General features: G+C 69.9%; 118 protein-coding genes, 1 tRNA gene and 4 pseudogenes (2 of these 123 running past the window's edge). 57 read left to right on the top strand and 66 right to left on the bottom strand.

The features are described 5' to 3' along the window. The 3 genes in view from iolB to iolC are tightly spaced (each overlapping or abutting the next) and all read right to left on the bottom strand, a layout consistent with a single transcriptional unit that may run on beyond the window. A protein-coding gene (gene iolB, locus FG385_RS09005; RefSeq protein WP_139096150.1) for a 5-deoxy-glucuronate isomerase crosses the window boundary here: on the bottom strand, positions 1-708 show its 5' portion. The gene continues 141 nt to the left of window position 1, outside the view; the window shows 708 of its 849 coding nt (coding positions 1-708); the start codon lies at positions 706-708; the stop codon falls past the left edge of the window. Next, positions 705-1,574 (bottom strand): Cgl0159 family (beta/alpha)8-fold protein, encoded by an 870-nt coding sequence (locus FG385_RS09000; protein WP_139096149.1) that lies wholly within the window; start codon positions 1,572-1,574, stop codon positions 705-707. The genes iolB and FG385_RS09000 overlap by 4 nt, the downstream gene beginning before the upstream one ends. Then, on the bottom strand, positions 1,567-2,514 hold the full coding sequence (gene iolC / locus FG385_RS08995; RefSeq protein ID WP_139096193.1) for a 5-dehydro-2-deoxygluconokinase: 948 nt from the start codon (positions 2,512-2,514) through the stop codon (positions 1,567-1,569). The genes FG385_RS09000 and iolC overlap by 8 nt, the downstream gene beginning before the upstream one ends. A 116-nt stretch (positions 2,515-2,630) precedes the next feature. Between iolC and FG385_RS08990 the strand changes: the two genes are divergently transcribed. Next, a complete protein-coding gene (locus FG385_RS08990; RefSeq protein ID WP_200834369.1) occupies positions 2,631-3,386 on the top strand; it encodes a GntR family transcriptional regulator in 756 nt (251 codons plus the stop codon). Between the two features lie 55 nt (positions 3,387-3,441). On the opposite strand, the gene FG385_RS33835 is transcribed toward FG385_RS08990, so the two are convergent. From FG385_RS33835 to FG385_RS08945, 9 genes and pseudogenes are all read right to left on the bottom strand, one after another. Next, positions 3,442-3,879, bottom strand: a complete 438-nt coding sequence (locus FG385_RS33835) for an MFS transporter (protein WP_160148754.1) — start codon at positions 3,877-3,879, stop codon at positions 3,442-3,444. 2 nt (positions 3,880-3,881) lie between these two features. Then, positions 3,882-4,076 carry a hypothetical protein gene (locus FG385_RS33830; protein ID WP_235022460.1) on the bottom strand — a complete coding sequence of 65 codons (195 nt, stop codon included), beginning with the start codon at positions 4,074-4,076 and terminating at the stop codon, positions 3,882-3,884. A 223-nt stretch (positions 4,077-4,299) separates the two neighbouring features. Further along, a complete protein-coding gene (locus FG385_RS08980) occupies positions 4,300-4,869 on the bottom strand; it encodes a cysteine dioxygenase family protein (RefSeq protein ID WP_139096146.1) in 570 nt (189 codons plus the stop codon). Between the two features lie 468 nt (positions 4,870-5,337). Beyond that, positions 5,338-5,484: pseudogene (locus FG385_RS34755) on the bottom strand (enoyl-CoA hydratase-related protein); the annotation flags it as partial. A gap of 62 nt (positions 5,485-5,546) precedes the next feature. Continuing rightward, a complete protein-coding gene (locus FG385_RS08970) occupies positions 5,547-7,067 on the bottom strand; it encodes a class I adenylate-forming enzyme family protein (protein ID WP_139096145.1) in 1,521 nt (506 codons plus the stop codon). Further along, positions 7,064-7,798 carry a CoA-transferase subunit beta gene (locus tag FG385_RS08965; RefSeq protein ID WP_139096144.1) on the bottom strand — a complete coding sequence of 245 codons (735 nt, stop codon included), beginning with the start codon at positions 7,796-7,798 and terminating at the stop codon, positions 7,064-7,066. Before FG385_RS08965 ends, FG385_RS08970 begins: the two co-directional genes overlap by 4 nt. Next, the gene (locus FG385_RS08960; RefSeq protein WP_139096143.1) at positions 7,795-8,619 is read right to left on the bottom strand and encodes a CoA transferase; all 825 of its coding nucleotides are present in this window, start codon (positions 8,617-8,619) and stop codon (positions 7,795-7,797) included. The genes FG385_RS08965 and FG385_RS08960 overlap by 4 nt, the downstream gene beginning before the upstream one ends. After that, positions 8,616-9,320, bottom strand: a complete 705-nt coding sequence (locus FG385_RS08955; protein ID WP_139096142.1) for an enoyl-CoA hydratase/isomerase family protein — start codon at positions 9,318-9,320, stop codon at positions 8,616-8,618. Before FG385_RS08955 ends, FG385_RS08960 begins: the two co-directional genes overlap by 4 nt. A 532-nt stretch (positions 9,321-9,852) precedes the next feature. Next, positions 9,853-10,365, bottom strand: a complete 513-nt coding sequence (locus tag FG385_RS08945) for a hypothetical protein (RefSeq protein ID WP_139096141.1) — start codon at positions 10,363-10,365, stop codon at positions 9,853-9,855. A gap of 980 nt (positions 10,366-11,345) precedes the next feature. Here FG385_RS08945 and FG385_RS34750 point away from each other — a divergent pair. Then, a pseudogene (locus FG385_RS34750) lies at positions 11,346-12,305 on the top strand (IS1380 family transposase); the annotation flags it as partial. 13 nt (positions 12,306-12,318) lie between these two features. Continuing rightward, positions 12,319-13,053: a hypothetical protein gene (locus FG385_RS34745; protein ID WP_235022471.1), complete on the top strand. Its 735-nt coding sequence runs from the start codon at positions 12,319-12,321 to the stop codon at positions 13,051-13,053. On the opposite strand, the gene FG385_RS08930 is transcribed toward FG385_RS34745, so the two are convergent. Then, the gene (locus FG385_RS08930) at positions 13,029-13,352 is read right to left on the bottom strand and encodes a hypothetical protein (RefSeq protein WP_139096139.1); all 324 of its coding nucleotides are present in this window, start codon (positions 13,350-13,352) and stop codon (positions 13,029-13,031) included. The two genes, FG385_RS34745 and FG385_RS08930, sit on opposite strands and share 25 nt — an antisense overlap. 255 nt (positions 13,353-13,607) lie before the next feature. Between FG385_RS08930 and FG385_RS08925 the strand changes: the two genes are divergently transcribed. The 3 genes from FG385_RS08925 (at position 13,608) to FG385_RS08915 (ending at position 14,827) form a co-directional block, all read left to right on the top strand. Then, positions 13,608-13,829, top strand: a complete 222-nt coding sequence (locus FG385_RS08925; protein WP_139096138.1) for a hypothetical protein — start codon at positions 13,608-13,610, stop codon at positions 13,827-13,829. Next, positions 13,826-14,236, top strand: coding sequence for a type II toxin-antitoxin system VapC family toxin (locus FG385_RS08920; RefSeq protein WP_139096137.1), 411 nt, complete (start codon positions 13,826-13,828; stop codon positions 14,234-14,236). Before FG385_RS08925 ends, FG385_RS08920 begins: the two co-directional genes overlap by 4 nt. A gap of 66 nt (positions 14,237-14,302) precedes the next feature. Beyond that, the gene (locus FG385_RS08915) at positions 14,303-14,827 is read left to right on the top strand and encodes a tyrosine-type recombinase/integrase (protein WP_200834367.1); all 525 of its coding nucleotides are present in this window, start codon (positions 14,303-14,305) and stop codon (positions 14,825-14,827) included. 107 nt (positions 14,828-14,934) lie between these two features. On the opposite strand, the gene FG385_RS08910 is transcribed toward FG385_RS08915, so the two are convergent. Continuing rightward, positions 14,935-15,008: transfer RNA gene (locus FG385_RS08910), tRNA-Pro, on the bottom strand. Positions 15,009-15,092: 84 nt separating this feature from the next. Beyond that, positions 15,093-15,932: an LLM class F420-dependent oxidoreductase gene (locus tag FG385_RS08905; RefSeq protein WP_200834366.1), complete on the bottom strand. Its 840-nt coding sequence runs from the start codon at positions 15,930-15,932 to the stop codon at positions 15,093-15,095. 77 nt (positions 15,933-16,009) lie between these two features. Between FG385_RS08905 and FG385_RS08900 the strand changes: the two genes are divergently transcribed. Then, positions 16,010-17,125: an amidohydrolase family protein gene (locus FG385_RS08900; RefSeq protein WP_139096136.1), complete on the top strand. Its 1,116-nt coding sequence runs from the start codon at positions 16,010-16,012 to the stop codon at positions 17,123-17,125. Positions 17,126-17,159: 34 nt separating this feature from the next. Here the strand turns inward: FG385_RS08900 and FG385_RS08895 are convergent, their stop codons facing one another. Next, positions 17,160-17,969 (bottom strand): IclR family transcriptional regulator, encoded by an 810-nt coding sequence (locus FG385_RS08895; protein WP_139096135.1) that lies wholly within the window; start codon positions 17,967-17,969, stop codon positions 17,160-17,162. 146 nt (positions 17,970-18,115) lie between these two features. On the opposite strand from FG385_RS08895, the gene FG385_RS08890 reads away from it, so the two are divergent. The 9 genes from FG385_RS08890 to FG385_RS08850 are packed head-to-tail and all read left to right on the top strand — an operon-like array spanning position 18,116 to position 25,202. Next, positions 18,116-19,447, top strand: coding sequence for an MFS transporter (locus FG385_RS08890; RefSeq protein WP_235022459.1), 1,332 nt, complete (start codon positions 18,116-18,118; stop codon positions 19,445-19,447). Then, entirely contained in the window at positions 19,447-20,244 is a 798-nt protein-coding gene (locus FG385_RS08885; protein ID WP_139096134.1) for an N-acyl homoserine lactonase family protein, read from the top strand. Before FG385_RS08890 ends, FG385_RS08885 begins: the two co-directional genes overlap by 1 nt. After that, on the top strand, positions 20,244-21,068 hold the full coding sequence (locus FG385_RS08880) for an SDR family NAD(P)-dependent oxidoreductase (protein ID WP_139096133.1): 825 nt from the start codon (positions 20,244-20,246) through the stop codon (positions 21,066-21,068). The genes FG385_RS08885 and FG385_RS08880 overlap by 1 nt, the downstream gene beginning before the upstream one ends. Beyond that, entirely contained in the window at positions 21,068-21,970 is a 903-nt protein-coding gene (locus tag FG385_RS08875; protein ID WP_139096132.1) for an NAD(P)-dependent oxidoreductase, read from the top strand. Before FG385_RS08880 ends, FG385_RS08875 begins: the two co-directional genes overlap by 1 nt. Then, positions 21,967-22,359: a cupin domain-containing protein gene (locus tag FG385_RS08870; protein WP_139096131.1), complete on the top strand. Its 393-nt coding sequence runs from the start codon at positions 21,967-21,969 to the stop codon at positions 22,357-22,359. Before FG385_RS08875 ends, FG385_RS08870 begins: the two co-directional genes overlap by 4 nt. An 11-nt stretch (positions 22,360-22,370) precedes the next feature. Then, complete coding sequence (locus tag FG385_RS08865) at positions 22,371-22,766, top strand: carboxymuconolactone decarboxylase family protein (protein WP_139096130.1); 396 nt, start codon at positions 22,371-22,373, stop codon at positions 22,764-22,766. Continuing rightward, the gene (locus tag FG385_RS08860; protein ID WP_200834365.1) at positions 22,763-23,656 is read left to right on the top strand and encodes an NAD(P)-dependent oxidoreductase; all 894 of its coding nucleotides are present in this window, start codon (positions 22,763-22,765) and stop codon (positions 23,654-23,656) included. Before FG385_RS08865 ends, FG385_RS08860 begins: the two co-directional genes overlap by 4 nt. A gap of 2 nt (positions 23,657-23,658) precedes the next feature. Next, the gene (locus FG385_RS34740) at positions 23,659-24,429 is read left to right on the top strand and encodes a carboxymuconolactone decarboxylase family protein (RefSeq protein WP_235022458.1); all 771 of its coding nucleotides are present in this window, start codon (positions 23,659-23,661) and stop codon (positions 24,427-24,429) included. Then, complete coding sequence (locus FG385_RS08850; protein ID WP_139096128.1) at positions 24,426-25,202, top strand: N-acyl homoserine lactonase family protein; 777 nt, start codon at positions 24,426-24,428, stop codon at positions 25,200-25,202. The genes FG385_RS34740 and FG385_RS08850 overlap by 4 nt, the downstream gene beginning before the upstream one ends. 45 nt (positions 25,203-25,247) lie before the next feature. Here FG385_RS08850 and FG385_RS08845 read toward each other — a convergent pair whose 3' ends face one another. Continuing rightward, on the bottom strand, positions 25,248-26,174 hold the full coding sequence (locus FG385_RS08845) for a LysR family transcriptional regulator (protein ID WP_139096127.1): 927 nt from the start codon (positions 26,172-26,174) through the stop codon (positions 25,248-25,250). A 71-nt stretch (positions 26,175-26,245) separates the two neighbouring features. On the opposite strand from FG385_RS08845, the gene FG385_RS08840 reads away from it, so the two are divergent. Continuing rightward, on the top strand, positions 26,246-27,115 hold the full coding sequence (locus FG385_RS08840; RefSeq protein WP_139096126.1) for an SDR family NAD(P)-dependent oxidoreductase: 870 nt from the start codon (positions 26,246-26,248) through the stop codon (positions 27,113-27,115). On the opposite strand, the gene FG385_RS08835 is transcribed toward FG385_RS08840, so the two are convergent. From FG385_RS08835 to FG385_RS08825, 3 genes are read right to left on the bottom strand one after another with little or no spacing between them, the layout of a single operon-like run. After that, positions 27,108-28,316, bottom strand: a complete 1,209-nt coding sequence (locus FG385_RS08835) for a metal-dependent hydrolase family protein (protein WP_139096125.1) — start codon at positions 28,314-28,316, stop codon at positions 27,108-27,110. The genes FG385_RS08840 and FG385_RS08835 overlap by 8 nt on opposite strands. After that, entirely contained in the window at positions 28,313-28,738 is a 426-nt protein-coding gene (locus FG385_RS08830) for a GAF domain-containing protein (RefSeq protein WP_139096124.1), read from the bottom strand. Before FG385_RS08830 ends, FG385_RS08835 begins: the two co-directional genes overlap by 4 nt. After that, on the bottom strand, positions 28,735-30,126 hold the full coding sequence (locus FG385_RS08825; RefSeq protein ID WP_139096123.1) for an MFS transporter: 1,392 nt from the start codon (positions 30,124-30,126) through the stop codon (positions 28,735-28,737). The genes FG385_RS08830 and FG385_RS08825 overlap by 4 nt, the downstream gene beginning before the upstream one ends. Before the next feature lie 172 nt (positions 30,127-30,298). Between FG385_RS08825 and FG385_RS08820 the strand changes: the two genes are divergently transcribed. The 4 genes from FG385_RS08820 to FG385_RS08805 are packed head-to-tail and all read left to right on the top strand — an operon-like array spanning position 30,299 to position 33,700. Continuing rightward, complete coding sequence (locus tag FG385_RS08820; RefSeq protein ID WP_139096122.1) at positions 30,299-31,180, top strand: MurR/RpiR family transcriptional regulator; 882 nt, start codon at positions 30,299-30,301, stop codon at positions 31,178-31,180. Between the two features lie 32 nt (positions 31,181-31,212). Beyond that, positions 31,213-31,767, top strand: a complete 555-nt coding sequence (locus tag FG385_RS08815; RefSeq protein ID WP_139096121.1) for a helix-turn-helix domain-containing protein — start codon at positions 31,213-31,215, stop codon at positions 31,765-31,767. Then, entirely contained in the window at positions 31,764-32,948 is a 1,185-nt protein-coding gene (locus FG385_RS08810; protein WP_139096120.1) for an NADH:flavin oxidoreductase, read from the top strand. Before FG385_RS08815 ends, FG385_RS08810 begins: the two co-directional genes overlap by 4 nt. Next, a complete protein-coding gene (locus tag FG385_RS08805) occupies positions 32,939-33,700 on the top strand; it encodes an SDR family oxidoreductase (RefSeq protein WP_139096119.1) in 762 nt (253 codons plus the stop codon). Before FG385_RS08810 ends, FG385_RS08805 begins: the two co-directional genes overlap by 10 nt. A gap of 3 nt (positions 33,701-33,703) precedes the next feature. On the opposite strand, the gene FG385_RS08800 is transcribed toward FG385_RS08805, so the two are convergent. Next, positions 33,704-34,663, bottom strand: coding sequence for a hypothetical protein (locus tag FG385_RS08800; RefSeq protein WP_139096118.1), 960 nt, complete (start codon positions 34,661-34,663; stop codon positions 33,704-33,706). Positions 34,664-34,729: 66 nt separating this feature from the next. Between FG385_RS08800 and FG385_RS08795 the strand changes: the two are divergent. Beyond that, positions 34,730-35,501, top strand: a pseudogene (locus tag FG385_RS08795) (hypothetical protein); the annotation flags it as partial. Here the strand turns inward: FG385_RS08795 and FG385_RS08790 are convergent. Continuing rightward, a complete protein-coding gene (locus FG385_RS08790) occupies positions 35,413-36,006 on the bottom strand; it encodes a TetR/AcrR family transcriptional regulator (protein WP_139096117.1) in 594 nt (197 codons plus the stop codon). The pseudogene FG385_RS08795 and the gene FG385_RS08790 sit on opposite strands and share 89 nt — an antisense overlap. Positions 36,007-36,109: 103 nt before the next feature. On the opposite strand from FG385_RS08790, the gene FG385_RS08785 reads away from it, so the two are divergent. Both FG385_RS08785 and FG385_RS08780 read left to right on the top strand, forming a co-directional pair. Continuing rightward, the gene (locus FG385_RS08785; RefSeq protein WP_139096116.1) at positions 36,110-36,970 is read left to right on the top strand and encodes an alpha/beta fold hydrolase; all 861 of its coding nucleotides are present in this window, start codon (positions 36,110-36,112) and stop codon (positions 36,968-36,970) included. Position 36,971: 1 nt separating this feature from the next. Continuing rightward, positions 36,972-37,466, top strand: a complete 495-nt coding sequence (locus tag FG385_RS08780; RefSeq protein ID WP_160148750.1) for a maleylpyruvate isomerase N-terminal domain-containing protein — start codon at positions 36,972-36,974, stop codon at positions 37,464-37,466. On the opposite strand, the gene trxA is transcribed toward FG385_RS08780, so the two are convergent. The 9 genes and pseudogenes from trxA to FG385_RS08735 all read right to left on the bottom strand — a co-directional run bounded on the left by trxA (position 37,463) and on the right by FG385_RS08735 (position 45,306). Beyond that, complete coding sequence (trxA, locus tag FG385_RS08775; RefSeq protein ID WP_139096114.1) at positions 37,463-37,798, bottom strand: thioredoxin; 336 nt, start codon at positions 37,796-37,798, stop codon at positions 37,463-37,465. The genes FG385_RS08780 and trxA overlap by 4 nt on opposite strands. Then, the gene (locus tag FG385_RS08770) at positions 37,795-38,187 is read right to left on the bottom strand and encodes a MerR family transcriptional regulator (RefSeq protein WP_139096113.1); all 393 of its coding nucleotides are present in this window, start codon (positions 38,185-38,187) and stop codon (positions 37,795-37,797) included. Before FG385_RS08770 ends, trxA begins: the two co-directional genes overlap by 4 nt. A gap of 29 nt (positions 38,188-38,216) precedes the next feature. Further along, entirely contained in the window at positions 38,217-39,659 is a 1,443-nt protein-coding gene (locus FG385_RS08765; RefSeq protein ID WP_139096112.1) for a UbiD family decarboxylase, read from the bottom strand. 168 nt (positions 39,660-39,827) lie between these two features. Next, entirely contained in the window at positions 39,828-40,601 is a 774-nt protein-coding gene (locus FG385_RS08760; protein WP_139096111.1) for an alpha/beta fold hydrolase, read from the bottom strand. 280 nt (positions 40,602-40,881) lie between these two features. Then, the gene (locus FG385_RS33825; RefSeq protein ID WP_268815912.1) at positions 40,882-41,118 is read right to left on the bottom strand and encodes a pentapeptide repeat-containing protein; all 237 of its coding nucleotides are present in this window, start codon (positions 41,116-41,118) and stop codon (positions 40,882-40,884) included. A 46-nt stretch (positions 41,119-41,164) separates the two neighbouring features. Further along, positions 41,165-41,551, bottom strand: a pseudogene (locus FG385_RS08750) ((2Fe-2S)-binding protein); the annotation flags it as partial. Positions 41,552-41,577: 26 nt separating this feature from the next. Continuing rightward, the gene (locus FG385_RS08745; protein WP_139096110.1) at positions 41,578-43,887 is read right to left on the bottom strand and encodes a xanthine dehydrogenase family protein molybdopterin-binding subunit; all 2,310 of its coding nucleotides are present in this window, start codon (positions 43,885-43,887) and stop codon (positions 41,578-41,580) included. Continuing rightward, the gene (locus FG385_RS08740) at positions 43,853-44,728 is read right to left on the bottom strand and encodes an FAD binding domain-containing protein (RefSeq protein ID WP_139096109.1); all 876 of its coding nucleotides are present in this window, start codon (positions 44,726-44,728) and stop codon (positions 43,853-43,855) included. The genes FG385_RS08745 and FG385_RS08740 overlap by 35 nt, the downstream gene beginning before the upstream one ends. After that, entirely contained in the window at positions 44,728-45,306 is a 579-nt protein-coding gene (locus tag FG385_RS08735; RefSeq protein ID WP_139096108.1) for a CoxG family protein, read from the bottom strand. Before FG385_RS08735 ends, FG385_RS08740 begins: the two co-directional genes overlap by 1 nt. Positions 45,307-45,440: 134 nt before the next feature. Here FG385_RS08735 and FG385_RS08730 point away from each other — a divergent pair, with 134 nt between their 5' ends. The 3 genes from FG385_RS08730 (at position 45,441) to FG385_RS08720 (ending at position 49,035) form a co-directional block, all read left to right on the top strand. Next, on the top strand, positions 45,441-46,214 hold the full coding sequence (locus tag FG385_RS08730) for an IclR family transcriptional regulator (protein ID WP_139096107.1): 774 nt from the start codon (positions 45,441-45,443) through the stop codon (positions 46,212-46,214). A gap of 165 nt (positions 46,215-46,379) precedes the next feature. After that, positions 46,380-47,705: an MFS transporter gene (locus FG385_RS08725; protein ID WP_235022456.1), complete on the top strand. Its 1,326-nt coding sequence runs from the start codon at positions 46,380-46,382 to the stop codon at positions 47,703-47,705. A gap of 19 nt (positions 47,706-47,724) precedes the next feature. Then, on the top strand, positions 47,725-49,035 hold the full coding sequence (locus tag FG385_RS08720; protein ID WP_139096105.1) for an MFS transporter: 1,311 nt from the start codon (positions 47,725-47,727) through the stop codon (positions 49,033-49,035). A gap of 4 nt (positions 49,036-49,039) precedes the next feature. Here the strand turns inward: FG385_RS08720 and FG385_RS08715 are convergent, their stop codons facing one another. The 3 genes from FG385_RS08715 to FG385_RS08705 are packed head-to-tail and all read right to left on the bottom strand — an operon-like array spanning position 49,040 to position 51,629. Continuing rightward, positions 49,040-49,804 (bottom strand): nitroreductase/quinone reductase family protein, encoded by a 765-nt coding sequence (locus tag FG385_RS08715; RefSeq protein ID WP_139096104.1) that lies wholly within the window; start codon positions 49,802-49,804, stop codon positions 49,040-49,042. A 38-nt stretch (positions 49,805-49,842) separates the two neighbouring features. Then, a complete protein-coding gene (locus tag FG385_RS08710; RefSeq protein WP_139096103.1) occupies positions 49,843-50,463 on the bottom strand; it encodes a response regulator in 621 nt (206 codons plus the stop codon). Continuing rightward, positions 50,460-51,629 carry a GAF domain-containing sensor histidine kinase gene (locus FG385_RS08705; protein ID WP_407645477.1) on the bottom strand — a complete coding sequence of 390 codons (1,170 nt, stop codon included), beginning with the start codon at positions 51,627-51,629 and terminating at the stop codon, positions 50,460-50,462. Before FG385_RS08705 ends, FG385_RS08710 begins: the two co-directional genes overlap by 4 nt. 144 nt (positions 51,630-51,773) lie before the next feature. Between FG385_RS08705 and FG385_RS08700 the strand changes: the two genes are divergently transcribed. Genes FG385_RS08700 through FG385_RS08680 form a run of 5 tightly spaced genes read left to right on the top strand, consistent with a single transcriptional unit; the run spans position 51,774 to position 56,572 of the window. Then, complete coding sequence (locus FG385_RS08700) at positions 51,774-52,556, top strand: ABC transporter ATP-binding protein (protein WP_139096188.1); 783 nt, start codon at positions 51,774-51,776, stop codon at positions 52,554-52,556. Further along, complete coding sequence (locus tag FG385_RS08695) at positions 52,553-53,317, top strand: ABC transporter ATP-binding protein (protein ID WP_139096101.1); 765 nt, start codon at positions 52,553-52,555, stop codon at positions 53,315-53,317. The genes FG385_RS08700 and FG385_RS08695 overlap by 4 nt, the downstream gene beginning before the upstream one ends. Beyond that, positions 53,318-54,196 carry a branched-chain amino acid ABC transporter permease gene (locus FG385_RS08690; protein ID WP_139096100.1) on the top strand — a complete coding sequence of 293 codons (879 nt, stop codon included), beginning with the start codon at positions 53,318-53,320 and terminating at the stop codon, positions 54,194-54,196. Beyond that, complete coding sequence (locus FG385_RS08685; protein ID WP_139096099.1) at positions 54,189-55,325, top strand: branched-chain amino acid ABC transporter permease; 1,137 nt, start codon at positions 54,189-54,191, stop codon at positions 55,323-55,325. The genes FG385_RS08690 and FG385_RS08685 overlap by 8 nt, the downstream gene beginning before the upstream one ends. After that, a complete protein-coding gene (locus FG385_RS08680) occupies positions 55,322-56,572 on the top strand; it encodes an ABC transporter substrate-binding protein (protein WP_139096098.1) in 1,251 nt (416 codons plus the stop codon). Before FG385_RS08685 ends, FG385_RS08680 begins: the two co-directional genes overlap by 4 nt. Before the next feature lie 78 nt (positions 56,573-56,650). Here the strand turns inward: FG385_RS08680 and paaE are convergent, their stop codons facing one another. Genes paaE through paaZ form a run of 6 tightly spaced genes read right to left on the bottom strand, consistent with a single transcriptional unit; the run spans position 56,651 to position 62,292 of the window. Continuing rightward, positions 56,651-57,721: a 1,2-phenylacetyl-CoA epoxidase subunit PaaE gene (gene paaE / locus FG385_RS08675; protein ID WP_139096097.1), complete on the bottom strand. Its 1,071-nt coding sequence runs from the start codon at positions 57,719-57,721 to the stop codon at positions 56,651-56,653. Beyond that, the gene (gene paaD, locus FG385_RS08670; RefSeq protein ID WP_139096096.1) at positions 57,722-58,204 is read right to left on the bottom strand and encodes a 1,2-phenylacetyl-CoA epoxidase subunit PaaD; all 483 of its coding nucleotides are present in this window, start codon (positions 58,202-58,204) and stop codon (positions 57,722-57,724) included. Then, positions 58,198-59,064 (bottom strand): 1,2-phenylacetyl-CoA epoxidase subunit PaaC, encoded by an 867-nt coding sequence (gene paaC / locus FG385_RS08665; RefSeq protein ID WP_139096095.1) that lies wholly within the window; start codon positions 59,062-59,064, stop codon positions 58,198-58,200. Before paaC ends, paaD begins: the two co-directional genes overlap by 7 nt. A 14-nt stretch (positions 59,065-59,078) precedes the next feature. Further along, positions 59,079-59,360: a 1,2-phenylacetyl-CoA epoxidase subunit PaaB gene (gene paaB / locus FG385_RS08660; RefSeq protein ID WP_139096094.1), complete on the bottom strand. Its 282-nt coding sequence runs from the start codon at positions 59,358-59,360 to the stop codon at positions 59,079-59,081. Next, positions 59,357-60,277 carry a 1,2-phenylacetyl-CoA epoxidase subunit PaaA gene (gene paaA / locus FG385_RS08655; protein WP_139096093.1) on the bottom strand — a complete coding sequence of 307 codons (921 nt, stop codon included), beginning with the start codon at positions 60,275-60,277 and terminating at the stop codon, positions 59,357-59,359. Before paaA ends, paaB begins: the two co-directional genes overlap by 4 nt. Next, the gene (gene paaZ / locus FG385_RS08650) at positions 60,274-62,292 is read right to left on the bottom strand and encodes a phenylacetic acid degradation bifunctional protein PaaZ (RefSeq protein WP_139096092.1); all 2,019 of its coding nucleotides are present in this window, start codon (positions 62,290-62,292) and stop codon (positions 60,274-60,276) included. Before paaZ ends, paaA begins: the two co-directional genes overlap by 4 nt. A 147-nt stretch (positions 62,293-62,439) precedes the next feature. Between paaZ and paaI the strand changes: the two genes are divergently transcribed. The 3 genes from paaI to FG385_RS08635 are packed head-to-tail and all read left to right on the top strand — an operon-like array spanning position 62,440 to position 64,794. Continuing rightward, positions 62,440-62,811 (top strand): hydroxyphenylacetyl-CoA thioesterase PaaI, encoded by a 372-nt coding sequence (gene paaI / locus FG385_RS08645; protein WP_200834374.1) that lies wholly within the window; start codon positions 62,440-62,442, stop codon positions 62,809-62,811. Positions 62,812-62,818: 7 nt separating this feature from the next. Beyond that, positions 62,819-64,165, top strand: coding sequence for a phenylacetate--CoA ligase PaaK (gene paaK / locus FG385_RS08640; RefSeq protein ID WP_139096091.1), 1,347 nt, complete (start codon positions 62,819-62,821; stop codon positions 64,163-64,165). A 23-nt stretch (positions 64,166-64,188) separates the two neighbouring features. Next, entirely contained in the window at positions 64,189-64,794 is a 606-nt protein-coding gene (locus FG385_RS08635) for a TetR/AcrR family transcriptional regulator (RefSeq protein WP_139096090.1), read from the top strand. 1 nt (position 64,795) lies between these two features. Here the strand turns inward: FG385_RS08635 and FG385_RS08630 are convergent, their stop codons facing one another. From FG385_RS08630 to FG385_RS08620, 3 genes are read right to left on the bottom strand one after another with little or no spacing between them, the layout of a single operon-like run. After that, on the bottom strand, positions 64,796-65,785 hold the full coding sequence (locus tag FG385_RS08630) for a polyprenyl synthetase family protein (protein ID WP_139096089.1): 990 nt from the start codon (positions 65,783-65,785) through the stop codon (positions 64,796-64,798). Further along, positions 65,773-67,161 (bottom strand): family 2B encapsulin nanocompartment shell protein, encoded by a 1,389-nt coding sequence (locus tag FG385_RS08625; protein ID WP_139096088.1) that lies wholly within the window; start codon positions 67,159-67,161, stop codon positions 65,773-65,775. The genes FG385_RS08630 and FG385_RS08625 overlap by 13 nt, the downstream gene beginning before the upstream one ends. Beyond that, positions 67,158-68,573 carry a family 2B encapsulin nanocompartment shell protein gene (locus FG385_RS08620; protein WP_235022454.1) on the bottom strand — a complete coding sequence of 472 codons (1,416 nt, stop codon included), beginning with the start codon at positions 68,571-68,573 and terminating at the stop codon, positions 67,158-67,160. The genes FG385_RS08625 and FG385_RS08620 overlap by 4 nt, the downstream gene beginning before the upstream one ends. Before the next feature lie 481 nt (positions 68,574-69,054). Between FG385_RS08620 and FG385_RS08615 the strand changes: the two genes are divergently transcribed. After that, on the top strand, positions 69,055-69,822 hold the full coding sequence (locus tag FG385_RS08615; RefSeq protein ID WP_139096087.1) for a bestrophin-like domain: 768 nt from the start codon (positions 69,055-69,057) through the stop codon (positions 69,820-69,822). A 10-nt stretch (positions 69,823-69,832) separates the two neighbouring features. Here FG385_RS08615 and FG385_RS33820 read toward each other — a convergent pair whose 3' ends face one another. Beyond that, positions 69,833-69,976, bottom strand: coding sequence for a hypothetical protein (locus FG385_RS33820; RefSeq protein ID WP_160148748.1), 144 nt, complete (start codon positions 69,974-69,976; stop codon positions 69,833-69,835). A gap of 425 nt (positions 69,977-70,401) precedes the next feature. Here FG385_RS33820 and FG385_RS08610 point away from each other — a divergent pair, with 425 nt between their 5' ends. Next, positions 70,402-72,534, top strand: a complete 2,133-nt coding sequence (locus FG385_RS08610; protein WP_139096086.1) for a terpene synthase family protein — start codon at positions 70,402-70,404, stop codon at positions 72,532-72,534. 107 nt (positions 72,535-72,641) lie between these two features. Here the strand turns inward: FG385_RS08610 and FG385_RS35285 are convergent, their stop codons facing one another. From FG385_RS35285 to FG385_RS08600, 3 genes are all read right to left on the bottom strand, one after another. Next, positions 72,642-72,770: a hypothetical protein gene (locus tag FG385_RS35285; protein WP_268815911.1), complete on the bottom strand. Its 129-nt coding sequence runs from the start codon at positions 72,768-72,770 to the stop codon at positions 72,642-72,644. Between the two features lie 101 nt (positions 72,771-72,871). Further along, positions 72,872-74,704 carry an ABC transporter ATP-binding protein gene (locus FG385_RS08605; protein WP_407645476.1) on the bottom strand — a complete coding sequence of 611 codons (1,833 nt, stop codon included), beginning with the start codon at positions 74,702-74,704 and terminating at the stop codon, positions 72,872-72,874. A gap of 106 nt (positions 74,705-74,810) precedes the next feature. Next, positions 74,811-76,544: an ABC transporter ATP-binding protein gene (locus FG385_RS08600; RefSeq protein WP_139096184.1), complete on the bottom strand. Its 1,734-nt coding sequence runs from the start codon at positions 76,542-76,544 to the stop codon at positions 74,811-74,813. An 85-nt stretch (positions 76,545-76,629) separates the two neighbouring features. Here FG385_RS08600 and FG385_RS08595 point away from each other — a divergent pair, with 85 nt between their 5' ends. Next, entirely contained in the window at positions 76,630-77,229 is a 600-nt protein-coding gene (locus FG385_RS08595) for a TetR/AcrR family transcriptional regulator (protein WP_139096085.1), read from the top strand. A gap of 188 nt (positions 77,230-77,417) precedes the next feature. On the opposite strand, the gene FG385_RS08590 is transcribed toward FG385_RS08595, so the two are convergent. After that, positions 77,418-77,897 (bottom strand): nitroreductase/quinone reductase family protein, encoded by a 480-nt coding sequence (locus tag FG385_RS08590; RefSeq protein ID WP_139096084.1) that lies wholly within the window; start codon positions 77,895-77,897, stop codon positions 77,418-77,420. A gap of 33 nt (positions 77,898-77,930) precedes the next feature. Next, positions 77,931-81,290 (bottom strand): TM0106 family RecB-like putative nuclease, encoded by a 3,360-nt coding sequence (locus FG385_RS08585; RefSeq protein ID WP_139096083.1) that lies wholly within the window; start codon positions 81,288-81,290, stop codon positions 77,931-77,933. Positions 81,291-81,353: 63 nt separating this feature from the next. Between FG385_RS08585 and FG385_RS08580 the strand changes: the two genes are divergently transcribed. Continuing rightward, entirely contained in the window at positions 81,354-81,725 is a 372-nt protein-coding gene (locus tag FG385_RS08580) for a DUF427 domain-containing protein (protein ID WP_139096082.1), read from the top strand. A 45-nt stretch (positions 81,726-81,770) separates the two neighbouring features. Continuing rightward, positions 81,771-82,343 (top strand): TetR/AcrR family transcriptional regulator, encoded by a 573-nt coding sequence (locus tag FG385_RS08575; RefSeq protein WP_139096081.1) that lies wholly within the window; start codon positions 81,771-81,773, stop codon positions 82,341-82,343. Here the strand turns inward: FG385_RS08575 and FG385_RS08570 are convergent. The 5 genes from FG385_RS08570 to FG385_RS08550 form a co-directional block, all read right to left on the bottom strand. Further along, on the bottom strand, positions 82,271-82,732 hold the full coding sequence (locus tag FG385_RS08570) for a VOC family protein (protein WP_139096080.1): 462 nt from the start codon (positions 82,730-82,732) through the stop codon (positions 82,271-82,273). The genes FG385_RS08575 and FG385_RS08570 overlap by 73 nt on opposite strands. Positions 82,733-82,773: 41 nt before the next feature. Continuing rightward, on the bottom strand, positions 82,774-83,433 hold the full coding sequence (locus FG385_RS08565) for a formate/nitrite transporter family protein (protein ID WP_407645475.1): 660 nt from the start codon (positions 83,431-83,433) through the stop codon (positions 82,774-82,776). 154 nt (positions 83,434-83,587) lie between these two features. After that, positions 83,588-84,181 (bottom strand): NUDIX hydrolase, encoded by a 594-nt coding sequence (locus tag FG385_RS08560; protein ID WP_407645473.1) that lies wholly within the window; start codon positions 84,179-84,181, stop codon positions 83,588-83,590. A gap of 53 nt (positions 84,182-84,234) precedes the next feature. After that, positions 84,235-85,905 (bottom strand): sulfatase-like hydrolase/transferase, encoded by a 1,671-nt coding sequence (locus FG385_RS08555; protein ID WP_327436823.1) that lies wholly within the window; start codon positions 85,903-85,905, stop codon positions 84,235-84,237. Positions 85,906-85,964: 59 nt separating this feature from the next. Next, a complete protein-coding gene (locus FG385_RS08550) occupies positions 85,965-86,954 on the bottom strand; it encodes a sugar-binding transcriptional regulator (RefSeq protein ID WP_139096077.1) in 990 nt (329 codons plus the stop codon). 134 nt (positions 86,955-87,088) lie between these two features. On the opposite strand from FG385_RS08550, the gene FG385_RS08545 reads away from it, so the two are divergent. Both FG385_RS08545 and FG385_RS08540 read left to right on the top strand, forming a co-directional pair. Next, the gene (locus tag FG385_RS08545) at positions 87,089-88,390 is read left to right on the top strand and encodes an MFS transporter (protein ID WP_139096076.1); all 1,302 of its coding nucleotides are present in this window, start codon (positions 87,089-87,091) and stop codon (positions 88,388-88,390) included. A gap of 5 nt (positions 88,391-88,395) precedes the next feature. Further along, the gene (locus FG385_RS08540) at positions 88,396-89,829 is read left to right on the top strand and encodes a sulfatase family protein (protein WP_139096075.1); all 1,434 of its coding nucleotides are present in this window, start codon (positions 88,396-88,398) and stop codon (positions 89,827-89,829) included. Between the two features lie 4 nt (positions 89,830-89,833). Here the strand turns inward: FG385_RS08540 and FG385_RS34735 are convergent, their stop codons facing one another. Together FG385_RS34735 and FG385_RS34730 are read right to left on the bottom strand one after the other, a co-directional pair. Beyond that, the gene (locus FG385_RS34735) at positions 89,834-90,259 is read right to left on the bottom strand and encodes a beta/alpha barrel domain-containing protein (protein WP_235022452.1); all 426 of its coding nucleotides are present in this window, start codon (positions 90,257-90,259) and stop codon (positions 89,834-89,836) included. Between the two features lie 31 nt (positions 90,260-90,290). Then, positions 90,291-90,566 (bottom strand): beta/alpha barrel domain-containing protein, encoded by a 276-nt coding sequence (locus tag FG385_RS34730; RefSeq protein ID WP_235022451.1) that lies wholly within the window; start codon positions 90,564-90,566, stop codon positions 90,291-90,293. 195 nt (positions 90,567-90,761) lie between these two features. Here FG385_RS34730 and FG385_RS08530 point away from each other — a divergent pair, with 195 nt between their 5' ends. Continuing rightward, entirely contained in the window at positions 90,762-91,784 is a 1,023-nt protein-coding gene (locus FG385_RS08530) for a 3-isopropylmalate dehydrogenase (protein ID WP_139096074.1), read from the top strand. Between the two features lie 17 nt (positions 91,785-91,801). Here the strand turns inward: FG385_RS08530 and FG385_RS08525 are convergent, their stop codons facing one another. Then, positions 91,802-92,224, bottom strand: coding sequence for a pyridoxamine 5'-phosphate oxidase family protein (locus tag FG385_RS08525; protein ID WP_139096073.1), 423 nt, complete (start codon positions 92,222-92,224; stop codon positions 91,802-91,804). Between the two features lie 139 nt (positions 92,225-92,363). Here FG385_RS08525 and dnaN point away from each other — a divergent pair, with 139 nt between their 5' ends. After that, positions 92,364-93,452 carry a DNA polymerase III subunit beta gene (gene dnaN, locus FG385_RS08520; protein WP_139096072.1) on the top strand — a complete coding sequence of 363 codons (1,089 nt, stop codon included), beginning with the start codon at positions 92,364-92,366 and terminating at the stop codon, positions 93,450-93,452. A 75-nt stretch (positions 93,453-93,527) separates the two neighbouring features. Continuing rightward, on the top strand, positions 93,528-94,772 hold the full coding sequence (ilvA, locus tag FG385_RS08515; RefSeq protein ID WP_139096071.1) for a threonine ammonia-lyase IlvA: 1,245 nt from the start codon (positions 93,528-93,530) through the stop codon (positions 94,770-94,772). Positions 94,773-94,776: 4 nt separating this feature from the next. Here ilvA and FG385_RS08510 read toward each other — a convergent pair whose 3' ends face one another. Continuing rightward, positions 94,777-95,232, bottom strand: coding sequence for a globin domain-containing protein (locus FG385_RS08510; protein WP_139096070.1), 456 nt, complete (start codon positions 95,230-95,232; stop codon positions 94,777-94,779). Positions 95,233-95,797: 565 nt separating this feature from the next. Between FG385_RS08510 and FG385_RS08505 the strand changes: the two genes are divergently transcribed. Further along, the gene (locus FG385_RS08505) at positions 95,798-96,718 is read left to right on the top strand and encodes an NADP-dependent oxidoreductase (RefSeq protein ID WP_139096069.1); all 921 of its coding nucleotides are present in this window, start codon (positions 95,798-95,800) and stop codon (positions 96,716-96,718) included. Between the two features lie 6 nt (positions 96,719-96,724). Here the strand turns inward: FG385_RS08505 and FG385_RS08500 are convergent, their stop codons facing one another. After that, positions 96,725-97,747, bottom strand: coding sequence for an NADPH:quinone reductase (locus FG385_RS08500; protein WP_139096068.1), 1,023 nt, complete (start codon positions 97,745-97,747; stop codon positions 96,725-96,727). 95 nt (positions 97,748-97,842) lie between these two features. Here FG385_RS08500 and FG385_RS08495 point away from each other — a divergent pair, with 95 nt between their 5' ends. From FG385_RS08495 to FG385_RS08480, 4 genes are read left to right on the top strand one after another with little or no spacing between them, the layout of a single operon-like run. Continuing rightward, positions 97,843-98,775 carry an ABC transporter ATP-binding protein gene (locus tag FG385_RS08495; RefSeq protein WP_139096067.1) on the top strand — a complete coding sequence of 311 codons (933 nt, stop codon included), beginning with the start codon at positions 97,843-97,845 and terminating at the stop codon, positions 98,773-98,775. Beyond that, on the top strand, positions 98,772-99,542 hold the full coding sequence (locus FG385_RS08490; RefSeq protein WP_139096066.1) for an ABC transporter permease: 771 nt from the start codon (positions 98,772-98,774) through the stop codon (positions 99,540-99,542). The genes FG385_RS08495 and FG385_RS08490 overlap by 4 nt, the downstream gene beginning before the upstream one ends. Before the next feature lie 15 nt (positions 99,543-99,557). Next, complete coding sequence (locus FG385_RS08485) at positions 99,558-100,073, top strand: MarR family transcriptional regulator (RefSeq protein WP_139096065.1); 516 nt, start codon at positions 99,558-99,560, stop codon at positions 100,071-100,073. A 1-nt stretch (position 100,074) separates the two neighbouring features. Then, positions 100,075-100,896, top strand: coding sequence for an EamA family transporter (locus FG385_RS08480; RefSeq protein WP_139096064.1), 822 nt, complete (start codon positions 100,075-100,077; stop codon positions 100,894-100,896). Here FG385_RS08480 and FG385_RS08475 read toward each other — a convergent pair. Next, positions 100,893-101,642 carry an IclR family transcriptional regulator gene (locus FG385_RS08475; RefSeq protein ID WP_200834363.1) on the bottom strand — a complete coding sequence of 250 codons (750 nt, stop codon included), beginning with the start codon at positions 101,640-101,642 and terminating at the stop codon, positions 100,893-100,895. The genes FG385_RS08480 and FG385_RS08475 overlap by 4 nt on opposite strands. A 105-nt stretch (positions 101,643-101,747) precedes the next feature. On the opposite strand from FG385_RS08475, the gene FG385_RS08470 reads away from it, so the two are divergent. Beyond that, positions 101,748-102,467, top strand: a complete 720-nt coding sequence (locus tag FG385_RS08470) for a CoA transferase subunit A (protein WP_407645472.1) — start codon at positions 101,748-101,750, stop codon at positions 102,465-102,467. Next, positions 102,464-103,108 carry a CoA transferase subunit B gene (locus FG385_RS08465; RefSeq protein ID WP_139096063.1) on the top strand — a complete coding sequence of 215 codons (645 nt, stop codon included), beginning with the start codon at positions 102,464-102,466 and terminating at the stop codon, positions 103,106-103,108. The genes FG385_RS08470 and FG385_RS08465 overlap by 4 nt, the downstream gene beginning before the upstream one ends. 198 nt (positions 103,109-103,306) lie before the next feature. Here FG385_RS08465 and FG385_RS08460 read toward each other — a convergent pair whose 3' ends face one another. Beyond that, positions 103,307-103,795, bottom strand: a complete 489-nt coding sequence (locus FG385_RS08460; RefSeq protein ID WP_139096062.1) for a MarR family winged helix-turn-helix transcriptional regulator — start codon at positions 103,793-103,795, stop codon at positions 103,307-103,309. Positions 103,796-103,842: 47 nt separating this feature from the next. Here FG385_RS08460 and FG385_RS08455 point away from each other — a divergent pair, with 47 nt between their 5' ends. Both FG385_RS08455 and FG385_RS33815 read left to right on the top strand, forming a co-directional pair. After that, positions 103,843-104,343: an NUDIX hydrolase gene (locus FG385_RS08455; RefSeq protein WP_139096061.1), complete on the top strand. Its 501-nt coding sequence runs from the start codon at positions 103,843-103,845 to the stop codon at positions 104,341-104,343. A 119-nt stretch (positions 104,344-104,462) separates the two neighbouring features. Further along, positions 104,463-104,627, top strand: a complete 165-nt coding sequence (locus tag FG385_RS33815; RefSeq protein WP_160148747.1) for a hypothetical protein — start codon at positions 104,463-104,465, stop codon at positions 104,625-104,627. A gap of 260 nt (positions 104,628-104,887) precedes the next feature. Here FG385_RS33815 and FG385_RS08450 read toward each other — a convergent pair whose 3' ends face one another. Beyond that, positions 104,888-105,619, bottom strand: a complete 732-nt coding sequence (locus FG385_RS08450; RefSeq protein ID WP_235022450.1) for an alpha/beta hydrolase — start codon at positions 105,617-105,619, stop codon at positions 104,888-104,890. Positions 105,620-105,622: 3 nt separating this feature from the next. Then, a complete protein-coding gene (locus tag FG385_RS08445) occupies positions 105,623-106,132 on the bottom strand; it encodes a DinB family protein (RefSeq protein WP_139096060.1) in 510 nt (169 codons plus the stop codon). 67 nt (positions 106,133-106,199) lie between these two features. Between FG385_RS08445 and FG385_RS08440 the strand changes: the two genes are divergently transcribed. Then, positions 106,200-106,568: a YchJ family protein gene (locus FG385_RS08440; RefSeq protein WP_139096179.1), complete on the top strand. Its 369-nt coding sequence runs from the start codon at positions 106,200-106,202 to the stop codon at positions 106,566-106,568. Between the two features lie 33 nt (positions 106,569-106,601). Further along, entirely contained in the window at positions 106,602-107,012 is a 411-nt protein-coding gene (locus FG385_RS08435; protein ID WP_139096059.1) for a PPOX class F420-dependent oxidoreductase, read from the top strand. A 151-nt stretch (positions 107,013-107,163) separates the two neighbouring features. Here the strand turns inward: FG385_RS08435 and FG385_RS08430 are convergent, their stop codons facing one another. After that, a complete protein-coding gene (locus FG385_RS08430; protein ID WP_235022466.1) occupies positions 107,164-108,105 on the bottom strand; it encodes an extracellular catalytic domain type 1 short-chain-length polyhydroxyalkanoate depolymerase in 942 nt (313 codons plus the stop codon). A gap of 181 nt (positions 108,106-108,286) precedes the next feature. Here FG385_RS08430 and FG385_RS08425 point away from each other — a divergent pair, with 181 nt between their 5' ends. After that, positions 108,287-109,492 (top strand): tannase/feruloyl esterase family alpha/beta hydrolase, encoded by a 1,206-nt coding sequence (locus tag FG385_RS08425; RefSeq protein ID WP_200834372.1) that lies wholly within the window; start codon positions 108,287-108,289, stop codon positions 109,490-109,492. On the opposite strand, the gene FG385_RS08420 is transcribed toward FG385_RS08425, so the two are convergent. Beyond that, positions 109,469-111,262: a helix-turn-helix domain-containing protein gene (locus FG385_RS08420; protein WP_139096057.1), complete on the bottom strand. Its 1,794-nt coding sequence runs from the start codon at positions 111,260-111,262 to the stop codon at positions 109,469-109,471. The two genes, FG385_RS08425 and FG385_RS08420, sit on opposite strands and share 24 nt — an antisense overlap. 4 nt (positions 111,263-111,266) lie before the next feature. After that, positions 111,267-111,292, bottom strand: partial view of an MFS transporter gene (locus tag FG385_RS08415; protein WP_139096056.1) — the final stretch only. Its footprint extends 1,294 nt past the window's final position; 26 of the gene's 1,320 nt are visible here — the last part of the coding sequence; its start codon lies beyond the right edge, outside the window; its stop codon occupies positions 111,267-111,269.

Genomic DNA, 111,292 nt, shown 5'->3' with positions numbered 1-111,292 from the left:
GTCGTAGCCAGGCGCCGCCATCGACGGACCGTGCCAGCCGTGCGGTATCAGCACCACATCGCCGGAGCGGACCTCGGCCAGCACGTCGATCGGCCGCTCGTTCGTGCCGTACACGCGCTGATACCCCATGCCGCCACTCGCGACCTCGAAGTAGTAGATCTCCTCCAGCTCGCTCTCGCCCTCGCGGGCTTCGTCGTGCTTATGCGGCGGATACGAGGACCAGTTCCCGCCCGGCGTCAGCACCTCGCACACGAGCAACTGGTCCGCGTCGAACGTGCGCGGCAGGCAGTAGTTGTGCACCTGGCGGCTGCAGTTTCCGGCACCACGCAGCTCGACCGGCACGTTCTCCGCCGCGCCGTAGCGGGCGGCGAGTTTCTTCCCGGTCCTGGCGCAGGGGAGCGCGAACCGGCCGGTGCCGGTGATCGTGGCCTCGGAACCCGTTGGCAGGTAAGCGAAATCGGTGACGCCATCGAAGACGCCGGTGCGCCCGGCGAGCTGGAAGGTTTCGCCGTCCACGCTCACCGCGCAGCTGCCGGACAGCGGCAGAACCAATGTCTCACTGTCCCCGGTGGACACTGTGCGCGATCCACTCTCGAGGGTGAGAATCCGGAGGCCGGAGAAACCCCAGCCCGCGAACTCCGGCGTGACCACGAGGTCGAACGGTCCCTCGGCGGTGCTGCCCGCCGGTTGGTACAGCTTGTGGTTCATAGCAACCCCACCGCCGTGTCGACTGCCTTCGCGACGTCCCCGTCATGCGGGTACAGCAACGAGCGCCCCACCACCAGGCCCTGCACGGTCGGTAGGGAAAGCGCCTTCTGCCATGCGGCGAACGCCGCGTCAGCGTCCTTGACCTCCCCGCCCAGCAGCACAGCGGGCAGCGTGGCGGACTGCATGACTCGTTCCATGTCCTTGACCACGGGCAGCTTGAGCCAGGTGTAGGCGGACGTCCGGCCCAAGCCGGAGGCGATCGTGATCGACTTGATGACCGCCTCCGGAGACAGGTCGTTGACGACCTCTCCCCCGACCCAGTTCGACAGAAACGGCTCGACCATCGCGATGAGCTTGCGCTCGGCCAGCGCGTTGATCGCCTTTGCGGTGTTCTCCAGCGCCGCCGGGGTGGCCGGGTCGCCGAACGCGATGCGGGTGAGCATCTTGCCGCCGTCGAAACCGGCACGCGCGATCGCTTCCGCGTCGTAACCGGCGAACCGGTCGTCGATCTCGAACGACGAACCGGCCAGGCCGGTGCGGTTCATCGATCCGAACACCGATTTGCCGTCCAGCGCGCCCAGCAGCAGCAGATCGTCGAGCAGGTCGGCGGTCGCCAGCACCCCGGTCACCCCGGGGCGCTCGAGCGCCAGACACAGCCGGTCCAGCAACTCACCGCGGTCAGCCATGGCCAACGGATCGTCGCCCACCTTGTTCGCGCCGCGGGCCGGGTGATCCGCGGCGATGATCATCGTCCGGCCGTTCGGGCCGAACAGCGACTCCGGCCTGACCCGGTTCGCCGCCGCTTCCGCGATCGCCCCCGGATCGGCCACCCGCTTCGCGACGAGTTCGCGCACCTTGTCAGACATTCTGGTTGAGCCTCTCCAGTACTTGCTCCTCGGTCGGCATCGCATCCGAACACGCCAGTTCACCGGCGACATGCGCGCCGGCGGCGTTCGCGAACCGGATGACCTGCTCGGTGTCCCAGCCCGAGAGCAGGCCGTGACACAGCGCGCCGCCGAACGCGTCACCCGCGCCCAGCCCGTTGACCACTTCGACCGGCAACGGCGGCACCTCCACCTCCCCGGAATCGTCCACCGCGAGCACGCCCCTCGGGCCCTGTTTGATCACGGCCAGCGAGATTCCCCTGTCCCGCAATGCCTTCGCCGCGTCCCGCGGCTCTCGCGTCGCGACCGCCGTCTCCGCCTCGTCCAGGTTGCCGACGGCGATGGTGACGTGGTCAAGGGCCCTGCTCACCCACTCGTGCGCCTGCTCACGGGACTCCCAGAACATCGGGCGGTAGTCAAGGTCCAGTACCGTGATCGCCTTGCGACCACGGGCCTCCAGCGCGTCGAGGGTGGTCGAGCGGCTCGGCTCCTGACACAGCCCGGTGGCCGTGACCCAGAAGATCTTCGTCGCGCGGACCGCGTCAAGGTCCACATCGGATGGATGGAGGTCGAGATCCGGCGCCTGCGGGAAACGGTAGAAATACAGCGGAAAATCATCCGGCGGGAAGATCTCACAGAAGGTCACCGGTGTCGGCAGATGCGCGCTCACGCCCACGAAGCGGTCATCCACCCCGTAGGACTGCAGCGCCCGGTGAACGAACCTGCCGAACGGATCGGCACCGGTCTTGGTGACCACCGCGGACCGCCGGCCGTACCGCGCCGCCGCGACGGCCACGTTCGTGGCAGTGCCGCCGAGATACTTGCCGAACGAGGTGACGTCTTCGAGCCCGGCACCCGTCTGCAGCGGGTAGATGTCGACCCCGACCCGGCCCATGGTCACAAGATCGAACTGTGGGGTGATGGTGCTCGCCGCCTTCCTCGTTGTTCCGGGGTACAGCACAAGCCTGCCACGTTTCGGTCATATGTCAAGACATACGGACATTATGTCAATAAGGTGTACGCGATATACTGAGGCCGATGGACATCACGTGGAATGCAGCGGACATCACGCTGGACTCGGCGAGCCCTGAGCCCCTGTACTTCCAGGTCGCCCGGCAGCTGCGCGCCGCGATCGAGGACGGCAGGCTGCCTTCGGGCGCCCGGCTGGACAACGAGATCGACCTCGCGGCACACCTGCGGCTGTCGCGGCCGACGATCCGGCAGGCCATCCAGACGCTGGTCCACCAGGGGCTGCTCGTGCGCAAGCGCGGCGTCGGCACTCAGGTGGTGCGTACGAAGGTCGCGCGGCCGTTGCGATTGAGCAGCCTGTTCGACGACCTCGCGGCCCTCGACGGCAAACCCGAGTCGATCGTCCTCCTCAATCGCGTGGAACCCGCGCCCGCCGACGCGATCGAGCTGCTCGAGGCGCCGACCCTGACTCATCTGCGGCGGCTGAAACGAGTGCGGTTGACCGGGGGCGAGCCGCTGGCAGTGATGAACAACTACCTGCCGGACGGCGTCATCGCCCCTTCCGACGACGAGCTGCGCACCAAGGGTCTGTACCAGTTGCTGCGGTCGGCGGGGGTACGGATGCACGCCGCGCAGCAGACCATCGGTGCGCGGCTGGCTACCGGTGAGGACGCCGACCTGCTCCACGAAGAACCGGGCGCGCCGTTGTTGACCATGCAGCGCACCACGTACGACGAGACTGGCCGGGTCGTCGAGTACGGGTGGCACGCCTACCGCGCCACCAGGTACTCGTTCAACCTGTCCTTGACCGCCGGCGCGCCATAACCCGCAGCACGACACTTTCCCGTGCAGCGATCGGGCATGATCGTGGTGCCTGTCCTCACGCGATCGCGCCGGCCGATGGGGCGGTGTCACGCCGTCGCCACATCACGGCGATCGCGATCAACCCGATCACACACGTCGTCGCCACGAAGTAGTACGGCGCGCGCAGGTCGGACGTCGCCCGCACGAGCCAGGTGGCGATGTAGGGCGCGGTGCCGCCGGCGATGACGACGGAGACGTTCGTCGCGAGCGCGGTCCCGGTGTAGCGGAGCGCGTCCGGGAACAGGGCAGGGGTGACCGTGAACAACCCGACCTGCAGGAACGCCATGTTCACCATGATCAGCACGTAGCCGAGCGCGGCGATCCCGATGTTCCCGACGTCCATCAGCACGAAGGCGGGATAGGTGATCACGGCGTACCCGACGAGGCCGGCGGCCGCGACCTTGATCGGGCCGACGCGGTCGGCGACGCGTCCGGTCAGCGGCGTCAACGCCACGGCTACCAGGTGACCCCGGCGGTGATCCAGTACACCGGCGACTTCGGGTAGTGCAAGTCGGTCACCAGGTAGATGCTGATGAACGTGGAGCCGATGTACGCGGCGCCCTGTACCCCGATGCCGAGCGCGGTCGTCTTCAGCGGCGCGCCGGGGTAGCCCCATCCGGCAAGGTGTTGCGCGGTCAGCAGGCCGGACACCACGCCGACGACACCTCGGCGACCGCGTCACAGCCCGTGTCGAACGGCAAACGCTCGACATCGTCGGCGCGCTGTTGTTCGTCTGCCATCGCCCGCGTGACGACACCGTCACGACGTCGTTGTATCTCGACGCCACGGGAAGACGCTCAGCTCGGCGATACTCGAACTCAGCCTCGAGATCCCACCTAGCCCGCCCGATCCGGCATGATCGAAGCCGGTCGGCTCACCCCCAGTGGGAGACGAACCAGGACTGGTGTCCGGTCGTGGGTTCGTAGGAGCGTCTCGGGAGCGTTCCGATGTCCGCGCCGTAGACATGGATCCCGACGCACGGTATATCGCTGCCGCACGCCACCTGATGCACGTCGTCTTCCGTGGTGCAACAGACGGTCACCTCGCCGGGCCCCCAGTCGGCCTCGGTGCGGACGGCCAGCGGCTCGTCCTCCCTGACCGGCTTGACGTAGCCGACCTCACGCTCGACTCCGGAGTGGATGCCGACGACGCCCCAAGTCTCGTGCCCGTGAACCGGCGTGCTCTGCCCGACGTCCCAGACCGCGCAGGCGATCGAGAACGCGCCGCCGGGATCTACGTGCAGCGGCCTCATGACGTACCGTTCGGCGCGCGGAGCGGTTATCGAGCCGGGCAGCTGGAGACCGACGGCGAGCAGGCGACGCAGGCGCGCCGCGACCTGTTCGGTGACGTCCTCTTCACTGCCTCCCGCCGAGACGACGGTCCCGACGTCCGCGATGAAGGCATCCAGGTCGTCGTCGCGTGCGCCCTGGGCATTGGAGGTCATGTCGCTCCTCGTGGTCCGAGCCGGATTCCTGGGGATCAGTCGTCCTCGCTGAAACAGCGCATTGCGGTGAAGCCGTGCGTGTAGGCCGCGCCGGCGCGCAAGGCGATAGGCCCGGACCGGTGCGATTCGCAGCTGGGTAGGTCTATCCGTCGAGCCGGCGGTGGTTGCCGGGCCGCCGCGAGACCGGTTCGGGACCGGGGCGTTGGGCGTGGGGTGGTCGCATCCACACGCGGCCACAAAGGACATTCGCCGCCCGGGGCTGGAGGCCACAACGATCCGGCGACGGCTACGCCACGATCCAACACGGCGCGGCTTACCGCCCCTGCCACACCGGGGTGCGCTTGGCGAGGAAGGCCTGCGCCCTCCTGCGCGTCGCACGTGATCGCGTTGGTGGCCATGACCTTCGTTCATCTCGGTGTAGGCGGCGGGCTGCGGCAGGTCGATCCGCCGGTAGAAGGCGTGCCTGCCCATGCGTAAGGTGAGCGGACTCGCCGCCGCGACGTAATCCGCAAGTTCCATGGCGCGGTCCGGAAGCCGCTCGGCCGGAACCACCTCGTTGATCAAGCCCCAGTCGGCCGCTGTCGCCGCGTCGATCCCCTCGCCTGTCAGTAACATCTGCAGGGCGCGTTTGCGGCCGATGGCCCGGCTGACCGCGACGCCGGATTCGCTAGACTCGTTCAGCTTCGCGGTGAACTCCCACCTGACAGCGAGCGACAGCTGGTTCCGCCGTTCTCCGCCGTCCCTTGCCCACCAAGAGGTCGTACACCTCGTTTGAGCGCTTTCTTGTCCACCTTGCCCACTGCGTTCACCGGGAGCGCATCGACGAAGTGGACTTCCTCGGGTGCGTGGATCCTGCTCAACGCCGTTCGCACGTGCTCTCGCAGCCTTTCGGGCGGGACGGCCGACTCCGCAGGCACGACGAACGCCACGGGCACTTCGCCGAGGTCGTGGTGCGGGACGCCGATCACCGCGGCCTCGGCGACATCGGGATGGGCGGTGAGCACGGACTCGATCTCGTGGGGCGAGAGGTTCTCGCCGCCACGGATGATCACGTCCTTGAGGCGCCCGGTGACCGAGAGATAGCCGTCGGCGTCGAGAGTGCCGAGGTCGCCGGTGTGGAGAAGGCCGTCGCGGACGGGGCCCGTGGTCTCGCCGACGTAGCCGTTCATCACCGTCGGGCCGCCGATACAGATCTCCCCTTCGCTGCCGGGCGCGACGTCCTGGCCGGTCCCGGGGTCGAGGATGCGGACGATCTGCCCCGGCAACACCGTGCCCACGGTGCCTCGCCGTATTGCGCCGGGTGGGTTCATCGCCGAGGTACAGGTGGCCTCCGACAGCCCGTAGGACTGGACGAGCGGGACGCCGAACGCGGCCTCGATCTGGTCGTGCTGTGCGACGGTCAGGGGTGCCGAGCCGCATCGGAGCAGGCGCAACGAAGGGCGTGTGCGGTGGGCCCGCAGGTGCGGCAGGATCCGGAGGTACATCGTCGGGACGCCGGTGATGATCGTCGGCTGGAACCGGGTGATCTGGTCTTCGACCTCGGTGGCCCGGAACTTCGGCACGAGCGCGATACTCGCCCCGGCCAGCAGCGGCGCGAGGATCTGGTTGTTGATGCCGTTGGTGTGGTGCAGCGGCATCAGGTGCAACAGCCGGTCGTCCGGGGTGAGGCCGGTATGGGCGAGGACACCCCGTGCGTGCGCGAGCAGGTTGGCGCGAGCGAGTCTGATCGCCTTCGGCGCGCCGGTGCTGCCGGAGGTGAACAACATGAGCGCCGGCGCCGACGCGTCCGCCCACGGCAACTCCTCCGCCACGCCACCGAGAACGTCGTCGAGCGGCAGAACCGCGACGCCCGGTTGCGCACGGAGACCGGTGAGGCGGTCGCCATCCGCAAGAACGTGGGTAATGTCGAACCGCCCCGCCCGCTCGGCCACCGAGGCCGCGGCGAGGCCGGGTTCGAGCACGCACGCGCAATGACCGGCCCGAAGGACGGCCAGCATCGCCACGATCAGGGGCGTGCCTTTGTCCGCACTGATACCGAGCGTGGACCCCGAGGGCAGGCGCGCCAGGACCGCGGCCGCCGCCCCGACGCGGTCGGCGAGATCGCGGTAGGTCACCGATTCGCGATCGGTCAGCAACGCCGTGCGGCCGCGAGAAGCATGTTTTTCCAGCGCCGCCATGAGTTCATGGTCGATACTCATCGCAGCGCCACCCGGGCATCGGACTCGAACACACCTTTCGGGTCCAATGTAGACAGCGCGGCGGCCTCCGCGGCGGTCGGCGGCGGGGTGGGGCCCGCGTCCTCGTGCAGGACCAGTTCGAAGGCCGTGCGCTCGCGCACTTCGTCGAGGTCCACGTCGGGATGCCAGGAGGTGAGGCGTAACCGCTCGCCGTCATGGACGAAGACGGCGATGGGGGTGACCACGCCGTGCATGCCACCGGCGGCGGTGCGGAAGTCGAGCCGTTCGACCATCGTCCGGCGGGAGTGCTCGGTACGCCATGTGCAGCAGCGCCGCGCGGTGGGCAGCATGACCGCACCACCGCCCCCTCCCGGCAGCCGCACCTTGGGCTCGTGCCAGTCGCCGATGCACGAAACGTTGGTGTCACCGCGGCCGTCGATCTGCGCGGCGCCGAGGAAGCACAGGTCCATCCCACCCCGGGTGCACAGGTCGTAGAAGTCCTCGTTGGCGAAGATCGACCGGCTGTGTTCGGCGAGCACCGGGTCGGAGCTGGAGATCGGCACGGACGATGGCCGCGGGTCGACGCCGCCGGCGACGTTGATGTAGGTGAAGGGAAAGTCGTAGGCCCGCTTGGCCAGCAGGCACGCGAGCATCGGGAGCGTCGAGTTGACGCCGCTGAACGTGACCTCATGCGGCCGCACGAAGCGGGCGAGATTCGTGACGAGATAAGAGAAAGGCGTCCAGCTGGTCATCGGCTCACCTCCGGCGCGGCCGCGAGGTGGTCGTCGAGGGTGTGCTCGTCCGTGTCGAGATAGGCCGATACGGAGTCGTAGTCGACGCCGTAGTCCGGCCAGCACGAACCCGGCCACGCGCCGCGCGGCACGATGGACACGGCGTCGACCAGGAAGCCCGGCACGAGCGTCAGCTCCGGCCGGGCTTCGAACTCGCTCGCGTCGGCCAGGCGTTCGGCGACCACCAGCACCTTCCGGGCGGCGCGGGTCATGATGCGATCCCAATGTGTAGTGCCGAAAACGCGGGCGTCGCCCTCGGCGGTGGCTTCGTTCGCCTGGATCACGGCGACGTCGGGGCGGACGGCGGGGATCGCGTAGACAGCTTCGCCGGAGCCGTACGGGTCGTCGATCTTCGCCCAGCCGTTCAGCTCGGCGAGGTCCGAGCCGTGCACGCCGCCGACCGGCTGGAACGGCACACCGAATGCCGCGGCGCGCAGGCCCGCGGTGAGCGTCGCGCACGCGTGCTCTTCCAGCTCCAGCGCGTGTGTCTCGACCGCACGCCGGTACCACGGGGCGAGGCCGAAGTTACCCTCCAGCGCCACGATCCCCGTGCGTGCCCGCTTGACGACGCCGGCACGGCACAGCAGATCGATGTCGTAGCCGGGCGACTGCTTCACGATTTCCAGACCGGTGCGGCCCGCCCGGATCAGCTCCCGTACCAGGGCGAACGGCCCGCGGTGCAAGAAGCTCCCGCCGAGCGCGACCGAGTCACCGTCGTGGATACGGGCGGCCAGCTCGCTCAGCGCGACGACCTTCGTCGCGGGGTTTTCCTTGCTGTTCACCGTTTTCCTCCTCCGACGTACTGGCTGATCCGGTCCCGCAGCCCGGGTTGCGCGGCCGTGCGCACGAGATGTGCCATGTCTTCGTCCGGCCGCGCATCCGCGAGAGCGCGGTGGAATACCGCGCGTGCGGTGGAGGTGATCCCACCGGCTTCCGCTTCGACGGTTTTCACCACCTCGCTCCACTCCGGAGTGTCCGCGATGGCCGTGATCAGGCCGGTGCGCTCGGCCTCGGCGGCGTCGAGCGTCCGGCCACCGGCTTGGATGGCGCGGGCGGTGTCGGCACCGACCCGCCCGGCCAGGCGCCGGGTGCCGAGCACGATGCCGAATGCGAGGCCCGGAAAACGAAACCGGGTCCCGGGCGCGGCGACCCGGTGGCTGCACGCACACACCAGGTCCGCGCCGGCACCGAACACGCGGCCGTGTGCCAGTGCGAGTGTGGCGAAGGGCGCCGTGTGCACGGCCTGCAGCAACTGCTCGATACGCACGAAGCGGTGCAGCAGGTCGCCGTCGGACTGCCCCTCCAGCCCACCGAGATCGAAGCCCGCACTGAAGCCCTGGCCTTCGCCGCGAAGCACGACCAGATCGGTGGATTCCCCTTGCGCAGCAGTGATTTCGGTGAGAAGAGCAGCCACCAGCTCCTCGTTGAGCGCGTTGCGCTTGTCAAGGGGACTGTTGGGCCCTACGGCCGATGGCGCCGGCAGAGCAGGCGGGGGCGGAGCGCCACCGAAACCGGCGCCGAACGGGAGACCCCCCCCGTAAGCGGTGCGCTGCCGCTTTGTCGGCAGACATCTGCGTCCATATGTTCGTCAGGGCAAGGCTTACGCTAACTGAGTGCGCGGTCCTCAGCTTCGACACGATCGACGTTACGCAGATCCGTGTGCGCGGCCGGGTTCCTGATATGGACCTCCAGGACGGCCGAGCTGGTGATCGTCTTGTTGGACTTCCGCGCCGGCCAGGTGGTGCGGCACCCACAACTGTTCGGGCACCAGGTGGTTGACCACATCCCGGACCGTCCACTCGAGAGCGTCTCGGTGCGTCCCAGTGTTCGTCCCTGATCCGGTGAGCCATCTCATCGAACTCGCGCATGGCCTTGTCGTGGACATCCAGAAGCCCGCAAGCTCCGATTGCACGCCGAGGAGGGGCGGCGTCCACAGCCTTTCGACCTGTTCCCTGCGCCCACCGGACTGACGTGAGGTCGCGTGCCCGGTCGTGCGGGCACGCGACCTCTGGGCGTCAGTGTGCTGGCTTGAAAGCGACTTGGATCTGGGCGCTGACGCCGGGTGGCGGTGTGAAACCGAAGATTTCGCTGGTGGAGTAGTGACCGGGGACAGCGGGGACGCCGATGTCGTCGCCGATGATGGTGGTGACGTCGGTGTGCCCGCGACTCGTGGTGGTGTCAATTTCGTCCGTGTAGAAGGTGTAGGGCCCGGCGCTGCCGGGGGCGATCCACCACCGGGTGACCTCGACACTGGTGTGGGCGGCGCCGTTGAAGGTGCCGTGGCTGCAGCCGGTCAGTTCGGCGTCGCCGGTGTTGACGCCAGTTGCGGGGTTATGGTCGAGTTCGCCCCATCCCCAGAATCCGCCGAGGTTCTCGCTGCCGCAGAACGCGGGATTGTTGCAGTTGAAGGATATTCCGATCTGATAGACATCCATCTTCCCGTCGCCGCCATATGCGGACGCGCTTCCGGCTCCCAGGACCGCTGCCGCGATCGCAAGGACCGCCGCAGCAGCGATCAGCGTCTTCATTCGTCTGCTCATCGTGCATCCCGATGTGGATCGTGCCGCCTGCGCCCCGTTGCGCAGGCGGTCTGTACGCAGAGTCGACCCTCGCAATCGCGCGTTACGCGTTGAGCCGTGGACTTGTTCTAATGCCAAATCACCAAAGAATGGTAGGACTGAGAAAACTCCTGGCGTGAACCGACCGGGAATTCGGTCACGTGTGGACAATTTGGACCCGGCGTTGGCCTCGTCACGCAGCACCGACCAGTCCTCGCCACCGGTTGCGCCACGGCCGTTACCGAAACAGCGCAGAACCGGGTCCGGTTTTCCATGGCGCGCGTCGGTCGTGATGAGACTCGCACCCGAACCCACGCCCGCACGGGGGATACACCCGAAACGATCGGCGTCCTCGTGGCCACTCGTTTCTTCTGGGCGGCGTCAGCGGCCGACAGCGTACAGCTGAGGTGAGAAACGCGGCCCAGCTTCACACCTACCGCCAGGTTGAGGCACTACTCGCCGGTACCGAATTCGTCGCACCCGGCCTCGGACGGGCAGCCCATTGGCAACCGCCACCCTCGTTGTGCCCCGACCCTGACGACGAGGCGAGCCAAGTCCTCCTCGGCGCCGTCGGCCGCGTGCCCTTCGCGTGATCCGACGAATCCTCCACCGCATCCGACTTATCCGAGTCCGCCGCGCCGATCGATTCAGCCCCCAGTCAAGGTGTCACCGAGCGTCTGCTCGACCGGAAGAACAGGTACGAGACCACGAAAAAGCGGGCCCCCACAGCTGTGAGCTGCGAGAACCCGCTCGGCCGTCGGGATGACAGGATTTGAACCTGCGACCCCTTGACCTTATTCGGGTCTGCGGTGACCTGCGGCGAACTAGCCCGGGGCTTTCATGGGGTGTGGGTTCGACCGGTGTGCCGTGGAAGGAGAATGGTGCTCTGAGCTGCGATGATACGGCTTGTCGAAGGTCGTATCGCTCGTAGTTCGAGGAGCACCATTCAGGTGGGCAAGTGTAGTTCGCCGTATCCGCGGCTGGCGGTAGGCGGGTCGGGTTCGGGTGTCGTGTCGCAGGCCGGGGCGGTGTTGCTGCTGCGCACGGCCGATACGGTCGGGCTGACCACGGCCCTGTTGGATGCGTTGTCGCCGTGGCGGAAACCTCTCGCTGTGCACGATCCGGGCAAGGTCGTGTTGGATCTGGCGGTCGCGGTTGCGCTGGGCGGGGACTGCCTGGCCGACATCGGTCTGACGCGGGTCGAGCCGGGCGTGTTTGGGCTGGTGGCCTCGGATCCGACCGTGTCGCGGCTGGTGACTGCGCTGGCCGCCGACGCGGGCAAGGCGGTGAGCGCGATCCGAGCGGCGCGCGCGGCGGCCCGTGCGGCGGCATGGGAAAGCGCCGGTGATCATGCACCCGATCACGGCATCGACGCCGACGATCCACTGATCATCGATCTGGATGCCACGTTGGTGACCGCGCATTCGGACAAGGAACGCGCCGCACCGAATTTCAAGCAAGGATACGGGTTTCATCCGCTAGGCGCGTGGGCCGACCACGGCGGCGACGGGACCGGGGAGCCGCTGGTGGTGATGTTGCGGCCGGGCAACGCCGGCAGCAACACCGCCGCCGATCACCAGCAGGTCTTGTCCGAGGCGTTGGCGCAGTTGCCGTTCCAGCCGGGGTATCGGGTCGGCCAGAAAGTGTTGGTGCGCACCGATTCCGGCGGCGGCACACACGACTTCGTGCGGTACTGCCACAATCGGCGGCTGCAGTACTCGGTCGGCTTCACACTCACCGAGACCACCGCCGCCAAGGTGGATCTGATCCCCAGGCACGTGTGGACACCGGCCTACAACGCCGACGGTGAGGTTCGGGACGGGGCGTGGGTGGCCGAGTTGACCGGGTTGATCGACCTGTCCGGCTGGCCACCCGGGATGCGGGTGATCGTGCGCGCCGAGCGCCCGCATCGAGTTGGAGCGGGTGATCCCGGCCAGCGGCAACCTCGGCGTCGGTGGGCAACAGTTCTGGCTGGGCCGCCACCTGGTCGGCCAGACCATCCGGCTGTGGATGTACAGCACCACCGTGCACCTGAGCCACGAGGGGCATCACCTCAAGACCGTGCCCTCCCGGCTGACCGGCATCGACCTGAACCGGCTGCGTGCCCAGGGCGCCCGTCCCGGCGGTCCGCCACCGGCCAGGCCGGCGGCCGCGCACCTCGCCGCCGGCGCGCCGATCGAGGTGGACCGCACCGTCAACTACTCCGGCTGCGTGTCCCTGGCCGGTGTCCTGATCTCCGTCGGCGCCCAATGGGCCGGGCGCCGGGTCACCCTGCGGTTGGAAGCCCAGCTCGCGCATGTGATCATCGACGGCGCCGTGGTCCGCACCATGCCCCTTACCCTCGCGCCCCACCAACGGGCGCGACTGCAACGGGCCCGCGTCGCCGGGCCACGCCCCACCGTCGACCGACGACCGCCGAGGGTGCAGCGCCGCGTCTCCAGCCGCGGCACCACTCAGGTCATCGGGCAACGCGTTCAGGTCGGGCTCCGCCACGCCGGCAGGGTCGTCACCATCGAGATCCACGAGACCGTGCTGCGGGTCTTCGATGACCACGACGAACCCATCACCACCGTGCCCCGCACCAGCTCGAAGGAGGTCAAGCGACACAAGGCATTTGGGCGGCGAACACCCGATCATCCGCCCGCGTCGAGTGGATAGGTCGGGCCGAGCACGTGGAGGTCTGCTCCCTGTGGTCCGGTTCCCCAGTCAACGACAGTGAGCGTGCCGGCGTCACAAATCATCAGCAACGTGTCGGCGCGGCGGAGTGGCTGGCCCGGTAGCGCGGCACGATGGTTGACGAAATCGCCGTGCGCCCTGATCACCCATACCTGCCGGTCATCGTTGACTTTGGTGCCGCCCATCAAGACCCGGACCGCCTCGGCGCGGGTACTGCGCACCGCCTCGACCCGTTCGAGCGGGTCGGCATTGTTCGTCAAGAAGCGCGCGAACCGGATCACCCGCCCGACCAGCCGATCGTGCAGGTCCGTAGGCAGTCCGACCTCATCAGCGCCAGACACGGCAGGGCACGTCCTTCGAGCGTCACGGACTCTCCGACAAGACCGTCGATCGAACGCTACAGTCACACAGTCAGAAGCACTACCGGCTAGGAAGTGTCACCCCTCAACTGACCACGAACCGGCACCCATCATCTGACTCAAGACATGTCTACGCTGGGTGCTGGAACAGGCTAGTCCCGCGGGTACCATGAGGTCATGACGACCCGGGAGGAAGCGCATCGACTGCTGGACGCGGTGCCCGCTGAGCGGCTGGACACCGTTGTGCAGGACTTGCGGCGTTGGGCTGACGAGCTGCCGGAGCGGCCGGTAGTCCGGGAGTTCGAGCTTGATGGCATGTTCGAGGCTGAGCCGGATCTCGCGGCGCGCGCCAAGGACATCCTCCGTGAGCGAGGCGGCGAAGGTCACGGCGCCGAGTGATCGTCGTCGATACCGGTCCCGTTGTCGCTCTAGGTAACGCGCGGGATGCAGCGCATGAGCAGTGCCGTGCGTTACTCCGCACTCATCCTGGACCGCTGCTGCTGCCTGAGCCCGTACTGGCGGAGATCGGCTACGTGCTGTGGCGTCGCGTCGGAACCCGGGCGGAAGCCGCGTTCCATCGGGACGTCGCCCGTGGCCTGTACGAGCTGGTCTCCCTCGGCAAAGGGGGAGCAGGCCGGGTGGCCGAACTGGTCGAGAAGTACTCGGATCTGCCACTGGGCACGGCGGACGCGTATGTGATCACCACTGCGGAGCGGTATAACGCGTCCGAGGTCGCCACGCTCGACCGGAAGCACTTCTCGCTGGTTCGTCCTCGTCACGTCCAGGCGTTCACTCTGCTGCCCTGACCTTCGTAGTCACCGCTCTGGGCGTAAGTCGATCATGTTGTCGATGATCGCTTCGGGTGAGTGTGGTTGGAAGGCGTCGCGTGGTGGGGCGAGGCGGCCGTCCTGCGTGTCGGCCGGGTAGACCTCGCCAAGCGGCGCCTTCGGATCGCGACGACCTTCTACGAGGTCAACGGAGTTCAGCACGAGGGCCTGCCCAAGACCGGCAAGCGCCGGACCGTCCCGATCCCGGCGTCACTGGTTCCCGAGCTTGCCCGGGTGATCGGTGGGCGCGGGGCCAACGAGCTGGTCTTCCGCACCGCCCGCGGCCACTCGCTCAGGGCCAACAACTGGCGGGTCCGGGAGTTCAACGCCGCGGTGACGGCCGCCAAGCTCCAGGTCGAGGGCCTGACCCCGCACAAGCTCCGGCACACCGCGGCATCGCTCGCGATCGCAGCCGGAGCCGACGTGAAGGTCATCCAGCACATGCTCGGTCACAAGGACGCGGCGATGACCTTGAACATCTACGGGCATCTGTTCCCGGACCGCCTCGACGAGGTAGCCGACACGCTCGACGCGCGGCGAGTAGCCCTGCTGGACCAGCGAGCAGCCTGACAACGAAAGAACCGCCCCGTGTTGCATGAACGTGACATGCCGCGGGGCGGTTCTCTCGTTCTTCAGCTATCGCGACCCGTCTACCTGCGTAAACGGACCACTGACCGTCGGGATGACAGGATTTGAACCTGCGACCCCTTGACCCCCAGTCAAGTGCGCTACCAAGCTGCGCCACATCCCGGCCACCACCCCGCGCGCGGGGCGGTGAACAGTAGCTTAGAGGGTCCGGCAAGCGGCGTGCACGTGGGGGTCACCCGAGGCGGGCTCAGGTCAGCGGGGCCAGGGCCTGCGCCAGCGGTTCGAGCACGTGCGGGCTGTGCGGCGGCGGCAGGTACACGATCGCCAGGTCGAGGCCCTCTTCGCCGAGTGCGGCGGCATCGGCGGCGACCTTGGCGTAGTCCGGCTCCGGATCGAGGCGAACGTGGGCCGACAGCGTGATCTCCTTCGGATCGCGGCCCAGGTCGGCGCAGTGCTGGTACAGCACGTCCCGCTTGCGCGCGAACTCCTCGGGCGGGCCGCCGGCGTAGTTCCAGTGTTGCGCGAACCGGGCGGTCGTGCGCAACGTCCGCTTCTCGCCACTGCCGCCGATGCAGATCGGCGGGTGCGGCTTCTGCACGGCCTTCGGCTCGCACCGGGCGTCCGTGAGCTGGTAGTGCTCGCCCGCGAAGCTCGTCGTCTCCTGGGTCAGCAGGCCGACCAGCACCTCACACGCCTCTTCGAACCGGTCACTGCGCTCCTTGACCGGCCCGAGCCGCATGCCGTATGCGCCCGATTCCTCCTCGTTCCAGCCGGCGCCGATCCCGATCTCCAGCCGCCCGTTCGAAACGATGTCGAGCGTCGCCGCCATGTTGGCCAGCAGCGCGGGGTGGCGGTAGTGAATCCCGGACACCAGGGTGCCGACGCGCAGCCGCCGGGTGGCCTGGGCCAGCGCGGTCAGCGTGACCCACCCTTCGAGGCACGGACCGGCCGGATCGGAGAATATCGGATAGAAATGGTCGAATGTCCACCCCGATTCGAAGACGTCGATATCGTCGGCGGCCTGCCAGACGGCGAGCATATCCGCCCAATCGGTGTTTTGCGGGGAAGTCTTGAAGGCGAATCGCATAATCAGGATCTTAGCGGCTTCCCTTTGACACCAGCGAGTCTGCACGGTCGGCCTGGTACGGGCTAGGATCACCGCCCGTGAACCACGACACGGTGCTGACCGGTGCGCTGATCTTCGATCCCGTCGAGGGCGCGACGAAGCGCCGAGACGTCCTCCTGCGGGGCGACCGGATCGTCGCGGTCGAGTCCGATGTAGAGGGTGCCGAGCGGGTCGACTGCGCCGGGGGTCTGCTGCTGCCTGGGCTGATCGACTGCCACGCGCATGTCGCGTTCCCGCGACCGGACGAACTACCCCGCAGCGCGCGGATCCTGGAAGCGGTGCCGGTGCTGCGCGGGCTGCTCAAGCGCGGGGTCACCACCGTGCGCGACGCGTGGGGAGCGGACGCCGGGTTCAAGCACGCGCTGCGGGAAGGCTGGATCACCGGCCCAGATCTGCTGATCAGCCTCCGGCAACTGTCCCCGACCGGCGGGCTCGGTGATCACTGGAGCCCGGATGCCGGGACGGTGGACACACTGGCCGACCCGTCGTTGCCGGATCCCGTGTTCGACGGGCCGGACGCGGCGCGCGCGGCCGTGCGGCGGATGGTGCGGGCCGGGGCGGACTGGATCAAGGCCGGGGCCAGCGGTGCGCTGCGGTCGGTGCGCGCGGGGCTGGATATCGGCCCGTCGGACGAGGAACTGCACGCGCTGGTCGACGAAGCGCGCCGCTGCGGCCGGGACGTGCTCGCTCACGCCCACACCGCCCGGTCAGCCGTCGCGGCCGCCGAAGCGGGCGCCCGCAGTATCGAGCACGGCGTGTTCCTCGACGAGAGCGCGGTGGGCGTGCTCCGGGAACGCGGCTGCTGGTACGTCCCGACGCTCGCGCCCATCGATGAACCCGCGCACCTTCGCTCACTCGCGCTGGCGCGCGAGGCCGGAGTCCCGATCGCGGCGGGCTCGGATCTCGCGCCCCGGCCCCACGTCGACCTGCTGACCGAGTTGCGCTTGCTGGCCGCGGGCGGGCTCGGCGACGCGGGCGCGCTGGCCGCGGCGACGAGTGAGGCCGCGCGGCTACTCCGGCTCGACCACGATCGCGGCCGGATCGCGCCGGGGCTCCGCGCGGATCTCCTACTTCTGGCGGGCACCGAACTCGACGTGCGCGACCTGGCGGGCCGGATCCGGCAGGTGTGGCGCAACGGCCAGACTGTCCTTTGAGGATGGTTCCCTCACGGCGGAAAGGCCTTCCCGACTAGCGGCGGCCGGCGACGCCGGACGCCTGCGGCGCCCGGTAACCGAGCATCACGCTCAGCTCCCCGGCCCCCCGGATCACCATTTCCGCGAGCTGTTCCTTGGCCTCCTCGCGGAAGCGCATCTCGGGAATGGTCAGCGTGAGGCTGCCGACCGCGATCCCGTCCGCGCCGAGGATCGGGGCCGCGATACCGCGTGAGCCCGGGATCTTCTGCCCGCGAGAGAAGGCGAAGCCCGCCTGACGGATGAAATCCAGTTCGCGGCGCAGCACGTTCGCCGAAGGCGCCTTCTCGCCCGTGACCGGGTTGGGCGCGCGCTCGGCGAGGATCGCCTCGATCTCCTCCTCGGGCAGGAACGCGAGGATCGCCCGCCCCGAGGCGCCCCAGTTGACCGGGACCGGCGAGTTCAGCTCGATCCGGTACGACAGCGGGTTCGGCGAGGTGTGTTCCGAGGCGTAGATCATCTCCCGCCGCCGCGGCAGGTACACCCCGAGCAGGCAGGCTTCCTGACTGCGCTCGACGACCTCGGCGAGCACCGGCCGCGCGAGCCGCACGAGGTCCCGGCGGGCGGCCAGCACCGCGCCGAGCCGCTGGCACTCCACGGTCGGCCGCCAGCGGCGGGTGCCGTGGTCCGGCTCGACCATGTCCTCCTTGGCCAGCAGGTCGAGCAGCCGGTGCACGGTCGGGCGCGGTAGCCCGAGCGTCTCCGTCAGCTCGGCGACACTGACGTCCTCGCCGGCCTCGATCACGGCGCGCAGCACCGCGACGGCCCGGGCGACCGTGCCCGTGGGGGGTTCGGATCCGGTTCGCATGGTGGATCACATTATCACTCAGCGGACACCCGGGCCGATTGACAACCCGGCAGGCCGCAGCCTAGCTTTGTCGCCAGCACGTCCACTCAATGAGTGTTCTGTCCACTGAGCGGACATGATCAGGGTTGATCGTAGGAGTCAGAGACATGACAACGCTGTCCCCGGCCGGCTCAGGCCGGATACGACGCCGGGCGGCGCTCGCCGCCGGCGTCGGCAACTTCATGGAGTGGTTCGACTTCGCCGTCTACGGCTTCTTCGCACCGACCATGGGCAAGGTCTTCTTCCCCACCAGCAGCGCCACCGTGGGCCTGCTCTCCTCGCTCGCCGTCTTCGGCGTGGCGTTCTTCTTCCGCCCGATCGGCGGGCTGGTCCTGGGCTCGCTCGGCGACCGCCGCGGCCGGCGGTTCACGCTGTCGGTTTCGGTGCTCATGATGGGCATCACCACCACGCTCATCGCCGCGCTGCCCAGCTACCAGGCCGTCGGCGTGCTCGCCCCCGCCTTGCTCGTCGTCCTGCGCTGCCTGCAGGGCTTCTCCGCGGGCGGCGAATGGACCGGGTCCTCGGCGTTCCTGCTGGAGATGACGCCGGGCAACCGGCGCGGCGTGTTCGGCAGCGTCATCTCCGCGACGGCCGCGCTCGCGACGGTCGCGGGCAGCTTCGTGGCGCTGCTGCTGCAGTCGGTGGTGAGCGCGGAGGCGATGCTCTCGTGGGGCTGGCGAGTCCCGTTCCTGCTCGCCACGCCGCTCGCGCTGATCGGCCTCTACGTGCGGCTGAAGCTCGACGAGACGCCGGTGTTCACCGACCTCAGGCGGCTCGGCAAGGTTTCCGACAAACCGTTGCGGGCCGCCGGAAAGCGCGACCTAAAGCCGGTCCTGCTCACCCTCGCGATCGCCGCGGTGCAGGGGCTCGGCTTCTACTACCTGGCCACCTACGTGGTGAACTACCTGTCGCAGACGGTGCACCTGTCCCGCGCGAACTCGCTGATCCTGAGCGCGATCGGGCTGATCATCTACATGGGACTGTGCCCGGTCGCGGGCGCGATCTCCGACCGGTTCGGCCGGCGCCGGGTCAACCTCGTCGGCAGCGTCGGCTACATCCTGCTGGGGCTGCCCGCGTTCGTGCTGATGGGCCAGGGCGGCGTGGCGTCCGTGCTGCTCGGGATGCTCCTGCTCATCCTGCCGCAGTCGCTGGTCAGCGTGACCACCGTGGTCATGCTCGTCGAACTGTTCCCGGCGGCGACCCGGTCGAGCGGCAGCGCGACCGGGTTCAACATCGCGCTGGCGTTCGTGGCCGGGCCGGGGCCCTTCATCGCGAGCGCGATCGCGAGCGCCACCGGCAGCAGCGTATGGCCCGCCTCGTACCTGGTGCTGGTCGCGCTCGTGGCCACCGTGTTCCTGGTGAAGTACCTGCCCGAGACCGCGGGCCGGAACATCGGCGCCGACGCACCGGCACCCGAACCCGTGCGGGAGGCCGGCTGATGACCTGGGAAGTGCTCGCGGTGCGGTTCGCCACCCGGCAGACAGTCGCGAGCCAGGTGTACCTGAACTACCACGTGTACGGCGAACCCGACCGTCCACTCGGGATGGACTACTTCTTCTGGGTCCTGCGCGGCCCGGAGCGGACCGTCCTGGTCGACACCGGGTTCACCCCCGCTGTCGGCGAGCGGCGCGGCCGCACCATGACCTGCCCGGTGCCCGAGGCCCTCGACCGGCTCGGCATCGACCCGGCGGCGATCGAGCAGGTGGTCATCACCCACGCGCACTACGACCACACCGGGAACATCGACCTGTTCCCGAACGCCGAGATCCTGATCTCCGCACGGGAACTGGACTTCTGGACCGGGCCGTACGCCGGCCGAGTCCAGTTCGGACACTCCGCGGAACCGCCGGACATCGCGGGCATCGTCCAGGCCGGCAAGGAGGGCCGGGTCACGCGGCTGCCCAAGCGGCACCGGCTCGCGCCGGGGATCGAACTGCGCGAGGTCGGCGGGCACACCCCGGGCCAGCTCGTCGCGCTCGTCGAGGCCGAGGGCGGCACGGTCGTGCTGGCCTCGGATGCCGTGCATTACTACGAGGAGGTCGAACTCGACCGCCCGTTCCTCGTCGTCGCCGATCTCGAGGCGATGTACCGCGGGTTCGACGAACTCGGCGCGCTTGTCGCCGAGCCCGGCACGGTGCTGCTGGCGGGCCACGATCCCCTGGTACTGCAAAGATTCGAGCCGCTCGAACCCGGTTTCGCCGTTCGGGTCGGGCCCTTGACGGAAAGGAAGGGTTGATGCTGGCAGGCAAGGTGGCCGTGGTCACCGGTGCCGCGGGCAGTATCGGCGCGGCGAGCGCACGCCGCCTGTCGGAGAAGGGCGCGAGCGTGATCGTCGTCGATCTCGACGGCGAAGGCGCCGAAAAGGTCGCGGCCGAGCTACCCGGCCCGGCGATCGCGGTCGCCGGGGACGTCTCCCGCGAAGACGACGTCGAACACTACGTGCGGGCGGCGATCGACCGGTTCGGGCGGCTCGACCTGCACCATCTGAACGCGGGAATCACCGGGCCGTTCGTGGAACTGGCGGACCTGAGCACCGAGGACTTCGACCGCGTGACGGGCGTCAACCTGCGCGGACCGTTCCTCGGCGTGCGCGCCGCGTTCCGGCACTACCGCGAGCGGGGCACCGGCGGCGCGATCGTCATCACCGCGTCGATCGCGAGCCTGCGCGGCAGCCACGACCTGCTCGCGTACCAGACGTCCAAGCACGGCGTGCTCGGCCTGATGCGCGGCGCGGCGATGTACGGCGGGCCGATGGGGGTGCGCGTCAACGCCGTCGCCCCCGGGCTGGTGCCGACCGGGCTGTTCACGGCGGCGAAGGACGAGTCCGGCGGCGGCAACGACATGGTCCAGCGCGGCACCACGGTTCCGCTGCGCCGCACCGGAACCCCGGACGAGATCGCGTCCGTCGTCGCCTTCCTGCTCAGCGACGAAGCCGCCTACGTGCACGGCGAGGTCATCTCGGTGGACGGCGGTTCGGCGATGGTCAGCACGGTTCGCCCCTCGGGCGGCGCGGGTGCCTGGGACACCACCGCCGTCGACCGGCGCGGAAAGGAGAACTGATGAGTACGCCAAGGATCGGCATGATCGGCCTCGGCAACATGGGCGGGCGGATCACCCGCCGCATCGTCGAAAGTGGACAGCCGGTGACCGGCTACGACCCGGTGCCCGGCCGGGCCGAGGCGGCGGGGGCGACCGCCGCGGCCTCGATCGCGGAGGTCACCAAGGCCGCCGACCACCTGTTGCTCTCCCTGCCGGACAGCAACGTGATCGAGAAGGTGGTACTCGGCGACGACGGGGTGCTGGCCAACAGCCGCGACGGGCAGATCGTGGTGGACCTGAGCACCGCCGCGCCGTCATCGACGATGAAGCTGCACGCGGCGTTCGCCGAGCGCGGGGTCTCTTACGTCGACGCCGGCATCTCCGGCGGTGCCGCGGCTGCGGACAAGGGCACGCTGACGCTCATGGCCGGCGGCTCGGCCGAGGCGCTCGCCCAGCTGGAGAAGACCCTGGAACCGTTCAGCGCCAAGGTGTTCGCGATGGGCGGCAGTGGCGCCGGGCACACCACCAAGGTGCTGAACAACTTCCTGAACGCGGTCAGCCTCGCCGCCACGGCCGAGGTGCTGGTCGCCGGGAAGAAGGCGGGCCTGCAGATGCACCAGTTGCTCGACGTACTCAACTCGAGTACCGGTGTCAACTTCGCGACGCTGAACCGGTTCCCGCACATCGTTGACGGCGACTACCTCGAAGGCGGGCTCACCAGCACGCTGATGATGAAGGACGTCGTGCTGTACGTGCACCGCCTGCGCGAGCTAGGCGTGCCGACGCTCAACTCGTCCGGACCGATGGCGAGCTTCGCGCTGGCGCAGTCCCTCGGCTACGCAGATCAGATCTCCAACCGGGTCGTCGACGCGATCGGTGACGCCAGCGGCGGAATTCGGTTGCACGAAGAGGAAGCAGAATGAAGATCATCCACGGCAGGCCGGAGAAGGCCGAAACGGAACAGCGGGGCGCGACCTTCGACGGTACGGTGTGGGCCGACCCGGTGCTGCCCACGACCGACGGGGTCACCATCAACTCGATCTACTTCACCCCGGGCGCCCGCACGCACTGGCACCGGCACGAGCGCGGGCAGATCCTCCAGGTGACCACCGGCAGCGGCTGGGTGTGCAGCGAAGGCGAAGCGCCGCAACGGCTTTCGGCCGGGGACGTGGTGTGGGTCCCGCCCGGCGAGCGGCACTGGCACGGCGCGAGCACCGGCCGCGCGCTCGCGCATGTCGCCATCTCGCTCGGCACCACGCAGTGGGAAACGCCGGTGAGCGAGGAAGAGTACCTCGCCGCCGAACGGCAGTGAAAGGGGGAGCAATGGATCAGGCGACATTCGAAGCAGGACTGGCCACGCGCAAGGAGGTGCTGGGCCACGAGCATGTGGAGCGCTCGCTGGCCAGGGTCACCGACTTCAGCCGTCCCGTGCAGGAGCTCGTCACCGAGTACTGCTGGGGCGAGGTGTGGACGCGCGAAGCACTGGAGCGCAAGACCCGCAGCCTGCTCAACCTCGTGATGCTCACCGCGCTCAACCGGATGCACGAGTTCGCGGTGCACGTCCGGGGCGCGGTGCGCAACGGCTGCACGGAGCAGGAGATCCAGGAGGCGCTTCTGCAGACCGCTGTCTACTGTGGAGCTCCGGCGGCGCTGGAGTCCTTCCGCGTCGCCGAACGCGTGCTGACCGAGCTGAAGGACGAAGGGGTCACGGTTCCGTGAGCGCACCGCTGGCTCCCGGTTCGGTGCTCGGGTTCGTCGGGCTCGGCAATATGGGCGCCCCCATGGCCCGCCGGCTCACCGAAGCCGGGTATACCGTGCGCGGGTTCGACACGGATCCGGCCGCGCGCGAACATGCCGGAGCGACCACAGTGGACACCCTGACCGCCGTTGCCGAAGGCGCGGAAGCGATCCTGCTGATGCTGCCGAACTCCGATGTCGTGGAGCACGTGCTGTACAAGGGCGGGCTGCTCGAAGCCGCCAAACCCGGCACGGTGCTGGTCGACATGGGCTCGTCCCGTCCACATTCGACGAAGGCGGTCGCGGACTGGTCCGCGAGCCGCGGCGTGCCGATGGTCGACGCGCCGGTTTCCGGCGGGGTCACCGGGGCGGAGGCCGGCACGCTGACCATCATGGCAGGCGGCGCGGCCGAGCACGTCGAGCGCGTGCGCCCGCCGCTGGAACGCTTGGGAGCCACCGTTTCCCACGTCGGCGGCGCCGGTGCGGGGCACGCGCTCAAAGCGCTGAACAACCTGATGTCCGCCACGCACCTGCTGGTGAGCTCGGAGGCGCTGCTCGCGGGCCAGGAGTTCGGGCTCGACCCGCGGGTGATGCTCGAGGTCGTCAACGGCTCCAGCGGGCGCAGCGGCTCGACGCAGACGAAATGGCCCAAGTTCGTACTGCCCGGCACCTTCGACTCCGGTTTCGGGCTGCGCCTGATGCTCAAGGACATGCGGATCGCGGTCGACCTCGCGCGAGAGACCGGCTGGCCGTCGGCGCTCGGCGAGTCCGCCGTCGAACTGTGGGCCAAGGCCGCCGAAGAACTGCCCGCGGGCGCCGACCACACCGAGATCGTTCGCTGGCTCGAGAACATGCACAACGGGAAGGGATGACGATGACGGCAAGCCTGACCTCACGCCAGGAAAAGCTCAAAGCGGAGTTCATCAAGGTACGGGGCACCTGGAGCGACGCCTGGGAGAGCATCCTGCGCCACGACGCCGACTTCCTGGCCGCGTACCTGAAGTTCTCAACGGTGCCGTGGCGCAGGAACCACCTCGAAGACAAGGTCAAGGAGTTCGTCTACATCGCCGCCGACTCGGCCGCGACGCACATGTACTCCCCCGGCACCCGCCAGCACATCCGGGCCGCGCTCGCGTTCGGCGCGACCAAGGAGGAGATCATGGAGGTCATCGAACTGACCTCCACCCTCGGTATCCACGCAGCCAATATCGGCGTGCCGCTGCTGCTGGAAGTCCTCGAAGAAGAAGGCATCCGCACGGGCCCGGAGCCGCTGGACGAGAACCAGGAGCGGATCAAGGCCGAGTTCACCGAGAACCGCGGGTACTGGCATTCCTTCTGGGATGGCATGCTGGAGATCGACCCGGAGCTGTTCGAGGCGTACACCGAGTTCTCGTCCGTGCCGTGGCGGACCGGCGTGCTGGCGCCGAAGGTCAAGGAACTGATCTACACGGCGTTCGACGCCTCCGCGACTCACCTGTACGTACCGGGCCTGAAGCTCCACCTGCGCAATGCCGTCCGGTACGGCGCCACCCAGCAGGAGATCATGGAGGTTCTGGAGATCGTCAGCGTCATCGGCATCCACGCGGCGACGGTCGCCGTACCGATCCTCGATGAGGAGCTCGCGCGGGCGGAGGAGGAGCGGTGAGCCTGGAGGTCGTCCAGGTCCGCTACGGCGAGCGCGTCACGCGGAAGAGCGCCGTCCTGCACGAGTACGCCTCCTACGGGGAGCCGGACGGCGACCTGCACATGGACTACAACTTCTGGGTCCTGCGCGACGGGTCGCGGACGATGCTGCTGGACACCGGGTACGACATCGGCGAGCGCGACTGGCTCGGCGAACAGCCGGTGATCCCGACCGCGGAAGCGCTGGGGCTGCTGGGCATCGACCCGCTCGACGTGTCCACAGTGGTCACGTCGCATTTCCATTACGACCATATCGGGCACCTCGGTCTGTTCCGCAACGCCGAGGTCGTCGCCGGGGTGGCGGAACACGACTACTGGCTCGGCAAATGGCGCCGTGACGAGCTCGCGGGGGAGTTCGCCACGGCCGGGCACCTGCAGGCGGTGCAGCTCGCGGCTGACGAGGGGCGGCTCCGCCTGGTCTCGGAGGAGACGGAGGTCTCGCCGGGCGTCACGGTCTATCCGGTCGGCGGGCATTCTCCCGGGGAGCTGCTGACGATGGTGGAAGAGCGGCTGATCATGGCCGCGGACGCCGCGCATTTCTACGAGCAGATCGAAAACGAGTGGCCGTTCTTCGCCTTCACCGATCTCGGCGAGATGCGGCGCGGGCTGTCCTTCATCAACGGCCTCGCCGCCGAAACCGGGGCGACCGTGATCCCCGGGCACGACGGCCGGGTGCGCGACAGGTTTCCCGCGCTGACCGGCCCGGCCGCCGAGGTCGCGACGGTGCTGGGCTGACGTTCGTCTCCCTGGAGGGGAACCGGGCCGCCAGTTCCGCAGGACTTACGGCACCATCGGATGAGGCTGGGCCGCCGCCGCTTGGAGGGCTTCCGCGACCCGCGCGACCGCTTCCGGGAGCGGGCCGGGCGCTCGCGCGAGTACGGTCCGCCGTTTCTCCGACGGGCCACCGCGGACGGTGAGCACCTTCACGCCCGGTGGCACGGCGGAGGCGAACATCGCGGGCACCGTGGTCACCCCACAGCCGGCGGCGACGAGGTTCAGCTTCGCCAGCCAGTCGCGGGCCGTATGCGCGATCTCCGGGCGCTCGTCCAGACCGGGCCAGGCGCCCATCAGCTTCTCGTCACGCGTGGACGGGCTGCCGATCCACCGCCGCCCGCGAAGCTCGGTGACGTCCACGGAGTCGTTACGGGCCAACGGGTCCGTAACCGGGACGGCCACCCGCAGGCTGCGCTCGGCGAGCGTCCGCAGCTTCAGCGGCGGGGACTCGTCGTCGGGCGGGCGGAACGGCGGGACCGAGCCCAGGACGGCGAGATCGAGGCTGCCCGCCCGGAGTGCACGCACCAGGACCGGGGTGGTGCCCTCACGTGTGCTGACGGTGATCGCGGGATAGGCGCGGCGCAGCGCGGCCAGGGCCCCCGGCACGAGAACGGCACCCGCGCTGATGTACCACCCGAGCCGCACAGAGCCCGCTTCCGCCGGCATCCCGGCAAGCTCGCGTTCGGCCGCGTCGATCTGGTCGAGAACGATCGCCGCGTGCCGCAGCATCACCTGCCCGGCCGCGGTCACCCGGACGCCGTCGTGCCTGCGCTCGAGTAACGGGGCCTGCGCGGCCCGCTCCAGGCCCGCGATCTGCCGCGACACCGCGGACTGCGTGTAGCCCATCGCGGCGGCGGCCGAGGTCAGCGTGCCGCGTTCGGCGACCTCGCGGAACACCCGCAGCGCCACCGTCGGAACGTTTGCCAGGTCCATGCGTCCTACGCATACCAGATGTGCGCGTCTCTCGTTGGCCGCATGCCCTCCGGCGTACCTAGCCTGGCGGCATGACACGTATCGCTTTGGTGACCGGGGCCAACCAGGGCCTCGGTTTCGCGCTCGCCGAAGGTCTCGCGGCCCGGCTGCGCCCGCAGGACCTCGTGCTGCTCACCGGCCGTAACGCGCAGCGCGTCGAGGAGGCCGTCACCCGGCTGGCGGGCGCGAACAGCCGCGTCGAGGGACGCGTGCTCGACGTGACCGACCACGACGCCGTCGCCGCGCTCGCCGGGGAACTGCGGCGTGAGCACGGCGGGGTGGACATCGTGCTCTCCAACGCGACCGGACCGCTCAGCCCCGAGCGCACGCAGGCCGAGCAGGCGGATCACTACATCGCCGTCTCCAACGGCGGCACGCACGCCGTCCTGCGCTCGTTCGGCCCGGTACTACGCCCCGGCGGGCGGCTGATCGTCGTAGCCAGTTCGTTCGGCACGCTCGGCTACCTCGATCCGCGCCTGCACCCGCTGTTCGACGGGGTGTCGCTCGACGACGTCGAGAAGGCCGTCGAGTCCTGGCGAACCGCGATCCACGATGGCACCTCAGAAGCGCAGGGCTGGCCGCGGTGGCTCAACGTGCCCTCCAAGATCGCGCAGGTCGCGGCGGTGCGAGCGGTGGCGGCGCAGCGCCGTGAACGGGACCTGCGCGACGGCACGCTGGTCGCCGCGGTCTGCCCCGGTTTGGTGGATACGCGGGCGTCGCGGCCGTGGTTCGAGGACTTCAGCCAGGCGCAGACCCCGGCGCAGGCCGCGGGGCCGGTGCTGGACCTGGTGCTGGCCGGGCACGTCGACCCCGCGAACTACGGCGAACTGGTCCGCTTCGGCAAGGTGTTGCCCTGGCTCGGCGGTGACCCGGCGCGCTACGCACGCATCGAGGTCAGCTGACCGGCTCGCCGCCCTGGATGATGTGCCGGAAGTGCTTGGGCTCGGCCAGGACCGTGACGTCCGCGAGCGGGTCGCCGTCGACGACGAGGAGGTCGGCCCGCGCACCCGGGCGCAGCGTGCCGATCTCCCCGGTCATACCGACAAGCTCGGCGGCCACCGTCGTCGCGGACCGCAGGACGTCGAGCGGGGCCTGCACCTCCGCGCGCAGGCGGAACTCGTGGTTCTGATGCCGGTGCATACCGCCGAGCAGGTCCGTGCCGTAGGCGAGGTTCACGCCGCCGCGCGCCGCACGCTCGAGAGCCGCCATCCCGGCGCCGAGCACCTCGTCGACCTTGCGCCAGCTCGATTCCGGCAGCCCGTGCTCCCGTCCCTCCTGCTTCAGCGCCCAGTACGTCACCAGGGTCGGCACCAGGAACGCTTCGCGCTCCAGGAAAAGCGCGACACTCCGGTCATCGATCAGGTTGCCGTGCTCGATGGACCGGATACCCAGCTCCAGCGCGCGGTTCACGGCCCGCGCGGTGTACGCATGCGCGGCGACGTACCGGTTCGCCGCCCCGGCCTCCTCGACCGCGGCCGTCAGCTCCTCGGCCGAGTACTGGATCGAGTCGATACGGTCGGTCGGCGACGCCACGCCGCCGGAGGCCATGACCTTGATGTGGTGCGCGCCCTTCCGCAGCTCGTCCCGCGCGGCGGCGCGGACCGCGTCCACCCCGTCCGCGATCCGGCCCAGCCCCGCGCAGCACGGGTGATCGTCGTGAACGTGGGTGCCGCGGTTCCGGTTGTCGCCGTGCCCGCCCGTCTGGCTCAGCGCCCGCCCGCAGAACAGCAGCCGCGGCCCGCGGAACAACCCTTCGGACTGCGCGTCGGCGAGACCGTAATCCGCGCCGGAGGCGTCCCGGACCGTGGTGAACCCGCGGCCGAGCATCTCGCCCATGATCCGCATGCCGTGCGCGGCCGCGTAGGACGGTGACCACGAAGGCAGCGAACCCAGATCCGCCGTCGAGGCCGTGACGTGCACGTGCGCGTCGATCAGGCCGGGCAGCACGACCGCTCCCCGCAGATCTTCGGTGCGCACGTCCCCGCGAAGACCTTGCCCGGTCTCCACGATCCGGCCGTCTTCACACCGCAGATCGCCTTCGACGTACTCACCCACCTCCGGGTCGAGCAGCAAAGCGTTACGCAGCAACAGAGAACCCGTCATCGCGCGGCCACCAGCGCGGGCGCGGCCAGCGGCGCCAGCTTCACCGCCGCGGCCACGGACTCCTCGTCGTAGCCTCCCTCGGCACCGAGAATGTTCAACGCTCCCAACGTCTTCCCTTCGTGAACTACCGGTACGTTGATCACCGCACCACAGCCGAGCGACTCGATCAGCTCGTGGTCGGCGAAGACTTCGCGCACCGCCGCCCGGTCCGCGCCGAGGTACGGCTCCTGTTGCACGATGCACCGCTCGAGCCAGCCCGCCGAGATCTCGACGCTCTTCTCGCCACCGACCGGGTACTCCGCCGGGTGGCTGCTGTAGATCCGCCGCATCGCCCGCCGCTCGGGGATCCAGGCCAGCACGGTGAACAGCCGCACCCCGATCGCCGCGCGAACCTTGTCCTCCACTGTGGACAGCTCGGTCACTTCACGATCCCTTCGGTGACGGCGGCGGGCGCGCCGTGTTCGGTGAGCTCCTCCAGCGAACGGCCCGCGGTGGACAGCCCGAAGATCAGCACGCACACCACCCCGGCCACCAGCACGGCCGTGGTCAGGCCGAACACCCCGCCGAAGCCAAGGCTCGACGCGAACACCCCGATGATCGTCGGCGCGAGGATGCTGCCCACCCGGCCGAACGCGCTCGAGAGCCCGGTGCCGGTCGCGCGGATCCAGGTCGGGAACACCTCCGGCGTGTACGAGTAGACCCCGGCGTAGGTTCCGTTGAGGAAGAACGAAAGCACCGCCCCGGCGAGCGTGATCGACCAGGCCGAGCTCATCTGACTGAGCCAGAACGCGCTCACCGCCGAACCCGCGAGGTACAGCGCGATCGTGTGCTTGCGGTCGAGCCGTTCCGAGAGCCAGGCGGCCGAGAAGTAGCCGGGCACCTGCGCGAGGTAGATGATGAGCGAGAACTCGAAGCTCTTCGTCACGGTGATGCCGCGTTCGACGAGCAGCGTCGGAATCCACGAGAAGAACCCGTAGTAGGAGAAGGTGATCACGAACCACACGGCCCAGATGACCGCCGTGCGGCGGGCCATCCCCTTGCCCCACAGGAATTTCAGCGCGGTCGGCAGGTTGACCTTCGGGGTCTCGGCCATCGGCTGGGCCGCGTCCTCCGGCACGGGTGGCAGCGGCGCCTTTGTCGCCTTCTCGACATCGCGTTCGAGCTTCGCGACCACCCGCTCGGCCTCGGCGGCGCGCCCCTGGGAGAGCAGGAACCGCGGCGACTCGGGCAGCGAACGCCGCCACCACAGCAGCAACACGACCGGCAGCGCGGTGATCACCTGCGCGATACGCCACCCCTCGGGCAGTTCCGAAACGACGAACCGGCCGAGCAACGCCGCGCCGACGAACCCGAAGGAGAAGAATCCCGCGAGCGCCCCGACGAACCAGCCGCGTCGTTTGGCCGGCACGAATTCGGAGAGGAAGGGCGCGATGATCGCACTTTCCGCGCCCGTGCCGAACCCGGCGAGCACCCGCGCGCCGAGGAAGATCTCGTAGTTCGGCGCGACCGCCGCCACCACCGAAAGCAGCGCGTAGAAGGCGAGCGCGTACATCATGACCTTCTTGCGGCCGATCCGGTCGCCGAGCAGGCCGGCCGCGATCGCCCCGAACAGGAACCCGAAGGGGCTGGCCGAGCCGATGAGGCCGAGTTCGCCGTTGCTCAGGTGCCAGGCCGTTTTCGCACTGGGCAGCAGGAAGGCGACGACCGCCGCGTCCATGCCGTCGAACGTGTAACCCAGCCCGCCGACGAGCAGAAGCAGGTAGTGCGGCCTGCTCAGCGGGAGCCGGTCGAGTCGTGCCAGCAGCGTCATGGCGGTCAACGTATACTGCATTTCTGACAATCTGCAATAGATTTTGCAAGCACGTAACAAGCCGATCGGAAGTGGGCCGACCGACCAACCGGCGGCCGGGCTACGTTGACCAGTCGCCGTGGGTGCCGATCGGCTTGTTACCTACCAGCACAGCACAAGCTACGGTGAGTGAGTGGTGGACGCGGAAGATTTCGAAGGATGGCTGCGCGCGCGGTTGCCCGAGCGCGGCCTGCGGCCGAAGTCGGCCGCCGTCCTGCAGGTCCTGCTCACCCAGCCGCGGCGCGCGTCGTTCGGGTCCACCGCGGAACTCGCGCGGTTGGCGGGGGTCAACGTCGCGACGGTGACCAGGACGGCGCAGGCGCTCGGTTTCGCGGGATGGCCCGCGCTGCAACAGGAACTGCGTGCGCGGTACCTGTCCTCGCTGAGCGCGCCCCAGGTCGCCGAGGAGCACCACAGCGTCGGCTCGGCGGCCGGCGCGTCGCTCCGGCGTGACCTCGACAGCCTGGCGCTGCTGCACCGCCGGTTCGCCGAGCACGAGCTCAACGAGGTGGCCAAGGCGGTCGCGGGGGCCCGCCGCACGATCGTGATCGCGGACGGCAGCTACGCGGCGGTGGGCATCGCGTTCGCGCACAACGCCCGTCTCGCCGGGTACGACGTGCGCGCGATTACGGCGGGTGACGCGGAGCTGGCCAACACCACCGCGAAGATCACCGAGGACGACGTGCTCGTCGCGATCAGCTTCTGGCGCCTGTACGAGAGCACGGTCCTCGCCGCACACGAAGCGCATGACCGGGGTGCGCGCGTCTTCGCAATCACCGACGCGGCCAGCCCAGCGCTGGCCAACGCGGCGGAGCGCGTGCTGATGGTGCCGGCCGAGGGCGTCACGTTCTTCCCGTCGCTGACCGCCGGGATGGCACTCGTGCAGGCGATCGTCGCCCAACTGGCGTCCATCGACCCGGCCAGGACCAGGGGGTCGATCGAAACGGCCGAGGCGATGTGGTCCCGCTTCGACCTGCTGCACCGGCGCCCGAACAAGGATTCAAACACTGATTGAAATCCTGATGGAAACGGTGTCTACTGGGACCCGTGCTCGACGAACCGACCCGTGACCGGTTGCTGGCCGCGGCCGAGAACCTGCTGCTGAGCTCGGACTACGACGAGGTCTCGGTGCGCGCGATCAACACCGCGGCCGGGATGAACCCCGCGGCGGTGCACTACCACTTCGGTTCGAAGGAGGCACTGGTCGCGGCGCTGCTCGAACGGCGGCTCGCGCCGTTGTGGGCGGCGGAGCTCACGCGGGTGACCGAACGCAGGCAGACCGGATGGGTCCCGGGCGTGGCCGAACTCGTCGACGTGATCATGGGTCCGTTCGTGGGCCTGGTCGCCGAACCTCACGGGCGGCTGCACGTCCGGTTGCTGGCGCGGCTCGTACTCGGGCGGCGACCGGTGTCGTGGGCCTCCGGCTGGTTCGGCTTCGCCCCCTGGGTCGAACTGTTACGCGCGGCTCGGCCGGACCTCTCCGCCGACGAGGCGAAGGCGCGGTGGATGCTCGCGTTCGACCTCATCGTGCAGACGTTCTCCGCCGGCGGCGAGGCGAAAGCGTTGCGGTCGTTCGTGATCGCGGGCCTGGACGCGCCATGACCGGCGTGTTCGAGCCCGCTTCGCTCGGCCCCGTGCGGCTGCGCAACCGGATCGTCAAGGCCGCGACCTTCGAGGGCGCGACCCCGGACGCGCTGGTCACCGACCGGTTGATCGACTTCCACGTGCGGCACGCGGCGGGCGGCGCCGGCATGACGACCGTGGCGTACTGCGCCGTCGCACCCGAGGGGCGCACCGACCGGCACCAGATCTGGATGCGACCCGACGCGGTCCCGGGCCTGCGACGGCTCACCGAGGCCGTGCACGCCGAGGGCGCGGCGGTGAGCGCGCAGATCGGCCACGCCGGCCCGGTCGCGAACGGGGTGTCCAACCGCCTGCCCGCGCTCGCGCCGAGCGGGCTGCTCAGCCCGCTGAGCCTGCGGCCGATCCGGGCGGCGACCGCGACCGACCTCGAGCGCATCACGCGCGCGCACGCCGAGGCCGCGCTGTTCGCGGCCGAGTCCGGGTTCGACGCCGTCGAAGTCCATTTCGGACACAACTATCTGGTCAGCTCCTTCCTGAGCCCCAAGCTCAACCGGCGTGACGACGAGTACGGCGGCAGCCTGCGCAACCGGGCTCGCCTCGCGCTCGGCATCGCCCGCGCGGTCCGCGCCGCGGTGGGCAGCCGGATCGCGGTCACGGCGAAGCTGAACATGGACGATGGGGTACCGGGCGGTTTCTGGCTCGAAGAGAGCCTTCAAGTCGCGCGCTGGCTCGAAGAGGACGGCTGCCTCGACGCGCTCGAACTCACCGCCGGCAGCTCACTGCTCAACCCGATGTACCTGTTCACCGGGGAAGCTCCGGTCCGCGATTTCGCCGCGCAGTTCCCCGCCCCGCAGCGGTGGGGAATCCGGTTGGCGGGCAAGGCTTTCCTGCGCGAGTACCCGTTCACCGAGGGATACCTGCTCGAACGGGCCCGCCAGTTCCGGGCGGCGCTGGCGATGCCGTTGATCGCGCTCGGCGGGATCACCCACCGGGACACGATAGAACGCGCGCTGGCCGACGGGTTCTCGTTCGTCGCGATGGCCCGAGCGCTGCTCCGTGAGCCGGACCTGCCACGCCGCATGGAGGCCGAGCCGGGGACGCGGTCGCTGTGCATCCACTGCAACCGGTGCATGCCCACGATCTACCGCGGCACGCGCTGTGTACTGACAACCGCCGAGGAGGATATGCGATGGCAATGACGGTCGTGACCGGATCCGCGTCCGGCATCGGCGCGGCGACCTTCTCCGCGCTGGCCGCTTCGGGCCGGGAAGTGGTCGGCGTCGATCTTCGTGACGCGGAGATCCTCGCCGACCTCAGCACACCCGAGGGCAGGCAGGCGGCGGTCGATACGGTGCTGGCACGGTCTTCGGGTGTGCTCGACGGCCTGGTCCTGTGCGCGGGACTCGGCCCCCAGGTTTCCGACGCGAAGCGGATCGTGGCGGTCAACTACTTCGGCACTGTGTCGCTTTTGGACGGTCTGCTGCCCGCCTTGCGTGGCGGTGAGGCGCCGGCCGCGGTCGCGGTGTCTTCGGTCTCGTCGACGCAGATCACCTGGGCGGACAACCCGATCGCCGGACTTGACGAGTCCGAAGTGGAAGCGGCGCTCGAGGTCGGCGGCGATTACCGCGGCCAGCTCGCGTATGCCGCTTCGAAGAACGCGCTCACCGTCGCCGTCCGGCAGCGCGCCGGCGACTGGGGCGCGGCCGGGGTCCGGCTGAACACCGTGGCGCCCGGCGCGGTCGACACTCCCCTGCTGCAGGCCGGGCTCGACGATCCCCGCTACGGCGAAGCGATCCGCTCCTTCGTCGGTCCGCTCGGCAGGCGCGGGCGGCCGGAGGAGATCGCCTCGCTGATCTGTTACCTGCTGGGGCCCGCGGCGGGGTTCGTGCACGGCGCGCAGTTCGTCATCGACGGCGGGGTGGACGCCCAGTTCCGGCCGACGGCGTTCTGACGTTCACCCGCGCGGTGCGAAGAACCCGGCGAACAGCAGCACCCCGACCAGGGCGGCCACGACCGCACCGGCCGCGGCGTAATGCCGGGCGCGGGAGCGGCCGGGCAGGAAGCGCACCGCCGCGGCTGTCGCGACCGCGACGGTCACCGCGATGGGCGCGAGCGCGCGCCACGCGTGGTCGAAGGAGTTCAGCGGCAGAAAGGAATCCGCGCCGTAGAGCGAAAGGATCAGCGCGGGCAGGCCGAGCCCCGCGGCGGCCACGGCGGCCATCAGGTTGAACCGGTCCTGCGCCTCCGCGTCCTGCGCGACCGCGAAGGCCGACATGCTCGACAGCAACGAATGCAGCCGGGAGATCTCCTCGGCCAGCTGGGTGTCGATGGCCTCGCAGTGCCGCACCGCCGCCCGGTAGGTATGAGTCCAGTCCGGGCCGCCTTCGCGGCGGTGGTAGGTATCGCTGTCCCAGAGCCAAATCCACAGCCCGTCCCGCACCGCCTGCTGCGCCTGGTCCCGCGCCCGGCTCAGCGCGGCGGCGAGTTCGATGAGCTGGGCGAGCATCGGGCGCAGCGTCCCACCACGCCGTTTCGCGAGCAGATGCGCGATCTGCTCCTCCAGCTCGTACCGCAGCCCCCGCACCCGCAGGATCTCGTTGCGTGAAGTCTCCGCCAGTTCCTTCGCCACGGACACGATCGCGACGCCTGCCCCGTCCGGATGTGGCGGCGTGGCGGCCGGCGCGGTCGTACCGGAGCCCGGCTCCCGGTGCCAGCCTTCCCGCTCCGACCACACCGCCTGCATCGCGACGGCGACCTCGGGCGCGGCGCCGCGCACCACGATCCGGGTCTGGCCGACTTCGAGCTGCCGCGTGCCGCGCGCACCGGTGAGGCGCAGGTGCGGGACGGCCAGGAATGCTTGCGCGCCCGAGGTTTCGAACAGCTCCCGCTCGCCCTCGCCGATGATCGAATCCACGCGTGGAGCATAGCCGGAGGGCCGGCCGGGACTCCCCCCGTCAGAAGGTACCGGCCTGTGGCAGCTCTGCTGGAGTACACCGCGATCGCCGGGGTGGTGGCGATCGGGATTTTCGGGCATTTCAACGATCTGCTGGGCTTCCTGCACGTCGAACTGCCGCTGTGGCTGTCAGGCGCGCCGGTGCCGCCCCGGGTTCGTACAAAGTGGACCTGTTCGCGGTCCTGCTGTGCCTGCTCATCGGGTTCGTGCTCAACCTCGGGATGCGCTCGGCCGCGCGCTTCGAAACCCTCCTGGTCTACCTGAAGATCGCCCTGGTCCTGGTCGTCATCGTCGTCGGCGCCTTCACCGTGAGCACCGGCAACTGGTCGGACTTCTTCCCGTTCGGCCTTTCTCCGGCACGCATCCCACCCGCCGGGTTCCCACGCGGATGACGTGGGTGCTGGGTGTGGCCGCCGCGGCCATCGCCGGCCTCCTGCCGATCGGCGACGCCGCCGAACTGACCAATATCGGCATCCCGCTGGCGTTCGTGGTCGGCTGCGTGGCCGTGATCGTGCTGCGGTACCGCCGCCCGGACCTGCCCCACACGTTCCGGACCCCCGGGACGCCCGTGGTCCCGGCGATCGGCATCGAGTTCTCGATCTGGCTGATCACGTTCCGGCGACCGGTGACCTGACTGCGCTTCGCGATCTGGTTCGTGCTCGCCTACTCCCGCCGCCATTCGCTGCTGGCGAACCGCCGGCGGTGCACGGCTACGGGCGCAGCAGGCGCGCGAGGAACTCCTCGACGGCCGCCTCGGCGGTGGCCTGCGCGGCGGGCACGTCGTCGGCAAGGGCGATGACCAGTGCCATCTCGTTGCCGGTGGCCAGCAGGATATGCGCGAACGGTTCGACAAGCCCCGCCGGCACGCGACCGGCGTCCGCGGCTTCCTGGAGGACGGCCTTGAGCATGCCCAGGCCGTACTGCTCTTCGATGGTGCGCCAGCGACGCCAGCCGAGCACGGTCGGCGCGTCGATCAGGAGAATCCGGCGCACGACAGCGTCGCCGGCGAGCCGGATCCAAGCCAGCTCCGCCGCCTTGAGCAGGCCATAGGGCTCGCTCGCCCCGCTGGCTTTGGCGGCGGCGAGGGTGGCTTCGCCGACCCGCTCGTGGACAGCCTCCACCACCGCCTCGAAGAGCCGGTCCTTGCCCGCGAAGTGGTGATACAGCGATCCGCGGCTCACCCCGGCCCGCTCGAGAACGGCCTCGATCGCGGTGCCTTCATAGCCGCGGTCGGCGAACAACTCCGTCGCCACCTCGATCAGGTGCCGCCGGGTCGCCTGCCCCCGGTCAACGCGTCGATCCACGCACCCTCCCGTTGACAAACCGACTGTCGGTCTATTAATTTCCAGACCGACAGTCGGTTTTCTGGTACTACTGCCACTCACTCTACGATCACGGAGGCGAACGATGTTCCTCGCCGGGTTCGACGATCACCGCCATACCGTGCGCACGGAGCACGACGAGGTGAGCCATATCGACATCGGCGCCGGTCCGGCGGCGCTGTTCGTGCACGGCATCGCGACCAGCGCTCACCTCTGGCACAACCTGATCCCGCTGGTCGCCGGCGCGCGGCGCTGCGTCGCCGTCGATCTCCCGCTGCACGGGCAGAGCCCCGCCAGGCCCGAACATCCGCTCACGATCGGCGCGTTCGCCGACACGCTCGCCGAGGTCTGCGCGCATCTGCGCCTCGACCAGGTCGACCTCGTCGGGCACGACACCGGCGGCGCGATCGCCCAGGTGCTGGCCGCCCGCCACCCCGAACTGATCCGCACGCTGACGCTCACGAACTGCGAGACCCACGACAACATCCCGCCCGCCGCGATGGCCGCCACCGTCGAGGCGGCCCGCGCCGGCCGACTCGCGGCGGCGGCCCCGGCGATCCTCGCCGATCCCGCCGCCGGCCGGGCGTTCTTCGCCTCCGGCTACCAGGACCAGGAGTTCCTGAGCACGCGGTTGGTCGACGCGTTCCTCGAACCGGTCATCGGAACCCCGGCCGCCGCCGCCCGCTTCCAGGACCTGCTCGCCGGGCTCGGACCCGGCGAACTGCTCGCCGCGGAGCCCGCGCTGCGCACCCTGCGGGCGCCGACGCTGATCGCCTGGGCCACCGACGACGAGTTCTTCGACCTCAAATGGGCGCATTGGCTGCACGACACGATCCCCGGCGCGCGCGATCTGGTCGAGATCGCCGGCGGGAAACTCTTCTTCCCCCACGAGCGCGCCGCCGAACTCGCCCCGCATCTCCGTCGCCATTGGACAGGCGGCGACTGACGTGGACATCGCCCTGCTGCACGAGGTGACCGAGGACTTCGCCGCCTACCTGAGCGAAGTCACGGACGGCGACCTCGCGGCCGCCACGCCGTGCGCGCTGTGGACCGTCGAAGACCTGTACCACCACATGGTCGACCTCAACCTGCGGTTCGCCCGCGCGGTCGGCCATCCTCCCCCGCCGCCCCGGGAATGCCTGCCACGCGAGACGATCTACCGCGACTCGGCGCGCCACGCGGCCCACGCGCTGGCCCGCGCCAACGGCTCGGCACCCCGGGACGCGTTCGAGTCGCACCTGACCAACACCGTCGTGCACACCTGGGACCTCGCCCAGGCGATCCGGATCGACTTCGACCCACCCTGGCCGGACGTTCTCGACATCGCGCTGAACTGCGTGCGCCGGACACAGCCGCGCGCGGACGGCGAAGGCTGGGCGTTCTTGCCGTGCGGATCGGCGATGGAGGAAATCCTTGTGCGGTCCGGGCGCGCCTGGATCTAGACGCCGCTCGCCTCCAGCGCGTCGTCCAACTCGGCCAGCAACCGTGCCTTCGGCCGGGCGCCGACGTAACTGCGGATCGGCTCGCCGTTGCGGAACAGCATCAACGTCGGCAGGGACATGACCTGGAAGTCGCGCGCCACGACCGGGTTCTCGTCCGAGTTCACCTTCACGATCGTCAGCGAACCGGCTCGCTCGGCGGCGATCTCCTCGAGCACAGGCGCGATCATGTGGCACGGCGGGCACCATTGCGCCCAGAAGTCGACCAGCACGGGACCTTCGCGCCGCAGCACCTCGGCGGCGAACGTGTCATCGGTCACGGAAAGCAGGCTCATTCGTTCTCCTCGGGAATCACGCCGCACGGGCCCTGCAGTCCAGGCAAGGCATCGGCCAGTTTCGACAGCAAGGTCTCCCGGACATCGGTCAGCCGCTCGATACAGGCGTTCACCTCGTCGAGCTTGCGCTGGTAGACCTCGATCGAATCGGCGCACGCGTCCCCCGTGTCGTGCCCGGCGCGGAGGCATTCGACGAACGGGCGCGTGTCGTCCAGCGTCAGCCCGACCGCCTGCAACGTGCGGATCTCGCTGACGAGACGGACGTCCTCCTCGCCGTACTCCCGGTACCCGTTCGCCGAGCGCCGGGCCCTCAGCAGGCCCTGTGCCTCGTAGAACCGCAGCGCCCTGGTCGTCGTCCCGGCACGCTGGGCGAGTTCACCGATTCGCATACCGTCGAACGTAGACCTTGACCTCGACGTCAAAGCAAGACTTCGCGCCAGCGCCGCTCGATCTCCCGCAGGAACGCGGGATCGCTCTGCGCGACCTTCGGGAAGTCCTCGAGCCGCTCGTAGGGGCGGCAGGCGTCGACGATCGCGCGGCTGCTGTGCGTCGGCGAGCCCTCCACCCACAGCGGGTCCAGCTTGCTGCCCCAGGTCTGCTTCATCACCTCGATGTCGCGCGACGGGTCGCTGCGTGTGGACATCGCCCAGATGACCTGATCGGGATCGGCCGGGTCGATATCGTCGTCGACGACCACGACGTAACGGTTCAGGTAAGCGGCGGCGGGGCACTGCGCGGCGAGGTACGCGACCTGGCGCGCGTGGCCGGGATACCGCTGCCGCAGCGAAACGGCGATGAACAACCGCCCGCCGCCGGACTCGTGCGCCCAGGCCTTCACAACCCCGGGCACGCCGGTCGCGGCCAGTTCGTCGGAGATCATCGCGGACTTCATCACGGTGCGCATGTACGAGTAGTCATGCGGCGGCTTCCCGGGTGGGGCGCCGAGCAGGACCGGATCGTCGCGGTGCCAGAGGCGGGTGATCTCGACCGCCAGGTTGGGGCGGCGGCGCCCCGAGTAGTAGCCGGTCCACTCGCCGAACGGGCCCTCCTCACGCAGGTGGTCCGGGCGCAGCCAGCCCTCGATGGCGATCTCGCTGCCCGCGGGGACCGGCAGGCCGGTGTCCGGGGCGGTGATCACCGGAACCCGCTCGCCGAGCACCGCGCCCGCGTACTCCAGTTCCGAGATCCCGGCCGGCACCTCGGTCCCGCCGAGGACGAGCAGCAACGGGTCGTGGCCGAACGACACCGTGACCGGTGCGCGGCCTTCGCGCTCGAACCAGCGCTGGATGTGCTGCGCGCCGTGCTTACCGGGCACCGCGGCGACCGTCACGCCGCGGCCGCCGTCCTGGACCTCCATCCGGTAGCAGCCGCCGTTGTGCACGCCGGTCTCCGGGTCGCTGGTGACGACGAAGCAGCCGGTGCCGATGAACCGGCCGCCGTCGTGCGAATGCCAGCGCGGGACCGGGAACCGGAGCAGGTCCACCTCTTCGCCGGGGATCTCGTTGGCCAGTAGCGGGGCGTGGTCGACCACCTCGACCGGAAACCCCTTCGCGGCTGCGGCCCACTGGGAAGGCTTGCCGCGCAAGGCATCCACGACTCCCGCGTCGTCGAGATCGTCGCCCAGCCGGAGGGTGTGGCCGAGGCGTCGTGGCGAGCCCGTGCTGCCGGTGAGCACCCTGAGCCCGGCGGGGTAGTCGACGATCTCGTCGAACAGCAACGCCGGGGGCAGGTCGCGGTGGTAACTCAGCTCGGCGATGCCGCCCAGTTCGAGATCCCAGTGCGCGCCCCGCACCTCGCGCAGCTCGCCGAACCCCTTGATGGCGTCGATATGCGCGCGCAGGCTCAGCAGCGGTTCGCTCATGTGTCCCTCCCGAAGGAGCCCATATGCTCAACGACATCCGGCCAGAGGCCAGGACACTCGCGCAGGCCCAGCAGCGATTCAGTCACGTGTCCCTCCCCAAGGAGCCCACGTGCCCGGCGACAACCGGCCAGAGATCAGGGCGTTCGAGCAGGCCCGGGCGTGGTTCAGTCATGTATCGCTCCCCGACCAACCCAGGTGCTCCGCCACATCCGGCCAGAGGTCGGGGCGTTCGAGCAGGCTGAGGTGCCGGGTCCGTTCGAGCACCCGCAGCTTCGCGCCCTTGATGCCGCCCGCCAGCTCGCGGGCCATCGCCGGCGGGGTCGCGTAGTCCTCATCCCCTACCAGCACAAGGGTTTCGGCTTCGACGTCGCCTAGTTTCGCGGTCGCGTCGAGGGCACCGAGGGCACGGCAGGCCGCGGCATGCGCCCGCGAGTCGGTCGCGACGAAGATGTCGGACACTCGCCGCACTTCCTCGGGATGCGCCTGCTGGAACGCTTCGGCGAACCACCTGTCTCGCTGGAAGGACAGCTGTTCCACACGCGGGACGGTCGCCGCCCGCTCTGCGCGTGCTGCCCATTCGCTCTCACGGTCGGGTCCGTAGCAAGCGGTGGCATCGGCCAGCACGAGGTGATGCACGAGGTCCGGCCGGGTGGCGGCGAGCACCAGTGCGGTGCTGCCACCCATCGACAGGCCGATGACGTCCGCAGGACCGGAACCGAAGTCCTCAATAACGGACGCCGCGTCGGCGGCCATGTCCTCTACCGTGAACTCCTTGCCATCCCAAGGAGACTCGCCGTGTCCGCGTGCATCGAGCGCGAGGACCTGGTGTCCCGCGGAGAGGAACTTCGCCACCGGGTCCCAGACCGCTCCGCTGAGCGCGAGCGGATGCAACAGCACGACGGGCCGCCCGGCCTCCCCGATGCGACGAACATGCAGACTCACGCGGTTTTCCTTTCCGCGGCGCGGCTTCCCGCCACGCTGCTCTCCACGGCACGGCCCTCCACCGCACGGCCCTCCACCGCACGGCCCTGCACGGCATCGCCCTGAACCGCACGGCCCTCCACGGCACAGCCCTGCAGCGCGTGGCCGTGCACGGCATCGCCCCGCACAGCCCGCCTTCCCGCAATTTTGTCTTCCGCGACACGACTTCCCACGGCTCGGCTTTCCACAGATGGATTTTCCGCGGCACGGCCTTCCACAACTCGGCTTTTCGAAACTCGGCTCACCACTGCCCGGCCTGCCACGGCTCGGCTCTGGGCAGCTCGGCTTCCCGCAGCACCGCCTCCCGCAGCACCGCGCTCCCCAGCACGACTTCCCGCAGCACCGCCTCCCGCAGCACCGCGCTCCCCAGCACGACTTCCCGCAGCACCGCCGCCCGCAGCACCGCGCTCCCCAGCACGACTTCCCGCAGCACCGCCGCCCGCAGCACCGCTCTCCGCAACTTGGCCTTTCGCGACACGGCTTCCCGTGACTCGGCTCTCCGCGGCGCGGCTGATCGCTGTGCGGATCTCTTCGTAGGTGCCGCAGCGGCAGATGTTGCCTTCCAGGTGCTCCGCGATATCCCGCTCGCTGGGCGCCGGATTCTCGCTCAGCAGCTCGTGTGCCATCAGCACGAACCCCGGGATGCAGTAGCCGCACTGCATTGCGCCTGCCGCGACGAACTCCTCGACTACCACGTCGTCCTTCGGCAGGCCATCGGCCGTGGTGACCTCCGCACCGTCGTACCGCGCGGCGCGGGCCAGGCAGCTGGACACGCTGCGCCCGGACACCAGCACCGTGCACGCGCCGCACGCCCCGACCCCGCATCCTTCCCGGACACTCGTCGCGGCGAATTCGCGGCGCAGCACATCGAGCAACAACTCGTCGTCGGCCACCGTGACTCGCCGGCGCATGCCGTTGACGGCCAGTTCTATCTCCCTCATCGCCCCTCCGTCATCGCGGTGAGAATCCGTTCCGGGGTCAGCGGCAGCCGGGTGATCCGGACGCCCGTCGCGTCGCGCACCGCGTTCGCGATCGCCGGGGCCATCGGGATGATCGCGGTCTCGCCGACGCCCTTGGCGCCGAACGGTCCCGTCCGATGTGGACTCTCGACGATGATCGGGGTGAGCCGGTCCGGCATGTCCTTGATCGAGGGTAGCTGGTAGTCCAGCAAGGTGCCGTTGACGATCTGCCCCTCGTCGAACACGAGCTGGTCGAACAGCGCGTGCCCGATACCCATGATCGCCGCACCGGACAGCTGCTGCTCCACGAGCTTCGGGTTGATCGCGCGCCCGACGTCGCCCGCGACGGCGAGATGCTCGATGTGCACGCGGCCGGTCGCCGAATCCACGGTCAGCTGCACGGCCACCGCCCCGGCGAACCAGTGCTCGGTGACCTGCGGGGACTGACCGGTCTCGTGATCGTAGGGCTGCCAGCTGGTACTGAAGTTCGCCTCGGCGGTGAGCGTCGTGCCCCGGGCGCCGAAATGACCGTGCAGTAACTCGGGAATCCCCACTGTCTCCTGCGTCTGGGCGCTGACCAGACCTTCGCCGGTGAGCTTGAGATCGGTCGCCGGTACACCGAAATGCCCGGCCGCCAGGTCGATCAGCTTGTCCCGCATGGACTCCGCCGCGAGCCGGACCGCGTTGCCGGTGTGGTACGTCGAGCGGCTGCCCGCGGTGATCGTGTCGTACGGGGTCACATCGGTGTCGGCGCCGACGACTCGCACCCGGCCCTCGCCGAGGCACAGCACCTCGGCGGCGATCTGCGCCATGATCGTGTCGCTGCCCTGGCCCATGTCGACCGTGCTGATCAGCAGCGTCGCCGAGCCGTCCTGGTTGAGCTGGAGCGTCGCGTTCGAGATCGTCGGGGTGAGCACGGCCTTCACGCCGACCGCGACCCCCCGCCCCCGCAGCAGCCTGCCCTCCTGCTTCTCGAACGGCGAGTCCCAGCCGATCGCGCAGGTGACCGCGTCGAGGCAGCCGAGAAAGTCGGCGCTGTGCATCGGGGTGCCGACCGGGGCGATGTCCCCTTCCCGCAACAGGTTCCGCCGCCGGAACTCGGCCGGATCCGCGCCTGCCTTCCGAGCCAGTTCGTCCACAAGGGACTCGTGCGACCAGGTCACCTGCGGCACGCCGAACCCGCGGAACGGCCCGGCGGAGGGCTTGTTCGTGTACACGCACCGCGAGCGCACGGACACGTTGTCCACTTTGTACGGACCGGTGGCGACCATCCCGGACTTCGCCGCGATCCGCGGACCGACATCGGCATAGGCTCCGGTGTCGTACCGCACGTCCGCGGTGGCGGACACGATCCGGCCGTCCTCGTCGGCGCTCATCGTTCCGGTCACCGCCGCGCCGTGGCGGGTGGTGAGCAGGAACGCCTCCTCGCGGGTCGCGGCGATCCGCACCGGCAGGCCCTGGGTCCAGGCCAGGGCGGCGGCGAGCGGTTCGAGCCGGTCGTACATCTTGGCCCCGAAGCTGCCGCCTAATGGCGCTGTGCGGACGCGCACCCGGTTCAGCGGCAGGTCGAGCAGGTCGGCGAGGCACTGCCGCACGTAGGACGGAGTCTGCGTGGTGGCGAGCAGTTCGAGCCGGTCGCCCTCCACCCACGCCGCCGCATACGGCAGTTCGATCGGGACGTGGTGGGTGGGCGGGGCCCAGAACTCGGCCTGGACCTTCGTCATGCCCTCTTCGCCGACATCACCGCGCCGAAGGGTGAACTCGTAGTTGACGTTCGTGTCACGGATACCGCGCAGGTGCTTCAGGTCACCGAACACAACCGACGGCCGGAGTTCCTCGTGCACGAAGGAATTTCCGGTGATCGCGGCGTCCACGTCGTGCACGGGCTCAAGTTCTGTATAGGAGACTGCGATCTCCTCGGCTGCACTTCGTGCCGTCTTGAGATCGTGGGCGATGACCGCGGCGACCGGCTCGCCGACGTAGCGCACCTTGTCCACGGCCAGGCACGGCTGGTCGGAAAACGCGGGACCGGTCAGCAGCCGTTCGCCGAGCTTGCCGGCCAGATCCGCACCGGTGACCACCGCGACCACGCCGTCGACCGCGAGCGCACCGGTGGCGTCGATCGCGTCGATGCGCGCGTGCGGGCGCGTGCTGCGCGCGACCGCGACGTCCAGGCACGGCGGTACCGGCTGCTCGGCCGTATACCGCAGCTCACCGCGGACCTTCTGGCGCCCGTCCGTGCGGGCCCAGCGCTCACCGACGGCGCCAGAGCAAGATCCGTCGCTCATCGTGCCCCTCCTTCCAGGAATTCCGCACGGCCTCTTCGACCGCGACCAGACCGAGCCGCTTCTTGTAGGCGCTTCCACCGCGCACGTCCGGGATCGGGTCGATCAGCGGTTCCGCCGCGTCCTTCGCCGCGCGGACCACGTCCTCGACCACGCTGCCGGCAGGCACGTCGAACTGCGTGAACAGCGGGACGTGCGACAGCGCGCCGAGCCCGAGCCGGACCTGGCGGCGGTTGCGGGAGCCGTCCACGATCAGCGCCGCGACCGAAGCGCACGGCCAGTCGTTCGCCGACAGGCTGCTGTACTTGACGAAATGCGCCCCGACGGACGCGGGCTGGCGGGGGATCTCGACCGCGGTGATCATCTCGCCGGGTTCGAGCGCCGTCTTCTGGAAGTCCACAAAGAACTCTCGCACCGGCAGGGAACGCCTGCCGCGACGCGAGCTCAGCTCGACCTTCGCGTCCAGGACGAGCAACGCCGTCGGCGGGTCGAGCCGGTAGTCCCCGTGCGCGAGGTTGCCGCCGACGCTCGCGGTGTTGCGCACGCGCGGGTTGGCGACGTGCCGGTAGACCTCGGCGGCCAGCGGCGCGAGTTCGCGGACCACCGGGCTGGTCTCCATCTGCCGCAGGGTCACCAGAGGCCCGGTGCGGAGCCCGGCGGAGGTGCGCCGGATCTCGTCGAGGCCCCGGATGCGGCCGATGTCGATCAGGTCGGACGCAAACAGCACGCCCTGCTTCACGAGGATCTGCACGGCGGTGCCACCGCCGTAGACCATCGTGTCCTCACCGTCGGCGAGCATCGCGCACGCCTCGTCGAGGGTGTCCGGGTAGTGGTAGGCGGGCATCAGCTTTCCCTCCCGCCGAACAGCTTGGCGAGCAGCCGTCGCCACCAGGACCGTTTCGGCGCGATCTGGCCGGCCTCGCCGTTCCGCTTGGCCAGCACGCTTCGCACGCCTGGGTTGTCCGGGCCGGGCGGCCCGCTGCCGCAGATCTCGCTGAAGGCCGCGACGAACTCGCGCTCGACCTCCTGCGACCGGCGGCGCACGATCGACTCGCCGAGCCGCCCGATCTTGCCCCAGATCGCGACGTCAAGGCTGTAGTCCACCTTGGACGATCCGGCGCCGTCGGGCTGGACCGCGAGCACGGCCTCGATCTTGATGGAGCTGCCGAGCTTGCGGTCCTCCCCCTTGAGCAGCGCCCGCACTTCGGTGGGTTCGGTCACCGCCGTGAGCTCGGCGGAGAACCCGGCGCTGAACCGGACGTGCGCGATCTCGTTGACCAGCCGCCCGCGGTAGATCGTTTCATCGGACTTCTCCAGCTCCGCGCAGCCGGGAATGCTGACACGCATCGAGACCGGATCGAGGAAATGCGCGAACACGCGATCTTGGCCGGCGGGAACGACGAACGAGGAACCCAGCTTCATATGACCACCATAGAGGACTTCATGTCTGATATGGAGGACGTTAACACGTGATCGGCGGCACGCAAATAGGCTTACCGGCAACACGGGGGTCCGGTCGGCTACCGTGCGCAGAACTGCGATGACGAGAGGTGAGCATGGCGAGTGACGTACCAGCGGTGAGCCACGCGGTGCGGCTACTGGAGCGAATCGCCCGCGACTGGCCCGAACCGGTCGCGTCCGGCGTGCTGATCGAGGAACTCGGCCTCAACCGGAGCACCTGCTACAACATCCTCGGCACACTGCAGCGCGCCGGCTGGACGGCGAGCCGCGGGGATCGCGGCGGCTGGTCGCTCGGCCCGCGGCTGCTGGCGATGGCCCGGGTCTCCGAGGACTGGATGTCCGAGATCGTCCAGCAGGAACTGGACGCGCTCAGCCAGCGCACGGGGTTCATCGTGTTCGCGGTGCAGCGGCACGGCCCGGCCGCGTATTCGGTGCTGGCCAAGGGAGACCGTGGCACGGGCGTGCGGATCACCGTCGGCGTCGGCGACACCTTCCCGTTCTCCGCGCCAGCGATCATGCGCGCCTTCCACGCCTGGTCCGACGAGGCCGAGGTGTCCCGGCTGATCGCCCGGCACGGCCTCGAGACGTTCACCGAAGAGACCGTGACGGCACCGATGGCCGTGCGCGACGTCCTCAGGGCCACCAGGGCGCGCGGTTACGCGGACAGCGTCCGCGAATACGACCTCGGCCAGTCCGGGGTCGCCGCCCCGGTGTTCGACGCGCGAGGCCGGGTGTCGATGGTGATCTGCTCGCTCGCGTTCTCGTCGGAACTCAACGAGTCCAACGTAGAGGACTATGGCGAAATGATCCGCGAATGCGGGCTAAGGATCACCGAACGCACCGGCGGTACGGAGAAAATCGCAGATTAGTTCCGCTTTTGCGTAACAAGAAAACCCTTGCGCGCCCTAACCTTTCTTGACCGCACCCATCGGCTCGGCTTAATGTGCCGCATGCAGGACTTAATGTCTTGCATAGGAGACACCCCCCCTAGCGCTTCCGATCCGGCCCAAGACGGCCCGGAAGGGAGAACAGCCGTGAACGACGTCGCCGTCACCAAAACCTCCTGGACCAAGACCTTGGACCGCACCCAGTGGCGGTCGCTGCTGGCCGCCAACCTCGGCTGGCTCTTCGACGGGTTCGAGACCTACGCGCTCATCCTCACCGCGGGCGTCGTGCTGCGGCAGTTGGACCCGTCCGCCCCCGTCAGCCAGGTCTCGTTCCTCACCGGCGCGACGATCGCGGTCACGCTGCTGGGCTGGGGTGTCGGCGGCATCCTGGGCGGGATCTTCGCGGACTACTTCGGCCGCCGCCGCGCGTTGCTGACCTCGATGGTGCTCTACGCGCTGTTCACCGGGCTCACCGCGGTTTCCTGGTCGTGGACGGCATTCCTGGTGCTGCGGTTCATCACCGGGTTCGCGCTCGGCTCCGAATGGGGCACCGGCACCTCGCTGGTCGCCGAAACGTGGCCGAAGCACGCGCGCGCCAAGGCCGCCGGGTTCATGCAGTGCGGGCTCGGCCTCGGGTTCTTCGTCGCCTCCGCCTGCTGGTACTTCGTCGCCCCGCTCGGCGCGGGCTCATGGCGGTACATGTTCCTCATCGGCGTGCTGCCCGCGCTGTTCGCGTTGTGGTTGCGCCGCAAGGTGCCCGAGTCGGAACAGTGGGCCAGCGCGCACCGGCAGCGGGCCGAACTGCGCTCGCGCGGCGCGGACGAGCTGACCGCGCACGAGAAGTCGTTCACCCGGCTGACCTTGCGGCAGATCATGGTCGATCCCAAGCTGCGCAAGCTGACCATCCTCGGCTCGCTCATGTCGCTGGTCACCACGCTCGGCTGGTGGGGCATTTCGACCTGGGTGCCCGCCTACGTCGCGTCGCGCGCCGCGGCTTCCGGGCATTCCGCGGTCTCGTGGGCGAGCGGGGCCGGGATGATCTACAACGCGGGCGCGATCGCCGGATACATCGGATTCGGCTTCATCGCGGACAAGATCGGCCGGAAGCCCGCCGTCATGCTCTACTTCGGACTGTCGCTTGTGCTCACCCCGGTGCTGTTCCTGTGGACGCACAGCCTCGGCCTGATCGTCGTCGTGCTGGTGGTCAACGGCTTCTTCACGCTCGGCCAGTACACCTGGATGCCGGTGTGGCTGCCCGAGTTCTACCCGACGCACCTGCGCGCGACCGGAGCGGCGTTCGTGTTCAACGCCGCGCGGTTCATCGCCTTCCTCGGCCCGCTGACCTCGGGCGCGATCATCTCGCACCTCGGCGGTTACGGGATCGCGGCGACCACCGTCGGGCTGATCTACCTCCTCGGCCTCGCCGTCGCCCCCTTCTGCCCCGAGACCCGCGGGCAGCAACTCCCCGACTAAGCCCCGCGAAAGGGACCGAATGTCGACCCTGAAGACTCCCGCCAGCACCGGCGGGATCACCGGTGTGCGCCAGGCCACCGGCCGCATCCTGTTCTTCGCCTTCCTCGGCACGCTGTTCGACGGCGCCGAACTGAACCTGGTCGGCTACCCGCTGTCCTACCTGTCGGAAAGCCTGCACGTGAGCACCATCCAGATCGTGCAGGTCTCGACGCTGCAGGGGTTCGCGTCGATCGCGGGCGGGATCCTGTGCGGCTGGCTGGGTGACCTCATCGGCCGGCGCTGGACCTACACCGGTTCGGTCCTGATCTTCGGGATCGCCGCGCTGCTGGGCGGGCTCGCGCCGAACTACACCCTGTTCCTGATCACCCGGCTGCTCGCCGGCATCGGCATGGGGGGACTGTTCGGCCTGTCGTTCTCGATGTTCGCGGAGTGCTGGAAAACCGCCAAACGCGGCATGATGGGCGGCTCGATCCAGGCGATGTACTTCGTGGGCCAGATCGTGACCGAGGGTGTCATCTACTTCTGCATCGTCAGGTTCGGCACGCACAACGGCTGGCGTGCCGGGTACGTGCTGATCGGCGCGGTGACGCTGGTGATCGGCCTCGCGTCGGCGTTCCTGCTGCCGGAGTCCGAGCAGTGGCGGACCTACCAGCGGGCGCTGGCGCGCGGCCGGGTCCCGGAACACCTCCGCCGCACCAAGGTTCCGCTGCTCGACCTGTTCCGCGGCGGCTACGCGGGCGGCACGATCGTGTTCATGGCACTGGCCACGGCGCTGTTCCTGACCACGAACTCGCTGATCTCGTACCTGTCCACGTTCCTGATCAAGGTGCAGAAGGTACCGCTCGGCACCGCGAGCCTGATCGTCCTGCTGGGACTGGTCGTCACCGCGATCACCTATCCGGTCACCGGGATCCTGTCGGACGTGCTGCGGCGCAAGTGGGCGTTTTTCGCCTCGGCGTTGTTCGGCATCATCGGGTTCACCTGGTTCCTGATCCTCGTCACCTCGCACTCGGCCCGTATCGGCACGGACTTCTGGGCCTCGCCGGCGTTCTGGGCGCTGATGCTGTGCGCCGGTGCCAGCGGCGGGTTCGGCGTGCTGGGTATCTGGATGGCCGAGTTCTTCCCCACGCGGCTCCGGTCGAGCGGTTCGAACCTCAGCTACTACGCGGGGCGCGGGTTCGGCGCTGGACTGTTCCCGCTGGTGGCGCTGTCGATCGCCGGATCGGTGCCGCTCGCCCTGGCGTTCGGGATCGTGGGACCGGTCGCCGGCGCGGTGCTGGCACTGGTCGCCCCCGACTCGACGGGCCGCCGGATCGAAGCGATCGAGTAGGCGCTTACCCTTCGAGATCGACCCGGATCGTCAGCAGGTCTGTGCCGACCGCGCGCACCGCGGCGCTGTTCATCCTCGGCAGGGCGCGGAGCCGGGCGACCGGGTCGTCATCGGGCAGCAAGTGCGCGACGCCGGGATACCAGCGGCCGCGCAGGCGCACCCGGACACGCGGATCCTTCTCGATGTTGCGCACGTACTGGGATCGCCCACCGTGCTCGGACACGAGCCAGAACTCGTGCCCGGCGCGGCGCCCGCCGATCGGCGTCCGCCGGGGCAGGCCGGAAACGCGCCCCGTGGTCTCCAGCAGTATCTGTCCCGGCCGGCGATGCAGGATCGGATTGCCTATCCGCTTCTGGAAGCCGGTGACGAGCCGATGCTTGAGCCGTGACGGGTCCGCCGCGCGCTCGAACAGGACCGGGAGCGTCCTGGTGTGAACGGGCGCGGCGAGCGTCCACAGCAGGCGGCCCAGGCCGTTGCGGTAGTGGACGATCGTCGTCCAGCGCACCGAGGTTTCGCTCGTCTCGACCACGTTACGGCTCTCGAGCAGGGGCGATGGCGCGTCGAGCACGACCTTCTCGGGCGCCGAACTGGCGACCGGCCAGCCGAGCACGTCCACCGGCGCGCCGAGCCGGAATCCGAGCAGCCGCCAGCCGACGCGCAAGATCCAGCGAACGCCGCGAGGCGCGCCCTCCCAGGCGTCCCGCGCCCACTGCTCCGCGGTCCGCTGATCACCACGGGGACGCGCGATCTCGAAGGAATACTCGGCCATGCCCCGAACCTAGCAGCAGACACGTGTCAATGAGGCGGTCAGAGCAGGCCGGCCTCACCCGCCTTGCCGATCGCCTCGACCCGGTTGCGGGCACCGAGTTTGTGCAGCGCGGACTGCAGGTAGGTCTTCACCGTGTTGCGGGTCAGGCCCATCGCCTCGGCGATCTCGGGGTTGGTCTGGCCCTGTGCCGCGAGCCGCAGCACCTCGTACTCGCGGCGCGTCAGCCCGCTGCGGGCGAGCGCGTGCGAACGCTGCGCCTGGTCGGGCAGGATGCGCGGGTCGACCACCCGTTCCCCGCGCAGCACCCGCCGCAGCGCCGACACCAGGTCGGTCCCGGCGACGTCCTTGAGCAGGCAGCCGTGCGCGCCGGCGTCGAGCGCGGCGAGGAGGCCCTGGTGATCGCCGTGTGCGGTGAACACGACGATCCGGCCCGCCGGATGCACCTGCCGCAGTTCGGCGATGACCTCCGGCGCGAGCATGTCCGGCAGCCGCAGGTCCAGCAGGATCAGGTCCGGCCGCAACTGGGCCACGCGCGCGATCGCGACCCGCCCCGACTCGGCGCTGCCGGCAAGCTCCAGCGCGGGTTCGGCCCGCAGCAGCAACGTGACCCCGTCGCGGACTACGGGATGGTCGTCGACCACCAGCACCGTCGCGGTCATGGCACCTCCGGTACCCACGCGCGCAGCGTGCGGCCGCCGTCCTCGTCACGCACCAGGCTCACTCGGCCGCCGAGGCGCGCGGCACGTTCGGCGAGTGAACGCAGGCCCATCCCGGTGCCGGGCGTCTCCGATTCACCGGTCCCGTCGTCGGCGACCATCACCTGCACCCCGCCGAGACTCGGCCCGAGACTCACCACCACCGAACAGGCCCGCGCGTGTTTTTCCACGTTCAGCAGGCCTTCCCGCACCGTGCCCACCAGCACCGCCGTGCGTTCGGCGTCCAGCGGCCGGACGGGCGCCAGCTGCACGAACCGCGCGGGCCGGCCGCAGCGCGCCTCGAACGACCGGCAGTGCTCGGCGAGTTCCACCGGCAGCGCGCGTTCCGGAGTGGACTCCGACAGCGACAGCAACGATTCCCGCAACGCTCGCGAGGCCGCCGAAACATCGCCCTCGAGCCGGGTGAGCCGGCGGGCCAGCACCGGGTCCCCCACCACGTCCTGATGCAGATCGCGCACCTGGACCCCGATGGAGAACAGCAGCGCGCCCACCGAATCGTGCAGTGCGCTCTGCATTCGCCGCCGCTCGGCGGAAACGGCGTCCGCCTGCGCCTCTTCGGCGACTCCCGCGAGCCGCAGCGCGGCGGCGGCCTCGTCGGCGATCTTTTCCAGCCGCAGCACCGCTTCGTCGCCGAAGTCCGCGCGCTCGCGCATGGACGCGTACGCGATCGCGACCGTCTCCCCCCGATCGATGATCGGGACGGTCAGCAGCGCGGCGAGCCCTTCGCCCTGGACCTGCGCGTCGAACTGGTGCGTGATCGTGCGCGCACGGACGTAATCGGAGACGCGCACCGGTTTCCCGGACGCGAGCACCCGGCCGCCGACACCCTGCCCGGTGGGGACGACCAGGTTCTGCAGTGCGTCCGTCCGGTTGCCGGCCATCCAGCGGATCACGGCGGTCCCGGGCTGTTCCAGATCCCCCACGAACGCGGCGTCCACGCCGAGCGATTCCCGGATGAGCCGCGCGGTGCCCTGCAGCGCGACGACGCGGTCGAGCGTGCCGAGCAGGCCTTCTCGCTCGCGCAACAGCTCGTCGAGCACGGTGCTGCGCTCGACGGCACGGTCCGCCGCGATCCGCTGCTCTGCGGTCACGCAGCAACAATCGCACATCTCGCGCGTTCCGGACATCCCCAATCCGCAGAGCACGGTTGTGCAAAGGTGCGCGGAACCCTCTCCAGGTGGAGGTACCGGTGCCGGTGACCTCGATCAAGGATGACCGCCACCGATTCCCCGCCGGAGGAGGTGCACGACGACGTGTTGAGTGTCCGCGACCTGCACGTGCGCTACGGCCGTTCGGTCGCCGCGCTGCACGGGGTCGACCTCGCGGTCCCCGACGACGGGGTGCTCGCGGTGCTCGGCAGCAACGGCGCCGGGAAATCGACGTTGTTGCGCGCGATCTCCGGCACGCTCCGCCTGCACCGCGGCCTGATAACCGGAGGCGAAATCCGGTTCGGTGACCGCCGTATCGACCGGCTCGATCCCGCGGCGATCGTGCGGCGCGGCGTGGTCGGCGCGCCCGAGGGCCGGCAGGTCTTCACCCGGATGACCGTCGAGGAGAACCTGCGCGCGGGCGGCATCACACGCTCCTCCGCCGAACGCGCCACCGCGAGACGCCGCGTGCACGAACTGTTCCCGGTCCTGCGGGCGCGCGCGCATCAGCGCGGCGGGCTGCTTTCCGGGGGCGAGCAGCAGATGCTCGCGATCGGCCGGGCGCTGATGTCCGCACCCCGCGTGCTGCTGCTCGACGAGCCCTCGCTCGGGCTCGCGCCCAGGGTCGTCGAACAGATCGCGCGGATCATCCGGGAGATCCACGCGCAGGGCACCGCGGTCGTGCTGGTCGAGCAGAACGCCGTGATGGCGCTCGGGGTCGCCGACCACGCCGTCGTGCTCGAGGTCGGCCGCGTCGCCCTTTCGGGCTCGTCGGAGGAACTCTCACGCAGCGAGGACGTCCGGCACCTGTACCTGGGCGGTCACGCGGAAACGCGGGCCACGGCCGAGCGCGGGAAACACAAGGCGCTGTCGAGGTGGGACGGATGATCCCCGAGCTTCGCGTGGAAGGCGTCATGCTCCGGTTCGGCGGGCTGACCGCGCTGGACGACGTTTCGTTCACCGTGCGGCCCGGTGCGCTGCACGCGCTGATCGGGCCCAACGGCGCGGGAAAGTCCAGCTGCTTCAACGTGATCAGCGGCCTGTACCGGCCGAGCGCGGGACACGTGCTGCTCGGCGACACCGAGCTGACCGGGCTGCGGCCCCACCGGCTCGTGCGGCTCGGCGTCGGTCGCTCGTTCCAGAACGCCGCGCTGTCGATGCATTCGACCGTGCTCGACAACGTCATGCTCGGACGGCACGCGCTGACCCGCGGCGGTTTCATCGCCGCGGGCCTGCGGCTGACGGTGCGGGGACAGCGGAAGCACGCCCGCCGCGCCGAGGAGATCTGCGAGTTCCTCGGGATCGGCCGGCTCGTGCACACCCCGGTTTCCGCGCTGCCGTTCGGCGACGTCAAGCGCGTCGACATCGCCCGCGCGCTCGCCGTCGAACCCGTGCTGCTGCTGCTCGACGAGCCGGCCGCCGGCATGAACGCGGCGGAAACCGCCGAACTCGCCGGCACCATCCGCGAGGTCCGCGACGAGCTCGGCATCTCGATCCTGCTCGTCGAGCACGACATGAACCTCGTGATGGGCATCGCCGACCGCGTCACCGTGCTCGACTTCGGCCGCCTGATCGCCGACGGCGCGCCCGGCGAGGTCCAGTCCGATCCGGAAGTGATCCGCGCGTACCTGGGAACGGAGGCGGCGTAGATGGAGACGTTCCTGCAACTGGCCGTGAACGGCCTCGGCCGCGGCGCGGTCTTCGCCCTGCTGGCACTCGGTTTCGTGATCATCTACAAGTCCACCGAGGTGATCAACTTCGCGCACGGCTCGCTCGTGCTGTTCGGCGGTTACCTCGTGGTGATCACGCAGGGCTCCCTCGGCTGGGTGGGTTCGTCGCTGGTCGGGATCGTCGGCGCGGGGCTGCTCGGGCTCGTGGTCGAGCGGCTGCTGCTGTCGCGGTCGAAGCTCGCGGACCCGAACAGTCTCGCGCTGCTGACGATCGGGGTCGACGTGATCATCAGCGAGGAGATCGTGCGGCGCCTCGGCGTCGGGATCCCGTTCCTCGGGCAGGCTTGGGACGCGAAGCCGATCCAGGTCGGCGGGATCACCCTGTTCCGCACGCATCTGGTGGCGCTCGGCGTCGCGGCGGTGCTGATCACCGCGTTCTACCTGGCGTTCAAGTACTCGGGCTGGGGCGTGGCGATGCGGGCGCAGGCGGAGAACCGCGAGGCGGCAGCGCTGATGGGGATCCGCAGCCGCCAGGTCACCGCGACGGCGTGGCTGGTGGCGGGCCTGCTCGCCGGGGTCGCGGTGCTGTTCCTCGCCACGCAGGACTTCTCGGGTTCGGGGCTCTCGCGCGGCACCCATTCGATCGCGCTCGCCGCCTTCCCCGCCGCCATCCTCGGCGGGCTGGACTCCACGGCGGGCGCGGTCGTCGGCGGGCTGGTCGTAGGGCTGGTGGAAGCGCTTTCCGCGCAGTACATCTCGTTCGACTTCTCCAAGAGCGCGGTATTCCTGGCAATGCTGGTCGTACTCGTGGTGCGCCCGTCCGGACTGTTCGGCACGAGGGAGAGCACCCGTGTCTGACCTCGCCACACGCACGCCGGCGACCGCCGTCGCCGCCCCACCACCACGGAAGTCCTCGCGGCTGCTGCGAATCGCCGCCTGGCTGGTGCTGCTGGCCGTCCTGCTCGCGCTGCCGCTCTACGTCGACGCGTCCTGGCTCAAGGCCGGGCAGTACGCGATGATCGGCGCGGTCGGCGCGGTCGGGCTCACCCTGCTGGTCGGCCAGGCCGGGCAGCTTTCCCTCGCAGCCGCGTTCTTCCTGCTCGCCGGGGGCACCGCGTACACCGTGCTCTCCGGAACCGACGAGGGCGGCCGGGTGATCGGCTTCGGGATCGACCCGCTGCTGTCGTTGCTCGCGGCCGTCGTGGTCTGTGCACTGCTCGGCCTCGCGTTCGCTCCGGTTTCCGGGCGGCTGCGGGGAATCTATCTCGGTGTCGCGTCGCTCTCGCTCGTGTTCCTGGGACTCTACTTCGGACAGTCGGCGAGCCGGCTCACCGGCGGCACCTCGACCGGCCGGTCACCAGCGCGGTTCTCGCTGTTCGGCTTCCCGTTCGACAACTCGGGACAGGTCGAGCTCTTCGGCGTCCCGCTGCGGCAGGCCGAGCGGACCTGGTACCTGTTCCTCGCCCTGACGGTGATCGCGCTGGTACTGGCATGGGGCGCGGTGAAGGGCCGGATCGGGCGGGCCTGGCGTGCCGTGCGTGACAACGAGGCCGCGGCCGCGGTGATGGGGGTCAGTGTCGCGCGGGCGAAGGCCGGGGTGTTCGCGGTGTCGTCGGCGTACGCCGGGCTCGCCGGGGCGATGACCGTGCTGTGGTTCGACATCCTCAAACCGGACGAGAACGAGTTCGGCACGTACGGCATCAACGTCTCGATCGCCTACCTGGCGATGGTGATCATCGGCGGGCTCGGGTCGGTCGGCGGGGCGCTCGTCGGCGCGCTGATCGTGAACGGGCTACCGCAGATCCTTTCGCTGTATTCGACCCAGCTGGGGCTGTTCAGCGGGAGCGGGCAGGGCGCGTTCACCCCGATTCTGGTCAGCACCTTCGTCTACGGGGCCGCGATCATCCTGGTCGTGCTCTTCGAACCCGGTGGCCTCGCCGCCATCGGGCGGCGGATAACCCAACGCAGAAAGGGGATATCGCGATGAAGCGGCATCTTTCCCTGGTTCTCGCGGCGATGCTGGTCCTCGCCGCCTGCAGCACCAAGGGGGGCGGCACCGGATCGTCCGGTTCCGACTCCTCGGGGGTGAAAACCGACTTCGGGGTGACCGCGACCGACCTGACCCTCGGCGTGATGACCGATATGACGGGACCGTTCAAAACCCTCTCGATCGGGATCACGCACGGGAACCAGTTGTGGGCCAACGACGTCAACGCGGCCGGCGGGGTGTGCGGGCGCCAGGTCAAGCTCGACGTGGTCGACCACGGGTACAAGGCCGACACCGCGAAGACGCTGTACCCGCAGCTGGAGCCGAAGGTGCTCGGGATGGTGCAGCTCGTCGGCTCACCGGTCACGGCCGCGCTCAAGCAGGACCTCAGGAGCGACAAGGTGACCACCACCCCGGCTTCGTGGTCCTCGGAACTGCTGGACAACCCGTACATCATGATCGTCGGCACGACCTACGACGTGGAGATGATCGACGGGATGTCGTACCTGCAGTCGCAGGGCATGCTGGCGGACGGCGACAAGGTCGCGCATATCTACATCGACGGCGAGTACGGCGCGAACGGCCTGCGCGGCTCGCGGTACTACGCGCAGCAGCACCATCTCGACCTGCGCGAGGTCAAGATCACTTCGTCGGACACGGATCTGACGAACATCGTGACCGGCCTGCGTGGCGAGGGCGTCAAGGCGATCATGCTGACCACGACCCCGGCGCAGACCGGTTCGGTCGCGGCGGCGAACAAGGCGCTCGGGCTGAACGTGCCGTTGCTCGGCAACAACCCGACCTTCGATCCGGTGCTGCACAACAGCCCGGCGGCGGGCGCGCTGGACAAGCTGTACGTCGTGGCGAGCAGCGTGCCGTTCTCGGCGGACATCCCGAAGGCCAGGGAAGTCGCGCAGAAGTACAAGGCCGCCGGGTTCCCGGAACCGCCCAACGCGGGGATCGACTACGGGTACGCGGTCGCCGAGGTGTGGGGCGCGGTGCTGAAGAAGGCCTGCGACAGCAAGGATCTCACCCGGGACGGGATCCTGAAGGCGTTGCAGCAGACCACGTCCGCGGACACCGGGAACCTGGTGGCGGCGCTGAACTTCTCGAAGGCCGGTGCTCCCCCGACCAGGCAGGTGTACGTCGCGCAGCCGGACGCGTCGGCCGAGGGCGGCGTCAAGTACGTGAAGCCGCTGTTCGAGGCCCCGGAGGCGCAGGGATACAAGGCACCACACGAGCAGTGAGGTGGCGGCGGGCCTGCTCAGCCGAAGGACTCGTGGCTGAGCCAGAGGTCGGGCAGGCCCGTACGGCATGACGCGACATCAGGAGTCGTAGTCGACGGTCAAGGTGTCCGAACAGGGCAGGGACTGGCAGGTCAGTACGAACCCGGCGGCGACCTCGGACTCCTCCAGCGCGAAGTTGCGCCGCATATCGGCCTTGCCGTCGGTGATCCGCGCCCGGCAGGTGCCGCACACGCCGCCCTTGCACGCGAACGGCAGGTCCGGGCGCACCCGCTGCCCGCCGTCCAGGAGCGGCGTGTCCCGTGGCAGCGCCGCGGTCGTGGACCGGCCGTCGAGCACGATGGTGACCTCGCTGGTCAGCCCCTCGACGGCGGCGTCGGAGTGCCGGACCGGGGCGGGCGGCACGTCGTCGACGTAGAACAGCTCCTGGTGCACCCGCTCGCCCGGCACGCCGAGCCGCAGCAGCAGATCCCGGGCGTCGCCGACCATGCCGAACGGTCCGCACAGCCACCAGTGCCCGACCGCGGACACGTCGGGGACCAGTGCGAGGAGCGCTTCGAGTTTGCCCGCGTCGAGCCGCCCGGTGAACAGGTCGGCTTCACGTGGTTCGCGGGAGAGCACGTGGACCAGTTCCAGGCGCGCCGGATAGCGGTCCTTGAGATCGGCCAGCTCGTCGGCGAACATGACCGTGCTGGTACGGCGGTTTCCATAAAGGACGGTCACCGACGCGGCGGGATCGCGCAGGACGGTCGCCGCGATCGACAGGACGGGCGTGATCCCGGATCCGGCCGCGATGAGCACGTGGTGCGCGGGCACCTCGAGATCCGGGGTGAACCGGCCGGCCGGCGGCGCGACCTCGATCTCGTCGCCGGGCGCGACCTCGTGCACGAGCCACGAGGAGAAGAGCCCGTCCGGCACCTCGCGGACCCCGATGCGCGGCGCGGCGCCCTCGGGCGCGCAGATCGAGTACGACCGCCGCTCGTCTCGCCCGCCGATCATCCGGCGCAGCGTCAGCGATTGCCCGGCGCGGAAGGCGAAAGCGTCCGCCAGCGAGGGCGGCACGTCGAAGGTGACGGCCACGGCGTCGTCGCACAGCCGCTCGACCGCGGTGACGGTGAGGGTGTGGAAACCCGTGCGCAGGCTCGCGGTCATTCAGATCTCCTTGACGTGCTCGAACGGCTCCTGGCACGCGCGGCAGCGGCGCAGCGCCTTGCAGGCCGTGGGCCCGAACCCCGAAATCAGCACCGTGTCCACCGATCCGCACCGCGGGCAGGCGACGCGCCCGGCCGGCGGCCGCAAGGTCAACCGCACCGGACCTCGCGGCGCTTCGCCGGGAGGCGCGATCCCGGCTTCGGCGAGCTTCCGGCGGCCCGCCTCGGTGATCCAGTCGCTGGACCAGGCCGGGTGCAGTACCGTCCGCACCTCGACGTCCAGGTAGCCCGCGCGGGACAGCGCGTGCACCAGATCGTCGCGCATGGTGTCCATCGCGGGGCAGCCGGTGTACGTCGGCGTGATCGACACGGTCACCCGGCCATCCTTTTCGGACACTTCGCGCAGCACGCCGAGGTCGCCGAGCGTCAGCATCGGCAGCTCGGGATCGGTCACCTCTTCGACGACGGCCCGCGCGCTCACCATGTCGCCCCCGGCAAGGCTCGCGCGACGCTCTGCAATTCCGCCAGCAGGTAGCCCATCGCCTCCGTGTGTATCCCGTCGCGCCCCATCCGGCCGGCCACCCCCGCGCGCGATGGCACCTCCGGCGTGGTCAGTTTCGCGGCGTCGAAGACCCGGGCGAGAACCTCGTCGAACTCCTCCCGCGACGCCGAGACGCCGGCCTGGCGCTCGATTTCGTGCGGGGTGAACAGTTCCTCGACGTACGGCCACACCGATTCGAGACCCGCCTGCATCCGCTCGTGCGAGTACTCCGTCCCGTCGCCGAGCCGCACGGCCCACTGGGCGGCGTAGTCCCGGTGGTACGCCAGTTCTTTCACACCCTTGGCCGCGATCGCGGCGAGCACCGGATCCGGCGAGTCCGTCAGGCGCTGGAACAGCGCGAGGCGCCAGGTCGAGAAGACGAGCAGCACCGCGATCAGCTGACCGAAGTCCCCGCGCTCCAGTTCCGCGAGCCGGACGTTGCGGAACTCGTTCTCCGGGCGGAGGAACGCGAAATCGTCCTCGCTTCGCCCGGTCCCCTCAGCCTTCCCGGCGCGGGCGAACAGCAGCCGGGCCTGGCCGAGCAGGTCGAGGCCGATGTTCGCGAGCGCGACCTCGTCCTCCAGCTCGGGCGCGTTGGTGCACCACTGCTGCAGGCGGTGGGAGAAGACCAGCGCGTCGTCCCCCAGTATCAGGCAGTAGGCGGCCAGCGAGGAACCGTCCACCCCGGACGGGACCGAGGTGTCCACTCCGGACAGTGGGTCCTCGAAGCCGGTGCCGAACGCCCACCGCGAATCGTCGGACGCGTCGGCGAGCGCCTCGAAAGCGTTGGCTGTGTTGTCCATAGCCATCCATTACTCTACATGTGGGGAACGTTGTCGGGGATGTCGTAGAACGTCGGATGCCGGTACACCTTGTCCGCGCTCGGCGCGAAGAACGGATCCTTCTCGTCCGGGCTGGACGCGGTGATGTCGGCGGCCTTGACCACCCAGATGCTCACGCCTTCGTTGCGGCGCGTGTAGAGATCGCGGGCGTTGCGCAGGGCCATCTGGTCGTCGGCGGCGTGCAGCGAACCCACGTGCACATGGTTCAGACCACGCTTGCCCCGCACGAAGACCTCATACAGCGGCCAGTCGGTCACTTCTGCCTCCTCGCATGCGCGGCCGCGGCTTCCCGCACCCAGGCACCGTCCTCATGCGCCTGGCGGCGGTGCGCGACGCGCTCGGCGTTGCACGGCCCGTTACCGGACACGACCTGCTTGAACTCGTCCCAGTCCAGCTCACCGAAGTCGTAGTGCTCGCGTGCTTCGTTCCACCGCAGGTCCGGATCCGGCAGGGTCACGCCGAGCACCCCGGCCTGCGGCACCGTCATGTCGACGAACCGCTGGCGCAGCTCGTCATTGGTGTGCCGCTTGATCTTCCACGCCATCGACTGCGCGGAGTTGGGCGAATCGGCGTCGGGCGGGCCGAACATCATCAGCGACGGCCACCACCACCGGTCCACCGCGTCCTGCACCATGTCCCGCTGCGCCTGCGTGCCCTTCATCATCGTCATCAGCAGCTCGAAACCCTGCCGCTGGTGGAAGGACTCCTCCTTGCAGATCCGGATCATCGCCCGCGCGTACGGGCCGTAACTGCTGCGGCACAACGGGACCTGGTTGCAGATGGCGGCCCCGTCCACGAGCCAGCCGATCACGCCGACGTCGGCGAAGGTCAGCGTCGGGTAGTTGAAGATCGACGAGTACTTCTGCCGGCCGGTGATCAGCCGCTCGGTCAGATCCGCACGGTCGACGCCCAGGGTTTCCGTTGCGGAGTACAGGTACAGCCCGTGCCCGGCCTCGTCCTGCACCTTCGCCAGCAGGATCGCCTTGCGCCGCAGGGAGGGCGCGCGGGTGATCCAGTTGCCCTCCGGCTGCATCCCGATGATCTCCGAATGCGCGTGCTGCGCGATCTGGCGGACCATCGTCTTGCGATAGCCCTCGGGCATCCAGTCCCGCGGCTCGATCCGCTGGTCTTTCTCCAGCGTTCGCTCGAAGTGCTGTTCCAGGTCCGTCGTCATTTCGCCACCAGGGTGAGCACGTCGTACTTCGCCACTGATTCGCCGTTCTGGTTGATCACGTCGGTGTCCCACCGGACTTCGCCGTAGTCCTGATCGATCCGCGGGGTGATCTGCTTGGCCGTCAGCGTGACCGTCAGCTCGTCGCCGGGTTTGACCGGGGTCAGGAAGCGCAGGTTCTCGAGACCGTAGTTGGCCAGCACCGGCCCCGGCTCGGGCGAGACGAACAGGCCGGCCGCGAACGACACCACCAGGTAGCCGTGCGCGACGATGCCGCCGAACAGCGGGTTCGCGGCCGCGGCTTCCGGGTCGGTGTGGGCGTAGAAGGTGTCGCCGGTGAACTCGGCGAACCGGTCCACGTCCTCGCGGGTCACCGTCCGTGGCCCGGCGGTGACCGAATCACCGATCTTCAGCTCCGCCAAGGACTTCCGGAACGGGTGCACGCCTTCGGCGCGCGGGGTACCGGCCATCCACCGGCCGGTCACCGCCGAGAGCACCTTCGGGCTCGCCTGCACGGCCGTGCGCTGCATGTGGTGCAGCACCCCGCGGAGCCCGCCCAGCTCCTCGCCGCCGCCCGCCCGGCCGGGGCCGCCGTGGACCAGTTGCGGCAACGGCGAGCCGTGCCCGGTGGACTCCTTCGCGTCGTCGGCATCGAGCACCAGCAGCCGCCCGTGCCACGGCGCCGCCCCGAGCACGACCTCGCGCGCGAACTCGGGGTCGCCCGTGACGATCGAGCCGGCGAGGCTGCCCTCGCCGCGCGCGGCGTAGGCGATGACCTGGTCGGTGGAGGTGTATGGCAGCAGCGTGGACACCGGCCCGAACGCCTCCACTTCGTGTGGCTCGGCCCGTTCCGGGTCACCCTTGAGCAGCACCGGCGAAATGAACGCGCCGCGCTCGGCGTCCGCGTCGACCACCTCGACCTTCTCCGGGTCGCCGAACACCACGCTGCCCGCCGACAGCAACGCCTTCAGCGACCGGCGCACCTCCTCGCGCTGCTCCAGGCTCGCGAGCGCACCCATCCGCACGCCCTCGGACGCCGGGTTGCCGACCGTCACCTTCGACAGCCGCGCGCTCGTCGCCTCGGCGACCTCGTCGAGCAGCCCGGCCGGCACGAAGGCGCGCCGGATCGCGGTGCATTTCTGGCCCGCCTTGACGGTCATCTCGGTGACCAGCTGCTTGACGAACAGGTCGAACTCGGCCGTGCCCGGGGTCGCGTCCGCGCCGAGGATCGAGCAGTTGAGCGAGTCGGCCTCGGCGTTGAACCGCACCGCGTTCCGCACGATCGCGGGATGCGCGCGCAGCTTCTGCGCCGTCGAGGCCGAACCGGTGAACGACACCAGGTCCTGCCCCGTCACGTGGTCGAGCAGGTCACCGGCGCTGCCGCAGACGAGCTGCAGCGCGCCTTCGGGCAGGATCCCCGATTCGACGATCAGCTCGGCCAGCCGCGCGGTGAGGTACGCCGTCTGGCTCCCGGGTTTGACCAGGCTCGGCACACCCGCGAGGAACGCGGGCGCGAACTTCTCCAGCGGGCCCCAGACGGGGAAGTTGAACGCGTTGATCTGCACCGCGACGCCCCGCAGCGGGGTCGCGATGTGCTGCCCCACGAACGTGCCACCCTTGCTCAGTGGCTCGACGTCACCGTCGATGTACACGGTGTCATTGGGCAGTTCACGTTTGCCCTTGCTGGCATAGCTGAACAGCACGCCGATCCCGCCGTCGACGTCGAACTTCGAGTCACCGAGCGTCGCGCCCGTCCTTGCCGACAACGCGTACAGCTCGTCGCGGTGTTCGCGGAGGTTCGAGGCCAGTGCCTTCAGCAGCGCGGCCCGCTGGTGGAAGGTCAGCTCACGCAGCGCGGACACGCCCGTGCGGCGCCCGTAGTCGAGGGCCGCGGCCATGTCCACCCCCGCCGAAGAGATCCGGGCGACCTCTTCACCGGTCACCGCGTCACGCAGCGGAACCCCCTCGTCGGGGGCGGTATGCCAGTGGCCACCGGCGTAGCTGCGCAGGAGCGCCATCGATCCTCCTCGAATAACCGACCGAACGTTCAGAAAGTCATGATAGCGGCTTGACAACGGACGGGCCAGAGGTCACTTTGTTAACCGTCCATTCGGTAGGTAAGCAAGGGGTGGTGCCGGGTGACCGTGTCCGCGGCCGCGCAGGCGATGTTCGACGACGACGTCGCCTCGAAATCGCTCGGCATCGACCTGTCCGAAGCGGCGGACGGTCGGGCGGTGGCACGCATGCGGGTCACCGCGGAAATGGTCAATGGGCATGGCATCGCGCACGGCGGTTTCCTGTTCCTCCTTGCCGACACCGCCTTCGCGTGCGCGTGCAACAGTCACGGCCCGGTCACCGTCGCGGCCGGCGCCGAGATCTCGTTCGTCACCAGCGCGCGCCTCGGCGACGAACTCGTCGCGACCGCCGAGGAGCGCACCCGCTACGGCCGCAACGGCATCTACGACGTGACCGTCCGCCGCGGTGCCGAAGTCATCGCCGAGTTCCGCGGCCGTAGCCGCACCCTTTCCCGGAGCTGAGGAACTTATGACCGCAACGCACAGCGAGGTGCCGCACGCCAAGCGCCTTGGCCCGGCGCCCACCGTGGATGATCTGTCGGCGCCGGAGCGGATGAGCGTGGACGAGCTGCGGTCCGTCCAGCTGGAACGTCTCCAGTGGACACTCCGGCATGCCTACCAGAACGTTCCGCACTACCGGAGGAAGTTCGACGAGGCCGGGGTGCATCCGGACGACTGCCGCTCGCTCGAAGATCTCGCGAAGTTCCCCCACACCACGAAGGCCGACCTGCGCGAGAACTACCCTTTCGGCATGTTCGCCGTACCGCAACAGGACATCCGCCGGATCCACGCCTCGAGCGGCACCACCGGCAAGCCCACCGTCGTCGGCTACACCGAGGCCGATCTCGACATCTGGGCGACCGTGATGGCCCGGTCGATCTTCGCGGCCGGCGGGCGGCCGGGGCACAAGGTCCACGTGGCTTACGGCTACGGCTTGTTCACCGGCGGGCTCGGGGCGCACTACGGGGCGGAAAAGCTCGGCGCCACCGTGATTCCGGCGTCCGGCGGGATGACCGAGCGTCAGGTGCAGATCATCACCGACTTCCGCCCCGAGGTCATCATGGTCACCCCGACGTACATGCTGACGCTGCTCGACGAGTTCGAGCGCCAGGGCATCGACCCGCGCACGAGTTCCCTGCGGGTGGGGATCTTCGGCGCGGAACCGTGGACCGAGCGGATGCGCGCCGAGATCGAGGAGCGGCTCGACCTCGACGCGGTCGACATCTACGGGCTGTCCGAAGTGATGGGTCCAGGCGTCGCGCAGGAATGCGTCGAATCGAAGGACGGCCTGCACATCTGGGAGGACCACTTCTACCCCGAGGTGATCGATCCGGTCGACGAGAACGTCCTGCCCGACGGCGAAACCGGTGAGCTGCTGTTCACCTCGCTGACGAAGCAGGGGCTGCCGATCATCCGTTACCGCACCCGTGACCTGACCGCGTTGCGGCCCGGCACCGCGCGGCCGTCGTACCGGCGGATGGACAAGGTCACCGGCCGCAGCGACGACATGATCATCCTGCGCGGGGTGAACGTGTTCCCGACGCAGATCGAAGAGATCGTCCTCGGCACGCCGGGCCTCGCCCCGCACTTCCAGATCCGGCTGACCCGCGAGGACCGGATGGACCACCTCACCGTGCTCGTCGAGGCACGCCCGGAGTCCCCCGCGGAGCGGCGGGAACCGGCCGCGGCGGAGATCGCGCTGCGGGTCAAGAACGGGGTCGGTGTGAGCGTCGGCGTCGAGGTGCTCGATCCGGACACGCTGGAACGTTCGGTCGGCAAGCTGCGGCGGGTGATCGACCAGCGGCCGCGTGACTGAAGCATGGTTGGGATACTCGGAGTATGACGACCGCACCGCCCGCCAAGCGCGGCAGGCCAGGCTACGACCTCGAGTCCCTGCTGGCCGTCGCGGTGAAACTGTTCAACGAGCGCGGGTACGACGGCACCAGCATGGAGGATCTCTCGCGCAAGCTGGGGATCACCAAGTCCGCGATCTACCACCACGTGCCGAGCAAGCAGGAGTTGCTGCGGCTGTCGGTGAACCGCGCGCTCGATGGGCTGTTCGCGGTCGCGGCCGAACTGGAGACTGTCGAGGGCCGCGCGGTGCGGCGGCTGGAGTATCTGGTGCGCGGGAGCGTCGCGGTGCTGGTCGACCGGCTGCCGTTCGTCACGTTGCTGCTGCGCGTGCGCGGGAACACCAAAGTGGAACGTGACGCGCTGGCCCGGCGCCGGGAGTTCGACCATCTCGTCACCTCACTGGTGACCGAGGCGATCGCCGACGGCGATCTGCGTTCCGACATCGACCCGGCCACGGCCGCGCGGCTGCTGTTCGGCATGGTCAACTCGCTGATCGAGTGGTACCGGCCGCGCGGCGGCATCGGTGCCGGGGCGCTGGCCGACTCGGTGGCGACGATGGCCTTCGACGGGCTGAGAGTCCGCGGCGGGTAAGTCACCGGTCCCGCTGCACGATGAACCGCGCCAGCGTCTCCAGTTCCGTTCTCGGGCGCGCCTCGATACCGGCCGCGCCGAGGTGTGCCTGTGCTTCGTGCAGGAGCCGCGCGGCCTCCGCCTCCGCCCAGGCGCGGCCGCCCGCGAGTTCGACCAGTTCGGCCTCCCGGGGCAGATTCCCCGGCGCCACGCCGTATCGCGCGGCCAGTTCACCGCCGGCTTCGGTGCCGGAGGCCAGCGCCGCCACCACGGGCAACGTCTTCTTGCGGTTGCGCAGGTCCGAGTACACCGGTTTGCCGGTGACCGCGGGATCTCCCCAGATGCCGAGCAGATCGTCGACGAGCTGGAACGCCAGACCCACCTGCTCGCCGAAACACCGCAGGTGCCCCGCGCGCTCGCGACTGCCGCCCCCGGCCAGCGCCCCGAGCGCACACGAGGCGCCGAGCAGCGCCCCGGTCTTGCCCGCGGCCATCACGCGGCATTCGGCCACGCCCACCTCGGCACGGTCCTCGAAGGACAAATCCAGGCTCTGCCCCTCGATCAGTTCCAGCACCGCGGTCATCAGGACGTGCGAGCTTTCCGGTTCCCCGGCCAGTAGCCGCGCCGCGAGCGCCAGCAGCGCGTCCCCGGCCAGGATCGCCGCGCCCGAGCCGAACTCCCGCCATACGGTCGTGCGATGCCTCCGCGTCGTGTCGCCGTCCATCACGTCGTCGTGCACCAGCGAGAAGTCGTGCACCAACTCGACCGCCACCGCATGCGGCAGCGCCTGCTCGGCCGGTGCGCCGACCGCCTGAGCGGCGAGCACCACAAGCGTGGGCCGCAGGAGCTTGCCGCTCCCCGCGCCGTCCGCCCAGCCGAAGTGATGCCGGGCGACCGGCCGCATCGACGGCGGCAGCCGCTCGGCCGCCGTCCGCAGGCCGGGTTCGGTGAGTTCCTTGCCCCAGGCCAGGATCTCCGCGGCCGTGCGGGTGCGCGCGATCAGGTCCGCCATCGCCCGAGCTCCACGTTCTCCAGTACCCCCAGCGCGTCCGGCACCAGCACGGCCGCCGAGTAGTACACACTGACCAAATAGGACAGCATGCCCTTTTCCGTGATACCCATGAACCTCGCGTTGAGGCCCGGTTCGACCTCGTGCGGGATCCCGCTCTGCCGCAGCCCGATCACGCCCTGGCTGCGTTCGCCGGTGCGCATCGCCATGATGGACGTGGTGTTCGTGGCCGACACCGGGATCTTGTCGCACGGCAGGATAGGCGTTCCCCGCCACGCGAGAAAGGGCTTTCCTTCGACGTCCACACTCTGCGGAGCCAGGCCGCGCCGGGTGCATTCGCGGCCGAACGCCGCGATCGCCCGAGGGTGTGCGAGGAAGAACTCGGTCTTCCGCCGCCGGGACAGCAGCTCGTCCAGGTCGTCCGGGGCGGGCGGCCCGTCGCGGGTCTGGATGCGCTGGTGGTGGTCGGCGTTGTGCAGCAGCCCGTAGCCGGGATTGTTGACGAGATCGCTTTCCTGGCGTTCGCGCAAGGCCTCGATGGTCAGCCGGAGCTGCTGCTCCACCTGGTTCATCGGCTGGTTGTACAGATCCGCGACCCGCGTATGTACCCGCAACACGGTCTGCGCCACACTCAGCTCGTACTCCCGAGGCGCCAGCTCATAGTCCACAAAGGTCCTTGGTACCGGCGGCTCGCCGGAATGTCCGGACGCCAGCGCGATATCCGCTTCGCCACGGGAGTTCCGAGCGAGCCCGTGCGCGGTTCGCAACCGCTCGACATGGGCCCGCAGGGCATCGGACCGGCCCAGCAACCCATGGAAATCGTCCCGGCGGAGCGCGAGCAGCGTGACCGGGGTGAGCGCTTCGAGTGAATATCCCCACGGCTGAGGGGTTTCGGCGAGCACCTGCTGCCCCGAGTAGTCGCCGTCCGCGAGTACGCCGAGCGTGGACGGCTCGCCGTAGCGGCCGGTCACGGACCGGCGCACCTTGCCGTGCACGACGAGCACGCCCTCCCCGGCGGGCGCACCGGCTTCGGCGATCACCTCACCGGCCTGATAGTCCCGGCGCACCAGCAAATCCGCGATCGCGGCGAGCACATCGTCGTCGCGGAGACCGCGGAACACCGCGAGCTCGGCGAGACTCTCCGGGACCACCCGCACTTCGTCGCCCATGACGTCGAACGCCGCCCGCCCGGCACCGGCTTCATGCGTGAGCCGCCGGTTCACCCGGTACGTGCCCGCGGTGGTCTCCACCCACGGCAGCAGGCGCAGCAGCCACCGCGAAGTGATGCCGCGGCTCTGCGGCACCGACTTCGTGGTGGTCGCGATCGTGCGCGCCGCCGCGGTGCCGAGGCTCAGCGGCGCGTCGTCCGTCACGGTCACGAGCTTTCCCTGCCGAGCTCGACGTTCTCCAGGATCGCCAGCGCGTCCGGCACGAGCACCGCCGCCGAATAGTAGGCGGACACGAGGTAGGACATGATCGCCTTGTCGTCGATGCCCATGAACCGCACGGACAGCCCCGGCTGGTACTCGTCCGGGAGCCCGGTCTGATGCAGGCCGACCACGCCCTGGTTCTGTTCACCGGCCCGCAGCAGCATGATCGAGGTGGTGCGGGTCTCGCTGACGCCGATCTTGTTGCACGGCAGGATCGGGACGCCACGCCACGACGGCACCTGATGGCCCAGGTAGTCCAGCGGCGTGGGATACACCCCGCGTGCGCTGCATTCGCTGCCGAACGCGGCGATCGCGCGGGGATGCGCGAGGAACACCGTCGGCTCCTTCCACACCGCGGACAGCAACTCGTCCAGATCGTCCGGGGTGGGCGGTCCGCTGCGGGTGTGGATACGCTGAGCCACGTCCGCGTTGTGCAGCAGGCCGAATCCGGGATTGTTGACCAACTCGCTTTCCTGGCGTTCGCGCAACGCCTCGATGGTCAGCCGGAGCTGCTGCTCCACCTGGTTCATCGGCTGGTTGTACAGATCCGCGACCCGCGTGTGCACCCGCAACACGGTCTGCGCCACACTCAGCTCGTACTCCCGAGGCGCCAGCTCATAGTCGACGAACGTGCTGGGCAGATCCGGCTCGCCGGCGTGACCGGCGGACAGGTGGATATTCGCCTCGCCGTGGTCGTTGCGCGGCGCCAGCAGGTTCGCCTGAAAGTCCGACACGTGTGCCCGTAACGACTCGGACTGCTCGTAGACCTCGTCGAACGCCCGCTGCGGCAGGACGAGCACGGTGGCCGGGGTGACGGCCTGCACCGTGTACTCCCAGATACTCTGCGGGTCCGCGAGCGTTTCGTCACCGAAGTGGTCGCCGTTGGCCAGCACCCCGAGCGTGGTCTGGTCGCCGTACTTGCCAGGGCCGATCTGGCTCACCTTGCCGTGTGCGATGAGGAAGGCCTGGTCCGAGGAGTGTCCGAACTCGACGATCGTGTCGCCCGGCTCGTAGCTGCGCTGCTCGAACCGATCGGCCAGCGCGGCCAGCACGGCCTCGTCGGAAAAGCCCCGCAGCAACGGAAGTTCGCCCAGTTCGGCGGGAATGACGCGAACGTCGCCGCCGGTGCTCACGAACGTCACCCGGCCATCGCCGACGGTGTAGGTGAGGCGGCGGTTCACCCGGTACGTGCCGCCGGCCGCCTGGACCCAGGGCAGCACGCGCAGCAGCCAGCGCGAGGTGATGCCCTGCATCTGCGGGACGGATTTCGTCGTGGTCGCCAGGTTCCGCGCCGCCGCGGTGCTCAGGCTTTGCGGCTGCGCAGCCTCGGCGCTCGATTCGGCGGATTCGGTCACAGTCACGGCACAGACCACCAATCATGGTTTTAGGAAAATATGGCAGGAGAGAATATCGGGAGGACCCGACTCGGGCGGCGAATTCGACGTTAGCACCGGAGCCCGGGGGGCGTACAGTCACCTATCCGGCCCACCCGGCCGAATCGCGAATTAGTTAATCCGGTTAACCGCGCGGCCGGGAGACCCAGAGTAGAGTTCCGCGGATTTTCCGCACCCACCCGCCGGTGAACGGTGGCACGACGGGATGACGGGACGTCACGCTGTTCCGGGAATCCCGCCCGGTACTGCTCCGAACGGACCCTGTTCAATTCGGCGCCGACGGCTTCTTGATCGACGTTCGCCCCGATGACGTCCTGTGAGCGCGCCGCACGAGTGGAGCAATGACGAACCCTCGGCGTCTGCTGTCCGAATGAACCACCGCGCACGATCTTGCCGCTCGAAATGCCCGCGACTAGCGTGTGAGTATTCACGCCGGAAAAGGAACGATATGAGTATTTACCTGACCGGTACGCTGTGGGTCGCCGCATCGGTCACCGGCGGCGTGATCATCGGATATCTTGTCCGCCGCTACGGCCTCGACGAAGGCCGGCGGGCCAACAACGACGCGGCGGGGCAGGCGTTCACGATCGTCGGCGGCCTGCACGCCGTCATTGTCGCGTTTGCACTGATCTCCCTGTTCGACGCCGCCGGTTCCGTGCGCACGGAGGCCGACCGGGAAGCACAGGGGCTCGTGGACATCACCTGGGCCGCGCACGCGCTGCCCGAGCCCGCGCATACCGAGATACCGCGGCTGGCCAGGGAATACGCGGAGACGGTGGCGGGCGCCGAATGGCCGCGCCTGCGGGAAGGAGCACCGGTGCCGGATCAGGGGTGGACCGAACTCGCCCGAATGCGGAAGACGATCGAGGAAACGGAGATCCCGCCCGACAACGACTGGCTGACCGATCAGAAGACCGAAGCCGCGCACCGGCTGACAGATCTCTACCGGCAGCGACAAGCGCGGCTGGATGCGGTACGGGACAACAACATCGGGCTCGTGGTGTGGTTCGTGCTGATAGCCGGGAGCGTGATCTTCGTACTCCTGCCGAACCTCTTCGGCGGCACGAAACAGGTCACCCACATCATCATCGTGTCCGCGCTCGCGGCGACCACGACCTTGCTGCTGTTCGCGATCTACCAGTTGCAGAACCCGTTCGCCGGCGGCGCGAAGGTGGGCCCGGACGCGTTCGAGCACGTCACCGCGCGGCTGGCCTGATGTTCCCCGGTTACCTCTGCGTGTGCGTCTGGTGCTGTTGCTGCGTTTGCCCGTGCCCCTCGCCGGTACCGTCGACCACGGCGTCCGCGACGCCCACCACCACCGCCACCACCACGACCACGACGGCGCCGCCGAGCACTCCGCCCAGTATCACTTCTCTCCCAACGCCCAAATCACCGAGCACCTCCAGCCCACCTCCACCTCCGCCGGCGCCGGCCGTGCTCCCCGCGCCGGCGCCGATCCCTGTCCCACCACCGGCCCTCACTCCCACTTCCACTCCCACTCCCACTCCCGGACACCGTTCACGACCGGCGACCTCGACGAGCGCGTCGGACCACCAGACCTCCGGGAGCACGAGTCCGACCGCGATGAAGCGCCGATGGGCCGTGGCGACTCTGGTACTGCTTCTCGGCGCGGGAATCGTCGCCCGGCGGACGGGCCGGTAGCGATGGCGGGCCTACCGTGCGTGGTGGCGGTGTTCATCCTCCCGGGACGGATTCCGCTCGGTTGGCCGTTGCCACGAGCGGGTCCCGGCTGCGACCGTGAGAGACCGAAACGCCTCCGACACAAGGGAATTCCATGCAAGCATTCACGCTGCCCGATTTCTACCTTCCGTACCCGGCGAGGATCAACTCGAACCTGGAGCGCGCTCGCGTCCACAGTGGAGAGTGGGCGCGGCGAATGGGCATGCTGGACGCGCCGAAGCGTGACGGCGGCGTGGTGTGGACAGCCGAGGACCTGTCCGCGATGGACTACGCCCTGATGTGCGCCTACACCCACCCGGACTGCGACGGGCCCGCGCTCGAGCTCATCACCGACTGGTACGTCTGGGTGTTCTTCTTCGACGATCACTTCCTCGAAGAGTTCAAGCACACCCGCGACTTCGCCGGCGCCAAGTCCTACCTGGACCGGCTCGAACGGTTCATGGGCGACGATCCGCCCGAGCCGGAGAGCCCGGCCGAACACGGGCTGCGGGATCTGTGGGCGCGCACCGTTCCCGCGATGTCGGCGGGCTGGCGCCGGCGGTTCGTCACCAGCACGCACAATCTGATGGTCGAGTCCCTGTGGGAACTGGACAACATCGACCGCGGCCGCATCGCCAACCCCATCGAGTACATGCAGATGCGCCGCAAGGTCGGCGGCGCGCCGTGGTCGGCCAACCTGGTCGAGTACGCCGTGGGCGCGGAAGTCCCGGACGAGATCGCGGACACCCGGCCGATGCAGGTACTGCGCGATACCTTCGCCGACGCGGTCCACCTGCGCAACGACCTGTTCTCCTACCAGCGGGAAGTACGCGAGGAAGGCGAGAACTCCAACGCGGTGCTGGTCTTCGAACGGTTCCTCGGCTGCCCCACCCAGCAGGCCGCGGACCTCGTCAACGATCTGCTCACGTCACGATTGCAGCAGTTCGAGAACACCGCGCTCACCGAAGCGCCCATGCTGCTGGCCGAACACGGCCTGCCCCCGCACGGGGTCGGCGCCTACGTGAAGGGGCTGCAGGACTGGCAGGCCGGCGGTCACGAATGGCACGCGCGCTCCAGCCGGTACATGAACGAAGGCGCCACGCGGGTCGGCGGGCCGACCGGCCTCGGCACCTCGGCGAGCCGCCTCTCGTTCGCGCCGGGGCTGCGCGGCCGGGCACGGCAGCATTCGCATCAGCTGTTCACGCCGGTCGGGCAGCTGCCCGTACCGGAGCTGTCCATGCCGTTCGAGTTCCGCACGAGCCCGCATCTGGAGGCGGCACGCGAGTACGCGGTCGGCTGGGCCCGGCGGATGGGCATGTTCGGCCCCGAGCCGGTCGCCGTCTGGGACGAGCGGCGGTTCCGGGGCCTGGACCTTCCGCACTGCGCGGCGATGATCCATGCCGGCGCGGGCCCGGACGAGCTTTTCCTGTCGTCGGACTGGCTGGCTTGGGGCACCTACGGCGACGACTGGTATCCGGTGGTCTTCGGCGCGTCTCGCAACCTCGCCGCGGCGAAGGCGCTCACCGACCGGTTGCCGGGCTTCATGCCGCTGGACGCCGGCGCGACCCCGGAGCCGGCGAACGCGATCGAGCGAGGGCTGGCCGATCTGTGGCGGCGCTCGGCCGGGCCGATGAGCCTGCCCGCGCGCGAGAAGCTGCACCGGTCGGTGCGGGAGATGACCGAAAGCTGGCTGTGGGAGCTGGCGAACCAGGCGCAGCACCGGATTCCCGATCCGGTCGACTACGTGGAGATGCGACGGCGGACCTTCGGCTCCGACATGACGATGAACCTCGCCCGGCTCAAGCACCTCGACAACGTGCCAGCGCACGTGTCGGGGACGCGCGTGCTGCACGAACTGGAGACCGCGGCGCAGGACTACGCGTGCTTCACCAACGACCTGTTCTCGTACCAGAAGGAGATCGAGTACGAGGGCGAACTGCACAACATGGTGCTGGTCGTGGAGAACTTCCTCGGCATCGACCGCTTCGGGGCGGCGGACGTCGTCGCGCGGCTGATGAACGCGCGGATGGAGCAGTTCGAGCACATCCTGGCAGACGATCTGTCCGCCCTGTTCGACCAGTTCGGCCTGGACGAGGCCGCACGAGCGGGGCTCTTGGGGCACGCCGCCGGGATGAAGGACTGGATGTCCGGGATTCTCGAATGGCACCGCCGGTGCGTCCGCTACACCGAACCCGAGCTTGAGCGCGTCCGGAACCCGGCAGCGCTGGCCATACCGGTCCGCGGCTGACCGGCGGAACTGGCGAGGCTGCCACGGTCCCGCGCCTGGTGTCCCGTGCAGATCGGCGTCTCGGAATAGCACTTGCGCTTCCGTCGCGACGGAAGCGCGAGCCGGTTCTACGCCTCGACCCCGCCCGGCACCTCACAGACCGTCGGGTGGGGACCAGGCGGCGACGAGCAGCCAGGCCCCTCGGCGGCCAGCACGAGGAGCCGCGGCAAACGCGTCTTGCCGAACGTCGAACTCACCGTCCCGAACGTCCAACTCGGCGCCCCCAACGTCCAACTCGGCGCCCCCAACGTCCAACTCACCGCCCTGAACGTCGATCTCGGGCGGGGCGGGGCCGGGGTCAGGTTGTGGCGGCGAACTGGGCGGAGTAGAGGCGGTAGTAGGCGCCCTTCGCGTCCAGCAGTTCGTCGTGCGTGCCCTGTTCCACGATCTGGCCCGATTCCATCACCAGGATCAGGTCCGCGTCCCGGATCGTCGAGAGCCGGTGCGCGATCACGAAGCTCGTCCGCGAGGAACGCAGCGCCGCCATCGCCTTCTGCACCAGCGCTTCCGTCCGCGTGTCCACCGAACTCGTGGCCTCGTCGAGAATCAGCAGCGAAGGCGAGGCCAGGAACGCCCGCGCGATCGTCAGCAGCTGCTTCTCCCCCGCGCTGACGTTCGTACCGTCCTCGTCGATCACCGTGTCGTACCCGTCGGGCAGCGTCCGCACGAACCGGTCGACGAACGTCGCCTTGGCGGCCGCGACGATCTCCTCCTCCGTCGCGTCCGGTTTGCCGTAGGCGATGTTGTCCCGGATCGTCCCGCCGAACAGCCACGTGTCCTGCAGCACCATCCCGATCTGCGACCGCAGATCTTCCCGCCGCAGCGAAGTGATGTCGACCCCGTCGAGCGTGATCCGCCCCGCGTCCAGCTCGTAGAATCGCATGATCAGGTTGACCAGCGTGGTCTTCCCGGCTCCGGTCGGCCCCACGATCGCTACCGTCTGCCCCGGTTCGGCGACCAGCGACAGGTGCTCGATGAGCGGCTGGTCCTGCCGGTAGGAGAAGCTCACGTCGGCGAACTCGACCCGCCCGCTCCGCTCGGCGGGCAACGCCACGGCGTCCACCGCGTCGGGCTCCTGCTCCTCGGCGTCCAGCAGCTCGAACACGCGCTCCGCGGACGCGACCCCCGACTGCATGAGGTTCGCCATCGAGGCGATCTGCGTCAGCGGCTGCGTGAACTGCCGCGAGTACTGGATGAACGCCTGCACCTCACCGAGGGTCATCCCGCCCGACGTGATCCGCAGCCCGCCGACCACCGCGATCACGACGTAGCTCAGGTTCGACAGGAACATCATCGACGGCATGATCAGCCCGGACGCGAACTGCGCCCCGCGTGCCGCCTCGAACAGCTCGTCGTTGCGGAGCCGGAACTCCTCTTCCGACTCCTTCTGCCGCCCGAAGACCTTCACCAGCTGGTGCCCGGTGAACGACTCCTCGATATGCGCGTTGAGCTTGCCGGTGTTCTTCCACTGCGCGACGAACAGCTTCTGCGCCCGCTTGCCGATCTGACCGGTGATCACGATCGACACCGGGATGACCGCGAGCGCGATCACCGCCAGCAGCGGCGAGATGGTGAACATCATGACCACGACGCCGACCACGGTCAGCAGCGAGGTCAGCAGCTGGCTCAGCGTCTGCTGCAGGGTCTGCGAGATGTTGTCGATGTCGTTGGTGACGCGGGAAAGCAGCTCACCGCGCGGCTGGCCGTCGAAGTACCGCAACGGAAGCCGGTGCAGCTTCGCCTCGACCTCTTCGCGCAGCCCGAACACCACCCGCTGCACGACGTGGTTGAGCAGCCGCCCCTGCAGGAGCGCGAACACCGAGGCCGCGAGGTACAGCGCCAGCACCCAGCCCAGCTTCGTGGCCAGCGCGGCGAAGTCGATCCCGCCGCCGGGCACGTGCCGCAGACGCTCCAGCACGCCCTGGAAGATCACGTCGGTGGCCTGGCCGAGCAGCCGCGGCCCGGCGACGTTCAACGCGACACTCGTGACCCCCAGTGCGACGACCGCGAAGAACGCCGGCCGCTCGGGGCGCAGCCTGCCGGCGAGCCGTTTCGCCGACGGTCCGAAGCTCTTCGCCTTGGCCGGTGGCATGCCCATCCCCGGCATGCCGCGGCCCATCGGCCCGGGCATCGGCCGCGGTGCGGGTCTGTTCTCTGTGGTGGTCACGCCGCCGCTCCAATCTGCGGGACACCCGCACCCGGTCGGCTCGCATGCGGAGATGCTTCGCTGCCGGCCTTCATGCCGCCTCCGCCGGAGTGAGCTGGGACTGGACGATCTCGACGTACGTCGGGCAGGTGTCCAGCAGTTCGTGGTGAGTGCCGGCGCCGACGATCGTCCCGCCGTCGAGCACGAGGATCTGGTCGGCGTCGAGGATGGTCGAGACCCGCTGCGCGACGACGAGCACCGCCGCGTCCCGCGTGTGCGGCCGCAGCGCGGTGCGCAACGCCGCGTCGGTGGCCAGGTCGAGCGCGGAGAACGAGTCGTCGAACAGGAAGATCTCGGGCTTGCGCACGAGCGCCCGCGCGATCGCGAGCCGCTGCCGCTGACCGCCGGACACGTTCGTGCCGCCCTGCGCGATCGGCGCCTCCAGCCCGCCCGGCATCTCCCGCACGAAGTCCGCGGCCTGGGCGATTTCCAGTGCCTGCCACAGCTCGTCGTCGCCCGCGCCGGGATCGCCGTAGCGGAGGTTGCTCGCCACGGTGCCGGTGAACAGGTACGCCCGTTGCGGCACCAGGCCGATCCGCCGCCACAGCACTTCCGGCTCCAGTTCCCGCACGTCGACGCGGTCGACGAGCACGGCGCCCGCCGTCGCGTCGATCAGCCGGGGGATCAGCGACAGCAACGTCGTCTTGCCCGTACCGGTGCTGCCGATGATCGCCGTGGTGGTGCCGGGCCCGGCGCGGAACGACACATCGCGCAACACGGCTTCGGCCGCCCCCGGGTAGCGGAACTCGACGTCGCGGAACTCGAGCTGCGCCGCCGTCCCCACCTCGCGGACCGGCTCCACCGGCGGCCGCACCGACGACTGCGCGTCGATGACCTCGTTGATGCGCTCCGCGGAGACCGCCGCACGCGGGATCATGATCGAGATGAACGTCGCCATCATGACCGACATGAGGATCTGCAGCAGGTAGTTGAGGAACGCGGTCAGCGCCCCGATCTGCATCTCGCCGGTGTCCACGCGGTGCGCGCCGAACCACAGCACCGCGACGCTCGAGGCGTTGAGGATCAGCATGACGGTCGGGAAGATCAGCGCCTGCAGCCTGCCGACCCGGAGCGCGGTGCCGGTCAGCGTCGCGTTCGCGTCGGCGAAACGGTTCGTCTCCGCCTGCTCACGGACGAAGGCGCGCACGACCCGGATACCCGACAGCTGCTCCCGCAGCACGCGGTTGACCCCGTCGATCAGCGTCTGCATGCGGCGGAACTGCGGCACCATGCGTGAGACGATCAGCCCGATCGCGAGCACCAGCACCGGCACGGACACCAGCAGCAGCCAGGACAGCCCGACGTCCTCGTTGAGCGCGAGCACGACACTGGCGAAACACATGATCGGCGCGGTGACCAGCATCGTGCACACCAGCACCACGAGCAGCTGGACCTGCTGAACGTCGTTGGTGGTGCGGGTGATCAGCGAGGGCGCGCCGAAGGTGGACACCTCGCGGGCGGAGAACTGCCCGACCTGGTGGAAGATCGCGGCCCGCACGTCACGGCCGAAGCCCATCGCGGCGCGGGAGCTGAAGAACACCGCGCCCACCGAGCAGATGATCTGCAGCAGCGTGACCGTCAGCATCCACGCGCCGGTGGACAGGATGTACCCGGTGTCGCCCCGGATGACGCCGTTGTCGATGATGTCGGCGTTCAGGCTCGGCAGGTACAGCGACGCGACGGTGCCGATCAGCTGCAGTACGAGCACGACCGTGAGCTCCTGCCGGTACGGGAGCAGGTAGGTGCGCAACAGGCGGATGAGCAACGGGTCCCCCAAGAGAAACCAACCGTATCTAACATGGACACCGTAGCCCCTTCAGATAAGAAACGCAACGTATCTAAGGAGCCGGGTGTCCGAGACCAGGTCGCGCCGCCGTGGCGAGCAGCTCGAGGCGGCGATCCTCGATGCCGCCTGGGCGGAGCTGCAGGAAGCCGGCTACCGCGGGTTGACCATCGAAAGGGTCGCAAGCCGGGCCGGGACGAGCAAGCCAGTTATCTACCGTCGCTGGGCCAATCGCGCGGAACTGGTGCTCGCCGCGTGGGGAAGGCGGATGCCGAACAGGCCGGAGCCCGTGAACACCGGCGCGCTGCGGTCGGACCTCATCGAGCTGTTCACCCGGATTTCGCGGCGGGCGAACGACATGATGGGCGAAATGATCGCGGGCGTGATGGCCGAGGCGTTCCGCGATCCCGAGGTGACCGCGCTGCTGCAGGAGCGGTTGAAGGCCGCGCCGCTGGCCGAGGGCATGCGGCGGATCCTCGCGCGCGCGGCCGAGCGCGGCGAGATGCCACCGGTCGAGCTGCCGCCTCGGGCCGCCCGGCTGCCGCTCGACCTGGTCCGCAACGAGGGTATGACCTGCGGCGGCCCGATCCGCGAAGAGGCCATCACGGAAATGGTCGACGAGGTGTACCTGCCGCTGCTGCGCGGCCTCAGCGCGACTGATAGTTAGTGTCTTGTCTTTACGCGTGGTGTGTTTGCTTGCCAAGGCATCGAGTTGGCCCACCGCGTCGCCGGATTGGCTCGGGGCGTCACCGAGTTGGCCCACCGCTGCCGCCGAGGGCAAACTCGGCCACCGGACCAGCCAACTCACCACCGCAACTGGCAAACACACCGACTGCACGGGCAAACACGGCAGGATCACGCCGCACTAGTCACCTCGAACACGGGGTAGTCCGCCGCGATCCGGGCGAACTCGGCCACCGGTGCGCCCTGCGCGACCGGGAAATGCGGCCGCGCGGCCGGGGCGAGGTCGAGATAGCGGCGCAGGATCGGCGCCCGCTCGTCCGGTTCGACCTCGACCAGCCGCACCGGTTCGACCACACCGTGCCGCAGCACGGCCCGGCCGTGGCCGGCGCGCACGTTCCGCACCCAGTTCGTCCGCTCGCCGAGCATCGCCACGAGATATCGCTTCCCTTCGTACCCCGTGACGACCATGGGAAAGGAGATCACGCGCCCGCTCTTGCGCCCGGCGACCTCGAGCGTCGCCGTCCGGTCCGCCAGGACCAGGCCCTTGGCGAACAGCCACGCGGACGACCGGTTCATGAGCCGGGCGACCTGGTTGGGCCGCCCGCCGGAGTACAGCCAGCGGTTGAAGCGGCCCGTCGTCTTCTGCGTCATGGCGCCAGCCCAGCGGCACCGGGGCCGCCCGGGCTAGGGTCGCAAGTCCTTCCACGGCGTGGCGGAGTTCATCAGCCCTACCATGCCCGACACCAGCCGCATCTGGCCGACGCCCCGGATGTCGGCTTCGACCAGCCGGGGTGAGCACACCAGCACCGCGAGCACCTGCGCCCGCGAAAGCGCCACGTTGAGCCGGTTGCGCGAGAGGAGGAAATCCAGCCCGCGCGGCAGTTCGACGGCCGAGGACGAGGTCATCGTCGCGATCACCACCGGCGCCTCCTGCCCCTGGAACCGGTCCACGGTGCCCACCCGCACGCCATCGAACCCGGCGCGTTCCAGCGCCTGGCTCACTACCCGCGCCTGCAAGTTGTACGGGGCCACGACGAGGATGTCCTTGCCCGACAAGGGGCGGCGCCCGCTCAAGTCCGTCCACTCACGACCGTGCAGAGTGGACACCAGCTCGACCACCGCCGCGGCCTCTTCCGGCGAGCGCGTCGTGTTCCCCCGGTGCTCCACCTCCACCAGGTGCAGGCCGGGCCGCACACCGTCGATCCCGCGCTCCGCCGCGGACGGGTGCGCGTGCAGCAGCCCCGCATACGACAACCGCGAGACCGGCGCGCACACGCCGGGGTGCATCCGCCGGGTCTGGTCGAGGAAGAAGCCCAGCCCGGGCGGGATGACGTCGGCGCCGCCGAGCAGGTGGCCGAGCGCGGACGCCTCCGCCCCGGCCGGATGCGTGCCCTGCACGACCTGGGGCAGCTGCTGAGGATCCCCCAGCAGCACGAGGTTCTTCGCCGCCATCGACACCGCGAGCGCGTCGGCCAGCGCGAACTGACCCGCCTCGTCGACGATGAGGACGTCGAACGGCTCCGCCCGGATCGCTGCGTTCGCGAAGTTCCACGCGGTGCCGCCGACGAGATGGCCGCCGTCGTGCTCGGTGCGCCACCTGGCCAGCGCGTCCGTGCTCTTCGGCTGGTCCCATGGTTGCTCGGAAACCGTGCCGTTGCGGGGACGCTTGGCGCACGGCAGTTCGGGCGCCGTGGTCTTCGCCGCCGTGAGCACGTTCTCCACGGCTTTGTGGCTCGTCGAGGTCACCGCGACGGTCTTGCCCGCGCGGACCAGATGCGCGATGAGCTGTCCGGCCAGGTAGGTCTTGCCCGCGCCGGGCGGTCCCTGCACGGCCAGCGCCGAACCGTCGAGCAGGTCGACGGTTTCGATCACCGTGCGCACCAGATCCTCGCCGGGCTCGGGCAGCGCGCGGCCACCGCGGAGCCGGGGCGGGGTGCGGCGCAGCAGATCGACACCGGGATGCGCGGGCAACTCGGGCAGGCTGTCGACGACGAGCTGCGCGAGTTCGGCAACCGCTTCGTCCTTCGGCGCGGGCTGGACCGGGCGCCCGGGCAGCACCGCGGCCGGCGGCTCGGCCGACGTCTCCCCGACGGAACAGCTCTCCTCGAGCGTCAGCTCGGCGGCCGACGCGCTGATGACCCGCGCGTCATGGGCCAGGGCCCCGTACCGCACGCGTACCTGCTCGCCGGCGGTGAACGGATGCGGCCGCTCGGGATCACAGGTGACCACGAGCGTCCGTTTCGCCAGCCGGGCCCGCCCGGACGGCGGCACCCACTCCCCCGCGTCCACCGAGACCGGCACCGCACACGTCGTGTCCACTTCGAGATCGCCCAGCGGCGCGGCGAGCTGGCGGAAGAACTCCCACCACGCCGGGTTCGTCTCGCGCCGGTGATAGCCGACGCACGCCGCGAGCAGCTCCGCGGCTTCCTCGTCCGAACCCCGCAGCGCGTCCACGAGTTTCGCGAGCCGCGCGGCGCGCTCGGCCCGGCGTTCGGTGTCGAGCTCCTCCTTCGTGTCCCGCAGCAAGGCGTCCACTTCGGACTCCTCAGCGGGCGGGACCGGCGCTATCCCGGCCTGTTCGCGGATCCGGTGCAGGAACTCGAACAGGCGCAGGGTCGAGACGCAGTCGTACTCGTTGTAGTCGCTGATCCCGCGCAGGACATCGTCGGCCTCGTCCGCCTCGCCGAGTTGCGTGAGCGTCAGGTACTCCTCGTACGCCTCGATGCTCGACGCCGCGGTCTTCACGTCCCCCTCGCGTGCGGCCGGCATGTACAGCGGCTCCAGGTACTTGATCGAGTACGACCGCTGCGATACCCGCAAAGCCTTACGCACCACGGCATACAGGTCGACGAGCGCGCCGCGGCGCAGCAGGTCGTCGACCTCCTCCTCGCGCGTGCCGTGCTGGGCGGCGAGCCGTTTGAGCGCGGTCACCTCGTAGGGCGCGTAGTGGTAGATGTGCGCCTCGGGATCCTCGGTGAGGCGGGCGGTGGCGAAATCGACGAACTGCTCGAAGGCCCGCTTCTCCCCGATCCGGGAATGCGCCCAGAACGGCGTGAACCGCTCGCCCTCTTCGGCGGTCACCGCGCCGAAGAGGTACTCCAGGCCCTGCCCTCCCAGCGCGTACGGGTCGCCTTCCATATCGAAGAAGATGTCGCCGGGACGTGCGGGCGGCAGGGCCGCGAGGGCGCAGGGTTCGATGATCTCGTAGGTGATCTCGCCGCTCTCGTCCTGGCGGACCTGGATCGCGGCCTGTGCGCGGAGTGCGGTGAACGTGCGCTCGGACATGTCGCGCGGGCGGTCCTCGGCGGCGGCCGTGGCGAGGCTGTCGATGGTCGGCAGTCCGGCTTCGACGAGCTTGCGGCGCTGGTCCCCGCGCATCCCGGCGACGAGCGAGAGATCACGGTCGGCCTCGCGGCCGGTCGCGCAGTGTTCGGCGAACGCGCACCCCGCGCAGGCGGGCCGCTCGTCACCCCACAGCCGGTCCGGCAGCCCAGGCGTGCGTGCGGTCAGCTTGGCGCGCAACCGGTGCAGCAGCGGGAAGAAGTCGTCGGCGCGCAGGCTCGCCGTGCTACCGTCGCCGAGTAGCAGATGCATCTCGGGCCCGGCGGGCCAGCCGCCGCGGTGCAGCGCGTCTGCGTACGCGGCGATCTGCAGCACCGCCGACGGGCGGGCGTGGCGGGCGAGTTTCGTGTCGTACACCTCGTAGCGGCCCTCGGCGTCGCGCACCAGGAAGTCCGCACGCCCGGTGAACGCGCCGTCGTCGAACACGGCTTGATAGATCACGGGAGCGCCGGCGCGGAGAGCTTCCGCCGTCGCGGCAGCCGCTTCGGCGCGGTCGTGGAAGTCGATCTCCACCAGACCGGGGCGCTCGGCGCGGAACCGCGCGAGCGTGGCCAGTTCGTGGGCCTGCCCGTGCTTGACGGCGAGACCGTCGCCGCCGCCACCGGGCCGGGGCGCACCGGAAAGCCCGGCGGTGAACGCCTGTTTGAGGATGCTGCGGTGCTCACATTCGAGCAGATCGGCGAGGTCCGAAGGCGTATACATCGCCGGGCAGTCTGGCACGCGGGCACAATCGGAAGTGACAGCCACGCCGAGGAGGACCATTCGATGACGCGCGAGATCAGGATCCCGGACGCGACCCACCCGATCACCGTCGAACCCACCGTGGGGCGGGTCGTGGTCAAGGCGGGCGGCAGGATCATCGCCGAAAGCACTGCCGCGCTGACGCTGCGTGAGTCCACCTACCCGCCGGTGCAGTACATCCCGCTCTCCGACGTCGATCCGGCCGTGCTCGAGCCGAGCGACGCCAAGACGTACTGCCCGTACAAGGGTGAAGCGAGCTACTACAGCCTTTCGGTGCCGGGACAGGAAGCGCCCAACGCAGTATGGACGTACGAGACGCCGTACGACGCGGTCAGCGACATCGCCTCGCACGTCGCCTTCTACCCCGACAAAGTGGAGATCACAGTCACCGAGTGAGAAGCGGCGGCGATGGCACCGAGTGTCATCCCTTAAGCTGTGCCTATGGGCCGATGGGAGCCGAACGCGCGTGACCGGCTGTTACGTGCCGCGCTGGAGCTTTTCGTCGACAGGGGCTACGAGAACGTCACGGTCGCCGAGATCGCGGCGCGAGCCGGGCTGACGAAGCGGACCTTCTTCCGGCACGTCACCGACAAGCGGGAGGTCCTGTTCGGCGGCCAGGAGGACCTGCTCCGGACCTTCACCGACGCGATCGCCGCCGCGCCGGACTCCGCGACACCGATCGCGGCGATCGCCGCGGGCGTGGAAGCCGCCGGCGCGGTTTTCCGGCTGGACCGGCGCGAACTCGTGCTCCAGCGCCAGGCCGTCATCGCGAGCAACGACGACCTGCGCGAACGGGAGACGCTCAAGAGCGCCACCCTCACCGCGACCATCGCCGGCGCGCTTCGCGAACGCGGCGTGACAGAGCCTGTCGCCGGCCTCGCCGCGGAGTTCGGGAACCTGGCCTTCCGGACGACGTTCGCCCGCTGGGTCTCCCCCGGCAATCAGCGCGAGTTCACCGAACTGGCCCGCGAGACGGTCGGGGAACTGCGGGCGGCGACCGCCGCGCTCGGCTGAGCCGCGTGTCGGCCTCCGTGGTGCACCGCCTCGACATTGTGGCCGTCGGGATCGCGGAGGAACACGCCGTAGTAGCCCGGGTGGTACTCGGGCCACTCGCGGGGCGCGTGCAGAACCTCGACCCCCGCGGACACGGCGGCCTCGTGCACCGCGTCGACAGCGGCGCGATCCGGCGCCCGGAAGGCCATGTGCAACTCGCGGGTTTCGGCGCCCCGCGCCGGCGAAAGCCAGAACTCCGGACCGCTTTCACCGGCCGCGAGGCCGACCACGAAACTGCCGCCGACCGGATGGCGCATCGCTTCACGCACCCCGATGGGACCGAACACGTGCAGGTAGAAGGCGAGCGACGCGTCCACGTCCGCCACCTGGACTCCGAGATGATCGAGCATGGCTGGGAGCCTAGCTCCGCCCTACGACAATTCCGTGCCCGTCAGACCCCGGCGGGGGCGGGCTCCACGGCGGGCGCCTTCATCCGCGCGCGACGGCCGACGAGACTGTAGGCCGCACCCACGAGCAGGCCGCCGCCGACGAGGTTGCCGAGGCCGACGAACAGCAGGTTCTTGCCGAAGGCGCCGAGCGTGGCCGCGGGGACACCCTCCAGCAGGCCGAGGGAGAACGTGGTCACGTTGGCCACGACGTGCTCGAACCCGGACGAGACGAACGCGAGCAGGCACCAGAAGATGAGCGCGAGCTTCGCGCCGTCGGACTTGGTGCGCGCCGCGCGGAAGAACAGGGCCCCGGCGGACTCCGCGGTCTTGGCCTTGATCACGCCGGCCAGCAGCGTGGTCGCGGGTGCGGCGTGGCCGGGGGTCCCGCCGGCCGTCAGCACACCGCCGGAATGGATGAGCCACGCGAACATGACGGAGCCCACGAGGTTGCCCACGAACGAACCGAGGATGACCCCGGCCGCGATCCCGGCACCACGGCGGTGCACGAGCACGCCCTGGAGCATCGTCATCATGTTGCCGGTCGACAGTTCGGCACCGGCGAACACGACCACGGTCAGTGCGACGCCGAACACGAGTCCCTGGACGAGTTTCGTCCACGGCGAGTTCGCGGCGTTGAGCGGCCCGCTCGCCTCGAGGTAAATCCTTTCGATCCGGGGTGGTTCAGGCCATTCGAACGAGGATTTCCGTCCGCGAGGTTGTCACCGCGTGAGCAGCCGGTATCCGATCGCGCACAAAGTGATCATGCCATGGTGAACTCGTGCACGAAGTCCACAGAGGACTATTTCGAACATTCGTCTAGCGCCAGGCGAAAACGGGCTGTTCCAGATGATCCACCCGGGTGTGCCGCCCGCGCAGGGCGATCTCGCGGAACTGGTACAGCACGGCCGCGGTGGGCGCGTGCACGAGATGACCGGCCAGCGGCAGCTGGATCACCGGCCGGTCCGATTCGGGGATGTGCACGAACCGGGGCTCGGCGTCGAGTTCGGCGAACGGGATCCAGTGCAGCCGCGCCACCTCGGCCGGGTTGGGCACGGGCTCGGCGCTCCCGGTCCGCACCACGACCGGCGTGATCACATAGCCGGACCGGGTCGCGTAGTCGTCGAGGAGGCCCGCGCACTGATCCCGCCCGGCGAGGATGCCCACCTCCTCGTGCAGCTCCCGCAGCGCGGCGCCGACCGCGTCCTCCCCGTCGTCGAACCGGCCGCCGGGCAAGGCGAACTGCCCGGGATGGGCGCGCAGGCGCGAGCTGCGGCGGGTCAGCCAGACGCCCGGACCCCACGCGCCTTCGCCGATCGTGATCGCGACGGCCGCGGCGCGGCGCCCATCGAGCGGAATGGCCACGCGGGGGAACGCCCGCACCGCAGCTTCGGCATCGTCCAGTGCGGTCACCTGATCGACTCTATGCCGCCGGGCGGGCGCCGGCCACGACATCCTCGGTCCGCTCAGTGCGAGAACGCAGCCAGGAACCGGTCGCGGAAGGCGCTCATGGGCCAGACGGGGGCGTGCGGATCCGGCCGCAGGCCCGGGGTCCAGCCCCACCCGGAGATCCGGTTCAGCACCGCGGGATCCTTGGCCACCACGGTGATCGGCACGTCCCGGCTCGCCTTGTCGCTGCCGGTGACGGAGGTGTTCGGCTGGTGGTCACCGAGGAACACCAGCACCGTGTTGTCGTCGCCGTAGGTCCGCAGGTACGAAATCAGCGTGTTCAGCGAGTACTTGATGGAATCCCCGTACGCGGCACGGGTGTTCGCCGGGGAGGACCACGCTTCGGGCAACTGCCGGCCCTGCGCGGGCATCGGGTCGTAGACCGAACCGTCGCCGACCTGGTCCCAGCCGACCATCCGCGGCAAGGGCGCCCACGGCCAATGGCTCGACACCAGGACGATCTCCGACATCACCGGCTGGTGGCCGGGCCTTGCCAGTTCGTTGTCCTGGAACCTCTTCATCGTGAACTGGTCGGGCATCGTGGCGTAGGAGAACCGCGGCCCCCGGTACCCGACGTTCCGGGAGTCGTACACCTGCTTGTACCCGTACAACTTCGCCTCCGGCCAGTCGCTTCCGTTCGCCGGCTCGTCGGCGACCGTGCGCCATCCCCCATTGCCGAAGGCCTTCGCGAGCGTCAACCGGTCACTGCCGACCAGGGTGTCGTAGCGCTGCCGGTTGTCCACCCAGGTGCCCGACTCCAATGTGGAATGCGCCAGGAAGCTGCCGCCGCCCGTCGTGGACGACGTGAGGAACCCGCTGCGCGCGTCGAATCCGGCCGCACGCAAGGCTTTCGTGCCGTCGTCGAGGACCGCGTCGACCCCGGGCGCGATATCCGAATCCTGCACCGCGACGCGCCCGTAGCTTTCGATGAAGGTGAGCAGGACGTTCTTGCCCCGCAACGCCGTCAGCAACTGGTCCGGCGGTGTGTTCCGGTAGGCGTCGGCGGACAGTTCACGCGCGAACTCCGTGTGGTCCTTCAGATCCGAGGCCACCTGGCGCCCGTCGTGGTACACCAGCGAAGCGGCCGTCCTCGCCGCGATCGGCTCGCCGGTTTCGACCTGCAGGCCGAACACCGCGCATACGATCCACACGAGTGCGAGCACGGCGGCGGTGCGCCCGGCGGTTTTGCGCCGCACGGCGGCGATCCGGGTAAGCCGTACCGCGGCGAGCGCCAGCAGGACCAGCACCGCGACGGCGAGCAGGCACACACCGACGACCGCGGCCACCGCGCCGACCTTGCCGGCCGAGTCCTCCACCAGCCCCACGGCCGACGGCAGGAAACCCCAGTCGAAGACGAGGTTGAACGGCCGGTCGAAAGCGACGAAGAAGCCCATGTCGAGCACCTTCACGATGAGCACGAGCCCGAGCCCCGTGCCGAGCACCGCCGCCACGATCCGCCGAGCCCGCGGCGGCAGCAGCAACGCCAGGCCCACGCCGAGGAGCGCTTCGACCGGGAGGCGCAGGAAAGCCCACACGGTGAAGCGGCTGAGCTGGTCCGGCACGATCAGCGCGAACAGCACGAGCAGGCAGGCCAGGGCCGTGAGCACGAGGCTCGCGATCCGCCTGTGCTTCGGCGGTTCGTCCTGTGCGACCGGCTCGGCCGGCGGGATGCGCGTCAGCAGCGACACCGAATGTCCTTCCGTGCTGGACGGGTTCACTCGCTACACGACGCGCGGCCCGGTGCGGTTCAGCTCAGCAGCGCACGCGCGAGTTCGTCGTCGGCGACCAGGGTGTGCACGAAACCGGCGGCGACGGCGGCGCGGGTGGCGGCGGCCCGGTGGGCACCAACGCTCGACGTGATCAGCTTCGGCACGGCGCGCAGCCGTTCCGCCTCGATGCCGACGACGCGCTCGTCCACGTCCGTGCGCACGAGCTTCCCGTTTCCGTCGAAGATGCGCCCGGAGATCTCGCCGCAGGCACCGGCCTCCGTCGGCTGCTTGCGCTCGGCGGGGGTCAGCAGGTCGTAGACCGCCGAACCACCCGCATGCCAGGCGCCGACCGACAGTACTGCGAGGTCGAGCGTGTCGAAGCGAGCCATGGCGCTCGCGATCTCCGGCTGCCGCCGAAGGCCGGCGGCGGTTCCGGCGTCGGGCACGAGCAGGGGCGCGTAGATCGGATGCGCGGCGCTGCCACCCGCGGCGGCGACCATACGCACCACCTCGACCGAACCCGGCACTCCGTCGGGCGGGTAGAGCGCGCCGGCAAGCTGGAGCACCGCGGAAGCCCGCAGGCCCCGGACGCGTTCGGCGGCCACGACGGCGGCGCGGCTCCAGGTGAAGCCCACGATGTCGCCTTCACCGGTCTCCTCGGCGAGCGTCCCGGCCAGCGCCGCGCCCACGTATTCGAGCGCCCCTGACCGGCCCGTCGTCTCGACCACGACCGCGCGGGCGATGCCCAGCGCGCGTGCGAGCTCCGCGGACAGGTCGGGGTCGATCCGGCCAGGACGGCCGATCTCGATCCGGACCAGCCCGTCGCGCCGTGCCTCCTGCAGCAGGCGAGCGATCTGGAACCGGCTCAGCCCGAGCGCGCGGGCGATGGTGACCTTGGACTGCTCCTGGAAGTAGTAGCGCCGGGCGATCGTGATCGCCAGCGTCGTCTCGTCACCCCGCGCCAGCGCCTGCCGTTCCGTCTCGGACGGTTCGCCCGCGGGAAGCGACGCCCGCTCGTCGTCGGCCACGTACCACCTCCTCGCTCATCCGACAGTCTTTCGCACCGGCACCCGGGGCTTGACGCGCGCCGCTCACCCGATCAGTATGACTCTCATCTGAGATCTGACAACTCTCAAATGAGAGCCTAGCGGCGGGAGTTCAGATGACCGAGACCACCAGCACCGTGCACGCGCCACCGTTCCCACGCCGCGCCCTGATCGCGTCCGTCTCCGGCTCGTTCCTCGAGTGGTATGACTTCTATCTCTTCGGCACCGCCGCGGGCCTGGTGTTCCCCGCGCTGTTCTTCCCCGGCTCGTCGCCCACCGTGGCGACAATCCAGTCCTTCGGAGCCTTCGCCGGCGGCTTCCTGACCCGGCCGCTCGGGGCCGTCCTCTTCGGGCACTTCGGCGACCGGATCGGCCGGCGGCGGATGCTGCTGATCACCGTCGCGCTGATGGGTGGCGGCACGTTCCTCATCGGGCTGCTGCCGGCCTTCGGCGCGATCGGCGTAGCGGCCCCGATCCTGCTGATCGCGCTGCGCCTGGTGCAGGGGCTCGGCATCGGCGGGGAGTTCGGCGGCGGTGCGCTCGTCGCGCTGGAGAACGCGCCGCGCGGCCGGCGCGGGATCATGGGCAGCATCCACCAGATGGGCACCCCGCTCGGGCTGCTCACCGCGACCGGCGTGTTCGCGCTCGTCCAGTTGCTTCCCGAGCAGACCGTGCACGGCTGGGCCTGGCGGATCCCGTTCCTGCTGTCCGGGCTGTTCGTGCTCGTGGCCTTCTACATCCGGCGCAACCTGCCCGAGACCACGGTCTTCCGGGCCGACGCCGGGCGCGCCCACCGGTTCCCGCTGCTGGCCCTGCTGCGCGAGCACCCCAAGAACCTCGTGCTCGCGACCGGTGCGCGGCTGGCCGACGCGGTGACCTTCAACGTCATCAACGTGTTCGGCATCTCCTTCGCCACCAAGCAACTCGGGCTCGGAAAGGAGGTGATGCTCACCGGATTCGTGATCGCGGCCGCCGTCGAGATCGCGGCCATCCCGCTCGTCGGCCACCTGTCCGACCGGATCGGCCGGAAACCGCTGTACCTGTTCGGGATCGTACTGTGCGGCAGCCTCGGCTTCGCCTACTTCCCGGTGCTCGCCGGTGGCAGCACTCTCGCGGTCTGGGCGATGATCGTGGTGATGCTCGCGGTCGGCACCGGCTGCATGTTCGCCATCCAGGGCACGCTGTTCTCCGAACTGTTCGCCACCCACACCCGCTACACCGGGCTCGGCGTGGCGTACCAGACCTCGGCCCTGCTCGGCGGCGCACCGACGCCGGCCATCGCCACCGCACTGGCCGCCGCCTTCGCCCAGTCGTACTGGCCCGTCGCGATCTACCTGGGCGCGGTCTGCGCGCTCAGCCTCGTCTGCATCCTGTTCGCCGCCGAGACTTCAGGTCGCGAACTCGCCGAGAAACCGTGAGGATCATGCCCCGTCCCAACATCGTCTTCGTGATCACCGACCAGCAGCGCTACGACACGATCGCCGCGCTCGGGCACGGCCACGTGGACACCCCCAACCTCGACCGGCTCGTCGCCGAAGGCACGACCTTCACCCACACCTACGTCAGCGCGCCCTCGTGCTCGCCCTCACGGGCGAGCCTGTTCACCGGGTTGTACCCGCACAGCCTGGGCGTGCTGCGCAACGAAGAAACGTGGCGGCACTCGTGGGTCGAATCGCTGGCGGCGTCGGGCTACCACTGTGTGAACGTCGGGAAGATGCACACGCATCCGTGGGAGACCGCGATGGGCTTCCACGAGCGGACCGTCGTGGAGAACAAGGACCGCGACCATCCGGACGTGCCGTTCTTCCACGACCAGTGGGACAAGGCGCTGTGGGTGCGCGGTGAGCGCAAGCCGACCCGGGTCACCTACCGCGAGCGTGCCGACTACGCCGACCGCCTCGGCGCCTTCGCCTGGGAACTCGACGAGGATCTGCATTCGGACGTGTTCGTCGGCGCGCACGCGAGGTGGTGGCTCGACACGTATCCCGGGACCGAGCCGTTCTTCCTGCAGATCGGGTTCCCCGGGCCGCACCCGCCCTACGATCCGGTCCCGAGGCATCTGGACCGCTATCGCGACCGCGACGTGCCACTGCCCACAGTGGACGAAGAGGATCTCGCCGGCCAGCCGGACGCACTGCGGGAGCTGCGCGAACATCACCAGGCCAACGACCACGACGCGATCGTGCACCTCGCCCGTCCCACCGCCGCGCAGTCGGCCCGGCAGCGACGGCACTACTACGCGAACATCACCATGATCGACGAGCAGATCGGCCTGCTCTTCGACGCGCTCGAACGGCGCGGGGTGGCCGAGGACACGGTCATCGTGTTCACCGCCGACCACGGCGACTGCCTCGGCGATCACGGGCACAGTCAGAAGTGGACGATGTACGAGCCGAGTGTGCGCGTGCCCGCGATCGTCCGGGGTCCGGGAATCGTGGCGGGACAGCGGATCGACGCGCTGACCGCGATGATGGACCTCGGCCCGACGGTACTCGAGCTGGCCGACCTCGAACCTCCACAATGGATGGAGGCCAGGTCACTGCTGCCCGCGCTGCACGGCGAACCGTGGCAGGGCAGGCAGTACGCGTTCTCCGAGCACGCCCGCGACATGATCCTCACCGGTACCGAGCTGATGACGATGGTGCGCGACGAGCGCTGGAAGCTCGTCGAGTTCGTCGACTCCGATCAGGGGCAGCTGTTCGACCTGGCGGCCGACCCGCACGAGATGCGCAACCTGTGGTCCACGCGCGAGGACACCGAAGCGGCGAAGGCTCGCGCCCACCTGCTCGGTGTCCTCGCCCGGTGGCGGGCGCGCAGTGCCCTGCACACCGCCGACCGCGGCCGGGAGCATCGCTGACGGTTCAGCGGCGCAGCACCGCCGGAGCCGCGGGCACGGACGCCAGTGCGGACGGCAGCCGGTGTTCCAGCAGCGCGGCCAGTTCGTCGCGTACCGCGGCCAGCTTCGTCCCGTCGATCCCGGTGCCCATGCCTTCGCGGTGCAGCAGGTGCACGAGATCGTCGGTCGCGATGTTGCCCGAGGCACCAGGCGCGAACGGGCAGCCGCCGATGCCGCCCAGCGCCGCGTCGAACCTGGTGACTCCCAGTTCGATCGCCCGCATCACGTTCGCCGGGGCCATCCCGTAGGTGTTGTGCAGGTGCAGTCCGAGCGGCTGCCCGGGAAGCCGACCCCGGACGGCATCCACTGTGGACGCCAGCCGTGCCGGGTTCGCGGCGCCGATCGTATCGGCGAGGTGCACGACCCGGGCCCCCAGATCGACGAGCCGCACCGCGACCTCGGCGACCCGCCCCGGCTCGGTGTCACCGCCGAACGGGCATACGAACGCGGTCGCGACGCGCGCCTCGATCCGGATCCCCCCGGCCGAGGATCTCCGCCGCGGAGTCCAGCCGGTCGAGCGCTTCCGCGGTCGGCACCCCGCCGTTCGCCTCGCTGTGCCCGTCGCTCGCGGACACGACCAGCCGCACGCTCCGCGCACCCGACTCGACCGCGCGCCGCGCACCGCGGTCGTTGAAGACCAGCGTGTGGAAGGTGCCCGGCACGTCGAGGCGCCCGACGAGGTCGCCGGTATCGGCCATCTGCGGAACCTTCGCGGGGCTGACGAACGCGCCGATCTCGAGCGAGGTCAGCCCGGCACCGACAAGCCCCTGCGGGCCGCCGTGCGCCCGGATGCTGGGACCCTGATTTCGTATCCTGGGACGCGGGATTTCGCCCCGGCCCCTCGCCCGACCGCCGCCCCCGATCGACGCGCTTCGCGCGGCTAGGCTTTTCGCATGAAACTCGGCGTGATTCCTGGTGACGGCATCGGTATCGACGTGACCGCGGAGGCCCTGCGGGTCCTCGACGCGGTCGTGCCCGGTGTGGAAAAGGTCGAATACGACCTCGGCGCGTCGCGCTACCGGCGCACGGGCGAGATCCTGCCCGACTCCGTGCTGCACGAAGTGCGCGGCCACGACGCGATCCTGCTGGGCGCGATCGGCGACCCGTCGGTGCCACCGGGCGTGCTGGAGCGGGACCTGCTGCTGCGGTTGCGGTTCGAGCTCGACCACTATGTGAACCTGCGTCCCGCGAGGCTGTACCCGGGGGTGACGAGCCCGCTCGCCGGTAACCCGGAGATCGACTTCGTGGTGTACCGGGAAGGCACCGAAGGCCCGTACACGGGCAACGGCGGCACGCTGCGGCGCGGCACGCCGCACGAAGTGGCGACCGAAGTCAGCGTGAACACCGCGTTCGGGGTGGAGCGCGTGGTGCGGGCCGCTTTCCGGCATGCGCAGACCCGGCCGGCCAAGCGCCTGACCCTGGTGCACAAGACGAACGTGCTCAAGTTCGCGGGCGGGCTGTGGCAGCGCACGGTGGACGCGGTGAGCGCCGAGTTCCCCGGCATCACGGTCGACTACAACCACGTCGACGCGGTGATGATCCACCTCGTGACCCATCCGGAGCGCTACGACGTGATCGTGACGGACAACCTGTTCGGCGACATCGTCACCGACCTCGCCGGGGCGATCTGCGGCGGGATCGGGCTGGCCGCGAGCGGCAACATCAACCCCGACCGCACCACGCCGTCGATGTTCGAACCGGTGCACGGTTCGGCGCCGGACATCGCCGGTCAGGACAAGGCCGACCCGACGGCGGCGGTGCTGTCGGCGGCCCTGATGCTGGACCATCTCGGTGAGCGGCAGGCGGCCGCGAAGATCGAAGCGGCCGTGCGCGCGGACCTGGCCTCTCGCGATCCTGAGAACCCGGGCGGCACGAGGGAAATCGGCGAACGTCTAGCCCAGGCCGCCGCCTCCTGAATGGGACGGCGGGGGCGTCAGGTCGCGACGGACAGTTTCGGGTCCGCGGACAGCTCGAGCCGCCGCCCGCTGATGATCTCGATCGGGACGCGCAGGAAATGCGCGCGCTCGCCATCCGCCCACGGTCGGCGTAACGGGTCGGCGAGGGCGACGAGCTCCTCGATGTCGCTCACCGGGCGCACCTTCCCGACCACCACGACGCTCCATCCGGTGCGCGTGTCCGGATCGACGCTGTCCACCTCGAAGGCGACCACTTCCTTGGTCAGTTTCGCCAGCGAGCCGCCGCGGCTGGTCCGCACGATCACGTCGCCGTTGTGCAGGAAGTAGTTCACGGGCCGGATCGCGGGCAACGCGCTTTCGGAGTACGCGAGCCTGCCGATCGACTGGGACGCCAGCAGATCGAGGCATTCCCGTGGGGTCAGCGGCCGGATGTCGCTCATAACCGCTCCTTCAATCGGCGGGTGGGGAACCAACATGGCCAGTGTGCGTGGCGCCCTCGCCGGGGCAGCAGGGCCGGAAGACCTGGGCCGGTGGGACGTTGACCCCGTTTTGTCGTACCCCTTCGGTACCTTCCGGCCCATGGACCTGACCGCCACCACGGCCGGCCTGGCGAGCGCGGCCGCCGAGCTGACCCGCCTCCTGCCCGGCCGCACGCTCGACCCGGTGCTGAGCGGCGTGCTGCTCACCGCCACCGCGCCCGGCCTCGTACTCGCCGCGAGCGACCGCGAGCACGGCCTTCGCCTCGCCCGGCAGGCGATCGTGCATTCCGAGGGTGCCGCGCTCGTCGCCGCGCGCCCGCTGGCCGAGACGCTGCGCGCGCTCGAGGCCGAACAGGTGCGGCTGGTCGTCGAGGGACCGCGGCTGGCGATCCGCGCCCCGGGCGCGCGATTCGCCTTGCCGTTACTGGACATCGAGCTCCATCCGGGTGTACCGGAACCGCCCCCGGCGGCGGGGACCGTGCCCGGCGAGGAGCTGCGGACGGCGCTCGCCGCCGTGGCCGGCGCGGTGTCCCGGGAGGACGCGCTGCCGATCTTCACCGGCATTCGCATGTGGACGGACGGCGGCCGCCTGACGCTGCTGACCACCGACCGCTACCGGATGGCGCGGTGCGTGCTGCCGTGGCCCGGCGCGGCGCTGGACGTGCTGGTCCCGGCGAGCGCCCTCGTCGATCTGGCCCGCCGGCTGGACGGCCCGGTGACGGTCCACACCGACGCCGACCGGTTCGGCCTCAGCTGGGCCGGCGACGCGTTCAGCACGGCCTTGCTTGCGGCGCCGTTCCCGGACGACCGGGTCCGCGGGCTGCTGCGCACCGAGGTCTCCGGCACCGTCGAACTGGCGGCCGACACCCTGGCGGCCGCGGTCCGCCGGGCCACGCCGTACGCCGGGCCGCGCGGCACGGTGACGCTCACCGCCTGGGACGGCGAGGTGCGTGTCCACAGCAGTGATCCGGGCAGCGGCGAATCGGAGGAATCAGTCAAGGCCGGCGTCTCCGGGCAGCACCACACGGCCAGTTACCAGGCCCGTTACCTGCTCGACGCCCTCCGCCCGTTCGCGGACCGCACAGTGCTCATGGAACAGCAGGAGAGCCTGCGCCCCACGGTGTTCACCGGCGAAGCGGGTCAGGTGGAGCTGACCCACCTCGTCGTCCCGATGCGCTCACCGGTCTGACCTGGGCCGCCGGTCGTCGATGAACGGCGATCATTACGCTGGATCGAGCACAGTGACAGTGGGTGAGGAGCGGGAATGGGTGTCGAGGCCGCCGCGGTGGACGCGGCGTACGAGCGGCTGAGCGGGGTGGTGGCGCGCACGCCGCTGCAGCCGCACCAGCGGGCCAGCACCCGCACCGGGGCCGAGGTATGGCTCAAACGCGAAGATCTGCAGCTCGTCCGGTCCTACAAGCTCCGCGGCGCGTACAACCTGCTCGCCCAACTCGACGAGGAGCAGCGTGACCGCATGGTGGTCTGCGCCAGCGCGGGCAACCACGCGCAGGGCGTCGCGTTCGCCTGCAGGGAGCTGGACCTGCGCGCCAAGATCTTCATCCCGCGCACCACGCCGCGCCAGAAGCGCGCCCGGATCGCGCTACTCGGCGGCGACCGGGTGGAGATCATCGTCGGCGGTGACACGTACGACGCCGCGTTCGCCGCCGCGTGCGAGCAGGCCGAGCGTTCCGGCGCGGTGATGGTGCCCGCGTTCGATCATCCGGACATCATCGCCGGGCAGGGTACCGTCGCGAGGGAGATCGTCGAGCAACTGGGCCGCGCGCCGGACGCCGTGGTAGTGCCCATCGGCGGTGGCGGGCTCGTCGCGGGCATCACCGCATGGTTCGCGAAGCACCATCCCGCGACCCGGGTCATCGGTGTCGAACCGGCGGGTGCGGCGAGTATGGCCGCGGCCGTCGCGGCCGGCGGTCCGATCGAGCTCGCGGAGCTGGACGGGTTCGTCGACGGTGCCGCGGTGCGGAAGGCCGGCACGCACACCTACGGCGTGCTCGAGGAGCATCCGGTCGAGCTGCGCGAGGTCGATCCGGGCGTGCTGTGCGAGGAGATGCTCGATCTGTTCGACGTGGACGGTGTGATCGCCGAGCCCGCCGGCGCACTCGCCCCGGCCGCGTTGCGGGCCGAAGGCGTCGCGCGGCAGGGCGAAACGGTGATCGCCGTGGTCTCGGGCGGCAACCACGACGTCAGCCGCTACGCCGAGGTGATGGAGCGCGCGCTCGTCTCGCGCGGGGTCAAGCACTACTTCCTCGTCGAGTTCCCGCAGGAGCCCGGTGCGCTGCGCCGGTTCCTGGACCAGATCCTCGGCCCCGACGACGACATCGCGCTGTTCGAGTACGTCAAGCGCACCAACCGCGAGTTCGGCCCCGCGCTCGTCGGCCTCGAACTCGGCGCCCCGGAAGACCTGGCGCCCCTGCTCGCGCGCCTCGAGGCTTCGCCGCTGACGGCGAGGAAGCTTTCCCCGGACGATCCGATGTTCCGCTTCCTGGTCTGACGGGTCACACCTCGGTCCGCAACCCTTCCCAGGACCAGTGCGGCATCGGCAGCCCGGCGGGCACCGGCTCGGCCCCCGGGTACGACAGAACCTGCCCGACGGCCCACTCCATGTATGCCCGGAGCGCGGCCCGGAAGCCGGGATCGGCGGGCAGGTCCGCGTCGTCGGCCGCGCGCACGAAACAGTCGACGAACCGGCGGCCGAGGTCGCTCATGTCGCCGTTGCCCGCGTGCATCACCAGCATCCCGGTGTGGTCGCCGCACGACTGTGAGTAGCGCGGCGGCCCGCCCATGACCTCGGCCCAGTACGCCGCGAGCCGCTCGACGTGCTGCGGATGCTGATCCGGATGGGAGAAAGGATGGTTCAGCTCCGGGTCGGCGAGACAGCGCTCGTGATGCGCCCGGGCGAGCGCCAGGAACGCGGGCTCGCCCCCGGCGAACTCGAACAGCGAAGGGCGCATGCGGGAAGCCTCACACATCCGCGCGCCGGGCTCAATCGCTGGGGCCGCACGACGGTGAGCGCGAACCGCCCGCCGGTGGCCGCGGCGCGCGCGACAGCCTCGTTCAGGGGGAACTCGGTGATCTCGAACTGGGCGAGATCCAGCAGGCTTCATCCGGTCACTGTCCTCCGCCCCGGAAAGCCGCAGCGTCCGCACCCGGCCGCCGAACCGGTCTTCCCGCTCTGCTGCTCTCATACCACGACCGTGCGCGGTTCCTCCGGTCGCAGCGTGAACGGTTGAGCCCGGAAGCAGCGGGGCTCCCCGGGATCGGCATCGACTGATAGGTGCGCCTCGCGCAGGGCAGGGCGGACTGTCCGCGCGGTTGCTCGCCGAATGTCCGGAGTTCGGGCAGTGGCGGCAGGACCACGAGGGCCTCGGCAGCGGTTCCGGCCGCAAGACGCCGTATCCCGAACGCAGGCCGCTGACGTACCACTCTCGCCTGAGCGCTTGTTGCTTCGAATTCGAAGCGCGTGCTACCGTCGGATTATGCTTCGAATTCGGAGCAACTACGCGAGGAGTGGGAGCCATGAAGGCAGTGCGCTATCACCAGTACGGCGGTCCGGAAGTCCTGCGCTACGAGGAGGCCGAGCGCCCACGGCCGGGCGCCGGGCAGGTGCTCATCCGCGTCGCCGGCACGTCGTTCAACCCGCTCGACGCGAGCATCCGGGCCGGTTTCCTGCAGGAGGCCTTCCCAGTCGCGTTCCCGCACACCCCCGGCGTCGACGTCGCGGGCACGGTCGAGGAGCCGGGCGAGGGGGTCGCGGCCTGGTCGGCCGGCGACGCCGTGATCGGCTTCCTGCCGGCGAATGAGGACGGCTCGGCGGCCGAGTTCGTCGTGGCGCCCGCGGACATTCTCGCCGCGGCGCCGTCCACGATCCCGCTGGCCGACGCGGCGGCGATGCCGGCGACCGCGCTCACCGCGTGGCAGGCGCTGTTCGAGCACGGTGGTCTCGAGGCCGGCCGGCGGGTGCTGATCAGGGGCGCGGGCGGTGGCGTCGGCGGGTACGCGGTCCAGTTCGCGAAGCGGGCCGGTGCGTTCGTGATCGCCACCGCGAGCGCGCGCAGCGCCGCGACGGTGCGGGCACAGGGCGCGGACCAGATCGTCGACTACACCACCGGCGCACTGGCCGAGGCGGTCGCCGAACCGGTCGATCTGGTGGTGAACCTGGTGCGGGACAACGAAACCGGCCTCGCCGCGCTGGTCGCGGACGGCGGCGCGGTGGTCACCACGACCACACCCGGCGAGGGCGACCCGGCCCGTGATGTGCGAGCGGTCAGCATGTACGTCCGCAGCGACGCGGCGCAGCTCGCGGAGATCGCCCGGCGGGTCGATTCCGGCGAGCTGCGCGTCGACGTCAGCGAACGGCATCCGCTTTCCGAACTCGCGCTGGTGCACGAGCAGGGCGCGGCCGGGAAGTTCCGCGGCAAGGTGGTGCTGGTCCCCTGACGGCTCTCAGCCGACGTCGATCAGCACCTTGCCGACCGCGCCGGACTCGACAGCGGCGTGCGCGTCGGCGGTGCGCGCCAGCGGGAAACGGTGCAGCGGCAGGCCCGCTTCCTCGCCGACGCGCAGCGCACCGGCCGCGACAGCGACGTTGACGTCCTCGATCGCCTGCGCCTTCGCGGCCTCAGGCACCGTGTACAGCAACAGGAACTGGTAGCGGGCGTTCGCGGTCATCAGCGGGCGGATGGTCACCGTCAGCTCCTCGCCGCCGTTGTTCGCGTAGACCGCGATCGTGCCGCTCGGGGCGAGGACGGCCTCGTCCAGCCCGGCGTTCGCGGCGGGTGCGACCTCCACGATCACGTCGACGCCGTCGGGGAAGATCTTGCGGATCGCTTCGGCGGCGTTTTCCGTGCGGTAGTTGACGATGTGATGCGCGCCCGCCGCCCGCGCGAGCGCGGCCTTCTCGTCGCTGCTGACCGTGGTGACCACCTCGGCACCGGCCCAGCGGGCCAGTTCGATCGCGGCATGGCCGACCGCGCCCGCTCCCCCGGCCACCAGCACGGTCCGGCCGTCGAGCATCCCCGGCGCGAGGCGCGAAGGCCCGCCCTCGGCGACGGTGAGCGCGCGGTGCGCCGTGAGTGCCGGCACGCCCAGCGTCGCGCCGAGGTCGAACGACGCGTCATCGGGCAGCGGGACAACGTTGCGCACGGGCAACGTGACGTACTCCTGCGCGGTACCGGTGGGCCGCTGCCACGCTGCCTCCCACAGCCAGACACGCTGCCCGGTCTCGAGCCCGGTCACGTCCTCGCCCACGGCGTCGACGATCCCGGCGCCGTCCTGGTTGGGCACGACCTCGGGGAACGGCATCCGCCCGCCGGTCGTCGCCCCCTGCCGCGACTTCCAGTCGGTCGGGTTGACCCCGGACACCATCACCCGGACCCGGACTTCACCGGCCCCGGGCTCCGGCACCGGCCGCTCGGCCGGCTGGAGCACCTCGGGTCCACCCGTTCGCGTGTAGCTGATCGTCTTCATATCCGTCTCCAACCGTCTCCGTGCCGATCTGTTCCCCGGCCGCGGTGACCTTCTCCCCTACCGGCGTCCGCGCGGGGCGCAGAACCCTGGCAGCCATGCCAGCTGCCATCGAGGTTTCCCACCTGCGCAAAACCTATGGGTCCACGATCGCGGTCGACGACGTCTCGTTCACCGTGACCGAGGGCGAGATCTTCGGCATCCTGGGCCCGAACGGGGCCGGCAAGACCACCACGGTGGAATGCGCCGTCGGCCTGCGGATCCCGGACCGGGGCCGGATCCGGGTGCTGGGCCTGGATCCCCGCGCGGACCGGGAACAGCTGCACGCGATCGTGGGCGTCCAGTTGCAGGCGAGCACGCTGCCGGGCCCGCTCCGGGTCGGCGAGATCCTGCGGCTGTTCCGGTCCTTCTACCGCGAGCCCGCCGATCTCGGCGAACTGATGGGCACGCTCGGTCTCGCGGATCATCGAGACGTCTACTACAAATCCCTTTCCGGTGGCCTGAAACAGCGATTGTCGGTCGCACTGGCCCTGGTTGGCAATCCCCGCGTGGCGGTGCTCGACGAGATGACGACCGGCCTCGATCCGCAGGCCCGCCGCGACACCTGGGATCTCATCGACGGCGTGCGCGACCGCGGGGTCACGATCGTGCTGGTGACCCACTACATGGACGAGGCGGAGCGGCTGTGCGACCGGGTCGCGCTCGTCGACCGCGGGCGGGTCGTGGCGATCGACACCCCCGAAGGGCTCGCGGACCGGGCCGGCGTGGACAAGCAGGTGCGGTTCGTGCCGTCCACGCGTTTCGACGACCACCTGCTGACCGGGTTGCCGGGCGTGCACAGCGTCGAACACGACGGCGAGCACGTCGTCGTGACGGGAAGCGGTGAGCTGGCGAACGCGGTCATCCTCGCACTGGCCGCGGCCGGGATACAAGCACGGGACCTGCGGCTGGATTCGGCGAACCTCGAGGATGCCTTCGTCGAGTTCACCGGCCGCCACCTGCGTGAACCCGCCGGGAAGGGGCGCCGGTGAGCGCGCTGCTTCCCGCCCGGACCCCACGCGCGGCCTTCGGCGAACTGCTGCGGTGCGAAGCGAAAGTCGCCTGGCGGCAACCGATCGGGCTGATCTTCGGCGTCGCGCTGCCGGTGCTGCTGCTGATCATCTTCGCGTTGATCCCGGCGATGAACAAACCGGAGGCGCGCCTGGGCAACCTGACCCCGTTCACGGTGTACTTCCCGGTCCTGATCTCGTTCGTGGCCGCCGCGCTCGCGCTGATCAGCCTGCCCGCGCATCTGGCGACCTACCGGGAACAGGGCATCCTGCGGAGGTTGTCGACGACCCCGGTGCCCCCGGCCTGGATGCTCGCGGCGCAGGTCGTCGTCAACCTCGTGCTGGCGGTGGTGGCTCTCGCGGTCCTCGTCGTCGTCGGCGTACTCGGGTTCTCCCTCCACGCCCCGCAGGCCGCGGGCGGGTTCACGCTCGTGATCGTGCTTGGCGTGGCCGCGATGTTCGCGATCGGGCTGTGGATTTCGGCGGTCGCCCGCACCGCGAACGCCGCGACCATCCTGGGCCAGATAATCCTGTATCCGGTCCTGTTCTTCTCGGGTCTCTACGTTCCCCGCGAGGTCATGGCCCCGGTGCTGCAGCGCATCGGGGACTGGACCCCGACGGGCGCCGCCGCCTCGGCACTGAAGGACGCCATGTTCGGCACTTTTCCTGCGCCGCAACCACTTCTCGTGCTCGGCGGCTACACCGTGCTGTGCGGTTTTCTCGCCGTGCGGTTCTTCCGGTGGGAGTGATAACATGCATGAGTTATGCATGATGAGCGGGCCGCCAACCTCCTCGGCGCGACCGCGCTCGCGGTGGCCGACCTCGTGCTCGAGGGGACGCGGCAACGGGTCGGAGTGAGCGCGAGCGGCGCGGCCGCGCTGGTGATCCTGTCCACGGCGCCCGGGGTGAGCGTGACCGAACTGGGCAGGCGCATCGGGCTTTCCCAGCCGGCCGCGGCGCGCATGGTGGACTCGCTCGAAGGCTCCGGCCTGGTGCGGCGGCGCCCCGGTCAGGGCCGGGAGGTCGCCGTGCACCTGACGCCGGGCGGGCGCGCCACCAGCCGCAAGCTACTGGCGACGCGCGGCGCCGGGCTGGGCGAGGTCCTCGAAACGCTGGACGCGGGCGAGCAGGAAGCGCTTGCGGGGCTGCTCGGCAAGCTGCTGACCGGGCTCTACGCCAGGAACCGGAACGCGCACCAGTTGTGCCGCCTGTGCGACCGCGAGAGCTGTGTCCGCGGCGCGCCCTGCCCCGTCGGGCAGGCGGAACGGGGCCAGACCTGACATGGGTGCCCTGCTCGCCCTCGCGTCGGCAGTCCTCTACGGGCTCTCCGATTTCGCAGGCGGGCTGGTGTCCCGGCGCGCGTCCTTCATGGCGACCGCGCTCGCCGGGCAACTGGGCGGGCTCGCCCTCGCGGCACTGCTCGGGATCTTCGTGGCCGCCCCCGCCACCACCGCCGCCGACCTCGGCTGGGGCGCGCTGTCCGGCGTGGGTACCGGCATCGGCATGCTGTTCCTGTTCCGTGGCTTGACCAACGGTTCGATGAGCGTCGTCGTGCCGCTGAGCGCCGTGGGCGGCGTCGCGCTTCCCGTCGTCGTCGGCGTCGCGTTCCTGGGCGAGCGACCGGCCGTGCTCGCCTGGGCCGGTGTCGTGCTCGCGCTGCCGGCGCTGTGGCTCGTCGGCAGAACCCGCGGCGGCGGGGGTAGCAACGGCGCGGTGGACGCGCTCATCGCCGGCGCGGGCATCGCGACGCAGTACCTCGCGCTCGCCCAGGCGAGGCCGGGCGCCGGGTTGTGGCCTGTCGTGAGCGGGCGGGTCGCGGCGATCCTCATCCTCCTGCCGCTCGTGCTCGCCACGCACCCACGGTTACCCGCACGGCTCGCCCCCGCCGCCGCGGCGGCCGGTGCTCTGGCGGCGCTCGCCCTGGCCTGCTACCTGCTGGCCACGCGGCAGCAACTGGTCGTGATCGCCGTCGTGCTCTCCTCGCTGTATCCGGCGATCCCTGTCCTGCTCGGCATCACCGTTTTGCGCGAACGGCTGTCCAGCCGCCAGGTCACCGGCCTGCTCGCCGCGGCGGCCGCCGTCGTCCTGCTCGCGCTCGGCTAGGCCACCCGGTTCGTGAGCGCGTGCGCTTCCTTCAGCAGCAACGCGCCCAGCTCCGGGCGGCGGTCGGCGCGGAAGCGGGACTCGACGCCGGTCAGCGTGAGCGCCCAGTCCGGTTCACCGGACCGGCCGAAGACCGCGGCCGCCATCCCCCAGCTGCCCTCGACCACGAGCCCGGGGTTCACCGAGTACCCGAGTTCGCGCGTCTGCGCGATCCGTTCGCGCACCGCGGCGCGCGAATGAGACCGGCCCCAACGCGCGGTGAGGTCGACCCGGCCGAGGTACTCGTCCACCTCCCGGTCGGGCAGCATCGCCAGCACCACGATCCCGGCCGACACGACGCCCAGCGGGAAGCGCGCGCCCTCGTACAGCACGAAGGAACGGATCGGGAAATCGCCGTCCTCCCGCACCAGGCACACCGTCTCCTCACCCCGGCGCGCGGAGAAGAAAGCGCTTTCACCGGTCGCCACCGCCAGCCGGTGCACGCTCGTCCTGGCGTGCTGCGTGATGTCATAGCGGCGAGCCGCCACCTCGCCGAGCAGGTACAGCTCCGGGCCGAGGTACCAGCGACCGGTCCGCCGGTCGCGGTCGACGTAACCCTCATCCGCGAGCCCGGTGAGCAGCCGGTGCACGGTGGGGCGCGCGAGCCCGGTCGCGCGCGAGAGGTCGGAGGTCGACGCGCCCTGCTCGTCGACCGCGGACAACGCCCGCAGCACAGCACCGACCCGCCCGATCAGATGCTCCGCCATGTCCTGACTATACGTTCACTCAGTGAACGCCTCGACCGAGAACGTTCGCCTGACGAGAGAAGTTTTGACGGAATGCGGCCGCTGCGTTGAACTTCCGGGTGTTCAATGACCGAACGCAGGGAGGTTTCCGTGCCCCAGCTGTACGCGTCCGCCGCGGACGCGCTCGCCGATGTGCTCGCGGACGGGATCACGATCGCCGTCGGCGGTTTCGGGCTGAGCGGCAATCCGCACGACCTGATCGAGGCCGTCCGCGACTCCGGCGTACGCGGGCTGACCATCGTGTCGAACAACATGGGCGTCGACGGCAAGGGGCTCGGGCTGCTGCTGGAGAACCGGCAGGTGCGGAAGGTGATCGCGTCGTACGTCGGGGAGAACAAGCTGTTCGCCCAGCAGTACCTCGACGGTGAGCTGGAAGTCGAGTTCGCACCACAGGGCACGCTCGCCGAGCGGATGCGCGCCGGGGGCGCCGGGATCCCCGCGTTCTACACCGCGACCGGAGTCGGCACACCCGTCGCGGAAGGCAAGCCGCACGCGGAGTTCGAGGGGCGGACCTACGTGCGCGAACGCGGGATCGTGGCCGACCTGGCGCTGGTGCACGCCTACACCGCGGACCGCGCCGGGAACCTCGTCTACCGCCGCACGTCGCGCAACTTCAACCCGCTCGCCGCCACCTGCGGCCGGGTGAGCGTCGCAGAAACCGAGATACTGCGGGAGGATTTCGTGGACCCCGACCTGGTCATCACGCCGGGCGTGTTCGTCGACCGGCTCGTCGTGGCGCGCGAGCGCGCCAAGGACATCGAGAAGCTGACGGTGCGTGCGCGATGACGGGCTGGACGCGGGACGAGATGGCGGCACGGGCCGCGCTGGAACTGTCCGACGGCGACTACGTCAACCTCGGTATCGGGATCCCGACGCTGGTCGCGAACCACCTCCCCGAGGGCGTCGAAGTGACCTTGCAGAGCGAGAACGGGATCCTCGGCACCGGCCCGTTCCCGTTCGAAGGCGAGGAAGACGCGGACCTCATCAACGCCGGCAAGCAGACGGTCACCGTGGTGCTGGGCGCGAGCTTCTTCGATTCGGCCACGTCGTTCGCGATGATCCGCGGCGGGCATGTCGATATCGCGATCCTCGGTGCGCTGCAGGTCGCGGCGAACGGCGACCTCGCGAACTGGACCGTGCCGGGCGCTCTGGTGAAGGGCATGGGCGGCGCGATGGATCTGGTCGCGGGCACGAAACGGATCGTGGTGCTCACCGACCACGTCGCGAAGGACGGCCGCCCCAAGATCGTCGAAGAGTGCACGCTGCCGCTCACCGGGACGCGCGTGGTCGACCGGATCATCACGGATCTCGCGGTGCTCGACGTGACCCCGGACGGGCTGCGGCTCGTCGAGGCGGCACCAGGAGTCACGGTCGCGGAAATCCGGGAAAAGACGGGAGCGGAGATCGCGGTGCCGGTCGCCGGCTGAGCCCGCCACCAGCGGAGATGTCACGATCAGTTACGCAACGTGAGATTGGGTGATCTTCGCTCCACATCGATCACCCGAAGGTGGGGGTGGCGATTAAAGTCTCTACTAGTAGTGTCTTCGCTGCCCGGGACGGGTGACCTTCCACTCTTCCTGTCCGGGCCCGGGCCCCGCCGTCTCCCCTGCCGTCGGGGCCCGGTCTCATTTCCGGTGGGAGCGGCGCGGCTTCGCCGACCGTGGAGGCTCCTGGCGGAGCCTGTCGCGCACCGGCCCGAGCACGCGGAGCAGGGCCGCCAGATCGGCATCCGTCATCGACTCGAACATCAGGCGCCGGACCAGCTCCTGATGACCGGCCATGACCTTGTCCAGTACCGCCCGGCCCGCCGCGGTCAGGCTCACCACCGTGCTGCGCTCGTCGTCCTTCGCGGGCGCCCTGACGATGAGGCCGCGCTGTTCAAGCTGGCCCGCCTGGTAGGTGAACCCGCTGCGGCTGTAGACGATCCGGTCGGCGATATCGGTCATCCGCCGCGCACCGTCCGACGCCGCGGACAGGCCGGCGAGGATCTCGAACTGGATCGGGCTGAGGTCGCCCGCGTCGCGCAACTGCTCGGCGACGGCCTGCTGCAACAGGCTGCTGACCTCCGTCACTGTGAAGTAGGCGGCAAGCTGATCCGCGCCGAGACCGGTCATCCCGCCATCGTAACTGCGGATTCGAAGCACCGTGATTGACTCGGCGGATGATCGAACGCTACCGGCGGCGCTCCGCGCGCGTGCTCCTGCTCGACGAAGCGGACCGGCTCTTGCTGTTCCGCAGCCACCAGGACGTCCACGACCTCGCCAAGGGGTACTGCTGGCTCACCCCGGGCGGAGGCGTGCACCGGGGCGAAACCCTGGCGGAAGCCGCGGCGCGCGAACTGCGGGAGGAGACCGGCCTGGCACTCGCCCCCGATCAACTCGGGCGGCGCGTAGCGGAAACGTCCGGGTACGCGGAATTCCCGTGGGCACGCGGCGTCTTCCGCGACGACTTCTTCTTCCACCGCGTCCAGCGGCACGAGGTCGACACCAGCGGGTTCCAGGAGGTCGAACGCACGCATGTGGTCGGCCATCGCTGGTGGCCGGTCGCCGAACTGGCGGGCACGGCGGAGACGGTTTACCCGTTCGGCCTGGCGGAACTCGTCCGCCAGCTGGCGGACGGGCGCGTTCCGGCCTCCCCGGTCACGTTGCCATGGCACCACTGACTCCGTCCACAGTGGATGATCCGCGCCTTCGGCGGTTGGGCGCCCGGCCAGTCGCGGCGCGTGGCGGTGGCGAGCGCGACCGGCACGACGATCGAGGTACGACCGCTTGACGTACTCCTGTGGCGACGGCGATGCTGGTGCTGCCGCCGGTCCTGATGGGAATCGCGACGGCCGGGGTCGGCCCGCTGCTCACGTTCGCCGGCGTCGCGGTGCGGCTGTCGCAGGGGATCTCGGCGGGCGGCGGTACGGTTCGTTCTCCCAGATCGGCGTGCCGGCCGGGCTGATCGTGGCATACCTGCTGTCGTAGGGCACTTCGGTGCTCAAGATCGGTAAGGCGACGATGCCGGTTGCGGTGATCGTCGGCAGCGTCACCTGGCTGGTGGGCACCGTCGCTCGGCGGTGTGGTCGGGTCACGTCGGGCGCCAAGACGGTGCACCTGCCGGGCTCGACCCTGCTCGTGGTGTGGTCGGTCCGGTTCTTCCGGCTCGTCGACACGCGGCAACCCTGGCAGCTCGGCTCGCGCCACCGGTCGCGGTCGGGTTGCTCAGTCCGGGCGCGGCGCCGGCGTTCCGGCACGGGTGAGCGCCGCGAGCACGTCCGGCCACGCGGCGCTGTCTGGGTCGATGAGCTCGAAATGCGCCATATCCGGCAGCAGCGCGAGGTCCGCGGCGGGGTGAGCGTCCACATAGGACCGGCTCTGCGCCGGCGGGACACTGGTGTCCTCGGTGCCGTGCACGAGGATGGTGGCGCCCACCGGGTCCGGCAGGCGGACCGGGTCAAGGTCTGCGCGGGGCGCGCCGCCGAGGAACTCCGCGACCGCGCCATTGCCGAGGTTCGCTTCGGCCGCCGCCACGAGATCGGCGACGGGCGCCAGCGCGACGGTGCCGAGCAGGTCCGGCGGTGGGCACGTCGAAGCGGCCAAAAGGGCGAGGTGCCCGCCCGCCGAGTGCCCGGCGAGGACGATCCCGGGCTCCTCGCCGCGCAGGGCGTCCAGTGCTTGGCGGATGTCGCTGGTGGACACGTCCGGGTTGCCCGGCTCGCGCCGATACTCCGCCGACACGACCGGCCAGCCCCGCTCGCGCAGCGCGGCGGCCATCAGGCGCGTGTGGGTGCGGTCGTATCTGGGCCGCCAGAAGCCGCCGTGAATCAGGAAGACGAGTGGCCGCCCGGTTTCCGGGGCCAGCCACCGGTCGGCGACCTGGTCAGGATGCGGCCCGTACCGCGGCATCTGGTCCGGCTCCGGGCCGGGGCGGCTCAGAATCGATCGATCCGTCACATGTCAGTAATACCCTGTCCGGCCGTCTAGCAGTTCGCGTATCGCGTCCGCGTGGCCCGCGTGCCGGGCGGTCTCCTCGATCATGTGGAGCAGCATCCAGCGCAGGCTCGCCGCCGCGCTGGGAAAGTCGGGGTGCTTGCCGGTCTCGTCGAGCGAATGCGCGGCGATGATCTCGTCCGAGACGGCGCACTGCCGATCGTACTCGGCCAGCAGTCGCGCCAGCGGAACGCCCTCGACACGCATGTCCGCGTCGTCGGACTCTTCGAACTGCGGGCCCTCGGCGCGGCGGCCCAGGAAGAGCACTTCGAACCACAGGTGCTCGGTCCAGCGCAGATGTGAGACCAGGCCGGCCATCGACAGGTTCGGCGACGAGGGCAGCACGGCCCGATGCGTGTCATCCTCCGCGAGGCCTTCGCATTTCCAGCGCACGATCGAACGCTGCAGGTCGAGCCAGCCGAGTAGCTGGTCTCGCTCGCCGGCGGTGTATCCGGGCCGGACACGGGGAGGCGCCATGCCCGGCACCGTAACGCGAAGGCCGGCCGAGGCGCACCACAATAGAATCCGCCACGTGGCCGACGAGATGCGCTGCCCATGTGGATCGGGCGAGAAGTACGGGAACTGTTGCGGTCCGCTGCACCGTGCCGAGCGCACGGCCGCGACCGCGGAGCAACTGATGCGGTCCCGGTTCAGCGCGTTCGCGGTGGGAGACCGCGCGTACCTGCTCGAAACCTGGCATTCCAGCACGCGCCCGGCTGTCCTGGAGCTGGACGAGGCCGTCCAGTGGAGGAGACTCGACGCCCTCGCCACCACCGGCGGCGGCCCGTTCCACCAGGAGGGCACGGTCGAGTTCCGTGCCCACTACCGTCAGGACGGCAAGCCGGGCTCCATGCACGAGAACAGCGTGTTCTGTCGTGAGGACGGGCAGTGGCGGTATGTCCGCGGGACTTGACTTCTACCTAACTTGAGGTTTCATCCTGGCCACATGTTCACCGAAGCCGAGATCGACTACCTGACCGCCCAGGGCCTCGGGCGTCTCGCGACCCAGCAGCCGAACGGGACCTTGCAGGTGAGCCCGGTCGGGTTCACCTACAACCCGGATGAGAAGGCCATCGACATCCGCGGGTACAACATGAGCCGCAGCCGCAAGTTCCGCAATATCGCGGCGAACAGCAAGGTCGCGTTCGTGATCGACGACCGCCCGTCACTCGAGCCGATGCGGGTGCGCTGCCTGGAGATCCGTGGCACCGCCGAGGCGCTCACCGGTACCGCGGTTCCCGACGGTCATCTCGACGACGCCGTGATCCGCATCCACCCGGAGCGGATCATCAGCTTCGGCATCGAGGACCCGGACCACCCGCCCCTCGAGCAGGTGCCCAACAACCGAAACGTCTAACCCACCGCCCCGAACGCCGAACTCACCGTCCTGAACGCCGAACTCACGGGGGAGTTCGACGTTCGGGCCGCGAGTTGGGCACCCGCGGAGGGTGAGTTCGGTTTCGGGGTGGGCGAGGTGGGCCGGGTGAGGAGCGCGAGGCGGGTGGTGGTCAGAGGGCCCAGGCGCTGGTCATCTGGGCCGCGGCGCACAGGTTGACGTCGAGGAGGTAGGCGCCTGCCTGTCCGCATTGGCCGGGGCCGGTGCCCGGGTCGATCGGCTGCCCGTGGCCCATACCGGTGATCGTGTAGGTCTCGACCACCGTCCGGCCCGAGGCGTCGCGGTACTGGGCGTGCGGATACCCCGCGACGGTGTCCGTCGCCGACGGGGTGGTCGAGATGCCGTGCACCGCGGTCCACTGCTCCATCAGCTCACGCTCGTTCGCCGGCGCGACCGTGTAGTCCGCGCTCCCCTGCCAGATGCTCACCGTCGGCCACGGACCCGAGTACGAGGGAACCTTGGCCGCCCACTGCGCGGGCGTCAGATCCTTCCCCGGATACATGCAGCTGTACGCGTCGGCAACGCTCGTCGCGCACCCGTAAGGCAGCCCGGCGACGACACCGCCACCGGCGAACAGATCCGGGTAGGTGGCGAGCATGGCCGCGGTCATCCCGCCGCCGGCCGACAGCCCGGTGACGTACACCCGCGCCGGGTCGGCGCCGGAATCGGCGATGGCCCACCGGGTCATCTGCGCGATCGACTCCACTTCGCCCTGACCCCGCGTGATATCACCCGCCTGGAACCAGTTGAAGCATCCGCTGATGTTGTTCGCCTGCTGCTGTTGCGGCAGGACGAGCGTGAACCCCGCGCGCTGGGCGAGTTCCACCCAGCCGGAGCCCTGGCCGTACCCGGTCGCGTTCTGGGTACAACCATGCAGCGCGACCACGACCGGGCGCCCGGCGGCGAGCCCGTCCGGCTTGTACTCGAACATCTGCAGGGCACCGGGATTCGAGCCGAATCCGGTGACCTGGCCGATCGTCGCGGCCGAAGCGGGCGCGACACCCGCCGCGAGCACCGCAACGCACGTCAGGAGCAGGAACAGGAACCGGCGCAAGCCGATCACCTCCTTGTGATCGTGTGTGTACCGAGGGTAGAACCGGTTCTCACGGCGGTTCGACGGTGCGAGCCGCCACATCCCGGTCCGGCTTTGTGTGGACCAGACCTATGGCCGCCCCGGCGGCGGTCGCCTAACTTTCCTTGGGGCGACAAGGAGGTTGGCCGTGTTCGCACTGGTAATGGCCGCTGTGCTGACGATGGCGGTGCCCGTCACGGCGGCGGCACCGGGTTGTGACGTGCGGGTCCCCGGGGCCGCGTACACCGAATCGGCGTGCGTGGCCGATCTGACCACCGCGGGCGGGCACACGGTGCCGGCGGACTGGGCGGGGCTCACCTCCGCCGGGCTGCCCGTGCCGGGGCCGGTGCCCGGGGTCCAGATCGACGGGTACTTCCCCGACACCTCCACCACGAACACCAACCACGGCTGGAACCACGACGCCCAGTTCGTGCTGCGGCTCCCGCGGGACTGGAACGGCGGGCTGGTGGTCAGCGGCTCGCCGGGCAACCGGAGGCAGTACGCGAACGACCGCGCGATCGGCGATCAGGTGCTCGCGCAGGGCTACGCGTTCGCCGCGACGGACAAGGGGAACACCGGCACGGAGTTCTACGCCGACGGCGTGCGACCGGGCGACGCGATCGCCGAGTGGAACTTCCGCCTGACCCAGCTGACGATCGCCGCGAAGGCCACGGCCGCGCGCTACTACGGGCGCCCGCCCTCGCGCACCCTGGCGGCGGGGCTGTCGAACGGCGGCTACCTCGTGCGCTGGCAACTGGAGAACCGCCCCTGGCTCTACGACGGCGGGGTGGACTGGGAAGGTACATTGTGGACACAGCGGGACAACCTGCTGGCCTTCCTGCCACCCGCGCTGCGCGGCTCCGCCGTGGAGGCCGGGTTCGCGCCCGAGTCCGCCTTCCTGTGGCCGTACCACCGGCAGGTCTACTGGGAGCTGACGCAGCGCATCTACAGCGCCGAACTCGACCCCGGCTACGACGGCGCGCCCGCCGACTACGACTACGCCTCCCGGCCCGCGTCCGTGCACCGCGCGGTGCAGCGGATCGCGCTCACCGGGCGGATCGGCAAACCGCTGATCACCTTGCAGGGCACGCTCGACTCACTCCTGCCGATCAGCCGCGACTCGGACGTGTACGACGGGATGATCAGCGCAGCCGGCCGGGGGCCGCTGCATCGCTACTACCGCATCGTGGACGGCAACCACATCGATTCCCTGTATGACACGTATCCCGACCGGTTGCGGCCGATCGCGCCGTGTTTCCGGACGGCGTTCGACGCGCTGGCCGGATGGCTCGACGGCAACCAGCCACCGCAGTCGGCGACGATCCCGCGGCCGGCGGGTGTCGACCTAGCGGCCACCTGCGCCCTCTAGCCGGTGCACCCGCAGTGCCAGCTGGATCTCCAAGGCTCGGGGAGGAGACTGCCAGTCCTCCCCGAGCAGCGACGCCACTCTCTCGAGCCGTTGCACGACGGTGTTCACGTGGACATGCAGCGCTTCCTTGGCCTTGTTGAGCTGCGCGCCGGCGGCGAAGTACGCGTCGAGCGTGCGCACCAGTTCCGTCCCGCGCCGCGCGTCGTAGTCCAGGACCGGGCCGAGCGCGCGCCGCACGAAACCGTCGAGGTCCGCGCGGTCGCCGAGGAGCACGCCGAGGAACCCGAGCCCGTCGGCGGAAGCGCCCTCGCCGACACGGCCGAGCGCGAGCAGGGCACGCAGGCAGCGCACCGCTTCCCCGTGGGCATCCGCGATCGCCTGCGGCCCGCGGGCCGGACCGGCACCGCCCACCGTCACCGGACCGTCCACAACGGACCGCAGCTCGGCCGCGAGCCGTGCGGCCAGCGCCGCCGGGTCGTCCGAAGGCGCGAGCAGCACGACCTCGTCGGCGTGGCTCCCGGCGAGTGCGGCGTGCCGGGAGGCGGCCATCGCGAGCCGGCCGCGCGACACCGTTTCCGTATGTGCGACCAGCACGACGTGCGGCTCGTTGAGATCGACGCCCAGCCTCGAAGCGCGCACCAGCAACGCGCCGGGGTTCCGCTCGGGTGCGGTCAGCAGATCCGTCAGCAGCTCGCCGCGCACCTCGTCCTCGGCCTTCGCGACCGAACGCCGCAGCATCAGCAGGAGCGCCGTGACGACCGCGGCCCGTTCGAACAGGCGCCGGTCCGCGTCGTGCAACTCGGGCCGTCCCGCGAGCACGATGCTGCCGAGTGGTTCCGGGCCCGCCTGAACCGCGCACACCCACATGCCTTCGCGGGCCACGGACCGTCCGGTCGAGCGCGAAGCCGAGACCGCGTCGGCCGGTGGCGCGGGAACCGGAGCGCCCGCGCGGGCGAGTTCGACGGAGTCCGTGTCGAACAGGCCGATCGCGCCGTGCAGGACATCCGCCACCGCCGCGGCGACATCCGGGGCGTCACCACCGCGCAGCACCAGGTCCATCAGCAGGTCGTGCGCCTCTTCCGCGCGGTGCATGGCGGCGCTGTGTGAGCTGATCTCGTCGAGCAGGCGAGCGTTGTCCAGTGCGATGGCCGCGTGGTCCGCCAGAGAGGACAGGAGCGCGACCTCGTCGGGGGTGAACTCGCGCGCGGTCCGGTCCGAGGCGTACAGCACGCCGATGACCTCGCCGCCGCCCAGCGACAGGGGCACGCCGAGGATCGCGGCCAGCCCTTCGTCGCGCACCGCGTCGTCGATCGGTTTCGTATGGCGGAAGCGGTGGTCGCGGAAGTAGTCCGGGCTCGCGTAGGGACGGGCGGTCTGCGCGACCAGACCGCCGATCCCCTCGCCCATCCCGAGCACGACTTCCTTGAACAGCTGCGAAACGCAGCCGTCGGTAACCCGCATGTAGGTCCGCCCGGCGGCCTCGTCGTTCATGCTCAGGTACGACACGTCCGCGCCGAGCAGGGTCCGGGCGCGGCGCACGATCGAGCGCAGCACCGCGTCCGGATCGTGCAGCCGCGCGAGGTCGCTGGCCGTGTCGAACAGCGCGGTCAGCTCGGCCTCCCGGCGGCGGTGCGCGCTCAGCGTCGCGGAGATCCGCAGCGCCAGTTCGGTGGCCTTGCCGAGGTCGGGGTTCGCGGCCCCGGCCTCGGCAAGCTGCTCGCCGCTGGCACCGCCGGCCAGCAGGTCGAGCAGCCGCAGTGCGTCATCCACGCGCCTAGTTTCGCACCAGTGCCTCGGCGG

This window comes from Amycolatopsis alkalitolerans (assembly GCF_006152065.1).
In the GTDB taxonomy this organism is placed as follows: Bacteria; Actinomycetota; Actinomycetes; order Mycobacteriales; family Pseudonocardiaceae; genus Amycolatopsis_E; species Amycolatopsis_E alkalitolerans.
This window is presented reverse-complemented; position numbering and strand designations above follow the sequence as displayed.

Coding starts and splice junctions, on each gene's coding strand:
- FG385_RS09000 (WP_139096149.1), bottom strand. CDS start 1,574: ATGTCTGACAAGGTGCGCGAACTCGTCGCGAAGCGGGTGGCCGATCCG.
- FG385_RS08990 (WP_200834369.1), top strand. CDS start 2,631: ATGGACATCACGTGGAATGCAGCGGACATCACGCTGGACTCGGCGAGC.
- FG385_RS08980 (WP_139096146.1), bottom strand. CDS start 4,869: ATGACCTCCAATGCCCAGGGCGCACGCGACGACGACCTGGATGCCTTC.
- FG385_RS08970 (WP_139096145.1), bottom strand. CDS start 7,067: ATGAGTATCGACCATGAACTCATGGCGGCGCTGGAAAAACATGCTTCT.
- FG385_RS08965 (WP_139096144.1), bottom strand. CDS start 7,798: ATGACCAGCTGGACGCCTTTCTCTTATCTCGTCACGAATCTCGCCCGC.
- FG385_RS08945 (WP_139096141.1), bottom strand. CDS start 10,365: ATGAAGACGCTGATCGCTGCTGCGGCGGTCCTTGCGATCGCGGCAGCG.
- FG385_RS08925 (WP_139096138.1), top strand. CDS start 13,608: ATGACGACCCGGGAGGAAGCGCATCGACTGCTGGACGCGGTGCCCGCT.
- FG385_RS08905 (WP_200834366.1), bottom strand. CDS start 15,932: ATGCGATTCGCCTTCAAGACTTCCCCGCAAAACACCGATTGGGCGGAT.
- FG385_RS08895 (WP_139096135.1), bottom strand. CDS start 17,969: ATGCGAACCGGATCCGAACCCCCCACGGGCACGGTCGCCCGGGCCGTC.
- FG385_RS08890 (WP_235022459.1), top strand. CDS start 18,116: ATGACAACGCTGTCCCCGGCCGGCTCAGGCCGGATACGACGCCGGGCG.
- FG385_RS08885 (WP_139096134.1), top strand. CDS start 19,447: ATGACCTGGGAAGTGCTCGCGGTGCGGTTCGCCACCCGGCAGACAGTC.
- FG385_RS08880 (WP_139096133.1), top strand. CDS start 20,244: ATGCTGGCAGGCAAGGTGGCCGTGGTCACCGGTGCCGCGGGCAGTATC.
- FG385_RS08875 (WP_139096132.1), top strand. CDS start 21,068: ATGAGTACGCCAAGGATCGGCATGATCGGCCTCGGCAACATGGGCGGG.
- FG385_RS08870 (WP_139096131.1), top strand. CDS start 21,967: ATGAAGATCATCCACGGCAGGCCGGAGAAGGCCGAAACGGAACAGCGG.
- FG385_RS08865 (WP_139096130.1), top strand. CDS start 22,371: ATGGATCAGGCGACATTCGAAGCAGGACTGGCCACGCGCAAGGAGGTG.
- FG385_RS34740 (WP_235022458.1), top strand. CDS start 23,659: ATGACGGCAAGCCTGACCTCACGCCAGGAAAAGCTCAAAGCGGAGTTC.
- FG385_RS08845 (WP_139096127.1), bottom strand. CDS start 26,174: ATGGACCTGGCAAACGTTCCGACGGTGGCGCTGCGGGTGTTCCGCGAG.
- FG385_RS08840 (WP_139096126.1), top strand. CDS start 26,246: ATGACACGTATCGCTTTGGTGACCGGGGCCAACCAGGGCCTCGGTTTC.
- FG385_RS08835 (WP_139096125.1), bottom strand. CDS start 28,316: ATGACGGGTTCTCTGTTGCTGCGTAACGCTTTGCTGCTCGACCCGGAG.
- FG385_RS08825 (WP_139096123.1), bottom strand. CDS start 30,126: ATGACGCTGCTGGCACGACTCGACCGGCTCCCGCTGAGCAGGCCGCAC.
- FG385_RS08810 (WP_139096120.1), top strand. CDS start 31,764: ATGACCGGCGTGTTCGAGCCCGCTTCGCTCGGCCCCGTGCGGCTGCGC.
- FG385_RS08805 (WP_139096119.1), top strand. CDS start 32,939: ATGGCAATGACGGTCGTGACCGGATCCGCGTCCGGCATCGGCGCGGCG.
- FG385_RS08785 (WP_139096116.1), top strand. CDS start 36,110: ATGTTCCTCGCCGGGTTCGACGATCACCGCCATACCGTGCGCACGGAG.
- trxA (WP_139096114.1), bottom strand. CDS start 37,798: ATGAGCCTGCTTTCCGTGACCGATGACACGTTCGCCGCCGAGGTGCTG.
- FG385_RS08770 (WP_139096113.1), bottom strand. CDS start 38,187: ATGCGAATCGGTGAACTCGCCCAGCGTGCCGGGACGACGACCAGGGCG.
- FG385_RS08765 (WP_139096112.1), bottom strand. CDS start 39,659: ATGAGCGAACCGCTGCTGAGCCTGCGCGCGCATATCGACGCCATCAAG.
- FG385_RS08745 (WP_139096110.1), bottom strand. CDS start 43,887: ATGAGCGACGGATCTTGCTCTGGCGCCGTCGGTGAGCGCTGGGCCCGC.
- FG385_RS08740 (WP_139096109.1), bottom strand. CDS start 44,728: ATGCCCGCCTACCACTACCCGGACACCCTCGACGAGGCGTGCGCGATG.
- FG385_RS08735 (WP_139096108.1), bottom strand. CDS start 45,306: ATGAAGCTGGGTTCCTCGTTCGTCGTTCCCGCCGGCCAAGATCGCGTG.
- FG385_RS08730 (WP_139096107.1), top strand. CDS start 45,441: ATGGCGAGTGACGTACCAGCGGTGAGCCACGCGGTGCGGCTACTGGAG.
- FG385_RS08720 (WP_139096105.1), top strand. CDS start 47,725: ATGTCGACCCTGAAGACTCCCGCCAGCACCGGCGGGATCACCGGTGTG.
- FG385_RS08715 (WP_139096104.1), bottom strand. CDS start 49,804: ATGGCCGAGTATTCCTTCGAGATCGCGCGTCCCCGTGGTGATCAGCGG.
- FG385_RS08710 (WP_139096103.1), bottom strand. CDS start 50,463: ATGACCGCGACGGTGCTGGTGGTCGACGACCATCCCGTAGTCCGCGAC.
- FG385_RS08705 (WP_407645477.1), bottom strand. CDS start 51,629: ATGTGCGATTGTTGCTGCGTGACCGCAGAGCAGCGGATCGCGGCGGAC.
- FG385_RS08695 (WP_139096101.1), top strand. CDS start 52,553: ATGATCCCCGAGCTTCGCGTGGAAGGCGTCATGCTCCGGTTCGGCGGG.
- FG385_RS08690 (WP_139096100.1), top strand. CDS start 53,318: ATGGAGACGTTCCTGCAACTGGCCGTGAACGGCCTCGGCCGCGGCGCG.
- FG385_RS08680 (WP_139096098.1), top strand. CDS start 55,322: ATGAAGCGGCATCTTTCCCTGGTTCTCGCGGCGATGCTGGTCCTCGCC.
- paaE (WP_139096097.1), bottom strand. CDS start 57,721: ATGACCGCGAGCCTGCGCACGGGTTTCCACACCCTCACCGTCACCGCG.
- paaD (WP_139096096.1), bottom strand. CDS start 58,204: ATGGTGAGCGCGCGGGCCGTCGTCGAAGAGGTGACCGATCCCGAGCTG.
- paaC (WP_139096095.1), bottom strand. CDS start 59,064: ATGGACAACACAGCCAACGCTTTCGAGGCGCTCGCCGACGCGTCCGAC.
- paaA (WP_139096093.1), bottom strand. CDS start 60,277: ATGACGACGGACCTGGAACAGCACTTCGAGCGAACGCTGGAGAAAGAC.
- paaZ (WP_139096092.1), bottom strand. CDS start 62,292: ATGGCGCTCCTGCGCAGCTACGCCGGTGGCCACTGGCATACCGCCCCC.
- paaI (WP_200834374.1), top strand. CDS start 62,440: ATGTTCGACGACGACGTCGCCTCGAAATCGCTCGGCATCGACCTGTCC.
- paaK (WP_139096091.1), top strand. CDS start 62,819: ATGACCGCAACGCACAGCGAGGTGCCGCACGCCAAGCGCCTTGGCCCG.
- FG385_RS08635 (WP_139096090.1), top strand. CDS start 64,189: ATGACGACCGCACCGCCCGCCAAGCGCGGCAGGCCAGGCTACGACCTC.
- FG385_RS08630 (WP_139096089.1), bottom strand. CDS start 65,785: ATGGCGGACCTGATCGCGCGCACCCGCACGGCCGCGGAGATCCTGGCC.
- FG385_RS08615 (WP_139096087.1), top strand. CDS start 69,055: ATGAGTATTTACCTGACCGGTACGCTGTGGGTCGCCGCATCGGTCACC.
- FG385_RS08610 (WP_139096086.1), top strand. CDS start 70,402: ATGCAAGCATTCACGCTGCCCGATTTCTACCTTCCGTACCCGGCGAGG.
- FG385_RS08605 (WP_407645476.1), bottom strand. CDS start 74,704: ATGCCCGGGCCGATGGGCCGCGGCATGCCGGGGATGGGCATGCCACCG.
- FG385_RS08590 (WP_139096084.1), bottom strand. CDS start 77,897: ATGACGCAGAAGACGACGGGCCGCTTCAACCGCTGGCTGTACTCCGGC.
- FG385_RS08585 (WP_139096083.1), bottom strand. CDS start 81,290: ATGTATACGCCTTCGGACCTCGCCGATCTGCTCGAATGTGAGCACCGC.
- FG385_RS08580 (WP_139096082.1), top strand. CDS start 81,354: ATGACGCGCGAGATCAGGATCCCGGACGCGACCCACCCGATCACCGTC.
- FG385_RS08575 (WP_139096081.1), top strand. CDS start 81,771: ATGGGCCGATGGGAGCCGAACGCGCGTGACCGGCTGTTACGTGCCGCG.
- FG385_RS08570 (WP_139096080.1), bottom strand. CDS start 82,732: ATGCTCGATCATCTCGGAGTCCAGGTGGCGGACGTGGACGCGTCGCTC.
- FG385_RS08545 (WP_139096076.1), top strand. CDS start 87,089: ATGACCGAGACCACCAGCACCGTGCACGCGCCACCGTTCCCACGCCGC.
- FG385_RS08540 (WP_139096075.1), top strand. CDS start 88,396: ATGCCCCGTCCCAACATCGTCTTCGTGATCACCGACCAGCAGCGCTAC.
- FG385_RS34730 (WP_235022451.1), bottom strand. CDS start 90,566: ATGGCCGATACCGGCGACCTCGTCGGGCGCCTCGACGTGCCGGGCACC.
- FG385_RS08530 (WP_139096074.1), top strand. CDS start 90,762: ATGAAACTCGGCGTGATTCCTGGTGACGGCATCGGTATCGACGTGACC.
- FG385_RS08525 (WP_139096073.1), bottom strand. CDS start 92,224: ATGAGCGACATCCGGCCGCTGACCCCACGGGAATGCCTCGATCTGCTG.
- dnaN (WP_139096072.1), top strand. CDS start 92,364: ATGGACCTGACCGCCACCACGGCCGGCCTGGCGAGCGCGGCCGCCGAG.
- ilvA (WP_139096071.1), top strand. CDS start 93,528: ATGGGTGTCGAGGCCGCCGCGGTGGACGCGGCGTACGAGCGGCTGAGC.
- FG385_RS08510 (WP_139096070.1), bottom strand. CDS start 95,232: ATGCGCCCTTCGCTGTTCGAGTTCGCCGGGGGCGAGCCCGCGTTCCTG.
- FG385_RS08505 (WP_139096069.1), top strand. CDS start 95,798: ATGAAGGCAGTGCGCTATCACCAGTACGGCGGTCCGGAAGTCCTGCGC.
- FG385_RS08500 (WP_139096068.1), bottom strand. CDS start 97,747: ATGAAGACGATCAGCTACACGCGAACGGGTGGACCCGAGGTGCTCCAG.
- FG385_RS08495 (WP_139096067.1), top strand. CDS start 97,843: ATGCCAGCTGCCATCGAGGTTTCCCACCTGCGCAAAACCTATGGGTCC.
- FG385_RS08485 (WP_139096065.1), top strand. CDS start 99,558: ATGCATGATGAGCGGGCCGCCAACCTCCTCGGCGCGACCGCGCTCGCG.
- FG385_RS08480 (WP_139096064.1), top strand. CDS start 100,075: ATGGGTGCCCTGCTCGCCCTCGCGTCGGCAGTCCTCTACGGGCTCTCC.
- FG385_RS08475 (WP_200834363.1), bottom strand. CDS start 101,642: ATGGCGGAGCATCTGATCGGGCGGGTCGGTGCTGTGCTGCGGGCGTTG.
- FG385_RS08470 (WP_407645472.1), top strand. CDS start 101,748: ATGACCGAACGCAGGGAGGTTTCCGTGCCCCAGCTGTACGCGTCCGCC.
- FG385_RS08465 (WP_139096063.1), top strand. CDS start 102,464: ATGACGGGCTGGACGCGGGACGAGATGGCGGCACGGGCCGCGCTGGAA.
- FG385_RS08460 (WP_139096062.1), bottom strand. CDS start 103,795: ATGACCGGTCTCGGCGCGGATCAGCTTGCCGCCTACTTCACAGTGACG.
- FG385_RS08455 (WP_139096061.1), top strand. CDS start 103,843: ATGATCGAACGCTACCGGCGGCGCTCCGCGCGCGTGCTCCTGCTCGAC.
- FG385_RS08445 (WP_139096060.1), bottom strand. CDS start 106,132: ATGGCGCCTCCCCGTGTCCGGCCCGGATACACCGCCGGCGAGCGAGAC.
- FG385_RS08440 (WP_139096179.1), top strand. CDS start 106,200: ATGCGCTGCCCATGTGGATCGGGCGAGAAGTACGGGAACTGTTGCGGT.
- FG385_RS08435 (WP_139096059.1), top strand. CDS start 106,602: ATGTTCACCGAAGCCGAGATCGACTACCTGACCGCCCAGGGCCTCGGG.
- FG385_RS08425 (WP_200834372.1), top strand. CDS start 108,287: ATGGCCGCTGTGCTGACGATGGCGGTGCCCGTCACGGCGGCGGCACCG.